Annotated in this window: 94 protein-coding genes (1 of these 94 running past the window's edge); 44 read left to right on the plus strand and 50 right to left on the minus strand. The window is 67.2% G+C overall.

Going from position 1 to position 115,343, the window contains the following annotated elements:
* Positions 1-195 (plus strand): hypothetical protein (locus tag FZ029_RS32925; protein ID WP_188051847.1); only part of this gene is annotated, 195 nt, incomplete at its 5' end.
* 212 nt (positions 196-407) lie between these two features.
* On the opposite strand, the gene FZ029_RS07255 is transcribed toward FZ029_RS32925, so the two are convergent.
* From FZ029_RS07255 to gmd (FZ029_RS07265), 3 genes are read right to left on the minus strand one after another with little or no spacing between them, the layout of a single operon-like run.
* A complete protein-coding gene (locus tag FZ029_RS07255; RefSeq protein ID WP_149200278.1) occupies positions 408-836 on the minus strand; it encodes a hypothetical protein in 429 nt (142 codons plus the stop codon).
* Between the two features lie 37 nt (positions 837-873).
* A complete protein-coding gene (locus tag FZ029_RS07260; protein WP_149268642.1) occupies positions 874-1,869 on the minus strand; it encodes a GDP-mannose 4,6-dehydratase in 996 nt (331 codons plus the stop codon).
* 45 nt (positions 1,870-1,914) lie between these two features.
* A complete protein-coding gene (gene gmd, locus FZ029_RS07265; protein WP_149268643.1) occupies positions 1,915-2,970 on the minus strand; it encodes a GDP-mannose 4,6-dehydratase in 1,056 nt (351 codons plus the stop codon).
* A gap of 326 nt (positions 2,971-3,296) precedes the next feature.
* Here gmd (FZ029_RS07265) and FZ029_RS07270 point away from each other — a divergent pair, with 326 nt between their 5' ends.
* From FZ029_RS07270 to FZ029_RS07280, 3 genes are read left to right on the plus strand one after another with little or no spacing between them, the layout of a single operon-like run.
* Complete coding sequence (locus FZ029_RS07270) at positions 3,297-5,246, plus strand: tetratricopeptide repeat protein (protein ID WP_149268644.1); 1,950 nt, start codon at positions 3,297-3,299, stop codon at positions 5,244-5,246.
* 55 nt (positions 5,247-5,301) lie between these two features.
* A complete protein-coding gene (locus FZ029_RS07275) occupies positions 5,302-6,060 on the plus strand; it encodes a class I SAM-dependent methyltransferase (protein ID WP_149268645.1) in 759 nt (252 codons plus the stop codon).
* Entirely contained in the window at positions 6,053-6,973 is a 921-nt protein-coding gene (locus FZ029_RS07280) for a class I SAM-dependent methyltransferase (RefSeq protein ID WP_149268646.1), read from the plus strand. The genes FZ029_RS07275 and FZ029_RS07280 overlap by 8 nt, the downstream gene beginning before the upstream one ends.
* A 26-nt stretch (positions 6,974-6,999) precedes the next feature.
* On the opposite strand, the gene FZ029_RS07285 is transcribed toward FZ029_RS07280, so the two are convergent.
* The gene (locus tag FZ029_RS07285) at positions 7,000-8,619 is read right to left on the minus strand and encodes a tetratricopeptide repeat protein (protein WP_149268647.1); all 1,620 of its coding nucleotides are present in this window, start codon (positions 8,617-8,619) and stop codon (positions 7,000-7,002) included.
* Positions 8,620-8,806: 187 nt separating this feature from the next.
* On the opposite strand from FZ029_RS07285, the gene FZ029_RS07290 reads away from it, so the two are divergent.
* Positions 8,807-10,618, plus strand: a complete 1,812-nt coding sequence (locus FZ029_RS07290) for a tetratricopeptide repeat protein (protein ID WP_247892187.1) — start codon at positions 8,807-8,809, stop codon at positions 10,616-10,618.
* Between the two features lie 111 nt (positions 10,619-10,729).
* On the opposite strand, the gene FZ029_RS07295 is transcribed toward FZ029_RS07290, so the two are convergent.
* The 3 genes from FZ029_RS07295 to FZ029_RS07305 all read right to left on the minus strand — a co-directional run bounded on the left by FZ029_RS07295 (position 10,730) and on the right by FZ029_RS07305 (position 14,707).
* Positions 10,730-11,416, minus strand: coding sequence for a formyltransferase family protein (locus tag FZ029_RS07295; protein WP_149268649.1), 687 nt, complete (start codon positions 11,414-11,416; stop codon positions 10,730-10,732).
* A gap of 25 nt (positions 11,417-11,441) precedes the next feature.
* The gene (locus FZ029_RS07300; RefSeq protein ID WP_149268650.1) at positions 11,442-12,638 is read right to left on the minus strand and encodes a glycosyltransferase family 4 protein; all 1,197 of its coding nucleotides are present in this window, start codon (positions 12,636-12,638) and stop codon (positions 11,442-11,444) included.
* A 98-nt stretch (positions 12,639-12,736) separates the two neighbouring features.
* Complete coding sequence (locus FZ029_RS07305) at positions 12,737-14,707, minus strand: tetratricopeptide repeat protein (protein ID WP_149268651.1); 1,971 nt, start codon at positions 14,705-14,707, stop codon at positions 12,737-12,739.
* Positions 14,708-15,067: 360 nt separating this feature from the next.
* Here FZ029_RS07305 and FZ029_RS07310 point away from each other — a divergent pair, with 360 nt between their 5' ends.
* Genes FZ029_RS07310 through FZ029_RS07320 form a run of 3 tightly spaced genes read left to right on the plus strand, consistent with a single transcriptional unit; the run spans position 15,068 to position 20,025 of the window.
* On the plus strand, positions 15,068-17,224 hold the full coding sequence (locus FZ029_RS07310) for a peptidase domain-containing ABC transporter (protein ID WP_149200289.1): 2,157 nt from the start codon (positions 15,068-15,070) through the stop codon (positions 17,222-17,224).
* Between the two features lie 12 nt (positions 17,225-17,236).
* Positions 17,237-18,670, plus strand: coding sequence for an HlyD family type I secretion periplasmic adaptor subunit (locus FZ029_RS07315; RefSeq protein WP_149268652.1), 1,434 nt, complete (start codon positions 17,237-17,239; stop codon positions 18,668-18,670).
* 2 nt (positions 18,671-18,672) lie between these two features.
* On the plus strand, positions 18,673-20,025 hold the full coding sequence (locus tag FZ029_RS07320) for an SEL1-like repeat protein (protein ID WP_149268653.1): 1,353 nt from the start codon (positions 18,673-18,675) through the stop codon (positions 20,023-20,025).
* Between the two features lie 502 nt (positions 20,026-20,527).
* Here the strand turns inward: FZ029_RS07320 and FZ029_RS07325 are convergent.
* Positions 20,528-21,883: a hypothetical protein gene (locus tag FZ029_RS07325; RefSeq protein ID WP_149268654.1), complete on the minus strand. Its 1,356-nt coding sequence runs from the start codon at positions 21,881-21,883 to the stop codon at positions 20,528-20,530.
* Between the two features lie 158 nt (positions 21,884-22,041).
* On the opposite strand from FZ029_RS07325, the gene FZ029_RS07330 reads away from it, so the two are divergent.
* Positions 22,042-23,019: a GDP-L-fucose synthase gene (locus tag FZ029_RS07330; protein WP_282184130.1), complete on the plus strand. Its 978-nt coding sequence runs from the start codon at positions 22,042-22,044 to the stop codon at positions 23,017-23,019.
* A 37-nt stretch (positions 23,020-23,056) separates the two neighbouring features.
* Here FZ029_RS07330 and FZ029_RS07335 read toward each other — a convergent pair whose 3' ends face one another.
* The 3 genes from FZ029_RS07335 to FZ029_RS07345 all read right to left on the minus strand — a co-directional run bounded on the left by FZ029_RS07335 (position 23,057) and on the right by FZ029_RS07345 (position 24,704).
* Positions 23,057-23,344: a hypothetical protein gene (locus FZ029_RS07335; RefSeq protein WP_149200294.1), complete on the minus strand. Its 288-nt coding sequence runs from the start codon at positions 23,342-23,344 to the stop codon at positions 23,057-23,059.
* 44 nt (positions 23,345-23,388) lie between these two features.
* On the minus strand, positions 23,389-24,279 hold the full coding sequence (locus FZ029_RS07340; RefSeq protein WP_149268656.1) for a hypothetical protein: 891 nt from the start codon (positions 24,277-24,279) through the stop codon (positions 23,389-23,391).
* Positions 24,280-24,398: 119 nt separating this feature from the next.
* A complete protein-coding gene (locus tag FZ029_RS07345) occupies positions 24,399-24,704 on the minus strand; it encodes a hypothetical protein (RefSeq protein WP_149200296.1) in 306 nt (101 codons plus the stop codon).
* A gap of 564 nt (positions 24,705-25,268) precedes the next feature.
* On the opposite strand from FZ029_RS07345, the gene FZ029_RS07350 reads away from it, so the two are divergent.
* The 9 genes from FZ029_RS07350 to FZ029_RS07390 all read left to right on the plus strand — a co-directional run bounded on the left by FZ029_RS07350 (position 25,269) and on the right by FZ029_RS07390 (position 39,397).
* Positions 25,269-26,231, plus strand: coding sequence for a class I SAM-dependent methyltransferase (locus tag FZ029_RS07350; protein WP_149268657.1), 963 nt, complete (start codon positions 25,269-25,271; stop codon positions 26,229-26,231).
* A gap of 468 nt (positions 26,232-26,699) precedes the next feature.
* Positions 26,700-28,181, plus strand: a complete 1,482-nt coding sequence (locus FZ029_RS07355) for a mannose-1-phosphate guanylyltransferase/mannose-6-phosphate isomerase (RefSeq protein WP_149268658.1) — start codon at positions 26,700-26,702, stop codon at positions 28,179-28,181.
* 71 nt (positions 28,182-28,252) lie between these two features.
* On the plus strand, positions 28,253-29,494 hold the full coding sequence (locus FZ029_RS07360; protein WP_149200299.1) for a class I SAM-dependent methyltransferase: 1,242 nt from the start codon (positions 28,253-28,255) through the stop codon (positions 29,492-29,494).
* 123 nt (positions 29,495-29,617) lie between these two features.
* A complete protein-coding gene (locus FZ029_RS07365) occupies positions 29,618-30,571 on the plus strand; it encodes a GDP-mannose 4,6-dehydratase (protein ID WP_149268819.1) in 954 nt (317 codons plus the stop codon).
* 66 nt (positions 30,572-30,637) lie between these two features.
* Positions 30,638-32,968, plus strand: a complete 2,331-nt coding sequence (locus FZ029_RS07370; RefSeq protein ID WP_149268659.1) for a glycosyltransferase — start codon at positions 30,638-30,640, stop codon at positions 32,966-32,968.
* 40 nt (positions 32,969-33,008) lie between these two features.
* Positions 33,009-35,165 carry a glycosyltransferase gene (locus tag FZ029_RS07375; RefSeq protein ID WP_188051848.1) on the plus strand — a complete coding sequence of 719 codons (2,157 nt, stop codon included), beginning with the start codon at positions 33,009-33,011 and terminating at the stop codon, positions 35,163-35,165.
* A gap of 198 nt (positions 35,166-35,363) precedes the next feature.
* Positions 35,364-37,022, plus strand: coding sequence for a sulfotransferase (locus FZ029_RS07380; protein WP_149268661.1), 1,659 nt, complete (start codon positions 35,364-35,366; stop codon positions 37,020-37,022).
* Positions 37,023-37,289: 267 nt separating this feature from the next.
* A complete protein-coding gene (gene gmd / locus FZ029_RS07385) occupies positions 37,290-38,354 on the plus strand; it encodes a GDP-mannose 4,6-dehydratase (RefSeq protein ID WP_149268662.1) in 1,065 nt (354 codons plus the stop codon).
* Positions 38,351-39,397 carry a GDP-mannose 4,6-dehydratase gene (locus tag FZ029_RS07390; protein ID WP_149268663.1) on the plus strand — a complete coding sequence of 349 codons (1,047 nt, stop codon included), beginning with the start codon at positions 38,351-38,353 and terminating at the stop codon, positions 39,395-39,397. Before gmd (FZ029_RS07385) ends, FZ029_RS07390 begins: the two co-directional genes overlap by 4 nt.
* Before the next feature lie 15 nt (positions 39,398-39,412).
* On the opposite strand, the gene FZ029_RS07395 is transcribed toward FZ029_RS07390, so the two are convergent.
* The 6 genes from FZ029_RS07395 to FZ029_RS07425 all read right to left on the minus strand — a co-directional run bounded on the left by FZ029_RS07395 (position 39,413) and on the right by FZ029_RS07425 (position 51,173).
* Positions 39,413-41,362: a glycosyltransferase gene (locus FZ029_RS07395; RefSeq protein WP_149268664.1), complete on the minus strand. Its 1,950-nt coding sequence runs from the start codon at positions 41,360-41,362 to the stop codon at positions 39,413-39,415.
* Positions 41,359-44,022, minus strand: a complete 2,664-nt coding sequence (locus FZ029_RS07400; RefSeq protein ID WP_188051849.1) for a glycosyltransferase — start codon at positions 44,020-44,022, stop codon at positions 41,359-41,361. Before FZ029_RS07400 ends, FZ029_RS07395 begins: the two co-directional genes overlap by 4 nt.
* Positions 44,023-44,057: 35 nt before the next feature.
* Positions 44,058-46,367, minus strand: coding sequence for a glycosyltransferase family 4 protein (locus FZ029_RS07410; RefSeq protein ID WP_149268667.1), 2,310 nt, complete (start codon positions 46,365-46,367; stop codon positions 44,058-44,060).
* A 361-nt stretch (positions 46,368-46,728) separates the two neighbouring features.
* Complete coding sequence (locus tag FZ029_RS07415) at positions 46,729-48,714, minus strand: tetratricopeptide repeat protein (protein ID WP_149268668.1); 1,986 nt, start codon at positions 48,712-48,714, stop codon at positions 46,729-46,731.
* Complete coding sequence (locus tag FZ029_RS07420) at positions 48,711-50,276, minus strand: tetratricopeptide repeat protein (RefSeq protein ID WP_149268669.1); 1,566 nt, start codon at positions 50,274-50,276, stop codon at positions 48,711-48,713. The genes FZ029_RS07415 and FZ029_RS07420 overlap by 4 nt, the downstream gene beginning before the upstream one ends.
* Positions 50,277-50,348: 72 nt before the next feature.
* Complete coding sequence (locus FZ029_RS07425; protein ID WP_149268670.1) at positions 50,349-51,173, minus strand: class I SAM-dependent methyltransferase; 825 nt, start codon at positions 51,171-51,173, stop codon at positions 50,349-50,351.
* A gap of 204 nt (positions 51,174-51,377) precedes the next feature.
* On the opposite strand from FZ029_RS07425, the gene FZ029_RS07430 reads away from it, so the two are divergent.
* The gene (locus tag FZ029_RS07430) at positions 51,378-51,629 is read left to right on the plus strand and encodes a type II toxin-antitoxin system ParD family antitoxin (protein ID WP_149268671.1); all 252 of its coding nucleotides are present in this window, start codon (positions 51,378-51,380) and stop codon (positions 51,627-51,629) included.
* Between the two features lie 8 nt (positions 51,630-51,637).
* Positions 51,638-52,036: a type II toxin-antitoxin system RelE/ParE family toxin gene (locus FZ029_RS07435; RefSeq protein WP_149268672.1), complete on the plus strand. Its 399-nt coding sequence runs from the start codon at positions 51,638-51,640 to the stop codon at positions 52,034-52,036.
* On the opposite strand, the gene FZ029_RS07440 is transcribed toward FZ029_RS07435, so the two are convergent.
* Both FZ029_RS07440 and FZ029_RS07445 read right to left on the minus strand, forming a co-directional pair.
* Positions 52,015-53,724 carry a glycosyltransferase family 41 protein gene (locus tag FZ029_RS07440; RefSeq protein WP_149268673.1) on the minus strand — a complete coding sequence of 570 codons (1,710 nt, stop codon included), beginning with the start codon at positions 53,722-53,724 and terminating at the stop codon, positions 52,015-52,017. The two genes, FZ029_RS07435 and FZ029_RS07440, sit on opposite strands and share 22 nt — an antisense overlap.
* Positions 53,725-53,732: 8 nt before the next feature.
* The gene (locus tag FZ029_RS07445) at positions 53,733-54,320 is read right to left on the minus strand and encodes an SIS domain-containing protein (RefSeq protein ID WP_149268674.1); all 588 of its coding nucleotides are present in this window, start codon (positions 54,318-54,320) and stop codon (positions 53,733-53,735) included.
* 218 nt (positions 54,321-54,538) lie between these two features.
* On the opposite strand from FZ029_RS07445, the gene FZ029_RS07450 reads away from it, so the two are divergent.
* Positions 54,539-55,090: a hypothetical protein gene (locus FZ029_RS07450; protein WP_246457189.1), complete on the plus strand. Its 552-nt coding sequence runs from the start codon at positions 54,539-54,541 to the stop codon at positions 55,088-55,090.
* 34 nt (positions 55,091-55,124) lie between these two features.
* Here the strand turns inward: FZ029_RS07450 and FZ029_RS07455 are convergent, their stop codons facing one another.
* The gene (locus FZ029_RS07455) at positions 55,125-56,468 is read right to left on the minus strand and encodes a tetratricopeptide repeat protein (RefSeq protein WP_149268675.1); all 1,344 of its coding nucleotides are present in this window, start codon (positions 56,466-56,468) and stop codon (positions 55,125-55,127) included.
* Between the two features lie 186 nt (positions 56,469-56,654).
* Here FZ029_RS07455 and FZ029_RS07460 point away from each other — a divergent pair, with 186 nt between their 5' ends.
* The 3 genes from FZ029_RS07460 (at position 56,655) to FZ029_RS07470 (ending at position 64,564) form a co-directional block, all read left to right on the plus strand.
* Positions 56,655-58,256 (plus strand): glycosyltransferase, encoded by a 1,602-nt coding sequence (locus FZ029_RS07460; RefSeq protein ID WP_149268676.1) that lies wholly within the window; start codon positions 56,655-56,657, stop codon positions 58,254-58,256.
* Positions 58,253-61,291 carry a glycosyltransferase gene (locus tag FZ029_RS07465; RefSeq protein ID WP_247892189.1) on the plus strand — a complete coding sequence of 1,013 codons (3,039 nt, stop codon included), beginning with the start codon at positions 58,253-58,255 and terminating at the stop codon, positions 61,289-61,291. The genes FZ029_RS07460 and FZ029_RS07465 overlap by 4 nt, the downstream gene beginning before the upstream one ends.
* A 141-nt stretch (positions 61,292-61,432) precedes the next feature.
* On the plus strand, positions 61,433-64,564 hold the full coding sequence (locus FZ029_RS07470) for a M10 family metallopeptidase C-terminal domain-containing protein (RefSeq protein ID WP_149268677.1): 3,132 nt from the start codon (positions 61,433-61,435) through the stop codon (positions 64,562-64,564).
* On the opposite strand, the gene FZ029_RS07475 is transcribed toward FZ029_RS07470, so the two are convergent.
* Entirely contained in the window at positions 64,492-65,385 is an 894-nt protein-coding gene (locus FZ029_RS07475) for an FkbM family methyltransferase (RefSeq protein WP_188051850.1), read from the minus strand. The two genes, FZ029_RS07470 and FZ029_RS07475, sit on opposite strands and share 73 nt — an antisense overlap.
* 20 nt (positions 65,386-65,405) lie before the next feature.
* Positions 65,406-66,809 (minus strand): O-antigen ligase family protein, encoded by a 1,404-nt coding sequence (locus FZ029_RS07480; RefSeq protein WP_188051851.1) that lies wholly within the window; start codon positions 66,807-66,809, stop codon positions 65,406-65,408.
* 321 nt (positions 66,810-67,130) lie between these two features.
* Between FZ029_RS07480 and wbaP the strand changes: the two genes are divergently transcribed.
* A complete protein-coding gene (gene wbaP / locus FZ029_RS07485; protein ID WP_149268680.1) occupies positions 67,131-68,594 on the plus strand; it encodes an undecaprenyl-phosphate galactose phosphotransferase WbaP in 1,464 nt (487 codons plus the stop codon).
* Here wbaP and FZ029_RS07490 read toward each other — a convergent pair.
* The gene (locus FZ029_RS07490; RefSeq protein ID WP_149268681.1) at positions 68,588-69,862 is read right to left on the minus strand and encodes a glycosyltransferase family 4 protein; all 1,275 of its coding nucleotides are present in this window, start codon (positions 69,860-69,862) and stop codon (positions 68,588-68,590) included. The genes wbaP and FZ029_RS07490 overlap by 7 nt on opposite strands.
* 30 nt (positions 69,863-69,892) lie before the next feature.
* Between FZ029_RS07490 and FZ029_RS07495 the strand changes: the two genes are divergently transcribed.
* A complete protein-coding gene (locus tag FZ029_RS07495) occupies positions 69,893-70,072 on the plus strand; it encodes a hypothetical protein (RefSeq protein ID WP_149268682.1) in 180 nt (59 codons plus the stop codon).
* Between the two features lie 21 nt (positions 70,073-70,093).
* On the opposite strand, the gene FZ029_RS07500 is transcribed toward FZ029_RS07495, so the two are convergent.
* Entirely contained in the window at positions 70,094-71,215 is a 1,122-nt protein-coding gene (locus FZ029_RS07500; RefSeq protein ID WP_149268683.1) for a hypothetical protein, read from the minus strand.
* 147 nt (positions 71,216-71,362) lie between these two features.
* Positions 71,363-71,920 (minus strand): polysaccharide biosynthesis/export family protein, encoded by a 558-nt coding sequence (locus FZ029_RS07505; protein ID WP_247892190.1) that lies wholly within the window; start codon positions 71,918-71,920, stop codon positions 71,363-71,365.
* A 248-nt stretch (positions 71,921-72,168) separates the two neighbouring features.
* Between FZ029_RS07505 and FZ029_RS07510 the strand changes: the two genes are divergently transcribed.
* The 4 genes from FZ029_RS07510 to FZ029_RS07525 all read left to right on the plus strand — a co-directional run bounded on the left by FZ029_RS07510 (position 72,169) and on the right by FZ029_RS07525 (position 77,563).
* A complete protein-coding gene (locus tag FZ029_RS07510) occupies positions 72,169-72,903 on the plus strand; it encodes a metallophosphoesterase (RefSeq protein ID WP_211104112.1) in 735 nt (244 codons plus the stop codon).
* A gap of 305 nt (positions 72,904-73,208) precedes the next feature.
* Complete coding sequence (locus tag FZ029_RS33520; protein WP_247892191.1) at positions 73,209-74,570, plus strand: outer membrane beta-barrel protein; 1,362 nt, start codon at positions 73,209-73,211, stop codon at positions 74,568-74,570.
* A 25-nt stretch (positions 74,571-74,595) separates the two neighbouring features.
* Positions 74,596-76,848, plus strand: coding sequence for a Wzz/FepE/Etk N-terminal domain-containing protein (locus FZ029_RS07520; RefSeq protein WP_247892192.1), 2,253 nt, complete (start codon positions 74,596-74,598; stop codon positions 76,846-76,848).
* Positions 76,817-77,563, plus strand: coding sequence for a hypothetical protein (locus FZ029_RS07525; RefSeq protein ID WP_149268687.1), 747 nt, complete (start codon positions 76,817-76,819; stop codon positions 77,561-77,563). Before FZ029_RS07520 ends, FZ029_RS07525 begins: the two co-directional genes overlap by 32 nt.
* A gap of 50 nt (positions 77,564-77,613) precedes the next feature.
* Here FZ029_RS07525 and FZ029_RS33525 read toward each other — a convergent pair whose 3' ends face one another.
* Entirely contained in the window at positions 77,614-78,399 is a 786-nt protein-coding gene (locus tag FZ029_RS33525) for an FkbM family methyltransferase (protein ID WP_247892193.1), read from the minus strand.
* The gene (locus tag FZ029_RS33530) at positions 78,396-79,820 is read right to left on the minus strand and encodes a hypothetical protein (protein ID WP_247892194.1); all 1,425 of its coding nucleotides are present in this window, start codon (positions 79,818-79,820) and stop codon (positions 78,396-78,398) included. Before FZ029_RS33530 ends, FZ029_RS33525 begins: the two co-directional genes overlap by 4 nt.
* A 307-nt stretch (positions 79,821-80,127) precedes the next feature.
* On the opposite strand from FZ029_RS33530, the gene FZ029_RS07535 reads away from it, so the two are divergent.
* A complete protein-coding gene (locus FZ029_RS07535; RefSeq protein WP_149268688.1) occupies positions 80,128-80,850 on the plus strand; it encodes a methyltransferase domain-containing protein in 723 nt (240 codons plus the stop codon).
* Positions 80,851-80,871: 21 nt separating this feature from the next.
* On the opposite strand, the gene FZ029_RS07540 is transcribed toward FZ029_RS07535, so the two are convergent.
* Positions 80,872-82,419 carry a polysaccharide biosynthesis C-terminal domain-containing protein gene (locus FZ029_RS07540; protein ID WP_149268689.1) on the minus strand — a complete coding sequence of 516 codons (1,548 nt, stop codon included), beginning with the start codon at positions 82,417-82,419 and terminating at the stop codon, positions 80,872-80,874.
* Between the two features lie 238 nt (positions 82,420-82,657).
* Between FZ029_RS07540 and FZ029_RS07545 the strand changes: the two genes are divergently transcribed.
* Positions 82,658-83,875, plus strand: coding sequence for a glycosyltransferase family 9 protein (locus FZ029_RS07545; RefSeq protein WP_149268690.1), 1,218 nt, complete (start codon positions 82,658-82,660; stop codon positions 83,873-83,875).
* Entirely contained in the window at positions 83,872-85,104 is a 1,233-nt protein-coding gene (locus tag FZ029_RS07550; RefSeq protein WP_149268691.1) for a glycosyltransferase family 4 protein, read from the plus strand. The genes FZ029_RS07545 and FZ029_RS07550 overlap by 4 nt, the downstream gene beginning before the upstream one ends.
* Here FZ029_RS07550 and FZ029_RS07555 read toward each other — a convergent pair.
* Both FZ029_RS07555 and FZ029_RS07560 read right to left on the minus strand, forming a co-directional pair.
* The gene (locus FZ029_RS07555; protein WP_149268692.1) at positions 85,067-86,152 is read right to left on the minus strand and encodes a glycosyltransferase; all 1,086 of its coding nucleotides are present in this window, start codon (positions 86,150-86,152) and stop codon (positions 85,067-85,069) included. The genes FZ029_RS07550 and FZ029_RS07555 overlap by 38 nt on opposite strands.
* A 15-nt stretch (positions 86,153-86,167) precedes the next feature.
* Complete coding sequence (locus tag FZ029_RS07560) at positions 86,168-87,952, minus strand: ABC transporter ATP-binding protein (RefSeq protein ID WP_149268693.1); 1,785 nt, start codon at positions 87,950-87,952, stop codon at positions 86,168-86,170.
* Between the two features lie 175 nt (positions 87,953-88,127).
* On the opposite strand from FZ029_RS07560, the gene FZ029_RS07565 reads away from it, so the two are divergent.
* Positions 88,128-88,769: a TIGR02466 family protein gene (locus FZ029_RS07565; RefSeq protein ID WP_149200334.1), complete on the plus strand. Its 642-nt coding sequence runs from the start codon at positions 88,128-88,130 to the stop codon at positions 88,767-88,769.
* 34 nt (positions 88,770-88,803) lie between these two features.
* Here the strand turns inward: FZ029_RS07565 and FZ029_RS07570 are convergent, their stop codons facing one another.
* From FZ029_RS07570 to FZ029_RS07605, 8 genes are all read right to left on the minus strand, one after another.
* Entirely contained in the window at positions 88,804-89,550 is a 747-nt protein-coding gene (locus FZ029_RS07570; protein ID WP_149268694.1) for a 2OG-Fe(II) oxygenase, read from the minus strand.
* The gene (locus FZ029_RS07575) at positions 89,547-90,509 is read right to left on the minus strand and encodes a hypothetical protein (RefSeq protein ID WP_149268695.1); all 963 of its coding nucleotides are present in this window, start codon (positions 90,507-90,509) and stop codon (positions 89,547-89,549) included. The genes FZ029_RS07570 and FZ029_RS07575 overlap by 4 nt, the downstream gene beginning before the upstream one ends.
* Before the next feature lie 4 nt (positions 90,510-90,513).
* On the minus strand, positions 90,514-91,452 hold the full coding sequence (locus FZ029_RS07580; RefSeq protein WP_188051852.1) for a cupin domain-containing protein: 939 nt from the start codon (positions 91,450-91,452) through the stop codon (positions 90,514-90,516).
* A gap of 169 nt (positions 91,453-91,621) precedes the next feature.
* Positions 91,622-91,921 (minus strand): hypothetical protein, encoded by a 300-nt coding sequence (locus tag FZ029_RS07585; RefSeq protein WP_149268697.1) that lies wholly within the window; start codon positions 91,919-91,921, stop codon positions 91,622-91,624.
* A gap of 95 nt (positions 91,922-92,016) precedes the next feature.
* A complete protein-coding gene (locus FZ029_RS07590; RefSeq protein ID WP_211104113.1) occupies positions 92,017-92,535 on the minus strand; it encodes a GNAT family N-acetyltransferase in 519 nt (172 codons plus the stop codon).
* A 24-nt stretch (positions 92,536-92,559) separates the two neighbouring features.
* A complete protein-coding gene (locus FZ029_RS07595) occupies positions 92,560-93,120 on the minus strand; it encodes a tail fiber protein (protein WP_149268699.1) in 561 nt (186 codons plus the stop codon).
* A 16-nt stretch (positions 93,121-93,136) separates the two neighbouring features.
* Positions 93,137-93,682 carry a tail fiber protein gene (locus FZ029_RS07600; protein ID WP_149268700.1) on the minus strand — a complete coding sequence of 182 codons (546 nt, stop codon included), beginning with the start codon at positions 93,680-93,682 and terminating at the stop codon, positions 93,137-93,139.
* 30 nt (positions 93,683-93,712) lie between these two features.
* Positions 93,713-94,243, minus strand: coding sequence for a tail fiber protein (locus tag FZ029_RS07605; RefSeq protein ID WP_149268701.1), 531 nt, complete (start codon positions 94,241-94,243; stop codon positions 93,713-93,715).
* A gap of 481 nt (positions 94,244-94,724) precedes the next feature.
* Here FZ029_RS07605 and FZ029_RS32930 point away from each other — a divergent pair, with 481 nt between their 5' ends.
* From FZ029_RS32930 to FZ029_RS07615, 3 genes are read left to right on the plus strand one after another with little or no spacing between them, the layout of a single operon-like run.
* Positions 94,725-94,901 carry a hypothetical protein gene (locus tag FZ029_RS32930; RefSeq protein WP_188051853.1) on the plus strand — a complete coding sequence of 59 codons (177 nt, stop codon included), beginning with the start codon at positions 94,725-94,727 and terminating at the stop codon, positions 94,899-94,901.
* A gap of 40 nt (positions 94,902-94,941) precedes the next feature.
* The gene (locus FZ029_RS07610; protein ID WP_149268702.1) at positions 94,942-96,867 is read left to right on the plus strand and encodes an asparagine synthetase B family protein; all 1,926 of its coding nucleotides are present in this window, start codon (positions 94,942-94,944) and stop codon (positions 96,865-96,867) included.
* Positions 96,864-97,493, plus strand: coding sequence for a 2OG-Fe(II) oxygenase (locus FZ029_RS07615; RefSeq protein ID WP_188051854.1), 630 nt, complete (start codon positions 96,864-96,866; stop codon positions 97,491-97,493). Before FZ029_RS07610 ends, FZ029_RS07615 begins: the two co-directional genes overlap by 4 nt.
* On the opposite strand, the gene FZ029_RS07620 is transcribed toward FZ029_RS07615, so the two are convergent.
* The 4 genes from FZ029_RS07620 to FZ029_RS07635 are packed head-to-tail and all read right to left on the minus strand — an operon-like array spanning position 97,457 to position 99,991.
* Complete coding sequence (locus FZ029_RS07620; protein ID WP_149268704.1) at positions 97,457-97,915, minus strand: lasso peptide biosynthesis B2 protein; 459 nt, start codon at positions 97,913-97,915, stop codon at positions 97,457-97,459. The genes FZ029_RS07615 and FZ029_RS07620 overlap by 37 nt on opposite strands.
* Positions 97,912-98,835: a hypothetical protein gene (locus FZ029_RS07625; protein WP_149268705.1), complete on the minus strand. Its 924-nt coding sequence runs from the start codon at positions 98,833-98,835 to the stop codon at positions 97,912-97,914. The genes FZ029_RS07620 and FZ029_RS07625 overlap by 4 nt, the downstream gene beginning before the upstream one ends.
* A gap of 16 nt (positions 98,836-98,851) precedes the next feature.
* Positions 98,852-99,160 (minus strand): PqqD family peptide modification chaperone, encoded by a 309-nt coding sequence (locus FZ029_RS07630; protein WP_149268706.1) that lies wholly within the window; start codon positions 99,158-99,160, stop codon positions 98,852-98,854.
* A gap of 18 nt (positions 99,161-99,178) precedes the next feature.
* On the minus strand, positions 99,179-99,991 hold the full coding sequence (locus FZ029_RS07635) for a methyltransferase domain-containing protein (RefSeq protein ID WP_188051855.1): 813 nt from the start codon (positions 99,989-99,991) through the stop codon (positions 99,179-99,181).
* A 142-nt stretch (positions 99,992-100,133) separates the two neighbouring features.
* Between FZ029_RS07635 and FZ029_RS07640 the strand changes: the two genes are divergently transcribed.
* Positions 100,134-101,333 (plus strand): nucleotidyltransferase family protein, encoded by a 1,200-nt coding sequence (locus tag FZ029_RS07640; protein ID WP_188051856.1) that lies wholly within the window; start codon positions 100,134-100,136, stop codon positions 101,331-101,333.
* Here the strand turns inward: FZ029_RS07640 and FZ029_RS07645 are convergent.
* The 3 genes from FZ029_RS07645 to FZ029_RS07655 form a co-directional block, all read right to left on the minus strand.
* Entirely contained in the window at positions 101,290-102,540 is a 1,251-nt protein-coding gene (locus FZ029_RS07645) for a glycosyltransferase (protein WP_149268709.1), read from the minus strand. The two genes, FZ029_RS07640 and FZ029_RS07645, sit on opposite strands and share 44 nt — an antisense overlap.
* Before the next feature lie 9 nt (positions 102,541-102,549).
* Positions 102,550-103,734, minus strand: a complete 1,185-nt coding sequence (locus FZ029_RS07650; protein WP_149268710.1) for a glycosyltransferase family 4 protein — start codon at positions 103,732-103,734, stop codon at positions 102,550-102,552.
* A 159-nt stretch (positions 103,735-103,893) separates the two neighbouring features.
* Positions 103,894-104,985, minus strand: a complete 1,092-nt coding sequence (locus tag FZ029_RS07655) for a glycosyltransferase (protein ID WP_188051857.1) — start codon at positions 104,983-104,985, stop codon at positions 103,894-103,896.
* A gap of 238 nt (positions 104,986-105,223) precedes the next feature.
* On the opposite strand from FZ029_RS07655, the gene FZ029_RS07660 reads away from it, so the two are divergent.
* The 6 genes from FZ029_RS07660 to FZ029_RS07685 all read left to right on the plus strand — a co-directional run bounded on the left by FZ029_RS07660 (position 105,224) and on the right by FZ029_RS07685 (position 110,199).
* Positions 105,224-105,715 (plus strand): RT0821/Lpp0805 family surface protein, encoded by a 492-nt coding sequence (locus FZ029_RS07660; RefSeq protein ID WP_149268712.1) that lies wholly within the window; start codon positions 105,224-105,226, stop codon positions 105,713-105,715.
* Positions 105,716-105,910: 195 nt separating this feature from the next.
* Positions 105,911-107,026 carry a tetratricopeptide repeat protein gene (locus FZ029_RS07665; protein ID WP_188051858.1) on the plus strand — a complete coding sequence of 372 codons (1,116 nt, stop codon included), beginning with the start codon at positions 105,911-105,913 and terminating at the stop codon, positions 107,024-107,026.
* A gap of 49 nt (positions 107,027-107,075) precedes the next feature.
* Positions 107,076-108,260, plus strand: coding sequence for an FAD-dependent oxidoreductase (locus FZ029_RS07670; protein ID WP_149268714.1), 1,185 nt, complete (start codon positions 107,076-107,078; stop codon positions 108,258-108,260).
* Positions 108,238-108,957 carry a hypothetical protein gene (locus FZ029_RS07675; protein ID WP_211104114.1) on the plus strand — a complete coding sequence of 240 codons (720 nt, stop codon included), beginning with the start codon at positions 108,238-108,240 and terminating at the stop codon, positions 108,955-108,957. Before FZ029_RS07670 ends, FZ029_RS07675 begins: the two co-directional genes overlap by 23 nt.
* Positions 108,954-109,415 carry a hypothetical protein gene (locus tag FZ029_RS07680; protein ID WP_149268716.1) on the plus strand — a complete coding sequence of 154 codons (462 nt, stop codon included), beginning with the start codon at positions 108,954-108,956 and terminating at the stop codon, positions 109,413-109,415. The genes FZ029_RS07675 and FZ029_RS07680 overlap by 4 nt, the downstream gene beginning before the upstream one ends.
* On the plus strand, positions 109,402-110,199 hold the full coding sequence (locus tag FZ029_RS07685) for a TylF/MycF/NovP-related O-methyltransferase (protein ID WP_149268717.1): 798 nt from the start codon (positions 109,402-109,404) through the stop codon (positions 110,197-110,199). The genes FZ029_RS07680 and FZ029_RS07685 overlap by 14 nt, the downstream gene beginning before the upstream one ends.
* Before the next feature lie 64 nt (positions 110,200-110,263).
* On the opposite strand, the gene FZ029_RS07690 is transcribed toward FZ029_RS07685, so the two are convergent.
* The 5 genes in view from FZ029_RS07690 to FZ029_RS07710 are tightly spaced (at most 58 nt apart) and all read right to left on the minus strand, a layout consistent with a single transcriptional unit that may run on beyond the window.
* A complete protein-coding gene (locus tag FZ029_RS07690) occupies positions 110,264-111,085 on the minus strand; it encodes a hypothetical protein (protein ID WP_149268718.1) in 822 nt (273 codons plus the stop codon).
* Positions 111,086-111,104: 19 nt separating this feature from the next.
* The gene (locus FZ029_RS07695; RefSeq protein ID WP_211104115.1) at positions 111,105-112,790 is read right to left on the minus strand and encodes a hypothetical protein; all 1,686 of its coding nucleotides are present in this window, start codon (positions 112,788-112,790) and stop codon (positions 111,105-111,107) included.
* 58 nt (positions 112,791-112,848) lie between these two features.
* Complete coding sequence (locus FZ029_RS07700) at positions 112,849-113,739, minus strand: phytanoyl-CoA dioxygenase family protein (RefSeq protein WP_149268720.1); 891 nt, start codon at positions 113,737-113,739, stop codon at positions 112,849-112,851.
* Between the two features lie 14 nt (positions 113,740-113,753).
* Positions 113,754-114,929, minus strand: coding sequence for a class I SAM-dependent methyltransferase (locus FZ029_RS07705; RefSeq protein ID WP_188051860.1), 1,176 nt, complete (start codon positions 114,927-114,929; stop codon positions 113,754-113,756).
* Positions 114,930-114,940: 11 nt separating this feature from the next.
* Positions 114,941-115,343, minus strand: the 3' end of a protein-coding gene (locus FZ029_RS07710; RefSeq protein ID WP_149268722.1) for a radical SAM protein. 734 nt of this gene lie beyond the right edge of the window; the window shows 403 of its 1,137 coding nt (coding positions 735-1,137); the start codon falls outside the window, past its right edge; its stop codon occupies positions 114,941-114,943.

Raw genomic sequence — 115,343 nt, forward strand, 5'->3', positions numbered from 1 at the left:
CGCACGGCTCTGGGTACGCTGACGAACTCGTCGGCTGGTGCGAGCACGCTGGTTCTGGCCAACAACGGCACCAGCTCCGCTCTGTACCAGGTGGTCGACACCAACGGCGACGGCCAGGTGGCTTCGACCGAGGTTCGCCTGCTCGGCGTCTACAACAGCACGGTGCTCTCGCTCTCCGACATCAACCTCGGTTGATCCGGCGGCAAAGCATCGCGGTAAAAGGGAAGGGCGCCCGAAAGGGCGCCCTTTTCTTTTGAGGATGATGCGGGGATCGGTTCTTCGCCCCAGCCATGCCGGGCCTGTCGGGCCCGTTGGACAAAAGAAAAGGCGGCAACCGGGGAGACCGGTTGCCGCCTTTTTGCTTTACAGCCCCTCCCGCCGTCGCAAGGGGAGGGCGGGGGACGGGATCAGTGGGCGGGTTGGGCCGACAGCCGGTCCACCAGGCGCAGGATGCCTTGAGCCAGCCGGATTATGGCGGGCGAGCCGATGAACAGCTCGCGCAGGGCGTCACCTTCGCCGAAACGCAGGACGAAACCGTTCGGGTTGAACACCACGGCGACCTTCGCGGTCTCCGACAGGACATGCTGGGTCCGCCCCTGGAACACCGCGTCCAGGATCGACCGTGCCAGCTCGCGCGCGTCTTCCTCCGGCAGGGTGGCGATCTCCGGCCCCAGCCTGCTTTCGTTGAACAGGAAGACGCCCTCCATCCGGACTGCGCCGTCCTGTGCCGACCCTTCTTCGGTCAGGGCGATATGGGACAGGAACTTGCCGTCGGGAAACAGGACGGTGCGGTCGTCGACCTCGACATTGATGACCAGCCTGCTTTTGGCCGACATGGGGGGTCTCCGGAAGAAACGGGGTCGAAAATCAGGATCAGTCGGCGGCGCGGCGCGCCATCTCGGCATCGGCCAGCCCGATGACCACCTCGGCCATCCGGCGTTCGGCGCGCCAGCCCAGCAGGCGCTCCGCCTTGGCGGGGTTGCCGACGCTGAAGGCGATGTCGGAGGGGCGCAGCAGGGCGGCGTTGCCGTGGACATGCCGGCGCCAGTCCAGCCCGAAATAGGAGAAGGTCTGTTCGACGAAGTCTTCCAACCGGTGCGGCTCGCCGGTGGCGATCACGAAGTCTTCCGGCTGGTCATGGGCCAGCATGCGGGCCATGGCATCGACATATTCCGGCGCCCAGCCCCAGTCGCGGGCAATCGACAGCGTTCCCAGTTCCAGGCTGTCGGTCTTGCCTTCGGCGATGTCGGCGGCGCCGCGGATGATCTTCTGGGTGACGTAGCGGACCGGGCGCAACGGCGATTCATGATTGAACAGGATGCCGGAGCAGGCGAACAGCCCGTAGGCCTCGCGATAGTTGGCGACCGCCCAGTAGGCCGCCGCCTTGCCCACGCCATAGGGGCTGCGGGGATGGAAGGGAGTCGATTCGTCGGCCGGCGTGCCGGTGTTGCCGAAGCATTCGCTGGACGACGCATTGTAGAAACGCGCGTCGAGCTTGAGGAAGCGGATGGCTTCCAGGATGTTGATGGTGCTGTTGATGGTGCTGTTCAGCGTCTCGACCGGCTGGTCGAAGGACAACCCGACCGAGGCCTGGCTGGCGAGGTTGTAGATCTCGGCCGGGCGGACCCGGGCGATCACCTCGACCACGCTGCGGAAGTCGGTCAGCACGGCGGAATGAAGGATGACCCGGCCGAAGATGCCGAGCCGCCGCAGGTTGGCGAAGCTCGCCATCTCCCGGTCGCGCGAAGTGCCGTGGACCGTATAGCCCTTGTCCAGCAGAAGCTGGGCGAGATAGGCGCCGTCCTGACCCGAAACGCCGAAGACCAGCGCGGTCTTCGGTTCGCTCCGGGTCGTCGTTCCGATGATCATGAACAGCGCCCTATCGGTCGCGGTGCAGCGGTCGCGGAAGCGGGATCAATGGTGATCGTCGCCGTTGGCTGCCAGCCGCATGTCCGATTCGACCATGTCCCGCACCAGATCGCGGAAGGCGGTGGTGTGGGTCCAGCCCAGCTTCGCGCGCGCCTTGCTGGGGTCGCCCAACAGCAGGTCGACCTCGGTCGGGCGGAAATAGCGCGGATCGATGCGGACCACCACCTTGCCGGTCTTCCGGCAGATGCCTTCCTCGTCCACGCCCTCGCCGCGCCACTCGATCCCGCGGCCGATATGGCCGAAGGCCAGCTCGACGAACTCGCGCACCGAATGGGTCTCACCGGTGGCCAGGACGTAATCGTCGGCCTCGTCCTGCTGCAGGATGCGCCACATGCCCTCGACATAGTCGCGCGCATGGCCCCAGTCGCGCTTGGCGTCCAGGTTGCCCAGATACAGGCAGTCCTGCCGGCCATGCTCGATGGCGGCGACGGCGCGGGTGATCTTGCGGGTGACGAAGGTCTCGCCGCGGGTCGGGCCCTCGTGATTGAACAGGATGCCGTTGCTGGCATGCATGCCGTAGGCTTCGCGGTAGTTCACCGTGATCCAGTAGGCGTACAGCTTGGCGGCGGCATAGGGGCTGCGCGGGTAGAAGGGCGTGGTCTCGCGCTGCGGCGTCTCCTGCACCTTGCCGTACAGCTCCGAGGTGGAGGCCTGATAGAAGCGCGCGGTCTTCTCCAGGCCCAGGATGCGGATGGCTTCCAAGAGGCGCAGCGTGCCGATGCCGTCGGCGTTGGCGGTGTATTCCGGCGTCTCGAAGCTCACATGGACGTGGCTCTGGGCGGCCAGATTGTAGATCTCGGTCGGTTGGATCTGCTGGACCAGACGGATCAGGTTGGTGCTGTCGGTCAGGTCGCCGTAATGCATGAAGAAGCTGACATCCTCTTCATGCGGGTCGCGGTAGAGATGCTCCACCCGCCCCGTGTTGAACGACGAGGACCGGCGCTTGACGCCGTGGACGACATAGCCCTTCCCCAGCAGAAGCTCGGCAAGATACGCGCCATCCTGGCCGGTGGCGCCGGTGATGAGGGCAACTTTGCGCAAAGGACCGACCCTTGATCTGTACGGGGGTTGATGATCGGGCACTATCGTCAAGTCATCCAACGAAGGCAAGGCCCTTGGTTTTTCGCCTTTTGAGGGTTCCAAGGACAATATCGAGACCGATCGAAGATGTGCGTGACATGGCACGAACGCTGTTGATGCGCTCAATCTGGGGCGATAGGGTGCGCCCCGAACAGGCTGGGCCTTTCCCGCGGCGGTTCCATGGGAATGTTCCATGGGGATGTTCCCGGGTGGAGCGGTCGGGTTGAAACGGCTTCCCGGCCGCATCGTCCAGGCCGCATCGCCCCGGCCTCATCGCGTGGATCACCATGGCAACCGTCGCCGAAGCATTGCAGATCGCTGTTGGACTCCAGCGCTCCGACCGTCTGGGCGAAGCGCGCGCTCTGTATCTTCGGATACTGGAGGTCGATCCGCGCAACGCCACCGCCTTGCATCTGCTGGGGCTGATCGAACGGCGGGAGGGACGCCGGGACAAGGCGCTGGAACTCATCCGCGGCGCGCTGGAGATCGCGCCGCAGATGGCCGACGCCTGCTGCAATCTCGCCTCCACCCTGTCCGAACTGGGCCGGATCGACGAGGCGGCGGCGGCGCAGCGCCGGGCTCTGGCGATCGACCCGGCATTGGAACCGGCGCATCATGGCCTTGCCACCTTGCTGTGCGGACGCGGCGGTCCGCGCGACTGGGCGGTGTCGGCTGCGTCCTTCCGCCGCGCCCTGCGCCTTACCCCCCAGCGCCCCAACCTCTACCACGACCTGGGCATCGCGCTGCGCCAGGGCGGGGCGTCCGATGCCGGCGCCCTGGCTCTTGCCGTGGACAGCCAACGCAACGCGCTCGCCCTGCAGCCGGACTTCGCCGCCGCCCACATGAATCTCGGCAACCTGCTGGTCGAACTCGGCCGGCTGGACGAGGCGCTGGTCTGCTTCCGCCGCTCGCTCACGATCGAGCCGGAGCAGGGCGGCGCCCTCTACAACCATGGCAATGCCCAGCATGCCGCCGGCCTGGCCGATGCGGCGGTCGACAGCTATGTCCGTGCGGCGCGCGCCGGCGTCAACCTGTCGCTGACCCGGCTGGCCGACGTGCTGACCGGCCTGGGCCGCGAGGCCGAGGCGGAGCAGGTGCTGCGGCTGGCGCTGACCAGGCCGGGCAGCGACGTGGCCGGCGCCATCGACATGCTGTCGGCGCTGCTGGTCCGCCAGGGACGTTACGAGGAATCGCGGCGCTTCTTCGCCGACTACCGCTATCCCCACATCGCCGATCCCAACGCCTTCCGCATCGAATGCCTGACCGCCATCGCCGAAAGCTGGCTGGCCGCCGGCGAGGTCGACCGTGCGGTGGAGGTTCTGGCTGGCGTCCATGGCCACGGCAGCCGCTTCTTCACCGTGAAGTCGATCGCCGGGCTGCAGCAGGTCCTGGCCCGGCAGGGAAAGCGGCTGGAGCGGCCGGCCAACCCCGATCCCGCCGCGCCGCGCATCTGCTCCTCCACGCTGGCCACCCACGGGCGCTTCGCCCACAACGTGCTGGAATATGTGCTGCTGCGGCTCTACGCCGAGAAGTTCGGCTACCGGCTGGAGACGCCGGACTGGGTCGGCGGCTATTACTTCGACCTTGACGATCCCAAGCCCAGCGGCGGGCTGAAGCCGATGCATTTCGCCCGGCGCATCCTGAACGATCTGGTGACCGGACGGCGCGACGATCCGCGTCCGGACGTCGACATCCTCTCGCCGCTGTTCCTGTTCGAGCATCGCGAGGAGTGGCGCGAGCGGGTGCGGTCCTGGCTGCGGCCGCGGCCGGAATGGCTGGGCCATGTCGATCCGGTGATGCAGGCGCTGAAGGCCCGCGGCAACACGGTGGTGGCGCTGCACATCCGCCGCGGCGACTTCGTCTGGTTCCGCTACACCATCACCGAGACCGCCTGGTACGTCGACTGGCTGAAGGCGCTGTGGCCGACGCTGGACCGGCCGGTGCTCTACATCGCCACCGACGATCCGGCGACCATCGCCGACTTCGCGGAGTTCGCCCCGGTCTCGCTCGACGATCTGGCGAGGGAGGGGGCGGTGGAGCCGTGGAAGGGGCTGGAGTTCCTGCAGGACTTCCACGTGCTGATGAACGCCGACGTGCTGGGCGTCAGCGCCCAGAGCGGCTACAGCCAACTCGCGGCGTTGCTGAACCGCAACGCCCGCCTGTTCGTCGAGCCGGATGCGGCGGCGCGGCGGATCAGGCCCTATTCCCCCTGGACGAGTTCGTCCGGCACCCCTTAAAGACCACCATCATCACGACCAAAGGACGCCCTCGAAAGGGCGGGAGGGCAGCCCCATGGATCTCGCGACCAAGGAATTCTACGACGACTTCTGGCCCCGTTTCGTGCCGATCTACGACGAGACCAAGAAGTACATGCTGGAGACCCTGACCGAGCGGCAGATCGGCCGGGCGCTGGACGCCGGCTGCGGCCACGGCATCTGCTCCGTCATCCTGTCGGAAATGGCGGAGCAGGTGGTGTCGGTCGACGTGTCGTCGGACAGCCTCGCCACCGCCCGTCAGCAGGCCCAGCGCTTCGGCCGCGACAACATCGAGTTCCATCACCAGGATCTCCAGGAGCTGGACACGAACCTCGGCCCGTTCGATCTGGTCTGGTGCTGGGGTGTCGCGATGATGGCGCCCGACCCGATGAAGGTGATGCGCAACCTGATGGCCGTCACCAAGCCGGGCGGCACCGTCTATCTCGGCCTCTACCTGAAGACCTGGCTGTCGCCGGTGCATGAGGGCGTGCGCCATTTCTGCCGCGCCTACATGGATACCCCGGCCCGGCGCAAGCTGGTCGGCGGCTTCTTCACCGGACTGACCAAGGTCGCCTGCCTGCTGAAGGGGCAGGAGATCAACCGCCGCGCCGACAACGTGTCGATCCAGGCCCAGGTCGAGGACTGGTACTATCCGCCCTACAAGACCTTCTATTCGATCGAGGAGATCGTCGCGCTGTTCGAGCGCAACGGCTTCAAGGCCGAATGCATCCAGGACCGTCTGGGCCGGATGAAGAGTGCCACGATCTTCGTGATCCGGGCGACGAAGAATGCCTGAGGCGGCGGCGGGTCGGCAGGACGGGACGGCTCCCCCCGACCGGGAGGAACTGGGCCGGCTGCTGTCCCGCGGCTACATCGACAGCGGCTTCATCGGCGGCGTCACCCGCGTGCCGGTTGCCGACGTCGTGCGCGACATGCTGTCGGAGGCGCGCGCCGACGAGCAGGTGGCGGAACTGCGGCGCAGCGCCGCGGCCGCCGGCATCGATGCCGACAAGGCCCGCATCCTGGAGGTCGGGTCCGGCTGCGGCATGACCGTGGTGCGCGGGCGCACCGCCCATGGGCTGGACATCCACGGTATCGAACCCAGCATGGGCGAATACAGCTCCACGCTCGACGTCTGCCGCCGGCTGATCGACCATTACGGCCTGCCGGCCGACGCGGTGCAGGACGCCACCGGCGAGGCGATCCCCTTCCCCGACGCCAGCTTCGACATCGTCTATTCCTCCAACGTGCTGGAGCATGTCGGCGACCCGGCGGCGGTGCTGGACGAGGCGCTGCGCGTGCTGAAGCCGGGCGGGCTGCTGCTGATCGTCGTGCCGAACTACGGCTCCTGGTGGGAAGGGCATTACGGCATCCTGTGGCTGCCGCGGATGCCGGCCGGGCTGGCCAAGCTCTATGTCCGGCTGTTCGGCCGCGACCCGTCCTATGTCGACACCCTCAACCTGATCGACCGCCCCTGGTTCGACCGCTGGCTCCGCCGCCATCCCGGCAGGCTGGAGGTGCTGGACTGGGGCTGGGGCGTGTTCGAGCAGCGCTTGCGCACTCTGGGCTTCGGCGACTGGGCGGCGCTGTCGGTCGCCAAGCGCATCGTCACCTTCGTCCACCGCTCCGGCCTGCTGGAGCCGGCGATCTGGCTCGCCCGGCGCCTGCATTGGGAAACCCCGATCATCTTCGCGGCGCGCAAGCGCTGAACGGGGCCGCCCGCCGGCTGCTCTCATCACCCCGCCGGCAGCAGATCCATGGGCAGCCCGGCGGCCTTCGCCTCGGCGGCGCGGGCGAGGTCGCGGGCGATGCGGGCCATCGAACCGGCCCAGTCCCATTGGCGGTCCTGGCGGTAGATCCGCAGGGACGGGTACCAGATGCTCTTCTCGGCGTCGTCCATCCAGCGCCAGTCCATCCGGTAGGGCGCCGGCAGCCAGCTCGGGACGCCCAGCGCGCCGGCGACATGCAGGACGGAACTGTCGATGGCGATCACCAGATCCAGCGTCTTCATCACCGCCGCGGTGTCGAGGAAGGCGTCAGGCCCGGCGTCGAAATCCGGACCCAGCCGGTGGAGCAGCGCCTCGTCGGCATCCGCCAGACGCTTGGCGGCGTTGTCCTGCTTGTGCAGGTCCACCAGGGTGACGCCGGGGATGGCGGCCAGCGGGCGCACGAACTCGAAGGGGACGGAGCGCTTGGGGTCGGCGTCGCGGGTGGCGTCGCCGTTGCTCCAGCACAGCCCGACGCGCAGGCCGCCCAGACCGGCCAGCCGGTCCGTCCACAGCCGCACCCGCTCGGGATCGGCCGACAGGTAGGGGCGGTTCGGCACGGCGTCGGCGGTCGACCCCAGCAGATGGGGCAGGCTGAGGAACATCGACCGCGCCCTGATGGCGGGCATGCGCTCCGGGTTGAAGCGGATGTTGCCGGGGTTGGGCACGGTCGACAGCAGGCGCTGCAGCCGCGGCGGGCAGACCACCACCACCTCGCCGCAGATGCGGGCGACCTGCGGCACGAAGCGGACGAAATGGATCATGTCGCCCCAGCCGCCTTCGGCTGCCAGGGCCACCGTGTCGTCGGGCAGCGGCCGTCCGTCCCAGATCGGGATCGGGCTGCCGTCGGCCTGGAACCAGACATTGTTCTTGCGCGCTTCGAAATCGGCCATGCCGCCGACGAAATCGCCGAGCCGCAACCGGTTGATGCCGGCGATGTGGCGGGCGTCGGTCATGGTCGGCTGCACGCGCAGCGCCCGGCGGCAGGCCGCCAGGGACTCCGTCGCGTGGGCCATCTCCTCCTGCACCAGCGCGACCTGCAGATGGGCCACCGGGTTGCCGGGCCCCAGCATGACCGAGGCCCGGGCGTTGCGCAGCGACTCCTCGAACTCCGCCCCCTGCGAGGCGGGATCGAGCAGCAGCGCCTCGCTGAGGGCGATGCGGGTTTCCAGATGGTCCGGGCGCAGCATCGCGGCCCGGCGCAGCGGTCCGGCGGCCTCCTGCCGCCGCTCCTGCCGCAGCAGCGTGCCGCCCAGCTGGTACAGGGTCTCGGCGTCGTCGGGAAGTTCCGCAGCCAGCTGCCGAAGCAGGACCAGGGCGCCGGCATGGTCGCCGATCCCCTGCAATGTGCGGCACAGGTTCTGCCGGACCGCGGTGAAGCCGGGGGCCAGCCGCAGGGACCGGCGCATCAGCGCCACCGCGTCGCCGGTCCGAGCGAACCGCTTCTCCACCAGCCCCAGCAGTTGCAGCCCGTCATACTGGGCGGGATCGACGGCGAGCGCCTTGCGGTAGAGTTGCCGGGCTTCGTCCAGCCGGTCGGACTGGTGGGCCTGGACGCCGGGGATGAGAAAGGGCTGCGGCTGGATCATGGAACGGCTCGCGAAGGGCAGGGCGCCTTTATGACCGTTCGGCGGTGCCGATTGCAATTCCGGAAGCCGCCCCAGGCAAGCGGACTGCCGCCGGTTGACCCGAAAAAACATGCCGTGCTATGGCCGCGAACCGGAAGACCGTCCCGTTCGCCCGCCCCCTCCTGCAAAGCCATTGGATAGCCGCTTCATGGGTCAAGACATCGCGCGCGCCATAGAGCATTACCGGGCCGGTCGTCGCGACGACGCCCTGGCCCTGGCCGAACAGGTTCTGCGCGAGGGTCCCGGCGACAGCGGGGCGCTCAACCTTGCCGGCGTCATCCTGTACGAGCTGGGCCGGCTGGACGAGGCGGAGGAGCGGCTGTCGCGTCTGGTGGCGCTCGACCCCTTCTTCTTCCAGGCTCGCGTCAATCTGGCGGTGGTGCTCCAGGCGAAGGGTGCCCGGATGGACGCCGTCGCCCAGTTCCGCATGGTTGCGGCGCTGCTGCCGGACCAGCTGGAGGTGCAGGACCGGCTGGGCAGCCTGTTGCATGGTTTGGGCGATCATGACGGGGCGTTGCGCCATCTGCGCCGCGCCGTCCGGCTCGCCCCCGACGACCCCAACCGCCGGGTGCTGCTGGCGGTGTCGTTGATGTCGAACGGCGCTCATGCCGAGGCCGCCGCGATCCTGTCCGATGTGCTGGCGCAGCAGCCCGGCCATGCCGACGCCCGTGGCCATCTGGCCGCGGCCCGGCTGTCGTCCGGCCGGCCGGATCTGGCGGAGGCGGTGCTGGCGGAAGGCGGTGCCGTGACCGGCGACGCGGCGAACACCCTGGCCCGTGCCCGTCTCTACCGCCGGATCGCCGAAGAGGCCGGCCAGCCGCAGCTTCCCCACGGGCTGCTGGTGCGCGCGCCCTTCTCCGTGCTGTCGGGCTACGGCGACTTCGCCCAGCATTTCGTGCGCAGCCTGATGGAACGCGGGCAGACGCTGCGGCTGGCCGGGCTGATGGGCGAGGAGAGCTGGCGCCCCTCCTTCGCCGACCCGATCCTGCAGGCGGCGGCGCGGCGTCTGGATGCGCCGCTGCAGCCCCGTCTGGCGCTCAGCGTGCTGACCCCGCCGCTGGTCGAGCCGATTCCCGGCGTGCCGACCGTCAATTACACCATGTTCGAAGGGCCGCGGATTCCGCCCGTCTTCGCCGCCTGCAGCCGGGCGCATGATCTGGTGATCGTGCCGACCGAATCCTCCCGGCTGGCCTGGGTCGCCTCCGGTCACCCGGAGGACCGCATCCGCGTCTGTCCGCCCGGCATCGCCCCCAACCCGGCGGACGCCGGAGCGCGGCCGCTGCCCATCATGGGGCCGCGCGGCCGGGGGGTGATGGATTATCGGGTCCGTGTGCTCAACATCTCCGACTTCGTCGCGCGCAAGAACCTGGACGGGCTTCTGCGGGTCTGGCTGCGCGCCACCCGCGCCGACGACGACGCGATCCTGATCCTGAAGGTGGGCAAGGGCGGCTCGTCCCTGATCGGCGAGGTCCGCCGGCTGCTGGAGCAGGGCATGCACGCCACCGGCCGCCGGATGGAGGAGGCGGCACCCATCGCGCTGCTCACCGACCGCTACGACGAGCAGGGCATCGCCTGCCTCTACGCCATGGCGACCCATTATTTCAGCCTGTCGCACGGCGAGGGCTGGGACCTGCCGATCACCCGGGCGGGCTGCCTGGGCGCCGGCCTGATCGCACCCAGGCACAGCGCCTATACCGCTTATCTGAACGACGAGGTCGCCCACCTGATCCCCTGCACCACCGGTCCGGCGCTGATGCCCTACAGCAGCGCCTATTACCCGGCTTTCCACGGGCTGGACTGGTGGCACCCGGACGAGGATGCGGCGGCGGAGATCCTGTCCCGTGTCGTCCGCAATCCCGAGGGCGAGCGCCGGGACGCCGCCCGCCACCTGACGGAAACCTTCACCTGGGATGCCGCCGCGTCCCGGCTCCTGGATGTCCTGGATGGGGTGGGAGGCTAATACCAGCGGTCATTGATCATGACCGCTGGTATCCGCGCCGACTGATCATGACCGCTGGTTGGCGCGGCGGCGGCACATGCCGCCGAAGCTTTTGATCCTGACAGGTCAGGATCAAAAGCCGTTTGTATAATTGTCCTCCAGCGCGAAGCGGCGGCCGTGCAGGGTCAGATGGGGGTGGATGCCCTCGTGCCGGACGCTGCGCAGCGCCCGGATGCGGCGCTCCATCTCCTCGCTCCCGATGTCCTGCGGCAGGGCGCGCAGCGCATCCAGCGCCTTGCGCGTGCAGCGCCTGCTCTGGTCCCAGGCCAGACCTGTACGGGGCAGCGGCGTGCCGGTCAGCGCCAGCTGCGGGGCCAGCATCACGAACAGCTGGATCAGTGCCGTATAGGTCCGGTCGATCAGCCAGTCCGCATCCGGCAGTTCCGGCAGCGGGAAGGACAAAGCGCCGACGATGGGCCCGGCGTCCACCCGTTCCGTCATCTCGTGCGCGGTGACGCCATACTGCGCCGCCCCGTCATACAGCGCGAAGGCGAAGGGATGCCGGCCCGGATAGCCGGGCGGGCCGGGGTGGAAGTTGTAGGAGGGACCCGGAACCCGCTGCAGCAGGGCCGCTGGCACGATGCTGTTGGTCCGGAAGGCGACGATGCGGTCGACTCCTCCGGTTTCGGCCATCGCCCGCTCCAGCCCCGCCGCGTCGGCCGCCGTGACCACCACCAGATCCCGGTTGGAGGTGGCGAGGATGGCGCCGAGGTGGCGGGCATCTTCCTGCGGGCACAGCAGGGCCAGGGTGGCGGGCATGTGGCGGGGCTCTTCGTCGGATGCCTTACCGGGCGGCGGCGTCCTGGGTGGCATCGACGAACGCCTCGGCGAAGGCACGCCAGGTGCGTTCGGTGCGGATGAAGGCCTTGGCGCGGGCGGCGCGGGCCTTGGCGGCGGCGCGGTCGGTATAGAGGCGCTCCAGCGCTTCCACCAGTTCGTCGACCGAGGATTCGCCCCAGCCGAAGCGGCTGCCGTCGCGGTCGGCGACCGGAACCTGCCGGTCCAGCGTCAGGCACAAATCATCGCCCTGGGTCGGGCTCTTCAGCAGGTCGCGGTGGCCGGTGTTGTTGGACAGCACCACCGGAACGCCGCAGGCCATCGCCTCCATGGCGACGAGGTTGGTCGCCCCCTCGCAGCGGTTGGGGAAGACGGCGGCATGGCAGTCGGCCAGGATCCCCGCGATCTGGTGGCGGCCAAGGAAGCCCAGGTCGACGAAGCCCTCCTCGTCCGCGCCGTTCTCCAAGGCCCAGCTCTTCACGTCGACCATGTTGTTGGGCAGGACCCGCGGCGGCTTCGGCGCCAGGGGCGATTCCGCCATGGTCATGCCGACCTCCGGCCAGGCGTTCTGCCAGGCGGTGACGAGCAGCGCGTCGGGATGGCGCTGACGGAAGGCGCGGAAGGCGGCCAGAACGATGTCCTGGCCCTTGCGGAACTCCAGCTTGCCGCCGGAGAAGATGACGAAGCGGTCGCCGAACCGGCCGCTCGGCTCCGCCTCCACCATCTCGGTCGGGTCGATGCCCTGGAAGGCGAGGCCGACATTGTCGAAGCCCCAGATCTCCAGAAGCTGCCTGTTGTAGGTCGAATGCACGACGATGCGGTCGTACTGGCGGGCGCGGGCCATCACCTCGGGCGTGAAGCGGGTTTCCTCATAGGCGATGACGCCGATGTTGCGCCGGCCGCGGAAGCGCCCCGACGGGCCGCCGGCGGTGAAGCCGTTGCCCAGCGCGTGCAGGACGTCGAACTCCTTCAGCAGCAGCATGTGGCCCTTGGCATTGTCGGCCATGGCGGCGACCTGCTGGTAGGGCCCCTCCAACGATTGCAGCTTGGCGCGGTTCTCCGGACGCAGGGTCCCCATCAAAGGCTTTTCAAGCAGCAGCGGCGGCCGGCCCTGATCGGCGAGGTAGAGGGCGGTGTGGACACCCACCAGTCCCCAGCCGTGGACCTCCGTGAGCTGCCAGGTGAAAGCCAAGTTCGGAATCATGATGGGAAACCCTGTTCTGGCCGCCCGCATCGGCGGTCCCTGTCGGCAAGCGCCGGGACGGCTGCCGGGCGGACGATCCCGTGCCGGGCCGGCGCTTGTCAAGTCGAGGACTGCGAGGCTCCGCGCGCCACCCAGTCGCGCCACATCGCGCGGTAGGCTGTCTCGACCCCGCGGGCGAAGCCCTTGTAGTCGGTCAGCGGGGCGGCGTTCAGCCGGTCGCGCATGGTCCGGCGCAGCCCGCCCAAGCGCTCCGGGTCCCCGGCGAGCGCCACCGCGGTGGCGATGTAGCCGGCCTCGTCGGATGCTACCAGTTCGCTCAACCCGCAATGGGTCAGCAGGCTGGCGCCGACGCGGGCGACATGGCTGGCACCCGTCACCGTCACCACCGGCACGCCCATCCACAGCGCCTCGCAGGTGGTGGTGGTGCCGTTGTAGGGGAAGGGATCAAGGCCGATGTCGATGCGGTCGTAGGCGCGCAGATGCCCATCGGCGGCGTCGATGCGGGCCAGCAGCTCGACGCGGCCGGCATCGATCCCGAACTGGACGAAGGTGTTCAGGTAGCGCCGGCGCGTTTCCTCGTCGCCCATCTGGGCGCTCTTGACGATCAGGCGGGAGTTCGGGACCCGCTTCAGGATCTCCGACCAGACCCGCACCACATCCCCCGTCACCTTGGAGGTGTTGTTGAAGGACCCGAAGGTGACATGGCCGTTGGCGAGCAGAGGCGGTTCGGCCGGCGGGGCGACGTCCACCGGCGGGCGGTAGCTGTGGAAGCCGTGCGGCAGCCGGACGATGCGCTCGGCGCTCAGCCGGTCGGCCTCGCCCGGCGGTTCGGCGACGGCGTCGCTGAAGCGCCAGTCGATGGCGCGCATGCCGGTGGTGTCGGGATAGCCCAGCCAGCTGACCTGGACAGGCGCCGGCTTGCGGGCGAACAGGGTCAGCCGGTTGTTGGCGGTGTGGCCGGTCAGATCGACCAGGATGTCGATGCCGTCCTGCTCGATCAGCGCGGCGGCGCGGGCGTCGTCCACCCCGACCAGCGACCGCCAGCCCTCGGCCAGCCCCTTCAGCCGTTCGGTGACCACATCCGACCTTGCGGCGGCATGGTAGCAGAACACCTCGAACTGCTTGCGGTCATGCTCGCGGATCAGCGGCTCGGCGAAGAAGGCGACGGAATGGGCGCAGAAATCGGGCGAGACGTAGCCGACGCGCAGGCGGCGTTCGGGATCGCGCGGGTTGGCGTGGCGCTTGCCGGCGGGCAGCAGCGGATCGGCATGGCGCTGCGCCCACGCCACATGCGCCCTGAAGATGGTCTGGGGTGGGACGGCCGGGGTGTAGTGCAGGGCCAGCAGCAGGTTGGAATGCATCAGGGCGTGGGTGGGGTGCGCCTCCAGCCCTTTCTGGAAGACGCCGATCGCCTCCTCGATGCGCCCCATCTCCTTCAGCGTCTCGCCCAGATTGTTCCAGGCCTCGGCCGACTTCGCATCGGCCTTCAGCGCGGCGACGAAGCACTCCACGGCGCGGGCCAGTTCGACCGCTCCCTTGTGCAGATCGCCCAGGTTGCACAGCGCCGCCGCCATGTCCGGCTTCAGGCGCAGCGCCTCGCCGTAGGCGGCGCGTGCGCCCTCGCGGTCGCCGCGGTTGCGCAGGATGTTGGCGAGGTTGAAATGGGCCTCGGCATAGTCGGGCTTCAGCCGGATGGCGGTGCGCAGCGCCTCTTCCGCCTCCGCAGGCCGGCCCATGTCCAGCAGCAGGCAGCCATGGTTGCTGTGGACGAACGGATCGGCGGCGTTGCGGGCGAGCGCCCGGCGGTAGCAGCCCAGCGCCTCCTCCCAGTCGCCGCGGGCGCGCAGGATGATGGCGAGGTTGTTGTTGGCGTTCGGGTGGCCCGGATCGGCGGCCAGCACGGTGCGGTATCCGGCCTCCGCCTCGGCGGTCCGGCCTTCCCGGTGCAGGGTCAGCGCACGGGCGAAGCCGGCGTCCGCTGCCGCTGCGGCCGGCGCCGCATGTCGCAGGGAGGGGGCCGGAGAGGCCGGGTGTCTGGCCTTGGCCTGCTTGCGTGAAGGCTTTTTCATCGGGCTGACCGCCTGGCGTTAGATCTCTGTCGGCAAAGAACCGTCCCGCGGGTCGATAGCAATGACCATACGGTATCCGCAAGCGGCATCTCATCCCTGGACGGATGTGCCGCAATGGACACATCGGCCGGAGACATATGATGGATGGCGGATGCCCCCTGGGACAGATGGCTTGCTGCTGTTGGGCCTCTTCTGCTATTCCAGCGGAATCGCGTGGGTTTACATCGTCCGCAAGTGGCGGACGCACGCGCTTCGTCGCGCCCCGGGGCCAAGGAGCGCATGGTCGATCGAGACCGGGTGATCGAACGGTATGAAGACCTTGCTTTCGCGACGTGTTTCACATTTTTCACGGCGGTTCCCATGACCCTTGCTGCGGAAGTCCCCTGCGCTCACACCGGGCTGCATTCCCTGGCCGCCGTCGCGCGCCAGCGTGGTCTCGACGTTTCAGCCGAGCGGCTTCAGCACAGCAACGTCATCGGGAACGAGGAGCTGGACACCGCCCGCCTTCTGCGCGTTGCCAAGTCCATCGGCCTGAAGGCCGAAGCGACGACGCTGGACTGGGAGGATCTGGGCAAGCTCCACGACGCCTTCCCCGCCATCCTGCGCCTGCGCAACGGCAATTCGATGGTGGTGCTCGGCTTCGGCAAGCAGGGCGACACCGACGTCGCCATCCTGCAGGATCCGCTGGCCGGGCAGGAGGTCATCCTGCCGGTCGACCGCATCCGGTTGAGCCAGGCCTGGGCCGGCGAGATCGTGCTGCTGAAGCGGGATTACGGCCTGGCCGACACCGAGCAGCCCTTCGGCCTGAAGTGGTTCCTGGTGGAGATCCTGCGCCATCGCCGCATCTTCCGCGACATCGGCATCGCGGCGATCCTGATGAGCCTGTTCGCGCTTGCCGTGCCGATCTTCTTCCAGCTGGTGGTCGACCGTGTGCTGGTCCACCGCAGCTTGGGCACGCTCAGCGTCCTGATGATCGGCATGGTCGGCGTCATCCTGTTCGAGACCGCCTTCTCCTACCTGCGCCAGTACCTGATGCTCTACGCGACGAAGAAGATCGACGCGAAGATGAACGTTCAGGTCTTCAACAAGCTCGTCGGCCTGCCGATGCATTATTTCGAGCGGGTGTCGTCGGGCGAGATCGTCAAGAACGTCCAGCAGGCGGAGCGCATCCGCAACTTCCTGACCGGCCAGCTCTTCATGACGCTGATCGACATGGTCTCGCTGGTGATCTTCCTGCCGATCATGTTCATGTACAGCGTGCCGCTGACCTTCCTGGTCCTGGTCTTCGCCGTGCTGATGGCGATCAACATCGGCATCATGATCCCGCTGATCAAAGGCCGGCTGAAGGACCTCTATCAGGCGGAAATCCGCCAGCAGTCCTTCCTGATCGAAAACATCCATGGCATGCGGACCGTGAAGTCGCTGGCGCTCGATGCCCGCCAGAAGCAGGAGTGGGACCACCGCGTCGCCCGCGCCGCCGAACAGCGCTTCGACGTCGGCCGCATCATGATCATCGGCCAGACGGTCGCCATGCCGCTCAACCAGCTGATGATGGCCTGCCTGCTGGGCCTGGGCACCTATCTGGCGCTGAACGGCGATCTGATGATGGGCGCGCTGATCGCCTTCTACCTCCTGGCCGGCCGCGTCACCCAGCCGCTGCTGCAGATGGCTCAGCTGGTGCAGCAGTTCCAGGAAGTGTCGATCTCGGTCCAGATGCTGGGCTCGATCATGAACCATCCGCCGGAGGAAGGGCGCACCGGCCGCGGCCTGCGGACGCCGCTGCGCGGCACGGTGGAGTTCCAGGACGTGCGCTTCCGCTATGCCGCCTCGGCCCCGCCGGCGCTCGACGGCGTCTCCTTCACCGCGGCCGAAGGCATCATCCTCGGTGTCATGGGCCGCAGCGGTTCGGGCAAGACCACGGTGACCCGGCTGCTGCAGGGTCTGCACCGGGCGCAGGAAGGGCTGATCCGCATCGACGGCCACGACCTGCGCGAATACGATCTCGACCACCTGCGCGCTTCGATCGGCGTGGTGCTGCAGGACAATTTCCTGTTCACCGGCACCATCCGCGAGAACGTCTCCGCCGCGAAGCCGGGAGCGACGACCGAAGAGATCCTGAAGGTCATCCATCTGGCCGGCGCCGACGAGTTCGTGGAGCGGCTGCCCAAGGGCCTGGACACGATGCTGGAGGAAGGCTCGTCCAACCTGTCCGGCGGTCAGCGCCAGCGTCTGGCCATCGCCCGCGCCCTGCTGACCAATCCGAAGATCCTGATCATGGACGAGGCGACCTCGGCGCTCGACGCCGAGAGCGAGGCGATCGTCCAGGCCAACCTGATGAACATCGCGCGCGGCCGTACCGTGATCATCATCTCGCACCGCCTGTCGTCGCTGGTGCCGTCCGATACCATCCTGGTGATGGACCGCGGCAAGGTGGTCGACAGCGGCAAGCACGATGAACTGCTGGAGCGTTGCGACATCTACCAGCATCTCTGGCACCAGCAGAACCGGCACATCTAGGAGCGCGCGCCCTTGTCCGCACAGAAGCCGACCGCACAGAAGCTCGCGAAAATTGAGACGGCACGCGTTCCCGCCAACGATGCGGTGCCGCGGGGACCGGCCCAGCCGCTCGACAAGCGGGCGAAGGCGCGGGGGAAGGCGGCCATCGGTGCCTTCCAGAAGGATACCGAGGCGATCCAGAACGCCCCCGATCCCTTTCTGGCGCGCATCACCCTGCATCTGCTGGCACTGTTCTTCATCGGCCTGATCGTCTGGATGACGCTGTCCTACCTGGACAAGATCGTCGTCGCCCAGGGCAAGATCATCTCGGTCGAATCCAATGTGATGGTTCAACCGCTGGAAATGGCGGTGATCAAGAAGGTGCTGGTGCGTCCGGGCGACGTCGTCCGCAAGGGCGAGGTCTTGGCGACACTGGACCCGACCTTCACCCAGGCCGACGTCCAGCAATTAGAATCCCGTCTTGCCAACGCCGACGCGGAGATCGCCCGGCTGGAGGCCGAGCATGACGGCAAGCCCTTCGTGCCGACTGCGGATCGCTATGGCTATGGCACGCTGCAGCAGTCGCTGTTGCGCGAGCGGCAGGCGCAGTACCAGTCCCAGATGCTGAATTACGAAGAGAAGCTCGCGCGTCTGCAGTCCAACGTCACCAAGTATGAGATGGACCGCGTCCACCTGAACGAGCGGCTGAAGGTGGTGCGCGAGATCGAGAACATGCGCTCCTCGCTGCTGGCCACCCAGGTCGGCAGCAAGCTGAACCTGCTCCAGGCCACCAGCGACCGCATCGACATCGAACGCAACCTGGTCCTGAACCAGAACGAGCTGCAGGGCAACCGCCACGACCTGCAGGCCCTGCTGGCCGAGCGCGACGTCTTCATCCAGCAATGGAACGGCAAGATCATCGAGGAGCTGACCACCCAGCGCAACGAGCGTGAGGCGCTGCGCGAGCAGCTGATCAAGGCGCGCAAGCGCCAGTCGCTGGTCCAACTCGACTCGCCGGTCGACGCCATCGTGCTGGAGGTCTCGCCCAAGGCCGCCGCCGGTTCCATCGCCAAGGAAGCCGAGCCGCTCTTCACCCTGGTGCCGGTCGGTTCCGCGCTGGAGGTCGAGGCCAACATCGATGCGCGCGACCTCGCCTTCGTTCAGGTCGGCGACAAGGTGCGCGTCAAGCTGGAGGCCTATCCCTACATGCAGCACGGCGCGCTTGACGGAGAGGTGGAGACGATCAGCGAGGACTCCTTCTCCAACAAGGACAACGCGAACGGCGCACTCTTCTATCGGGCGCGCATCAAGCTGCTGACGACCACGCTGGACAATGTGCCGTCCAACTTCCGCCTGATCCCCGGCATGCCGCTGTCGGCCGACATCAAGGTCGGCGAGCGCCGCATCATCACCTATTTCCTGCGTCCCATCTTGCGTGGGGTCGACGAAAGCCTGCGGGAGCCTTGATCTTGTTCGGCAATCTGCTGAAGCGAAGCAAATCCACCACCTCCCGCAAGCCGGACTTCCAGCGCGGCCTCGCCGCCTTCGAGGCGGAGGACTATGCCGCCGCCGTCGCGGACTGGATGCCGCTGGCCGAACGCGGCCATGCAGAGGCGCAATACCGCATGGGCCAGCTCTACGCCCGCGGCCAGGGGGTGGTGCGCGATTTCGGCGACGCGGCCCACTGGTTCCGCAAGGCAGCCGAGCAGGGCCATGTCGAAGCCCAGTTCTCGCTTGGCCTGTGCTATGCGAACGGCGAAGGAGCGCCGCAGGACAGCGCCTTGCCGGTGCGCTGGTACAAGACCGTGGCAAAAACCAACCCGGCGGCGGCCGAGGCCAATCTGGCCCTGCTCTATCCCAATGGGCTGGGCATCGGTCCGGACATCTCCCAGGCGCTGCACTGGTACCGGCTGGCCGCCGAGGCCGGACATGCCGAGGCGCAGCATCACATGGGCCTGCTCAATGCCTTCGGGCAGGGGGTGCCGCAGGACCATGCCGCCGCCGCCGCCTGGTACAGGATGTCGGCCGAGCAGGGCTATGCCGTCGCCCAGCATGCCCTCGCCTCCCTCTACGCCAACGGCCAGGGGGTGGAGCGCGACATGAGCCAAGCGGTCGCCTGGTACGGGCGGGCCGCCGAGCAAGGCTTCGTCAATTCCCAGCTGGCACTCGCGATCATCTACGAGCATGGCTCCGGGGTCGAGGCCGATCCGGCCCGTGCCGCGGGGTTCTACCGTCAGGCCGCCGAACAGGGGCATCCGGTCGCCCAGGTCAATCTGGGCCTGCTTTACGCCCGTGGACACGGGGTGCCGCAGGACTACCGCGAAACCCTGAAATGGTGCCGGCTGTCGGCGGAGCAGGGGAACGTCAATGCCCAGTTCAACCTGGGCCTGATCCATTCCAACGGGCTGGCCGGCGCGCCCGACCATGCCGAAGCCGCGGTCTGGTACCGCAAGGCGGCGATGCAGGGCAATGTCGGCGCCCAGGTCAATCTCGGCCTGATGCTTGTCCATGGCTGGGGCGGCCGGCCCGAACTGGTCGAAGGCGTGGACTGGCTGCGCAAGGCCGCGGCCCAGGGCCACACCGGCGCCATGACCAATCTGGGCGCCCTTTACGCCAACCGTGACGGCAAGGCCTACAACCCGATCCAGGGCTATGTCTGGTACATCATGGCTGCCGCCACCACCCAGCCCGGCCCCGACCGCGACGCGCTGGAGGCCAAAGCCCATGAATTGGGAGGCGTCTTGACCAGCGAGGATCGCCATAAGGCTCAGGTCATCATGGAAGACTGGAAGAAGAACCCCAAGCTGATGGCGACGGGCTGATCGACAGGACCGGTCGGGGCAGGGTGGCTTCGGCCCCCGTCCAGTTTTGCTTCAACCGGTGCTGGAGGCGGGGTCCTCCGGCGACCGGTCACGATCCGTCGCCGGACAAAGTCGATCAGGGCGACTCTTGTCCCCGGGGCTGCCCGGCTTCAGCCGCCGGTTCGGCAGACGTCACGATGCAGGGGTGGGAATGGTCGATGCCAAGCCATTGACGCCCCTCGACAACCAGATCGAAGACTATGCTCCAATCGCCCGGATAATCGGGCAGAACCACCCGCGCTTCGACCGTGCAGGATTCCCCTTGGGCAAGGCGGTTCGGCAAAGGCGAACGCGGGCCGTCGAAGAGGACGATCCTCCCGTCGCTGTCGGCGAGGTGATAGGAGAGCAGAAGGGGCGGGGAACTGGCGCTGGACAGCGGCCCCGGTCCCGTATTCTGAGAGAATACCGAAGTATTGGCGTTTTAACGCCAAGTAGGGTTGTTTTTGAAAGAGAAAATGATCCCTTAGATTTTGGTGCCGGCGGCCTCAGTCCAGACCTCCTCGACGAAGACGCCGAGGCCGCGGCTGTCCGCGCTTCCTGCGATCGTCTTGTCGGGGTGCCAGAGGCGATCGACCCGGATCTCCAGCGTGCATTCGCCGGTCAGGCCGGCGGGGATGGTGCAGCATTGCGTCCTGCCGCCCGCCTGCCGGAAGGCGAAGGATGCGACCGGAGTGTCCTGGAGAAGGATGGAAACCTTGATGCCGCGGACCGGCGTCGCCAGCCTTACGCACAGCCGGCGGCTGCCTGGATTGACCACGATCCTCATGCCGGCCCGGCGTGCCGCCGTCCAGCGGCCGTTTCCTTCGGCCCGGTGCCATTCGTTCCGGTTCAGCAGGCCGTCGGTCTGCGGTGAACCCAGTTCATAGGACGGAGCCGGAAAGCTGGAGCAGTACCCGCCCTTCACGAATTCGGCGCCGGGGAGTTCCGGCAGATGGGCGGTGTGGATCGGGAATCCGTCCAGCGGTGCGATCTGGAAGATCATGCCCACGTCCGGTAATCGGATGTTCCCGGCCAGGGTCCAGTCCGCATTGAAGATCCGGACCGTTGCCGACTGGTCCTTTCTCGCCTGCCTGGGTGCGAAGGTGGAGATGCCGACATAGAAGCGCCCGTCGTGGAAGGCGAAGCCGCGCGGGTAATGGCCGGTAAAGACTTTCGCTGTCCTGTTCGCCAGGACTGTCCCGTCGAACGAACTCAGGCAATGCAGGTCCCCGTCCCGGATCAGCAGGTCGTGGGTGTGTACGCCCATGTCCGTCGCCTGAAGAAGGTCGAGGCCGGGATAATGGTATTCCAGCAGACTGGAGGGGCCGCGATTGTGGGCGACCAGCAGGAGACGGCCATCGAACGGTTGCAGCGTGTTGAAATGATGGACGTCCCGGTGCCGGTCCTCGGGGTTGGGGGCGGGATACCAGCGGTCCCACGTTCCGCTCCGCAGGTCGTGGACCGCGACCATGTTGTCGTAGGAGCAGACCACCCACAGCTTCCCGTCGAACAGGGTCGCCGCATGCATGTCGCGCAGGGGAAAATCAGGCGCCAGATTGGCGATCACCGCCATCCGGTCGTTCAAGACCAGCATGCTGCCCCGTTCGCCGGCCCTGGACACCTCGTCGTAGGGGCCGGAGGCGGAATTCCGGGCGCCGACATACAGGACCCCTGCCTTCGTATCGGCGCAAAGACCGTAGTAGATGCCTGCCCGGCTGTTGGCAATGCGCACCGTAAAGGTTTCAGTATCGAGGACGAGAAGATGCTTCGACGTGGTGATTGCAAGGTTCATGCGACACTCCCCCAGTGCATCTTCTCTGTCAGCCATGTCATGAACCAAGGGCTTAACCCAATTCGTTTCGTGCATCGCCGATGGTGAGGTGATGTATAGATCGGAGGATCCATATCCACAATGGTAGTTGGGGATCGACACCTACTGGACCGGCGGCGTGCCCAATGCTAGGAAGCGGCGGTAATGAATCAGAAGCGAGAACCGGTGTGAGCGACGAGTCCCTCCTGTTCCCCTTGCGTGGCAAGCGCGTCTGGGTGGCTGGCCACCGCGGCATGGCCGGGTCTGCGATCGTGCGTCGTTTGAACCGCGAGGGATGCGACATTCTCACCGTCGGCCGCGACCAGGTGGACATGCGCCGGCAGGCGGAGGTGGAGGCCTGGATGGCCGAGGCACGTCCCGACGCCGTCTTCATGGCCGCGGCGACGGTGGGCGGCATCCATGCCAATTCCACCCGCCCGGCCGAATTTCTCTACGACAACCTGGCGATCGAAACGAACATCATCCACGGCGCCTACAAATCCGGCGTGAAGAAGCTGGTCTTTCTCGGTTCCTCCTGCATCTATCCGCGGCTCGCCGAGCAGCCGATGCGCGAGGAGGCGCTGCTGACCGGGCCGCTGGAGCCGACCAACGAATGGTACGCGGTCGCCAAGATCGCCGGCATCAAGCTGTGCCAGGCCTATCGCCGCCAATATGGCTGCGACTTCATCGCGGCGATGCCGACCAACCTCTATGGTCCCGGCGACAACTTCGACCTCCAGCAGGGCCATGTCGCGGCGGCGCTGATCGCCAAGATCCATCGCGCCAAGGAAACCGGTGCCGACACGGTGGAACTGTGGGGCAGCGGCAAGCCGCTGCGCGAGTTCCTGTTCGTGGACGATCTTGCCGACGCCCTGGTCTTCCTCGCCGAACGTTACTCCGGCGAGGAACACGTCAATGTCGGGACCGGCGCGGAGATCAGCATCCGTGGGCTGGCCGAGCTGATTGCCGAGGTCGTCGGCTGGAGCGGCCATTTGCAGTTCGACCCCGGCAAGCCGGACGGTTCCCCCCGCAAGCTGATGGACAACAGCCGCATCGCCGCCATGGGCTGGACGGCGCCCACCAGCCTGCGCGACGGCTTTGCCCAGGCTTATCGCTGGTATGCGGAGAACCTGAAGGCGGGCAGGCTGCGCGGCGCCGGACTCTGATCCGGCGCGCGGCCCCCAGGATCGGGTCTTTCCGGCGTCAGGCTGTCGCCGGGCTGTCCGCCCCAGACGCCGTCAGTTCCGCGAGACGCTCGGCCAGGGCGTCGCGCTCGGCCAGTGCCGCGGCTTGCAGGGGGGACAGGATGTCGGTCAGCGGGAAGCCGGCCGATCCTGCGACCGCAACCGGTTCCGCCGCGCCGATGAACTCGCCGATCATGGTGCCGTCATCGGCGGTGGTGATATAGCGGAACTGCGCATGCGCGCCGCAGAGCCGGCCCGTATGGTCCCAGCGGACCAGGAATTCATAGGGTTGCCTGGTGGTCTGCATCTTCATGCTCCTTCTCGGGGAATAAGGGGGCGGTATGTGAGGGATCAGGACGCGATGGCCCCGTCGGGCCACCGCCAGTTCGTTCCGTCGCTGACCGCCAGCCGTTTGCCGCCGGCCCCGTCGGACACATAGATCAGGCCGCGCGCCGCAGCGCTCGGCAGGGTGGCGACCGTGTAGCTGGGCAGCATGGGGATGGCGCCGAAGGACAGCCGGCCGGCGGTGGTGGCGATCACCGGGTCACCACCGCTGCTGCCCGCGACGGTGACGGCGCGGTTCGACCCCGCCGCCGGCAGCACCCGCAGGCTTTCCGTACCCGGCGCGCCGCCGAACGTGAGGGTGCCGTCCGCCCCGACCCTCGCCCGTTCGGTGGCGAAGGAGGTGCCGCCCTGGGCGGTGGCGATGCGGACCTCCTGGCTGCTGTAGGTGCCGTTGTGGGTGTTGTGGACGAAGACGCCCGACGCCCCGCCGCCGTCCGCAACCACCAGCCCGATCGACGAGACGTTGCCGGCCAGATGCGGCGTGGCCGGGACGATCCCCAGATAGCTGCTGCCGCCGGGCCGGAGCTGGAGCGTCCCGTCGGGGGCGATGCGCAGGCGTTCGATGCCCGCGGTGGCCAACGCCGCCGTATTGGCGGCCGGAAAGAACAGGCCGGTGTCGCCGTCACCCGCCGGGGAGACGGCCGGGGCCGCGGCGCTGCCGGCCGGCACGGTGACGGCACCCGTGAAGGCCGGGGTGCTGAGCGGCGCCTTGGCATCCAGCGCCGTCTGCAATCCGGCCACGTCGCTCACGGCATGCCCGTGTCCGGTGGCGGCCAGTCCCTGGCGGATGGCGGCGACCGTCGTGCGCAAGGTGGCGGTGCCGTCGTCGACGGGCAGGATTTCGCCGCCGGTCAGCGGATTGGCGGCGGGGAGTTGATGAATCGCGATGTCGGACATGGGTCACCTCCCGATGATGCGGTCGCCCGAGCGCGTGGTGAGCGCATCTCCGGAACGGGTGGCGAGTGCGGCGACGAAACGCCGCACCGCCGCGAGCAGACGGCCGACGCGGGCCAGCATCACTGCATCTCCGACAGGTACAGGATGCCGTCGCCGACGGCCCGGATCGCCGCCAGGGCTTCGCCCGGCACCACCCGGAAATATTCCGGCGCCCCGGCGGGCAGATAATGCCCGGCCGTACCGGCGGCCGGCGCTTTGCCCAGGGCGAGGAAACAGGGGGCGGTGGCGACGGCCCGGATCACCGTGGTGGCGTCGTTGAAGGGGGCGGAGGCGTGCGACGCGGCGCCGATGGGCACCGTCTGCGCAATGCCCGGCCGCAGCGCCTGAATGCGTTGGCCGGTGTCGTCCGTGGGCAGGAGCGGCATACCGTTTCTCTCCTCGTCGTTCGGGGTTGGTTCGGCAGGGCGGAAGGCCCCATGCGAAAAGCCCCGCCGTGGCGGCAGCCAGGCGGGGCAATCGGGACGGAATCTTGCGTGTTTATGGTTTGTTCTATCTTTATGCGAAATGGACTGTCAAGCGCCGTCTGAAAAAACGGGAGGGGCATGGAGGATCGGTGAAACTGGATTGCGATCCGTGAAGGCCCCCCCCCTGGACCATCAAGTTCCCGATATTTCCGAAGTCGTCATCGCTTTGGCCGGCGTCCGTCCTCGCCGCGCGAAAAGATGCGCGTCGGGCATCGGGATAAATCATACGTATACTTATTTATAGACTGTTCTGCTTTATAGACTGCACTGCTCGGAAGTTGCCGCTTCAGGCGGTTTGTGTGAGGTTGATCTTCATGCTGTGACGCGTTTGAGAGTGTCCGTCAAAATCCCGGCCACTCCGAACCCGCCGATCCGCCCCACCCGCAGGCGAAAATGGAAATGCGAATTTTCTCAATTCGTGATTTTACATTGCGTCGTTGATTTTACGTTGGGGAGTGTTTCCTTGTGGTTTCGACCGACGATGTGAGGATGGCCTACCGCCTGATCCTGGGGCGGGAGCCGGAGAACGAGACGGTGCTGCGCGATGCGGCGAACGCATGCGGGACCCTGGACGATCTGCGCGGTGCCTTCCTGAACTCCGCCGAATTCCGCGGCAAGCTGGAGGGCGACATATCCGGTCCGACCCGCTGGTCCGGCATGGAGCCGCCGATGGAGGTGGAGGACCGGGTGGACGAAGCGACCCTGGCCCGCCTGCTGGAACGCGTTGGTCTCTGCTGGACCGGGCTGGCCGAGGTCGAACCCCACTGGGCCGTCCTGACCAACGACAACTTCACCCGGTCGAACATCGCCGCGCACCAGGACGCCTTCTATGCCAGCGGCCGGAACGACGTGGACCGGCTCGCCGCTTTTCTGGCCCGCAGCAGCCTGTCGCTGCCGGCGGACGCCCGCTGCCTGGAGATCGGCTGCGGGGTCGGCCGGGTCACCGGCTGGCTGGCCGGCCGTGTCGGCCATGTCACCGCCGTCGACATCGCCCCTCCCATGCTGCGGCTCGCCGGAGAGCATCTGGACCAGCTGGGGGTGGGCAACGTCTCGCTCGCCCACCTGGATTCCATCGCCCGTCTCGGCACGCTCGGCGCCTTCGACATCCTGTTCAGCGTGCTGGTCATCCAGCACAATCCGCCGCCGGTGATGGGCCATCTCCTGCGCACGGCGCTCGACACCCTCGCCCCCGGCGGCATCGCCTATTTCCAGCTGCCGACCTACGCGCCCGACTACCGGTTCCGCGCCGCGGACTATCTGGCCCAGGATCCTCGCAGCCATAAGATGGAGATGCACGCCCTGCCTCAGCATACGGTCTTCGCCCTGCTCGAAGAGGCCGGGTTGCGCGTTCTGGAAGTGGCGGAAGACGAGCTGGTCGGGAACCGGCTCTGGCGCTCCAACACCATCCTGGCCAGGAAATCCACATGAAGGCGCGATGCCGGAGCATCCCTAGGTGCCGCCGCCTTAGATTGCAGCCTCCGTTCGGTCACCAAGATTTCGTAGGTCCGTCAAGAGGGCAAAAAGACACATAAATATGTTGTTGCATACGCATGGTTGCCCCATTAGACGTATGAACAATGGTGTGATGCCATTGCGCAGGGAACTTTTCCCGAACCAAGACCCTATCAAGGGTATGCAGAGGATAATTTTCTTCCTCCGATTTAATGCGCGAGACTGAATATTAAGTGTCTCCAGTTCGTCGTGGGCCTGCTGAGCCGATTATGTGGAACTCTCCATGCTAGAAAAACTGATGCGGGCTCATGCTTTCGGCACGTTCGGCTCTTGTGGGGGCAGGCATGATTTTCTTCTGCTCCCTGCGCCGGCCGGTCTGAAGGACCTGCCCCGAACCGGTCGTTCGCCCCTTTGTGCCGCTGCAGGAAACAGGAGTGCGCGCGCATGACCGGGAACCACGGCAAGACGGCTTCCACGGCGGCTCCAACGGGCACGGCTGCGACGATCACCCCCGTCATTCTGTCCGGCGGCATGGGAAGCCGGCTGTGGCCGTTGTCGCGCTCCCTCTATCCGAAGCAGTTCCTGCCGCTGGCAAGCGAACTGACGATGATCCAGGAAACCGCATTGCGGGTGGTCGGGGATCGTTTCGCCCCGCCGCTGGTCGTCTGCAACGAGGAGCACCGCTTCCTGGTGGCCGAACAGCTGCGCGCCGCGGCGGTTCGGCCGGCGGAAATCATCCTGGAACCCGTCGGCCGCAACACCGCGCCCGCAGTCTGCGTCGCTGCCCTGCGGCTTCTTGCCGCTGGTGCCGACGGCCTGATGCTGGTGATGCCGTCGGATCATGTCATCGCATCGTCCGAGCGGTTCCTGCAGGCAGTGGACACCGCAGCCGAAGCGGCCGCGGACGGCGCGCTGGTGACCTTCGGGATCACGCCCTCCGCCCCCGAAACCGGCTATGGCTACATCAGGGCGGGGTCCGGTCCCGACGGCTGCGACGGTGTGCGCAAGGTCGAGCAGTTCGTCGAGAAGCCGGACCTCGCGACCGCGGAAACCTATCTGCGGGACGGGTCCTATCTTTGGAACAGCGGCATCTTCCTGTTCTCCGCCAAGGCCTATGTCGCGGAACTCGAACGCACCAGCCCGCGCATCGTCGAGGCCTGCCGCCGTGCCCTCGCCGGGGCTGAACGGGATCTGACTTTCTGCCGCCTGCCGTCCGCGGCGTTCGCCGCTTCGCCGTCCGATTCCATCGACTGTGCGGTGATGGAGAAGACGGATCGCGCGGCCGTGGTGCCCGTCGACATGGGATGGAACGACGTCGGCGCGTGGTCCGCCTTGTGGGACATCGGCGAAAAGGACAGCGACGGCAACGTGGCCCAGGGCAACGTCCTGCTTCACGACGCGCAGGATACCTACGTCCGATCCGAACATCCGCTGATCGCCGTGGCCGGGCTCCGGAATGTGGTGGTGGTGGCGACCGACGATGCGGTGCTGGTCGCCGACCGCAGCCGGGTCCAGGACGTGAAGCACATCGTCGAGCGGCTGCGAACCGGCGAGCGCAGCGAGCACAGCCATCACACGACGGTCTACCGTCCCTGGGGATCGTACCGGAGCGTCGACCGGGGCCATCGCTTCCAGGTCAAGCGGATCATCGTCAATCCCGGCGAGAAGCTGTCGTTGCAGATGCACCACCATCGCGCGGAGCATTGGGTCGTCGTCGAAGGCGTGGCCCTGGTGACCTGCGGCAAGGAAAGCTTCCTGGTTCACGAGAACCAATCCACATTCATCGCGGCCGGCCAGACGCACCGGCTGGAAAATCCGGGAAAGGTTCCGCTGCATCTCATCGAGGTGCAGTCTGGCGGTTACCTCGGTGAAGACGATATCATCCGCTTCGAAGATGGATATGGGCGCAGTCTGCAATCATCCTGATCGCTCTTCGTCACTGACGAAGGTTTGACTGTATCGGTTCCGGGCGCAATCGACTAACAAAGGCGGCTTTTGTGGAAAAAGTTGGATATCAGAAGATAACCAAGTGCCGGATCAGCGGAAGCGATCATCTGGTTTCCGTTCTGGACCTGGGTCACCAGGAATTGACTGGTGTCTTCCCGCGCTCCAAGGAAACCCCGATAACCCGGGGCCCACTGGAACTCGTCTGGTGTCCGGACAGCGGACTGCTTCAGCTTGCCCATTCCTACGATGCCGGCGAGATGTACGGCGAGAACTACGGTTACCGGTCCGGTCTCAACCAGTCGATGGTCCGGCACCTTACGCAGAAGATCCAGACCCTGGAGGCCATGGCCGGCGTCTCCGCCGGCGACGTGGTGCTCGACATCGGCTCCAACGACGCCACGTCGCTGAAGGCCTACAGGACTGCCGGACTGAAGCGCATCGGCATCGACCCCACCGGGCTGAAGTTCAAGGCCTTCTATCCCGACGACATCACCCTGGTGCCGGACTTCTTCACGGCCGCGGCGTTCCGCCGAGCCACCGACCGGCAGGCCAAGGTCATCACCTCGATCGCCATGTTCTACGACCTGGACGATCCCATCCGCTTCGCCCGCGAGGTGCACGACTCCCTGGCCGACGACGGGCTGTGGCATTTCGAGCAGAGCTACATGCCCTCGATGCTGCGGACGGTCTCGTACGACACCATCTGCCACGAGCATCTCGAATACTACTCGCTGGCGACGGTCGAATACATCCTGCGCCAGGCCGACATGCGGGTGGTCGACGTCCAGATGAACGGCGTCAACGGCGGCAGCTTCGCCGTCACCGCGGCCAAGCGCAGCAATCCGATCCGCAGCAACCGCGCGGTCATCAACTGGCTGCTGGAGCAGGAAGAGCGCATGGGCCTGAACACGCCCGTGCCCTACCGCGACTTCGAGGCCCGGGTGTTCCGCCACCGCGCGGATCTGACCCGCCTGCTCCAGTCCCTGGCCGCCGACGGCAAGAAGGTGCTGGGCTATGGCGCCTCCACCAAGGGGAACGTGGTCCTGCAGTTCTGCGGACTGACGGAAAAGGAACTGATCGCCATCGCCGAGGTGAATCCCGACAAGTTCGGCGCCTACACCCCCGGCACCCACATTCCGATCATTTCCGAGGCCGAGGCCCGGGCCATGCAGCCGGACTACTTCCTTCTGCTGCCCTGGCACTTCAAGGAAGGCGTCGTCCAGCGTGAACAGGAGTTCTTCGCCCGCGGCGGCAAGATGATCATTCCCTTCCCGGAAATCGAGATCATCTGAGGCGGCCGGCCCGGGACGGAAAGCTCGGAAAAGCCTGGGCCGGAAGAGGATGCCGAGAAAGGGTAAGGAGCACAGGGCTTGGACGGATTCTGGTCATCGGCGGAGGGAGACCCTCCCCGGATCATGGTGACGGGGGCCGCCGGCTTCGTCGGCCGGCTCCTGGTACAGGAACTGTCCCGGCATCTCCCGCCGGGCGGGCGGATCCTCGCCTGCAGCCGGACCGTAAGCCGGAACGGCTTGCCGGCATGCGCCGATGCCGTCGCCTTCGACATGGCCGATGCGGCCGGAATAGAGGATGCGGTGCGGCGGACCATGCCGACGCACATCGTGCATCTGGCCGGCATTTCGACCCTGGCCGAAGTGGCGGCGCAGCCCGATCTGGCCTGGCAGGTGAACCTGTTCGGCTCCTTGCGCCTTGCCGAGGCCCTGGCCCGGCACCGTCCCGGCGGCCATTTCGTGTTCGTCGGCAGTTCCGAGGTCTATGGCCGCTCCTTCCAGGGCGGCGTGGCGCTGGACGAGGAAGCGCTTCTTCAGCCGACGAACCTCTATGCCTGCACCAAGGCGGCGGCCGACCAGACCTTGGGGCAGATGGCATCCGATGCCCTGAAGATCGTCCGGGTGCGCCCCTTCAATCACATCGGCCCCGGACAGGCGGAGCGTTTCGCCCTGTCCGCCTTCGCCGCCCAGATCGCCCGGATCGAACACGGCCTCCAGCCGCCCGTCATCCGCGTCGGAAACCTGGAGAGCCAGCGGGACTTCCTGGATGTCCGGGACGTGGTCGATGCCTACCGGATGATCGTCGAGCGCGCCGGCCGGTTGCCGAACGGCATCGTCCTGAACATCGCCTCCGGCGTTCCCCGGCGCATCCGGGACGGGCTGGAGGGGCTGCTCCAACTGGCGGACACCCCGATCGAGGTGGCGGTCGACGAGCGGCACATGCGCCCCAGCGACACGCCACTGGTCCTGGGCGACGCCGGCCGTGCGCGGACCCTGCTCGGCTGGGAGCCGGTCCACCGCTGGGAGGACACGTTGAAGGACATACTGGAGCATTGGCGACACCAGATGCCGCCCAAATAAAATCAGGCAGCCGCCGCGCTAACTCTTCCCTTGCGATCCCCACGATAAGGCCGACAGGAATTCAAAGTGGAAAGACATAAGATTTTCTTTGATGCCCGCTGCCTTCAGGATCCCAATTACAAGTACCGTGGGGTCGGCCGTCATTCCTCCAACATGTGCATCAGGCCGTCGGCCGATGACAAATATGTTCTGGTCGCCTGCTGTTCGCGCAGCCTGCCCCCCCTGCCCCCCGAATACGAGGCGCTGTTCGATCAGGTCCTGTACGGGTTCCCGCGGAATCTGAACCGTACGGCGTCAATCGTATCGCTGTCTCCGATGACCGACAGCACCGATTTCGCGACCAGACCGGACGTCGGAAATCCGCTGGTGAGCGCATCGCTGATCTACGACTTCATTCCTTGGGATCATTACGGATATCTGGGCAGCAAGGAAGCGATCGACGGTTATTGCAAGCAGGTCTCCGCGCTCAACAATTTTGAGCTGTTCTTCCCGATTTCGGATTATTCGGGCAGGCGGCTGGCTGAGATTTGCAAGGTCCCGGCAAAGTCGATCGTGATGACCGGCGTGGGCGTCCACGACGACTTCTATGAAGCCGACAGCCTGCCGGCCGACACGGTGAATGCCGTCCTGCGCAAGTTCGGCCTGAAGAAAGAGCAATACCTTGCCTTCGTCGGTGGGGGAGACCCCCGCAAGAACGCGGATCTGGTCGTCGAATTGGCCGGGCGGTATTCGGCCAGGACCGGAGGCGCCGTTCCCCTGGTGATTGGCGGGCAGTATCCATACGCCATGCGTGACGCCCTGACGGAACGCTACCGGGACTGCGGCGGACGGGCCGACGGGATCACGTTCCTGCCCCATGTGTCCGACACGGAGCTTGCTGCGCTTTACCGCGGAAGCCTTGCGACGGTGGTCGCCTCCCTGATCGAGGGCTTCTCGCTGCCCGTTGTCGAGGCGATCGCCGCCGGTTCGATCGCGCTCGTGTCGGACTGCGATGCGCATCTGGAACTGGTCTCCACCCAAGAAGCAATTTTCAAGCGCACCGACGCCGACGACGCATTGGCGAAGCTGACGGCGATCGCCGGGCTGGATGCAGCGGGGCGGACCCGTCTGAAGGCTCGGCAGCAGGAGGGCGTCGACCGCTTCCGCATGTCGGCTGTGCGTGACCGGTTCTGGGCGGCCATGGACAAGGCCATCTCGGCCAAGCAGGCGGTTCCGGCCCCGGCCCCACTGCGCCGCAAGCGTCCGCGCCTCGCCATCTCGACGCCTTGGCCGCCGCAGAAGAGCGGCGTCGCCACCTACTCCTTCAACACCATCAAGGCGCTTTCCCGGCATGCGGAGGTGGACGTCTATTGCGACGTCGCGCCGGCGGATGCTCCGCCGCTGCCCGGCGTCCGGCTGCTGCCGACGAGCGAGCGGATAGGGCGCGGTTACGACCGAACCTATTTCGTGATCGGGAATTCGCATTTCCACACGCCCATGATCAACCGTCTGCTGGAGTGCGGCGGGACGGCGATCATCCACGACTCCCGTCTATTCGAATATTACTTCACCACGATGGGAGGACTGACGCCACAGTTCAACGCCCTCGCGACCCGGATGATCGGACGCGAGATCGCCGAACAGGACGTGCAGCTCTGGCTCAGGGATCAGCGCACCCTTCCCAACCTTTTCCTTGAGGATGTCATCGGGGCGGCCAGCGACATCATCGTTCATCACCCTGGTTTCGCGCGCGAGATCGTCAACCGGTACCGGCGCCAGCCTCAATACATTCCCTTCGCCATCCCGCCGCTGTTCGAAGACGCCGATCTGGATCCGGAGCTGCGGCAGAAGATCCGATCCGAGCTGAACCTGTCTGCGAACGCGCTGTCGATCGCCACCTTCGGTTATGTGGCTCCGGTCAAGGGGCCGACCGAATGCATCTTCGCTCTCGGCGAACTGCAGGACTGGAAGATTCCGGCGAACCTGTATTTCGTCGGTGGCATCGATCCGGACTATAAGGAGAAACTGCTGAACGACGCGCGGTTCTGCGGCGTCGAGCATGCGGTTCACTTCTTCGGTGACTACGCGTCGGACGATATCTACCGGAAATTCCTTCTGGCCGCGGACTGCGGCATCCAGCTCCGGAAGATCGGCTTCGGTCAAGGAAGTGGCGCCATCGCCGAATGTGCCGCTGCCGGCATCGCCACAATCGCCAACAACAGCATCGCGGAATCCGTGGAGTCCCCCGCCTATGTCCGGCGCGTTCCCGATGTTCTCAGTCCTCCGCTCATTGCGGAGCAGATTCTGAATATTCACGAGCAAGGACTTGATTACGCGCGAGTGTCCGAAGAGCGTGATCGCTATGTCAACAAGCATAGCTTCGAGCACTATGCGATAGCGCTTTTGGAATCTGTTTAACTGTCGCTTTGAAAACATCGGCGTTTGCGCGGAGATGGGAATGTCAGCGTTCATTATAAAAGATGCGGTTCTGTTCGATCTGACCTGGTTCCTTTCATGGCCTGCGCGCACCGGGATTCAAAGGTATGTGTTCGAGCTGGCTCGGAATTGGCCGAAAGACCGGGTTCTTCTGCCGGTCATCGTCGATGATCAGGCAAGACTCAATATTATTACGTTTGATATCTTTTCCCTCCTGGAAGAGTTTTTCCTCTGTGATCAGGAAGAAGAGCTTCTGGTTATTTCGAATAAAATAAAGTCCTGCGTCGATAAGCGTATGGGTCTTATCGATATAGAAGATATACCGATTTCCGCCGGTCTTTTCCTTCCGGAGACGACCTATAACTGGACGCAGGTTTGGTTCTACTCGATCGTTGTTGGAAAGTTCCCGGACAAAGTCTACGTCATGACGTATGACTTTATATCCTGGCTGTCTCCTGACTGTTTCCCGCATCTCGACTGTTCCCATTACGGCATCACAGGATACCTGCGTCTTCTGCGCACCGTTCCAAACCTAGGCTTCCTCTCCAACCAGACCAAGGCAACCTTCGAGACCCGTATCCTTCGCAGGGCGGTGCAGAATCCGATCGTCCTCGGTGGGGGATCGGAGGTCTTCAAAGATACCGTGAACAGGCCGGACAATGCGCGTCCGGAGTTTGTCTTCATCGGTACCGTCCAGTTGCGCAAGCAGCATTTCCTCGTTCTTGACGTATTCGAAAAGTTGTGGGCTTCGGGCTGCAAAGTCCGTCTGACCTTTGTCGGTCAGGCCGGCAATATCAGCGAGGACGAGGCTGATCGCTTGCAGCAGCTCGCAGAAAGCCAGCCCCTGTTCTCGTGGGAAAGGGGGGCGGCCGACAACGAGGTCCGCGAAGTCCTGAGCTATGCGACGGCGCTGCTCTATCCAAGTACGGAAGAGGGGCTGGGGCTTCCGCTGCTGGAGGGGCTGCGGGCCGGTATTCCGGCAATCGTTTCGCAGAACCTGCCGGCCCTGGAATTCGCAAGCGGCGGATATCTGGCTATTGATGTGAATTTCGACAATCTTGAGAAGGCCGTCCGCGCCTTCCTCGATCCCGCTTTCGCCGAAGCAAAGCGCCGCGAAATTGTTCCGTCGGCACTGCCGACGTGGAAGGGTGTCGCCCAGAGAGCCGCGGATTGGATTTACGAGGCCTATGGGTATGTTGCCCTGGAAGGGGAAGAGGGCTCGACAGTCGGTTTCAACGAGCGTTTCGTAACTGCGAAGGCGCTCCATCGTCTCGAAAAGAGCGAAGGTGCTGCTCTCGTCTATGATTGCTTCAAAGAGCTGTTCGGGAGAGCCCCGATCGGCTCGGAAGTGGTCTCCTGGATGAGAAAATGGGAGAGGAGTTCGCCTTCCAAGCTGGATCTTGTTCTCCTTATGGTTTCCAGCCGAGAATTCATCAATGCTTATGGTGTCGATGGACTCCAGAAATGGGTCAGCGGCATGGTGTTCTACAAGAGCTGCCCAGAGATCACCTATGACTCTCGGGGCGCCTCCGAAGAATATGCGGGTGTGGATTGCCGCAAGGACAAAAATGTCCTGATAGAGACCAGCATTTCAGCGATGCGCTCTCTTCTTGATGCGAGCAACGAGAACTTCATAGAGCTTTGCTACAAAATCGTTCTCGATCGTTCTCCCGACGATGGTGGTTCAAAGGGGTATAGAGATTGGCTTGCAGAAAAAAAATCCATCGAGGCGAGGAAATTTATCATCAGTGAATTCATTAACTCTGATGAAGCGAAAAAGAGAAAGGCTGATGAATGGCGTAGATATATGCTCGATATGTTGGATTTTGATGTCTTTAATGAGAAAAAGATAAGCTTCCTTAAGAGGTTAACATCGGAAAGCGCTTCTCGTTCTCTTTTGAAGGATTTGATGGATTTCGATGGTGCGGACTTTATCTCCTTTGCTCTACGCGTCAATTTTGGGAAGCGCAAGGAGGAGCCGTCGGTCGTCGCGCCGGAAGAGCTTAGGAGCGTTGTCGAAAAAGCAAAATATTTGCTTTATCTCAGCAAGTTGAGCAACGCCGGCTCGCTGAGCAATGGTTTGCAGAATTGGCTTGAACGTCTCGCTTTCCCATTGGTGACAGTGCTGCCGGAGCTTGAGAGAGCTAAACAGACTGCCGTGGTGGCGGAGCAGCTTTAGGCAAGCTTGGTCTTCAAAAAGGAAAGCGCGTTCGAATTGTCGGCCCGGAATGTCAGATGCAGGAGCAAATTTCGGGCCGATCACTCATCGGCATGCAATTTTTCTTGAAAAAGATTTTGAGCAAGTGCTACAAACTTAAAGTAGCAACTAAGCCTTGCTTGCAAAGTAAGGGCTTATGATAACATTATTGGTATAGCTATGAAGAGCGGATGCTTCTCTGATAAGAAAGTGTCGGGTAAAAAAGGCTCATTTTTCTCGCGGCTTTCTTCTTTCAAGAGAAGTGCAGGTCGGGTTATTCCGGGGGCGAGCGTGCCTGAGCAATCCCCCGCGAGCGGCCACTCCGACGCTGGTCATGACAGCGAGAGCGTGACTTATCTGGTTCTAACCGGCGTTGCCCGCAGTGGGACCACGGTTATGACCGATATTCTCAATGAGTCGTCCGAAATCGTGGTATTCGCCGAATATCCGATGCATGAACTGGTCGGAAAGGTCGATGGGATATTTGACTATCACCGTCTGCTGACGGATTACGTGGAGCGGATTCAACCGGAACATCAACCGGAAAAGCCGTTGGACGAAAAACTGGTGGACGAAAAACCAGTGGACGATGGCGCTGGTTCGTCCCCGGAACCGGTTGACAGCAATCCATCAGAGCCCGCCAGTGATCAGCCTCACCATATCGAAGCTCTTTCAAGCCAGAAGTCTTTGTCCGATGGCGTGGATACCTTCCGCGCCACCAGAGAGCTTGCAATACAGTTGAAGTACCGTGAGCGAGCGCCTACAGAGGAATTGCTCAAGCCAATCCTCAACCATACGTTCTCACTTGCATCTGGCAAGAAAAACCCAAAAATTATGGGGTGTAAAACTCCAAACTATTTTGATTTGGCTAATATCGATTACATCAAAGATAAGCTTGGAAATCTGAAAATCATTATAATGGTCAGAAATCCTATCGATGTTGTGAATTCCTCCATTGCTAGGAGGAATAAGGCAATGGTGGGTGCTGACGTCTGGCCGATCCGCAATATCAATGAGGAGTGTGAGGAGACGTCGAGGCTATTCATGGATCTTCGTTCTGTGGCTGAGCGGTTCGATGATGATGTGTTTTTAATAAAGTATGAGGATATACAGAATAGCCGCGATAAAATCAGCAAGGGCATCGTGGATTTTCTTGGCTTAGAAGAGCCATTGCGTATGGATATGTTCGAATCCATTCCGGAAAGTCTGCGTCGATATGCCCTTTCGAGCGAGGAGCAGACCGTCTCCCACTCCTGGTTCGGGCATATCGAAGCGGTTTGGCCAACGTTGGATCTGACTGGGCCCGCCTCTTCCAAGCGGATCGAGGCGCTATCCGTCTTCGCCCCACTGGTCAGGTGTGGCGATGGTCAGGACATGTCGTCGCCGTCGAGCCGCCGTTTTCTGCTGAATGGTTGGAGCATCGTCGAGCCGTGGGGCGTCTGGTCCGACAGTGAAGCGGCTGAACTCGTCTTCTCCGCTCAACCCGGTGCCGGACCATCGAAGGTGACGGTAACGCTGATCCTTTCACCCTGCAGGATGAGTGATTTCGCCGTGCGTGTCTGGCGTAATGGCGAAGATTTGGGATGGTTGACCTTCTCAAGTGAGGATGAACCAGGATGTCTGACACTCGTTCGTAGTGAACAAGTCCTGCCGCTTGGGCATTTGGAGGCTCAAAACTCGATGACGCTTGAAATTCCATTGTCCTATTTGGAAGGGTATGGACTATGGAATTGCCGAATTACGTTCGATATCCAGAATGCGGTCTCATTGGCGGATAACGGCCATTCGGCCGACACCAGAAAACTGGGTGTCGGTCTCACTCACTTGGCTTTCTCATGAAGGCCGGAGCGGGGTGACAGTGGCGCACAAATGTGGCCGTCCAAAGATGGTTTTCTTTGGAGATAACCAAAGGAATCTGACTTGGAATATAAAGGACATCGAATAGATTGGGAGGCAAATTGTAAGAATACATCATGTGCTTCGGGCGTGATGGACAGGTGGAGATTTATCATATATTATGTTACATGCACATGCATTGCGGAATAATTTATAAGGCTGGCTCTAACTTTGTTTAGGGTTTCGCCAATTACTAAGGGAACGAACGTTGTGTCCAAGGTCGCTTTGATCACCGGCGTGACCGGTCAGGACGGTGCCTATCTTTCGGAACTGCTGCTGTCCAAGGGCTACACGGTGCATGGGCTGAAGCGCCGGTCGTCGTCGTTCAACACGGGGCGGGTGGAGCATCTCTACCGCGACCCGCATGAAGAGGACGTGCGCTTCTTCATGCATTACGGCGACCTGACCGACAGCACCAACCTGATCCGCCTGGTCCAGCAGATCCAACCGACCGAGATCTACAATCTGGCCGCCCAGAGCCACGTCCATGTGAGCTTCGAGACGCCGGAATACACCGCCAACGCCGACGGCATCGGCACGCTGCGCCTCTTGGAGGCCATCCGCATCCTGGGCCTGGAGAAGACCGCGCGCTTCTATCAGGCCTCCACCTCGGAGCTGTACGGCAAGGTGCAGGAGACGCCGCAGCGCGAAACCACGCCCTTCTACCCGCGCAGCCCCTATGCCGCCGCCAAGCTGTACGCCTACTGGATCACGGTGAACTACCGCGAAGCCTACGGCATGCATGCCAGCAACGGCATCCTGTTCAACCATGAAAGCCCGCTCCGCGGCGAGACCTTCGTCACCCGCAAGATCACCCGCGCCGTCGCCGCCATCGAGCATGGCCGGCAGGACTGCCTGTATCTGGGCAACCTGGACGCCAAGCGCGACTGGGGCCATGCGCGCGACTATGTCGAGGGCATGTGGCGCATCCTGCAGCAGGACGAGGCCGACGATTACGTCCTGGCCACCGGCGAGACCCATTCGGTGCGCAGCTTCGTCGAACTGGCCTTCGGCCATATCGGCCGCGGGATCGAGTGGCGCGGCGAGGGCGTGGACGAGGAAGGCATCTGCCGGAAGACCGGCAAGGTGGTGGTCCGCGTCGACCCGGCCTATTTCCGCCCGACCGAGGTCGACCTGCTGCTGGGCGACCCCAGCAAGGCGCGCGCGAAGCTGGGCTGGACCCACACCACCGCTTTCCGTGATCTGGTGCGGGACATGGTCGATGCCGACATGGCCGCCATCGCCGGTGCCCAGCCGGTCGAGCCCGCCGAATGAGCCGCGGGCGGACCGCCCTCATCTTCGGAATCGGCGGCCAGGACGGGTCCTGGCTTGCCGACCTGCTGGTCCGGCGTGGCTATGCTGTTCACGGCACCTCGCGTGACCGCGAGGCGTCCTCCTTCGCCAACCTGCGGCGGCTCGGCCTGTTCGGCCGGGTGCCGCTGCACTCCGCCGGCCTGAACGACTTCCGCAGCGTCGCGCAGGTCATCAAGGAGGTCCGGCCGACCGAAATCTACAATCTGGCCGGCCAGTCCTCGGTCGGGCTGTCCTTCGACCAGCCGGTGGAAACGCTGGACAGCATCGTCCACGGTACGGTCAACATCCTGGAAGCCATCCGCTTCCTCAAGCTCGACACCCGTTTCTACAACGCGTCGTCCAGCGAGTGCTTCGGCAATACGGAGCATGGACCGGCCGGCGAGACCCATTCCTTCCATCCCCGCAGCCCCTATGGCGTGGGCAAGGCGGCGGCCTACTGGGCGGTCGCCAACTACCGGGAGGCCTATGGGCTGTTCGCCTGCTCCGGCATCCTGTTCAACCATGAATCGCCGTTGCGTCCGGCCCGCTACGTCACCCAGAAGATCGTCCGCGGCGCCGCCGACATCGCCGAAGGCAAGGCCGACCGGCTGTGTCTGGGCGACCTCTCCGTTGCACGGGACTGGGGCTGGGCGCCGGAATATGTCGATGCCATGGCCCGCATGCTGGCCCATGACCAGCCGGAAGACTTCGTCATCGCCACCGGCCGGCTGCACACGCTGGAGGAGTTCGTCCGGCTCGTCTTCGACTGCTTCGGGCTGGACTGGCGCCGGTATGTGGAGATCGATCCCGGTCTGCGGCGCCCCGCCGACATAACGCACAGCGTCGGCGATCCCGGCAAGGCCAACCGCCTGTTGGGGTGGAGCGCGGAAACGACCATGCCGGGCGTCGTCGCCAAGCTGGTCGAGGCCGAACGGATCCGCCGGCGGGACGGAAGCCCGGCGGGCAATCCTGCTGGCAGTCCGGCTGAAAATCTGATGTCAATTCCGCTGGCCGTTCCGGCCTGAATCGGAGCCCCCGCTTCAGAACCTTCCCCGCACGAACGTCCGGTCGAAAAGGGCCGCATAGACGGCACCGACCGTCACCGGTGCATAGGTCGCCGTCACCAGCGACTGCCCCTGGTCGGCAAGCCGGCGCCGAAGCCAGGAATCCTCGGCCAGCCGGCGCATCCACCAGGCGGCATGCCCGACGTCCGGCTCCGCCCACGACAACCCGTCGCCGAATGGGTATTCGCCGGGTGCCAGGGGGCGGACCACATGGTCGACCAGGGCGGCGGTGCCGGGCGTGGTGAAGTCCATGTTCCCGGAAAAGCCGGTGGCGATGGCTGGCTTGCCCAGCATCATCGTCTCGGCGATGTTGCGCCCGAATCCTTCGGCGCGATGCAGCGACACGAAACTGTCGCACACCCGGTAGAGGTCCAGAACGGCGCCCCGGCTCAGGGTGCGGTCGATGATGGAAATCCGGGGATCGGCCGCCGCCGCCGCAAGGACCTCCTGCCAGACCGGCTGTTCCGGAGTGGCGCGCATCGCCTTGACCACCAGCCCGACCGGTTCGCTGCCAAGCGGGAAGGCCTGCTGGAACGCATGCACGCAGGCCAGCGGGTTCTTGCGGGACAGGTGCGACAGGGTGTCGAACGCGAACACGAACAGCAGGCGGTTTTCCGGCAGCCCGAAGTCGCGCCGCGTCAGCCCGGCCGTGGCATCCACGGTGACCGCCATCGGCATGTGGCGAACGGGCTTGGGGCTGCTTTTCGTGAAGGCTTCATAGGTATAGCGGCTCGACGCCCAGACTTCGTCCACGAGGTCGTAGGCATGCCGCCAGACGGCGGGCCATTCCGGCAGTTCCCAGGGCCAATAGCCGATGGTCCGGCGCCCGTCGAACAGGCGCCGGCCCTCCACCGCGGCCAGCCGGGCGGTCTCGATCCCGGTGGTGCACAGCATGTTGACGGCATAGGGCAGGCCGTCGGCGATCAGCCCCTCGACGCTGTCGTCGCCCTGGCAGACGTCGGCGCCGGGTTCGACATTGTAGATGCTGAAGGGAACGCCGGCGGCCTGCAGCGCGCGTGCCGCCATGCGGACATCCTCACCGATCCCGAACTGGCCGCGGGCATAGCCGATCAGGTTGATGCCGGGCCGCAGCTCGGCGGGGCGCCTGATCGCCGGAGCGGCTGGAGTGTCCGTGGCGGCAACCAGCCGGATCAGCGGATGCGTCTTCGGGCCTTCGGTCGTGGCCCATTGCGCGAAGGCCGGGTTTTCGATGGTGCCGAAGCGCTTCTGCAGATCCGGATCGATCGACAGCAGCATCGCCCACGCCATCGGCACACCGGAGACCGGCCGCTTCAGGACCTGCATCTGGCGGTCGTCCACCAGCTCTTCCAGCCGCAACTGCGTCAGGCCGGTCGTGAAGTACCAGAGCACGAAGGTCGCGCGCGATTGCGGCGTGTCCAGGGGGAAGGCGTCCTGGAGAAACGCGTGCCGGAGCCACAGCCACCGCATCAGACGGGTGACGGGCAGCAGCGCGCCATCGCCGGACCGGTCCAGGTCGTCGGCCGGATCGTTCACGAACCGCTTCTGCTCGGCGGTGACGAAGCGGGCCAGCCCCATCTCCGACATGCCGTAGGTGAAGTACCACCAGACGAAGCGTTGCTGTCCGTCCTGGGTTCCAAGGTCGAAATTCGTCTGCAGGTCGGGCCGCAGGGTCCAGATCTGCTTCATCAGGCCGGTCAGCACCGGCTGCACCCCCGGCAAGGCTTCCGGCGCCGGTTCGCTCAGCAGGGCGGTCGGGAAGCGGTGGCCGGCCTCGGCGAGCGCCCGGTATTCATGGGTGCCGCCCAGGAGCAGCCACGTCTCGAACCGCGCCCGGTCCTCGCCGTACAGCTGGCGCAGGTCCGGTCTGGTCAGCCAGATGGTTTCCTTGATGCCGGAGAGCCATGCATCGTCCGCCGCAGTGGCATCGGAATTATGTCCAGTCACAGCATCATCCTCGTAAACGGTGCGGCCATGCGGTTGAAGGCCCGGTTATGGAAGGGGTCGTCGAGAAGGGCGCCCCATTCGGCCCGCAACCGGTCCAGGTCGCTCCGGTGGGTACCGCTGCCAGCCTGCCCGAAGAAATAGCCGCGGGTTCTCGATTCCAAGTGATAAAGGCAGGCGGACGGATCATAGACCACCCGCCAGCCCGCCCGCCGCGCAGCCAGGCAGTAGATGACGTCGTTCCAATTGGTGGGCCAGCTCGCATCGAAACCGCCGACCGTCTCGAACAGCGTGCGGCGGGTGATCAGGCATGCTCCCGTCACGGCGGCGGCGGAACGCAGGATGAGATTGCGCCCCAGATATCCGCTCCCGGTCCCGGCGTCACCGCCCGTCTCGTGGATGGCGCCCTGCTCGATGCTGGTGACGATCCCCGCATGCTGGATGCTGCCGTCGCCGTAGAGCAGCCGTGCGCCGACGATGCCGACGCCGGGCAGGCCCAGCGTCGCCACCGCCCGGCTCAGCCATCGGGGATCGGCCGCCATGGTGTCGTCGTTGAGGAAGACCAGGACCTCGCCCGTCGCCCTGGCGGCGGCGAGGTTGTTCATGTCCGCCCAATTGAAGGGGCCGCGATAGGGCATGACGTCGACATTGCGCTGGTCCCGCATGGCGGCGATCAGGGCGACGCTGTCGGGGTCCTCGTTCTGGTGGTCGATCACCAGGATCTGCATCGGCGCCGGATAGGCCTGCCGGACCCGGAGCAGCGAATCCAGGCAGTTGCGCAGCAACACCGGGGCATTGCGCGTCGGCACGATCACGCTGACCGTCGGGAATGCGGCGGGACGCGGATCGATCCCGCAGGGCTCGACCAGCGTCTGGCCGTCATCGCCGGCCAGCGGCGCCGTCCGCACGGTCATCGCCAGACCCCGGCGTCCGGCCCAGGCCTCCACCGCCGCCGGGTCGCCGGTCAGAAGGCGGGGCAGGCCGTCGGGGCTGCGCGGGTCGGCGGCCTGCTCCAGGCTGTACAGCACCGACGGGATGTGGCGGACCCTGTCCGGCGATATGCAGTCGGACAGGCGCAGCATTAGGTCGTGCAGGCTGGACGGCGGCTCCCCATTGGCGATGGCGAAGGCTTTCAGCAGGGCTTCCGGCGTCACCATGACCATCGGGCCGGCATAGTCGCAGGCCAGGAGCATGATCGGATCGAAGTCCGGCTTGAACAGCGGAATGGTTTGACGGGGGGTCCCGTTGCGGGGATCGACCATGGTGTCGTGGTCGCTGTAGGCGACGGCGGCCTGCTGCGCGGTGCCGGGCTCCAGCGCCGCGAGGAGGGTGGCGATCGCGTCCTCCCGCAGGGTGCCGGCGCATCCGACCACCAGATGGGCGCCGGCGGCGAGGGCCGGGTGACCGGCGACGAGGCGCGGCAGCGCTGCGGGGGCGGCCACCACCGCCCGACCTTGCGCCTCCAGCGGATGGATCAGGGCGCCGATCTCGTCGCCGAGCGATGCCGCCGTCCGGCCATTCGCCCTGCCGTCTGCCCCGTCCTCTCCGCCTGCGGCAAGCACGGTGAGGGTCCAGCGGTCCTGCCGCTGGCTCTCCAGCGAGGCGAGCAGCCGGCGCACCGGCGCCGCGGCGAGCGCCGTTTCCAGCAGGATCACGTTGACGGCGGTGCCGGTGCCGGTGTCCATGGTCGCGTCCCGCCCGATGGCCGGGCGGTTGCAGGACAGGATCGCTTGCGCCTTCAGCTCTCCATAGGCGGAGGGGGGCGGGCTGACTTGCCGGATCGCGTGGGGGAGATGCTGCTCCAGATTGGCGAGCAGGTCCTTGACCGACTGGATGGCGGACAGCATGCGGCCAAGGTCGTCCAGGGCCCCCGGCAGGTTCGCCTTGACGTAGATGTCGCCGCCGAACTGGGCCTTGGAATGGGCGTCGCAGACCCGCAAGGTCGCCCCACGGGCGGCAAGCTCCGCATGCTCCCGGGGAATGTCATAGACGAAGCCATGCTCGCCGCTGCCGCCGATCCGCTCCCCCAGACCGGGAACGAAGCGGTCGCAGCGGACCGCACCGACGAAACGGCCGCCCAGCGACAGTTCCAGCACCACCCGTTCGGAGAAATCCTGCGTATTGGCGCACCATCCCGATATGGTGCCGGCGCTGCTGTGGGAGACCTCGCCGACGAGCTGGCGGGTCGGCGCCAGTTCGACGGCGGCGACCCGGTCGCGCAGGCCGCTGCGCAGGAACCAGTCGGCCACCGCGGCGGGCAGCATGGCGTGGAAGGTCTCGTCGCGCAGGATGGTCAGCAGCCAGAACCGCCAGGAACGGCTTGCCGACAGGCGGTCGCGGCCATCGGCCGACAGCGGCAGCCGGTCCGTCGCCCAACGGGCCAGGGCATCGTCCGGGGCCGGGGCCAGGGTGACATGCGGCAGGACCTGATGGCCGGTCAGGCCGTCGGCGACACCGCCCAGAAACTCCCCCCGCATCAGATACTGGCCGAAGAACTCCGGAAGCGTGCAATCGACGGCGGCCATCGCCTCCTGGGCGTTGCGCGGGTGCCGGCCCAGAAACAGGCGGTAGCCGTTGAAGACGTCGTCAAGGCTGGTGCGTGGCGGGACGGCATGGCCTTGTGACGGTGCGGGACCCCATGCTTCGTTCAGACTGCGGTTCATCTCCGGTCTTTTCCCACAACGCTCCGTGCGCTGTCTCAGTAGGCCGAATTCAAGACAGCGTCCATCCGTTTGGCATAGAGCGCCTGCAGCGCCGGCCGGGAGAAGCGGCTGCGGACGAGGGCCGTCCCGGCGGCCGCGCGTCTTGCGGCCTCCTCCGGGTTGTCCCGGACCTGCCGCATTGCCGCCGCCGCCGCCTCCGTATCGGGATCGAACCAGCGCGAACCGGGGGTCACGTCGAGGTATTCGTCATGCCCGACATGCTGCTCACGGCCGTCGACCAGGAAAGCCGTCTCGTCGGTCATGTAGTCGAGGTTGGCCGAATAGCGCGATGCGATCACCGGCTTGCCCATCATCATCGCCTCGACCATCGTATAGCCGAAGCCTTCCGCCCGGTGCAGCGAGACGTAGCAGTCGCAGGATCGCATCTCCGCCAGGGAGGCGGCGTAGGGCAGCTCGCGGTCGTGCACGATGATCCTGGGGTCGTGAGCGACGATCCGGTCGAGAGCCAGCTTGTGCGCGAGGTCGCTGATGCTTCTGCTGGTCTGCCGGTAGCGGATGCGCAGGACCAGCCTCACCCCATCCCCGGCAGGGAAGGCCTTCCGGAAGGCGCGGGCCACCGCCACCGGGTTCTTTCGCGTGTACCAGCTGCGGGCGTCGAAGCAGAAATAGAAGGTGAAGGGCTCGCCGGCCGGCCGCACCCTTTCCGCCGCCTTCAGCACCCGCTCGTCGACGCAGTTGGGGAGGACGTGGATCGGCCCGGCGAAATGCCTGCCCAGAGCTTCCGCGCAGAAGGACGACATCGTCCACACCTCGTCCATCAACCCCAACGTCAGGTGGGCGGAGCGCGGCAGGGCGCTGGTCTCCCACAGGAAGAAGCCGATGTTGTACGCGCCGGTGAAACGCTCCAGCCCATGATTGATCATGTTGCCCGGAGCGCCGATCAGACCGAAATGGATCAGGTTGATCGGGTAGAGTTCCTCGCCGGCATGGTGGCTGGGCAGCGACATCATCGGCATCGTCACGCCATATCCGGCATCCTGCAGGATATCGCGGGAGAACAGGGCGTTGCGGCTGATGCCGGTGCTGCCGTCGAAATAGCCGAACAGGTTGACGCCCCTTGCCCGGGCGGTCCGCGGGAGATGGCGCACCAGATGCGCGCGCTGCCGCTGGCACAATGCGGAAAGGCTCAGCGTCTCCGCTCCCGGCACGCCCAGGCGGGTGTAGAAATAGGCAAGCCCGTTCATCACCTTGCCGTCATGCCGGACAGGAGCGTTCAGCAGCGCGCGCACAGGCTCGCTCAGGAACAGGTCGTCGAGGTTCCAGCGGATCAGCCACAGCGAGATCACCAGCAGCAGCGGGAACAGCGCCCGCTCGTCACGCAGGTCGAGCGCCGAAGCCAGGGCGGGGTCGCGGGCGTGCATCCCGGCATAGAAGCGCGAGATCAGCCCGGGCTCGTCGATTCCGGCCGAAGCGTTCAAATCCTCCACATGCCGGGCGGCGAGCGCATCCTTGGGCAGGCGGGCCTTGCCGAACATCCAATGCGTCAGATCGCACAGGACATCGGTCTCGCTTCCGGCAATCTCGTTTTTGGCAATCTCGCCGGACTTGAGCCGATAGGCCGACAGCAGGCGCGAATGGAAGACGCCGGAGGCGTCCTCCTCCCCCGCCGCCAGATAGGCGGTGACGTCGGCCGGCAGAGGGCACCAGGCATGTTCGGCGAGATCGAAGCGTTCGGCGCACGAAACCAGGAAATGCGCCACGTCGGCGGCGCTGTGCAGGTGAAAGTTCTGCGTCTCCCGCAGACGATAGAGCTGGTGCGCCAGGAAGGCGCCGATGGTCAGCTCCGCTCCCTCGAAACCCTCGGCGGGCTGCATCAGGCGCGGATCCATCTTCCGCCCCCGGCAGCGCCGGGTGTGGTTCATCGTTTCCGACAGCGCCTTCACGCACATGGCGTGGCGCTCCGCCGTCATCCCGGACAGGGCGGTGTCGATCACCGTCCGGTTGACGTCGGTCACGATGGGCGAGCCCGGGATCGATGTCGCCGTCCCGTGGATCCGGACGTCCATGGTGCAGCTCTCCGCCGACAGCAGGGCGGTGGGCAGGGGAATGCTGAATCCCAGGAAGCCGTTCCGCTCCGGCAGTTCCTTCAACGCCTCGTGATGCTCGTTGCACGCATGCGTGCCGAGGAAACGGCCATCGACATAGAGATCGACCAGACATTCCTGCGCTGGATTGCTCTGGTTGAGAAGCCAGCCGTAAACCTTGTTGAGGGTTATGAACTCCAGCCGGCCCTGATAGGTGGCGGCCGCGTTGGCGGAAGCCCTGATCTGGCTGATGGCGTTCATCGTTCCTCTCCCGGGACAGCGGTCGTGCCACACCAGGAGCGGTCTTTGACTGGGGAAGGCACGCAGGGGGGAATCCCACAGCAAATCGGTGGGACAAAGACAGACTCTGAAAGATTAGAAAGCAAAGAAAGTATTGACATCTAATTGGCTGTACCAGCAAAGGGATACCCCTAATGTGCATGGTAGCAAAAAGCATAGGAACCGGGTTAGGCCTTTCGTTGTGTATTGCAGGTTTGAAACAGGCGTGAGAAGGGTTTGCGCATACTTGAGTATGAATCGCGAAGCGGACATGGGGACGGGGGACGGGTGAGACTTCTCATTCCCGGCCCTCCTTCACTCCCGGTTCCTTCAGCCGGCCTCTTCAGCCGGCGGGAACGATGAAGCCCTGGGGCGGGCGGCCGGCACTGTGCAGCGACCACATGACCTGATAGGCGCGCTCCAGGTTGCGGGTGAAGCGGCGGCTGTCGAACAGCGGCGCCGTCATCCGTCCGTCCTCCAGCCGCTTGCGGAAGCCGGCCCGGCGGGCGGGATCGCCGGCGAGCGCCACCGCCAGATCCTCGTACTCCGCCAGCGAGCGGGTGATGGTGTCGGGCAGCCCCGCCGCGCTCAGCAGGCTGGCCGCCACCCGCGAGGCGAAGGTCCCGCCCAGGCAGGTCACCACCGGGCAACCGGCCCACAGCGCGTCGCTGGTGGTGGTGTGGCCGGTGTAGGGCAGGGTGTCGAGCGCCAGGTCTGCGACGCGGTAGCGGGCGATGTGGTCGGCCAGCGGACGGGGCGGGGCGAAGACCAGCCGGGCCGGGTCGACGCCCTGGGCCGATGCCGCGGCCTTCAGGTTTCCGGCGGCCAGCGGGTTGGCCTCGAACAGCCACAGCACCGATCCCGGCACGCGCTTCAGGATGCGCATCCACAGGGCGAACATGGCCGGGCTGATCTTGTAGGCGGTGTTGAAGGCGGCGAAGACGACGCCGTCGTCCGGCAGGCCGCACTGGCCGCGCGACGGCACCTGCTCCGGCAGCGGGCGGTGGCGGTCGTTGATCTGGTAGGCGTCGGGCAGCAGCACCAGCCGCTCGGCATAGAAGGGCTGGTGCTCCGGCGGGGTGACGAAGCGGTCGCCGATCACATAGTCCATGTGCGGACAGCCGATGGTGCCGGGATAGCCCAGGTAACTGACCTCGACCGGCGCCAGCCGGCGCGACAGCAGGTCGAGCCGGGTCTGCTTCGTGTAGCCCTTCAGGTCGACCATGATGTCGACCCCGTCGTCGGCCATGCAGCGGGCGACGGCGTCCAGCGGCACGCTGCGGATGTCGCGGAAGCGGTCGAAGGCCTTCACCAGCCGTCCGCGCATGGCGCTGCCGTCGTCGGGGCCGTAGGAATAGGCCAGCACCTCGAACCGGTCGCGGTCATGCAGCTCGAACAGTTCGGCCGCCAGGAAGGCGGTGGCATGCTCGTGGAAGTCGGCGGAGACATAGGCGATGCGCAGCCGCCCGCCGGGCGACGGCGCCCGCGCCTGCAAGGGGGCTGCTGCGGCGCGCTTGACCACCCGGTCGAAGAACAGGCGGGCGGAGCGGTCCTGTTGGGCGGGGGTGGTGTCGATCGACAGGGTGGCCAGCGGGATGACGATGCCGCCGTCCTGGTCGATGATCTCCGACACCCGGACGCAGAGCCGGTCGTAATCGTCCCAGTCGCACAGCGTCTGCATCAGGTACAGGTGGTAGCACAGCGCCTCGGTCTTGGCCGGCGACAGCGCCACCGCGCGGGTGTAGGCGGTCTTCGCCTGACCCAGCCGCCCCAGCTCGCGCAGGGTGTGGGCATAGCCCAGCATCGCCTCGGCATGGCCGGGATCGGCGACCAGCGCCCGGCGCAACGCGCGGTCCGCCTCCGCCACCCGATGGCTTTCGCGCAGGGCGACGCCGAGATTGGCGGCGGCGAGCGCATCGACGGGCCGCAGCCGCAACGCGCGGGCGAAGTCGGTCGCCGCCCCGTTGCGGTCGCCCAGCGTCAGCCGGGCGGAACCGCGGTTGACATAGGCTTCCGGCGTGGTGGGCGACAGCTGGACGCAGCGGTCGTGCGCCGCCAACGCCTCGCCCATGCGGCCCAGCGACTGCAGCACGGTGCCGAGATTGCCGTGGCTGTCGGCCAGATCCGGCCGCATGGCGATCGACTGGCGCAGGATCGCCTCCGCCTCCTGCGGACGGTTCTGCATCATCACCGTCACGCCCAGCAGCTGGGCGACCTCCCCCATGCCGGGGGCCGCCTGCAGGATGGCCCGGCACAGCCCCTCGGCCTCCGCCATCCGGCCGGCCCGGAAATGCTCCAGCGCCAGCCGCACCGCCTCGTTCAGCGTCATCGCGCGGTCCTCCCGGCGGACTTTGCGGCAACGTCCGCCGCCACCACTTCCTCCGCCGCCGCCGTCACCCTGGCCATCACCTCGGCCCAGTCGCCTTGCTTGGCCTGACGGAACAGGCGCATGGTCGGATACCAGGGGCTGTCGAGCCGGTCGCGCATCCAGCGCCAGTCGGCGAACCATTTCAGCACCACCCAGGTCGGCCGCCCCATGGCGCCGGCAAGGTGGCAGACCGAGGTGTCGCAGGTGATGACCAGATCCAGGTTGGCCATCACCGCCGCGGTGTCGAGGAAGGCGTCCGGCCCGGCATCGAAATCGGCCCCCAGCTCCGTCACCGCCACCCGGTCGCGCAGCCGCTCCAGATGGTCCAGGCCCGACACCTTCTGCAGGCTGTAGAGCCGGACGCCGGGCAGCCGGCCCATCGCCTCGAAGCACTCCAGCGGGATCGACTTGCCGGTCTCGTTGCCGTGCCAATTGATGCCGACGCGCAAGGCCGGGCGCTCGCCGCCTTCCAGCCGGTCCAGCCGCTCCGCCCAGCGGGCCGCCAGTTCCGGTTCGGCCCGGATATAGGGCACGCCGCCGGGAACATTGTCCGGGGTGGTGCCCAGCCGGTGCATCAGGCTCATCAGCGAGATGTAGTAATCATAGGCCGGCAGCGGCTCGCCGAAGGCGAACAGCCCGTCCAGGTCGGGGGCGGTCGACAGCACGCGCTTCAGCGCCGGCTGGCATTCGTAGAGCACCCGCGCGCCCATGCGCTTCAGCACGCCGGCATAGCGGATGTACTGGAAGGAATCGCCCAGCCCCTGCTCGAAATGGACCAGCAGGGTCTTGCCCGCCAGCGGCTGGCCCTGCCACAGGACGCCCGGCATGTTGCGCTTGCGCCAGACCGGCTGTTCCAGCCGGCCCTCATAGGCGACGGTGCCGTTGGGATAGTCGCCGGCCATCAGCAGGCAGGTGCCGAGATTCTTGCGGTATTCCGGCTTGCCGACATCGATGGCGAGCGCGCGCCGATAGTTCAGCGCCGCATCCGGCGGATGGCCGAGGCTGAGGCTGACCGCACCCAGGTTGTTGTAGTTGACCGCCACGTCCGGCTCGACGCTCAGCGCCAGCCGGTAGACGGCGCGTGCCTTTTCCCCGTCGCCGGTGAACATGAACAGGTTGCCGAGCGTCAGCAGCGCGCCCGGATAGTCCGGCTTCAGCCGCGCCAGTTCGCGGAAGGCGACCAGCGCATGGTCGAGGTTGCGCTGGTCGAGGAGAATGCCGCCCAGCGCGTTCAGCGCGTCCGGATAGGCGGGGCGCAGGCGCAGCGCCTGGCGCAGCGGCTCCATCGCCTCGACCGGCCGGCCGGCGGCGCGCAGCGACAGGCCGAGGTTGCCGTGCAGGTTGGCGATGTCGGGACGTTCATCGGCCAGCCGGCGGAAGGTTTCGGCCGCCTCGTCGAAGCGGCCGGCCTGGAACAGGACGGCGCCGCCGTTGAAGGCCTCGACGAAGGCCGGTGAGAACTCGGAAATGGCAACCCCCAACGCTTCGCCCGACTGCCTGCCGCACGGATGGATCCGCCGCATGGAACCGCGGCTTCTTACCCCAAGAGCCCGGTTGGCGGCAATAAAGGGCTGCCCTGTTCAGTCTCCGCGGGACTATTCCCGCGGCTTGCGGCCGATCGCCGCCCAGGAGATCTCGTTGACCCAGGCAAGCCGCACGTCTTCCAGACCGGCCCCCTTCATCAGCGCCTCCACCTCGTCGCGGCGCCAGTAATTGGCGATCTTCGGCAGCATCTGGTCGAAGACGATGGAGCGCAGATGCGCGAAGTCGAAGCGGCGGATCAGGCGGAAATATTCCAGCCGGTCCAGCCCCAGCCGAAGGGCCAGCCACAGGATCGCGGTCGGCGGCAGGGACAGCGCATGCACCAGCCCGATCGGCAGGCGGCTGAACAGCGCCTTGCGCAGCGGGTCGGCGAAGCGGACGATCCAGCCGTTGTTCTCGCGGCCATAGACCCAGATCATCACCCGGCCGCCGGGCTTCACCGCGCGCACCATGTTGGCGAGCGCCGTTTCCGGATGGGCCAGATGGTGGATGACGCCGATGGAGAAGGCGAGATCGAAACGTTCGACCTCGTTCAGCTCATAGGCGCTCTGGCGGCGCACCTCCATCGCCGGATGCGGCGCCAGCGTCGTGCGGGCCGACGCCAGGCTGCGCTCGTCGATGTCGATGGCCAGCCCGCCGGCTGCACCGTAGCTCATCGGCCAGTGGCTGTTGCGTCCCATGCCGCAGCCGACGTCGACGAAGGTCAGACCGCGCCAGTCCTCCGGCGCCATGAAGGGCGTCCAGCGGCGGAACTGCTCCTGATAGATGTCCTTCAGCTCGGCATAGCGGCCCCATTCATAGCCGAAGCGGTCGGCCGACCCGCTGTGCACCGCGGATGCGGTGTCGGGGGCGGGGGAAGAGGGCGGCGCTTCGCTCATCGCGGCGGTCCGGTGTGGTGATGGGGAAGGGTGGAGCGGGAGGACGGCGCTATCGGTAGAAGCCGGGGGGCGCGCTTGTCAAGCAGGGGGCAAAGGGCCAATGGAGAGGGGCTTGGCAAGAAGACACCCATGTTGACAAATTTTGCCAAACATACCAGCCTGCCAAATGCACCGGCCTGAATGATGAAGAGCTGGAGAGCTTCCATGCCCACCATGAACGTCAGCCTTCCTGAGACCCTTGCCAGCTTCGTCGAGCGTCAGGTTGCCGACGGCGGATATGCATCGCAAAGCGAGGTCGTCAGGGATGCGTTGCGCCTGCTGCACCGTGAAAAGGCGGCGGAACAGGAAAAGCTGGAGATGCTTCGGCGGGCCGTCACGGTCGGCTTCGACGATTGGAGGCAGGGCCGCCTGGACGACCGGCCCATAAACGACATCCTCGACGGGATCGACGTGTGAGGGCGGGGATGGCCTACCGTGTAACCGACGCGGCGAAGCAGGATTTCAGGATGGCGTTGAGGGAAACGCTGGAGCGGTTCGGAACGCACCAGCGCGAAGCCTATAAGCGCCTGATCGCGAAGGCGGTGACGATGGTCGCCGAGGATCCCGGCCGCGGTGGCTCGCGTGACCGGGGGACCGTCGTTCCGGGGCTTCGGGCCTTCCATCTCGAAACGGCGGCGGGCCGGCGGGGTGCCGCCTCCCATTTCCTGTACTATGCCGTCGAACGTCCGTCGGACGGACCGGCCAGGGTCATCATCCTGCGGCTGCTGCATGAAAGCATGGAGCCAGCCCGCCATTTGGCCGAGGCCCCCGATCCCGCCGCAGGCTCCGCCCTGGAAACGGATCAGCTGTCCGACCGCCGCTGATCGCACCAGCGCCGCCACATCAGCCGGTAGGCGGTCTCCAGGTTGCGCATGAAGCGCCTCTCGTCGCACAGCGCCGATGCCCGCACCCGCTCGCGCATGCCCATGCGCAGCCGCATCAGGCGGGTGAGGTCGCCGGCCAGTTCCGCCGCGATGGCGGCGTAGCGGTCGGGAGTGGCGGCGACCAGCTCTGGCAGGCCGATGGCGGTCATCAGGCTGGCGCCGACGCGGGCGGCATGGCGCCCGCCCGCCAGCGTCACCAGCGGCGCCCCCATCCACAGCGTGTCGCAGGTGGTGATGGTGCCGTTGTAGGGGTGCGGGTCCAGCGCGATGTCGATGCGGTTGTAGGCGGCCAGATGTCCGGCGCCATCCTTGATGAAGCCGACGAGGTCGAGCCGGGCCGGGTCGATGCCGACGGCGGCGAAGCGCGCCCGAAGCATGGCGGCGGTGCCGGGATCGGACAGCGGCCGGTCCTTCAGCAGCAGGCGCGCGTCGGGCACCCGGCGCAGAACCTCGGCCCACAGCGCAACGGTGCCGTCGGTGATCTTCGACAGCTTGTTGAAGGACCCGAAGGTGACGGCTCCGGTCGCGCCGGCCGGCAGCGGCACCACCGGCGGGGCGGAGGCCGGCGGGTGGAAGCACAGGAAGGGGGCGGGCAGCCGGACCAGCGTTTCCACCGCATGGCCGTCGGTGGGGCCGATCGGGTCGCTGACCGGATCGACGATGCGGTAATCGACCGAGGCCATGCCGGTGCCGTTGGGATAGCCCAGCCACGTCACCTGCACCGGTGCCGGGCGCCGCGCCAGCATCGGCAGCCGGTTCAGCCCGGAATGGCCGGCGAGGTCGACCAGGATGTCGATGCCGTCGGCGCGGATCTGCGCCGCCAGCCCCTCGTCGTCCAGATGGCCGACATTGCGCCAGCCGTCCGCCTGCGCCTTGAAGCGGGCGGTGTAGGCATCGGCGTGGACGTCCGGCAGGATCGAATAGCAGACGATGTCGAACCGGCTGCGGTCGGCCGCCTCGAACAGGGGCGTCAGGAAATAGGCGCCCAGATGTTCGCGGAACTCGACCGACAGATAGCCGATCCGCAGCCGCTTTTCCGGATCGGGACGGTTGGCATGCGGGATGGAGGACGGCCGGTCATCGTCGGCCCTGTTGCCGAAACGGTCATCGAAGCGCCGGTGTTCGGCCAGCAGGCGCTCGCCGGACAGGTCGAGGTAGTTGAGGCACAGCAGCCGCTGGCTGGCGACGCGCGGGTCGTCGGGCATCAGCGCCTCGGCCCGGCCGAAGACGGCGGCGGCTTCGGCCGCCTCGCCGCGCATCTGCCGGACCACGCCCAGGTTGAACCACAGCCCGGCGCCCTGCCGCGGCTCCAGCCGGATCGCCCGGGTCCAGCAGCGCACCGTCTCCTCCAGCCGGTCGCCGCCGAAGGCTTCGCTGCCCAGCCCGACCCAGGGCTTGTCGTAATCCGGCCGCAGCGCCAGGGCGATGCGCAGCGCCGCCGCCGCCTCGGCAGGACGTTTCAGCTCGGACAGGAGGACGCCCAGGTTGTTCCACAGGTCGGCGGCCGTGCCGTCCTCCGCCAGCAGGTCGCGGTAGAGAGCCACGGCCTCCTCCAGCCGCCCGGCGGTGAAGGCCTCCAGCGCGCGGCGCTTCAGCGCATCCAGGGTTGCCAGGGTAGACGGGTCCATGGACGGGTTCAGGCCAGCCGGGCTTCGACCTGTTCGCACAGGTAATGGTAGAGGCAGATGTGGACCTGCTGGATCAGCGGGGTGGAGCGCGACGGCACGTCGAGCAGGATGTCGCTCAAGTCCGCCATCTTGCCGCCGCCCTCGCCGGTCATGGCGATGGTGGTCATGCCCAGCCGCTTCGCCACCTCGAAGGCGGCGATGACGTTGCGCGAGTTGCCGCTGGTGGAGATGCCCAGCAGGACGCCGCCCGGCTCGCCATAGGCCTCGGTCTGGCGGGCGAAGACGCTGTCATAGGAGTAGTCGTTGCTCCAGGCGGTCAGGACGGCCGCGTTGGAGCTGAGGCAGATCGCCTTCAGTCCGCGCCGCTCCTTCAGGAAGCGGCCGACCAGTTCGCCGGTGATGTGCTGGGCGTCCGACGCCGATCCGCCGTTGCCGCAGACCAGCAGCGCCTTGTTGGCGCCGAGCGCCGCCGTGACCGCCGCGACCGCCGCCTCGACCCGGGCCGGGTCGAGACTGTCCATGGTGCGCCGCAGGACGTCGATGGCGGCGGTGAGGCAGCCGTGCAGCGAGGGGGCGGAGGTGTCCTGGGTGGCCATGGGCGGAATACCTTTGCGTGACCGATGGTGCGCGGCGGTAGAGAAAGCGGCGGTGGAAGCGGAGAGGCGCTGCGCGCCGTATGCAGCGGGCAGTGCATCCTATGGATCGCGGGGGCCTGTCAACTGCCAGCCGCGCAATGACCGCTTTCCCATACCGCGCGGAACGCTTATTTTCGGTCCCGTGCCCCGGCGGCGGGGCGGAATGCCAAGGGTGGCCAATGACGACGCGGACGGTCCGGCTGGGCCCCCTCAGCGTGAAGATGTACTGCGCGATCGGCATGATCGCCGTGTCCTGGGCACAGCTCGAGGACATGGTGTCGCTGTGCATCTCCCGGCTGCTCGGCACCGATCACACCGAATTCCTGCCCATCGCCTCCAACATGCAGGTCAAGGCCCGTTTCGACGCGCTGAAGGCCATCGCCGGCCTGCGGCTTCCCCCGGACGAGGCCAAGGCCCTGGTCGCCCGCTGCGACGAGGCGCTGGAACTGGGGCGCGAGCGCAACAAGATCCTGCACGGTTCCTGGATCCAGGGTGAGACCGACGATGTCGCCATCCGCCTGAATTACCGCGCCCACGGCCGCATCTCCGCCGACGCCCCGGTCATCTCGGCCCGCGAGATCGCCGAGATCAGCGACCGCATCACCATGCTGACCGAAGGCTTCGCCCAGACCCTGCAGCGCCTGGGCCTGTTCGATCCCAAGAACCCGATGCGCAACCCGACGCGGGGGACGGGCAACGAGACCGCCAAGCCGCCGGAAACGGCGGAGTGAGGCGCGGCGCTTTATCTCCCTGCCGCCACGCCCCCTACCGCCAGGCCTCGAACGGCACCAGCCCGCGGTTGCCCTCGGCCGGGTGGAGCAGCAGGCGGGGGGAGGGGTTCAGGGCGGCGGCGGTGGCGGCGAAGGATCCCGTGCTGATCGCCAGGATGTCGGCCCGCGTCATCACGTGGAAATCCTGCAGATACTCCAGCCCCTCCCAGCGCACCGGGAAGTCGGCCGGGGTGGTCGGGTTGAAACGGGCGAATTCGGGGACCACGCTTGGCTCGTCGGTGGCGACGAACAGCACCGGGTCCTCCAGCGTCGGCCACAGCCCGTCCAGCCAGTCCAGATAGAGCGACAGCGGCGTGTAGTCCTGGTTCCACCAGTCGGTCTGGCGGATGTGCACGGCGACCAGCGTGCGGCCGCGGCGGCGCAGGGCCTCCACCGGCGGTTCCAGGAAACGGTCCCAGCAGGGGCGCGGGGTCAGCCAGGACAGGATGTCAGCCTGCCGCTTCTTCAGCATCGGGTTGACCGGAGAGCCGCCCAGGAACAGGTCGCGGTCGCGGAAGGGATCGGACGCCGGTTCGTCGAAGCCGCGGGCGAAATCCTTGCGCTGCTGCAGCCAGCCCTGGAATTCCGGCAGCACCGACGGGTCCAGCCGCGGATCGTCGAGCGAGAAGAAGGCATGCCCGACCCAGTCGGGGGTCAGGAACTCCATCCCGTATTTCTCGGCATAGAGGCGGACGGCGACATACTCGTTCACCGTCTGGGCGAAGCGCCCATAGGAGCCGAGCGAGGCCATGGTCAGGCAGGGGCGGTCGCGCCGGGCCTCCCGCCGCCGGTTCCAGCCGGGCCCGTCCCCCGGCGGCAGCGAGCGGTCGAAGCGCATCAGCGAATAGGCGATGTAGGAGGGCGAATAGTTGCCCTTCAACGCGATCGAGCGCTGCAGCAGCTCATAGGCGCCGTCGGCGTCGCCCCTGGCCCGGCGCACCTCGGCCAGACCGGCCATCGCCTCGGCATAGTCGGAGCGCGCCTGGATGGCGCAGTCGAAGGCCACTTCCGCCCGGTCGAAATGCCCGCACAGCAGCAATGCCTGCCCCAGATGATAGAGCGTATCGACCGAGCCCGGATCGCGGCGCAGCGCCTCCGCCAGGATCGGCACGGCTCTCGCCGGCTCGCGGTTCTTGCAGGTCGCTATGCCCTGGATCAGCAAGGCGTGGGCGTTTCCGGGATCGGCGGCCAGGATGCGCTCGCAGATCATGGTGCTGATGTCGAGCCAACCCGAATTGCAATAGGTGAGCGCCTGCTGGACGGCATCGGGTACCGCCATCCGCTGTCCAGGCAGGGTTTCGATCTGGATGGGGGCGGCGATTTCGGCGGAGGCGGCCATAAAAGGGTACCCGGAAAGGAGGGCGCGGTTGCCCTGACTTGCACTCGCATCAGCCGGAGGGTCAAGCTGCCTTGTTGCAAGCCTCAGCGATTTCACCGATCTTCCTCCGCCTTCCGGCTCCCCCGATCCGGATGCCCGACCCGCCTCCCGCCCGTCTATTCTCCGGTTCCGGAACAGCACCCGCGCATGACCTCGATACAAGACATCCTGATCCGGGCCGCCGCTCTGCATCAGGCCGGCGACGTCGATTTGGCGGCGAGGCTCTATCGCCTCATCCTGGTCATCGATCCGGCCCATATGGATGCCCTTCATCTGCTGGGACTGCTGAAGCGCCGCTCCGACCAGCGGCATGGGGCGACGATCGTGGCCCGCGCGCTGCGGCTGCAGCCGGACCACCCCAGCGCCTTGATCAACCAAGCCGGCACCTTGATGGCCATGGGCCGGCTGGACGAGGCCATGGCGCATTTCCGCCGCAAGCTGGTGTCGGAGCCGGACTGTCTCCCCACCCTGACGCGCCTGGGGACCGACGCGCTCGCCTGCGGGCGGATCGACGAGGCCGAGCGGCTGCTGCGCCGGGCGACCGCGATGGAATCCGGCGGCGGTGCCTCTGCGGTAACGCTGCGTTGTGCCCTGGAGCGCTGCGCCACCGCCCGCAGCATCCGCGACGATGCGGCCGACCCATCCCTGCCGCCGGGGCTGGTCGTCCGCGGGGTGTTCCGCGACAGCAGCGGCTATGCCTATCTCGTGCGCCGCTTCGTCCAGGAACTGGTGGCGGCCGGGATCACCGTCCGGCTGGTCGACCTGAACTATGGCCACGGGGACAATCTTCCGGACGACGCGATCGACCCGCTGCTGCTCTCCCTCGACCGTCCGGTGCGGGCAAAGGCGGTGCTGTCCATCACCACACCGCCGGCAGTGGAGTGTATTCCCGGGCTGAAAACCATCAATTTCAGCATGTTCGAGGGAGTCGACATCCCGCCTCTGTGGACGGCGCTCGGCCGGCGCCACGACCATGTCCTGGTCGCCACCGACTCCTCGCGTACGGCCTGGCTGCGTGGCGGCCACCCGCATGACCGCATCCACATCTGCCCCGCCGGGGTGGATGACATCGATCCCGGCGGCATCACTCCCACCGTCATCACCGACCATATGGGCCGCCGCTTCGCCGATTACCCGGTCCGCATCCTGAACGTCTCCGACTTCAACGACCGCAAGAACCTGGACGGGCTTCTCCGCGTTTGGGTGCGGGCGACGCGGCGGGAGGACCCGGCCGCCCTGCTGTTGAAACCCGGCAAGGGTGGCGGGATCGCCAACAGAGTCGGCGAGTTGCTGAAACAGGTGGCGGCGCAGGTCGGGCGGCCGCTGACGCAGGTGGCGCCCATCTTCCTGGTGGAGGGCAAGCTGTCGGATGCGGCGATGATGTCGCTCCATGCCGCCTCGACCCATTACTGGAGCATGTCGCACGGCGAGGGCTGGGACCTGCCGATGGCCCAGGCCGGGGCGATGGGGCTGACCCTGCTGGCGCCCGACCACAGCGCCTACCATGCCTATCTGGACGGGCGGGTGGCGCACATGATCCCCAGCGCCGTCACCCCCGGCATCGGCGCCTATGCCGGCCAGAGCTGGTGGAGCCCCGACGAGGACGAGGCCGCCCGGCTGCTGCGCGCGGTCATCGACGACCCCGCCGGCACCCGCCGCTCGGCCCAGGCCCATCTGCTGGAGCATTTCAGCTGGCAGGCCGCGACCCGCCGGCTGATCGCCCTGCTGCGGGAGCTGGACGCGCTGTGACCGTCTCCGCTCCCACCCCATCCAACCCCGGCCTCCGCCTGCCGGACCCGGTCACGCTCTTCTGCTGCCTGGCCCCGCCTGAATACTACCGCCGGCCGCTGTTCTCGGAGCGGGAGGTGTTCTGCGGGCCCGACTGTCCGACGGTGGAGACGGGCGACGGCTTCGCCTCGCTGAACACCCCGCCCGGCGAATATGATCTGACGGCCGTCGTCGCCCGGCTGCCGGCGCACCAGCGTCCGGAACTGATCGTGGTGAAGGCCGATGCCACCCGGCGCAACCTTCCCCGCGGGCTGGACCGGCTGCCGGGCACCAAGGTGCTGCTGGTCGGCGACACCCATCACTTCGCCGCTCCCTTGCGCAGCCTGCTGGCCTATGGCGCGATGGAGGACTTCGATGCGGTGATGCTCGACCATACCCGCCAGCACGCTTATCTCTTCCTGGAGGCGGGGTTCGAGCGGGTCTATTGGGTCCCGGCGGTGGATTACGCGCTGCGACGGCGCGACATTCCCCCGGCCCCCGACCGCCCGCTCACCTTCGTCGGGCAGATCGGCGCCTTCCATCCCTGGCGCCGCCATGTGCTGGAGCGGCTGAGCGCAGCCGGGCTGCCGCTGCTGGGCATGCGGGCCGAGCCGGAGAGGGCGGCCGACGTCTATGCCGCCTCGCAGGTCACGCTGAACGTTTCGCTGAACGGCGACCTCAACCTGCGCGTCTTCGAGGCGCTGGGCGCCGGCGGCTTCCTCGTCACCGACGCGCTGTCGCCCGATGCCGGACTGGAGCGCTGCTTCACCCCCGGCCGCCATCTCGCGACATACCGCTCGCCCGACGAGCTGGTGGAGCTGGTGCGCCATTATCTCGACCACCCGGACGAGGCGATGGCGATCCGCCGGGCAGGCCAGGCGCATCTGCTGGAATTCCACAGCCCGCAGGTCAAGCGCGCCCAGTTCTTCGCCGCCGTGTTCGACGACCGTGTCGATCCGGCGCTGGAGGTCCGCGGGGAGCGGCGCGGGCTGGCGCCGCTGCCGGCCCGGAGCGTCGGTTTCCGCCGCCGCCTCGCCGCCTATGAGGCGCTGCAGCGGCTGCAACTGACGGCGTCGCGGCTGACCGTCCACGCAGACGGGCAGGACGAAACTGGACGCGGCTTCGCAGCCGACCTGCGGGCCATGGCCCGTGACCTGCCCCGCGTGGTCTTCGCGGATCCGGACGCGGGTTCCGAACCGGTTGCCCTGCCGCTGCCGCCATCCGCCGACCGGGTGCGGGACGAGGCGGTGACGCTGCTGCCCTGGCCCGACCGGGCGGAGACCGACCGGCGGATGGCCCGGCTGCCCGGCGCCTCCGTCCTCTGTCCCACCCTGTCGTCGCGCGACCATGCCGCGGCAGCCGCCCATCTGGCCGGCTGGGGTTTCGTGCCGACCGAACCCGGCGGCATCCTGTTCCAGTGCGCCGACGCCCTGCGCTATGCCGGCCGCTCGCTGTCCGACCCGGTCCTGGCGGCGGAACTGGCGCCGGAGCTGCGGCATGCCCGCCTCGCGGCGCTGGAGCCGATGCTGCGGACCGCCGAACAGTTCATCGGCGTCGCCCGGCTGGCCGCCCGCTTCGGCGAGAATGGCCTGACGGAGCGGTTCCTGCTGCGCGCCGTCGGGCTGGACCGCCAGCAGCCGGATGCGCTCGCCGGGCTGGCCCGCCTGTGCGCGGCGGGTGGGCGCCCGGTGGAGGCCGCCATCTATCTCGGCGAGGCCTGCCGTGCCGCCCGGCTTGCCGGCCCGGCCGATCCGGCCCCGGACCTCGACGAGGCCGCGCTTGCCGCTTCGGCCGGCGACCATCCGGGGCTGGAGCGTTACCGCGCGCTGTTCCGGCAGGCGGCGGCGCCTTCGACCGGTCGGCCCCGCCGCATCCTGGTGGTCACCAACCTGTTCCCGCCGCAGGAGTTCGGCGGCTACGGCCGCAAGCTGTGGGAGTTCTCGGCCGAGCTGATCCGCCGCGGCCACACGGTGAAGGTGCTGACCGCCGACATGCCCGACCTCTCCCGTCCGGGCATCGCCGGGACCGAGGACATCGAGGCGCATGTCGACCGTTCGCTGACCCTCTACGGCTATTGGCGGGGCGGGCGCGCCTTCACCCACGACGACCCGGCCCACTGCGCCGCCCTGATCCGCGCCAACATCCGCCGCGTGCTGGAGACCGCCCGCGACTTCCGCGCCGACGCCTGTCTGGTCGGCAACCTCGACATGCTGGCGACCGAGTTCCTCGACCCGCTGACCCGGCAGATGGGCGTCCCGGTTCTGCATTGCCTGGGCAACCAGCATCCCGGCTACGCGCCGGAGGCGGCCCCCCGCTCCCCGCTCTACCGCGCCGGGCCGGCCAGCGGCTGGGTGGCGGAGCGGCTGGCGGCCGGCGGCTACGGCCTGCCCGCCACGGTGATCCATCCCGGCGCCCGCGTCGATTACTTCCACCGCGCGGTGATGCCTTCGTTCGACCGGCTGCGCATCGCCTTCGCCAGCCTGTTCGTCAACTACAAGGGGCCGCAGACGCTGGTCAACGCGCTGGGGCTCCTGCACCGCGAGGGCGTCGACTTCGACTGCACCTTCGCCGGGGAGGCGCCGGACGCCGACCTCGCGGCCCGCTGCCGCGACTTCGTGGAGCGCAACGGCATGGCCGGCAAGGTGCGCTTCACCGGCTTCCTCGATCGCCGCGGCCTGTCCGACCTGTTCGCCCGCTGCAACGTCCTGGTCTTCCCCAGCGTCTTCCAGGAGCCCTTCGGCATCTCGCAGGTGGAGGCGATGGCCGCCGGCCTGACCGTGATCGGCAGCGGCACCGGCGGCAGCGGCGAGGTGCTGCGCGACGGCGTCGACGGCCTGCTGTTCAAGGCGGAAGACCACGAGGCGCTCGCCGACCGCCTGCGCAGCCTGGTCGGGGACCGCGCCGCCTGGCTGCGCATGGCCCTGTCCGGCCGCGACCGTGCCCGCGACTTCACCGTCGCCCGCTCCGTCGACCGCATCGAGGTGGTCTTCGAGGAACTGATCGCGCAGAAGGAATGAGCGGAGGGAACCGCAGCGCGTCGTCCGCGGTCCATTGGCCGGTGGAGAAAAAAGGTCCGGGCTCCCCTCCCCTTTCGATTGGGGGATGAAAGGTTGTAGAGTGGCGGAGCCGCAGCCCGCGGCGCGGATTCCCTTGCGGCCATGACCACCATTCTCCCAGACCCGTCAGACGCTCCGGCCGGTGCCGTGCCCGCCTGTTCCTGCCTGCTGTGCAACGCAACAAGCTGGGGCGGCGACTGGAGTGCCGCGCCCATCGCCGCAGGGTTGGACGGAACGTCGCAAGGCGCGCTGCCGCAGGGCGCCGCCTCGTCCACCGTCCAGGCCCTGCTGGCGACGGGAACGCCGCGCTGGGGCAGCGGCGGGGTCGGCAGCGGGGCGACGGTCACCTACAGCTTCATGGAGCAGGCGCCGTCCTACGCCTCCGGTTCGGACACCACCGGCTTCGCGCCGCTGTCCGCCACGCAGCGCGACGCGGTGCGCCAAGCCTTCGCCGCCTGGAGTTCGGTCGCCAACATCTTCTTCGTCGAAACCTCCGACAGCGCCAACAGCGGGCAGGGCGGGTCGATCCGCATCGGCACCAACCGGCAAAGCTCCAGCGCCGCCTACGCCTATTATCCGACAGGGTCGCTCTATGACGGCGGCGGCGACATCTATCTCGCCAACAACACCTCGACCAACACCAGCCCGACGCCGGGTACCTACGGCTACCTGACCATCCTGCACGAGATCGGGCACGCCATCGGGCTGAAGCATCCCGGCAACTACAACGCCACCGGCGGCGGGGGCGAGCCGCCCTACCTGTCCTCGACCGAGGACAATTACCGCTACACGCTGATGTCCTACAACCGGCACCCCAGCCTGGGGTTGAGCGGGCTGGCGACGGGACCGGCGCTGTACGACATCGCGGCGGCCCAGTACCTGTACGGCGCCAACACCGACACCCGCATCGGCGACGACCGCTATGCCTTCGGCAGCAACACCGTGGCCGTCAGCCAAGCCATCTGGGATACCGGCGGCACCGACAGCATCGACGCCGGCGGGCAGGCGTCCGCCGTCACCATCGACCTGACCCCCGGCGCCTTCAGCTCCATCGGTCCCAACGGCTCGGGCGGGCTGGCGGTGGGCAATGTGGCGGTCGCCGCCGGCGTCACCATCGAGAACGCCATCGGCGGCAGCGGCAACGACATCCTGATCGGCAATTCCGCCAACAACCTGCTGATCGGCGGCGAGGGCTCCGACACGCTGACCGGCGGGGCCGGCGACGACACGCTGCAGGGCAACGGCGGCAGCGACACCGCGGTCTACAACGGCAGCCGCTCCTCCTATACCGTCACCGTCACCGCCGACGGCGCCACCATTTCTGGCGGCGGCGAGGGCACCGACACGCTGACCGACGTCGAATTCGCCCTGTTCGCCGACACCCGGATCAGCCTGACGCCCCCGGCGGTCACTGCCAAGGCCGGCCGGGTTTCCATCGGCTCCTCGATCACCATCGCCAGCCTGGTGACGGCGACCGATCCGGCCGGCGGCCTCGTCACCCAATATGAGCTGGTCGACAACACCAGCGGCGCCGGCTCCATCATGGTCGGCGGGGTGGCTCAAGGAACCGGCGCCGTGGTCTCGCTGAGCGCCGCCGCCTTCGCCGGCGTCACCTTCGCCGCGTCCTCCCTGACCAGTCTCGACGAGCTGTCGGTGCGCGCCTACAACGGCGTGGCGTGGAGCCGCTGGATCGGTTTCATCGTCTCCTCCCGCCCGGCCAACCGGCCGCCGACCGTCCAGGGCGACAAGACCCTGACCGCCCTGGAAAGCGGGCCGGCCATCGCTCTCGGCATCGACCGGCCGAGCGACCCGGACGAAGGCGATAGCATGACGGTGACGCTGACCCGGCTGCCGACCGCCGGCACGCTGCGGCTGGCCAACGGCACCGCCGTCACCGCCGGGATGACGCTCGGCACCGCCGATCTGGCCGGCCTGACCTATCAGGCGCCATCCGGCACCCCGTCGTCGCCGGGCTCCTTCGCCTACACCGTCACCGACAGCCAGGGCGCGGTCAGCGGCCAGACCGTGACCCTGCGGGTGACCCCGCTGGCCGAGACGATGGCCGGCTTCGATCCGCTGGCCTATCTCGCCTCCAATCCCGATCTCGCCGCCGCCTTCGGCAGCGACGAGACGGCCGCGCGCGAGCATTACCTGCGCTTCGGCCGGGCGGAAGGGCGGGCGCCCCAGTCCTTCGATCCGCTGGCCTATCTGGCAGCCAACCCGGACGTGGTCGCCGCCTATGGCTACGACCGCAAGGCCGCGACCCAGCATTATCTCGCCTTCGGCCGGCGCGAGGGGCGCTCGACCGGCAGCTTCGATCCGCTAGCCTATCTGGCGGCGAACCGCGATCTGGCCGCCGCCTTCGGCACCGACACCGTCGCCGCCACCCGCCATTACCTGACCCTCGGGCAGCGGGAGGGACGCAGCACCCGCTTCGACGCCTTCGGCTATCTGGTGTCGAATTCCGATCTGTCCGCCGCCTTCGGTCTGGATCCGGTGGCGGCGACCCGCCATTACCTGACCATGGGCCGGGTCGAGGGGCGCAGCATCACCTTCGACAGCCTGGGCTATCTGGCCGCCAACCCCGATCTGGCCGCAAGCTTCGGCACCGACACCGCCCAGGCGGCCCGGCATTACCTGTCCTACGGCCGGCGGGAGGGGCGCAGCAGCAGCTTCGACGCGCTCTCCTACCTGGCGGCGAACCGCGATCTGGCAGCAAGCTTCGGCAACGATTCCACACGGGCGGAGGAGCATTACATCCGCTTCGGCCGCCTGGAGAACCGCAGCACCAGCTTCAACTCCCACGACTATCTGCTGGCCAACCCGGACCTGCTGAGCGTCTTCGCGGGCAGCGAGCAGCAGGTGAAGCTCTATGTCGTGCTCTACGGCAACACGCCGCGGCGCGACGCCGCCGGTTTCGATGCTCTGAGCTATCTGGCCGCCAATCCGGATCTGGCAGCAACCTTCGGCACCGACACCGCGGCGGCCACCGCCCATTACCAATCCGCCGGTCAGGCGGACGGGCGTCCGACCCGGTTCAACGCGCTCGCCTATCTGATGGCCAACCCCGACCTCAGCGCCGCTTTCGGCAGCGACCAGCAGAAGGCGCTGATCCATTTCATCACCTACGGCCGCAACGAGTCCCGTCCCAACCCGATCGGCTATGTCCGCCCGCAGTCGGCTGGGCTCGCCATGGCGGGCGACGGGCTGCTGGCCGCCGCGATGGGGGGATAGGGCGCGATTGCCGCCTCCTGATCGGCTTCCGTCAGGGCGGTTTCCCTCAGGCCGGGCTCCGTTCTGGGCCGGCCGTGGAGGTGCGTCGCCGCGGCAGGCAGCCGGCTGAACAGAAGGTCCACCTGGACGCAGCGGCCCGCCCGGTCGAAGGTCGGATGGTTGGTTCCGGCAAGGCCGAATCCGTGCCCGGCAAGATGCTCGACGACGGCATGCGCCAGCGGCTGGCCGTCGTACAGCGGCAGGAAGGAGACCTCGACATACACATGGTCGACGGCCGCGAGCAGGCGCCCGGCCCCCTGCAGGGCCTGCAGTTCGCCGCCCTGCACGTCCAGCTTCAGCAGGACGGGGCGGACGAGGTCGTCGGGAGCGATCAGTTCGTCCAGCGGGCGGACCGGCACCGTGATCGTTCCAACCGCTTCCGACCCGGGAGCGAAATCCGTCTGGCCTCCGGCGATGGGCAGCAGCGACGAGCAGTCATGACGCCGCGAGACGTGCAGCGGCGCGTTTGCCGTTCCGGCGCCGGCGGCCACCCGGTGCAGCCGCACGCGCGCGCTGTCCGCGAACAGGCGGGTGAAGACGGCGGCGGCGGCCGGCAACGGCTCCACGGCATGGATGGCGGCGTTCCGGTACAGCGAGGCGGCAAGCAGGGAGAACTGGCCGGTGTTGGCGCCGACGTCGATGACGGTGGCGACGGGCAGGGCGCCGAGGATGGTGCGGTGTTCGATGGCCGCCGCCACGCCGAAGCGCAGGCCGCGGCGGAATGCCGGATTGCCCAGCAGGCGGGCCAGCTTGCGCGCCTTGCGCCAGAATGCACCGCCCATCGACGCTCCGCCCACCCGGCTCATGCCGGTTCGCCGCTGTTCCGGTGGCGGTCCGCGGTGTTCCAGGACTGCGCGTAGCCGATCCCGAGGATCGTCGCCAGCATGGCGGCGATGGCCGGCATCTGGGCACTGAAGTCGACCAGTCCATGGGCGCCCAGCAGCGTCGCGGCGCCGAGCGCCGCCGCGGGATAGATCCCGTCGCGCCGGCGCACGATCAGCCCGCGCACGCACACCCCGAAGATGACGGCCAGGCACAGATAGAAGAGGGCGGCTGCCGGCAGGCCCAGATCCAGTGCCATTTCCAGCGGAATATTGTGCGCGTAATCCCAATCGACCGCACGGGGCAGCGACGCGTCGCGGTACAGACGGAAGGTCGGGGTGAAGGCGCCGAGCCCGGTGCCCGTCAGCGGCGTGTCCTCAATGGCGCGCATCGTCAGGTGGTATGCGTTGAGCCTTTCCTCGTCATAGTCCTGGGTGCTCTCGTTGGCCAAACGCTGCACCATCCTGTCGCCGCTCACGCCCAGGACGGCGAAGCCCATCCCCAGCACCAGGAGGGCCGACAGCAGCCCCGTCCGCGGACGCACGATCCTGCCGGTCACGAGCGCGATCATGAGAACGGCCAGTGCGGCGCCCGTGCTGATGAAGGCGCCGCGCGAATGCGACAGCAGCAGCGCCGACCCCAGGATCGCCAGGGCCATCAGATAGGGCAGGGCATGGACCAGGAAGGTCTCCGCCATTTCATAGGCGCGCGGAGCGCTCGGGCGGGAGGACGGCCGCAGCGCGTGCAGGAACAGCGCGAAGCAGAACACCATGCCCAGGCCGGCATAAGCGCCGTAGGCGTTGCGGTTGACGAAGGTCGAGGTCAGGTCGTCGACGTAGGCCCACTTGCTCATCCACAGGATGGTCTTGGCGCCGGAAAAATAGGCGGCCAGCCCGTAGACGGCGTACAGCGTGCTGGCGGCGGCCATCAGGACCAGCGCCTCCCTTGCGCGCTTCCGGTCGCAGGCGAGTTGCACGGCAAGCCAGAAGATGCCGCCATAGGTCGCGAGCCGCAGGATCGCCGCGCGTGTCATCGCCGGATCGGCGGACACCATTCCGGCCGCCTCGCCCCCGCCGACGGCCTCCAATGCCGGCTGCGCCGCCATCCACAGGGGGTGCCACAGTTCCGAGGGAAGCAGGGAGGATGCCTGCGCGCAAGCCCAGGCCAGCACCATCGCGAAAGGCACGGCCACCGGCCACAGGCGGCGGAAGGACAAGGGGGCCTGTGCCTTCCCGACCGCGGCCAGCACTCCCCAGAACCCGCACAGAAGCCCGACCGCCACGGCCATCATGCTCCACGCCCAGGGGCGGTTGGCGCCCAGCGGGAGGGGCGCAAGCAGGACGACGATCATCAGCAGGCGAAAAATCAGCGTGTTTCCCGTCAAGTGTGCAAAGTCTCCAACAGTCCTGCGTGATCGTTCCCAAGACCGCCGCATCATACCCGCAAAGGAGGTGCCGTGCCTACCGCCATCGGCGGAACCGGCTAGCCGGGAGGCGTGCTTCGCCGCTCGAAGGAAGCGCAGTCTCTTGGGCAGGCTGCCGGGCCTTCCCAGAGGGGACCGGCAGAAATCATGCCGCCGCACATTTCAGGAATGAAATAGATTGAGTCAAATTTAATTTACACCAAAGCAGGAGTCTTGTCGCGGAATGCCCTTGCAGGTAGTAAGTCTTTTCATCTTCCGCCAATTCCAGCGAGGCGCGCCCGCGTGACCAGTCGTGAGGCTACCGTTCATCCGATGCTGAAGACGTTGGGTTACCCGGTCCAGTTGGCCCGCCTGCGCCGAATGCGGCATGTCGCGCTCCTGACCTCCGACCTAGTCATGCTGCTGGTCGCGTTCGGCTTGGCGGCGTTGCCGTCGCTGGCCGTGAACGAATGGATCCTGAAGCGGCCGTTCCTGGATGTGTTCGGCGAGGACACGGCGCTGCGCCTGATCCAGTTCGGCGGGTTCGGCATCGGTCTGGTCCTCTGGCTGCTCACCCGGGGCCATTACCGTCAGCGCCTGCCTTTCTGGACCGAGGTGAAGCACATCGTCCTCGGCTGCATCCTGATGCTTCTGTGCGACGGCTTCCTGATGTTCGCGCTCAAGGCGGACTTCTCCCGCCTTTGGCTGGTCCTGACCTGGATGGTTTCGGCGGCGGTCCTTCCGCTGGGCCGCCGGGTGGTGGCCGCGCTTCTCGACGCCTGCGGCTGCTGGCGCATCCCGGTTCTGATCGTCGGCAGCGGCGAGGAGGCCGACGATGCGAGCTACGCGCTGCGGTCGGAACCGTCCCTCGGCTACGACATCCTCGGCACCGTCCCGCTGTCGGCCCTGCTCGACACCGTCACCGGCCGCTCCTGGGCGGCTCTGTATGAAACGCACAGGGCGCAGCTGGTGGTTCTGGCGCTGTCCAGCGCCGAATGCGTGGAGGACAGCGACCTGATCACCGATCTGGTGTGCGAAGGACTGCCCTTCGCCATCGTGCCGCCGCTGCGCGGGCTGCCGGTGCTCGGATTCGACCGGTTCTACTTCTTCAGCCACGACATCATGATGATGATGGCGCGGAACAATCTGGCGCAGCCGATGAGCCGCGCGCTGAAGTTCTGCTTCGACTTCGTCGTGGCGGTCCTGCTCATGGTGCTGCTTCTGCCGCTGTTCGCCGTTTTCGCCGCCCTGATCGTGAAGGATGGCGGCCCGGTTCTGTACGGGCACCGGCGGATCGGCTGCAACGGCCGCCCCTTCACCTGCCTGAAGTTCCGCACCATGGTCGGCGACAGCGACCGCATCCTGCGCGAGCTGCTGGAGCGCGATCCGGCGGTCCTGGCCGAATGGCGGAGCAGCTTCAAGCTGAAGAACGATCCCCGCGTGACCAGGATCGGACGCTTTCTGCGGGCCAGCAGCCTGGATGAGCTGCCGCAGCTCCTGAACATCCTGCGCGGCGAGATGAGCCTCGTCGGTCCGCGACCGGTGACGGCGGACGAGCTTCACAAATACGGGCGCGACCTGGCCTTCTATCTGCAGGTGCGTCCGGGCATGACCGGGCTCTGGCAGGTGAGTGGCCGGAACGACAGCAGTTACGATCAGCGGGTCCGCAGCGATGCCTGGTATGTCAGGAACTGGTCCCTGTGGCACGACATCGCCATCCTGGCCAAGACCGTCCCGGTCGTGCTGCGGCGCGTCGGCGCCTATTGATACCCGGCGCAGGCGTCGTCCAGCACGCCGAGGAAGCGCGGCCCGATCCGGTCGATGTCGAATGTCCGGTGCGCGTATCCGACCTGCCGGTCCGCACAGGACATGCGCAATGCGGAGTCGGCGTGGAGGCGCCGCGCGGCGGCGAGGAATCCCATGTCGTCGCCCGCATCGACGCAGAGGCCGGCCCTCTCGCGCTCCACCAGCCGGCGCGCCAGGTTGGCCGCCGGCAGTGCGCCGAGGATCGGCCGTCCGGCGCAGAAATAGCTGTACACCTTGGACGGGACGGACAGCGCCCCCGCATAGGATTCCAGAAGCAGCACCTGCACGTCCGCCGATGCCAGCACGTCCGACAGCTGGCCGACCGGCTGGAAATCCAGCAGGACGAGGTTGTCGAGCCCCTCGGCGGCCTTCACGTCCTCCAGCCAGCGGCGTCCCAGCCCTTCGCTGACGACCACGACCCGGACGCGCGGGTCGTCCCGCCAGGCACGCGCCAGATTGGCGAGATGCGCCGGGTTGTGCTTCATCCCCAGGGTGCCGCTGCACAGGAACACGAAACGGTCGTTCAGCCCATGCGCCCGGCTCCAGGCGTTGTCCTTCGGGCGGGGCCTGATCTCGCCGTAGGGAGCCCAGTTCTCCACCACGGTGCAGTGCGGATGGTTGACCCCGCGGGTCGACAGGGTCGGGAGGAAATCCGGCGAAATGACCACCAGCCCCGCCGACTGCCGCATCGTGCCGAACTCCGTCCGCTCCAGCAGGCGCAGGGCCGCCCAGCGCAGGGGCCTCGGCTTGCGCTTCAGGATTTCCTCGGCCCCGATGGTGAAGATGTCCTGCACCCAGTACACCAGCGGCACGCCGTCCCGCTTCAGGCGCTTCAGCAGGCGTGCCTGAGTCGCCGGCGGCGTGTTGCCCGACAGGACGACGTCCGGGCGGAAGGCGGCGATGCGTTCGGCCAGATGGCCGCCATAGGCGTGATCGTGCAGCCAGCGCCGGTGCAGGACGTATTTGTCCAGCCGCCGGCCGATGCCGACCCCTTCGACCGCGAAGCCGGGGGGGTCGTCGGCGCTCCGCATCAAACGGCCGCGCGGGGCCTCCGATTCCGAGGCGTAGAGGTGCAGGACCTGGTTCCCCTCGGCTGCGAGCCAGCGGCTCAGCTGAAGCGGGAAGATGTGACCGGCATAGTCATGCACCAGGATGCGCCGTCCGCCACGGCGGACGGGCGGCATCGCAGGCAGCGTCGCGGATGCCGGAATGTCCAGGAGAAGGGTCACCGGTTTCCTGCGCCCCGGTTGATGTGTCCGATGCCGCCCGAAATGCTGGCGCTCAGAGCCTGTTTGAAAAGCCCGTCGGCCAACATTCAACGCCTTTCCATCGTCATTCCCGCGAAGGCGGGAATCCAGCTATTCCGCGCTGTTTCCTGGGGTAAAGCCTGGATCCCCGCCTTCGCGGGGATGACGGATCAGGAAAAGGGCGGAACATAATGGACGTTTTCAAACAGGCGCTCAGGTCGGGCTGGTTGGGGCCGGGTTGAAGGGGGGGATGACCGGCTGATTGTTGTTATTGTTATTGTTATTGTTATTATTATTGTTGTTGTTGTTGTTGCCCTGGTTCTGGTTGTTGTTCTGGTTGTTGTTTTGGCTGATGCTCGGCTGGGCGTTGTTGTTCGTCCGGTTCAGGATTTCCGAGACCTGGGTGGCGTTGGTCGGGTTGCTCTGCGCCAGATTGTTGTTCTGCGATGCCTGGACCAGTTCGCGCGTCACCGCCTGAGTCACGGTCGGCGCCGCGGCAATGACCGCCTGGCTGCTCGCCGCCTTGTAGGAGTTGTCCATGGCGCTGATCGCCGCCTGGGGCGACGACTGGTAGACGGCGGGGGTGCTGGCGATCTGGACCGTAGCAACGGCGATCGATGCCACCGCCTGCGGGTTCAGGCGCTGCACCTCCGGATTGACGATGATGCGGGCCGCCGTGGTCGCCACCTGGAGCGTCTGCTGCGGCGCGCCCTGGGTGACCGGCTGCTCCTTCACCGCCTGGACCGCCACGGTGGCGACCTGAACGGCGGCGGCCGGGGCGGCCGCCAGAACCTTTTCCGCGGCGCTGACCGCCTGGTTGGCGATCGTGGCGACCAGGGTCGGGTTGTTGGTCGTGCTGGCCGCCTGGACCGCGGAGGACGCCAGATTGGCCGTGGCCTCCGGAGCGAGCCGCTGCACGTCCGGCTGGACGAAGATGCGGGCGGCGATGGTCACCACGGTCGTCACCTGCTGGGGCGATCCCTTGGAGACCGCGTCGGTGCGCACGCTTTCTACCGCGACCGTAGCGATCGTCACCGCGGCCTGGGGATTGGTCTTCAGGATGCGCTCGGCCGCGGCGACCACGCCGGTCGCCAGTTCCGCCGTCCGTTGCGAGTTTCCGCCGCTCAGGGTGGCGATGGCCTGGCTCACCGCGGCAGGGTTGCCGGACTGGATGGCCGCCTGCAGCGCCGGGGGCAGGTTGACCGCGCCCGCGGCGGCGGCCCCCCCATTGGCCCCCCCGTTGGCCGCGCCATTCTGGGCCGTCGCCGGCATGGCCGGCAGGACACCGACCAAGGCGACCATCGCGAGCGTCAGAACACTGCCCCTGCTCAACATCCGTCCCTCCACAATTCGCATTCGCCGCGCACTGGTGGCCCCGGCATGCTTCCCAGCGATGATCCTGCCCCCGTTACTAGCATAATCCGGCGGCGGCGCGAACCTGGATTGATTACCACCGTCGCCGGAGCTTCCCCCGGTTGTGGATCAGATGCGCCGCTGCATCACCCGGACGATGTCGCCGGGCAGGATCGGCGTCCGTTCGTTGGCCCGGTATTCATGCTGCTCGCCGTTGACGGTGCGGACCAGGACGACGTCGCCTTCCCAGGCGCGGTAGTCGTACCCGCCGGCGCGCGCCACGGCGCTCAGCACCGTCAGGCCGTTGGTGTAGGGGAACTCTCCGGGCTGGCGGACCTCCCCCAGCACATAGAAGGGGCGGAAGGTCTGCGCCTCGACCGCTGCCTTGGGATCCTGCAGATAGGCGTCCTTCTTCAGGTGGTCCTCGATGCGCTTGGACAACTCCTTCGCCGTGATTCCGCTGGCGGCGACATTGCCGATCAGCGGCAGCGACAGGTTGCCGACCGGGTCGATCGTGAAGTCACCGGACAGCCCCGTCTCGCCGAACACGATCAGCCGGACACGGTTGCCCGGCTCGAGCAGATAGCCTTCCGCCGGGTTGCCGGGCTTCATGGGCGCCTGTTCCGACGGCAGGCCCGGCGTCACCGCGCAGCCGCCGAGAAGGACGCCGGCTAGGGCACTGGCCATGACGAGACCGCGCAGAGGTTTCGCGTTGAGGAACGGCAGCATGGACGACGAACTCTCCACTATGAGAAAACCATTGGGGGAGGCGCACCACCGGAACGGCGCGTCGGGGATCGGCATGGCGCCCTTATACCTCAATATCGTCATTGAAACGAGTGGTTGATCCCTTATCGCGTGCAGGTGACATGAAGCTTTTTGCAACCATGCGGTCCTGGTTTCCGGCCCGCCCGCCGGGGAGAGGCGACGGCCGCATGCCGGCGCCCAGCGTCCCGGACGGCGTCTGCGCCTATGCGATCGGCGACATCCACGGCGAGCGCAAGGTGCTCGACAGCATGCTCGCCGCCATCGCCGGGGATGCCGAGCGGCGGCGGGGCGACGGGTTGGGCGTCGTCGCCGTCTTCCTGGGCGACTACATCGACCGCGGCATGGACAGCTGCGGCGTGCTCGACCGGCTGTGCCGCGAGCCGCTTCCCGGCGTGGAGTGCCACTTCCTCCTGGGAAACCATGAGGCGGCGATGCTCGACTTCATCGAGGATCCCGTCCGTGCCTCGGAATGGCTGAACTACGGTGGGGCCGAGGCGCTGGGCAGCTACGGCATCCGCGCCTCGGTCGGGACCAGCGACCCCTCCCGCTGCAAGGCGCTGCGCGATTCGCTGCTGGAACGCCTCCCCGACGAGCATCTGGCTTTTCTGAAGGCGTTGAAGCCGATGGTGGTGCTGGGCGACTACGCCTTCGTCCATGCCGGCGTCCGGCCGGGCAGGCCCCTCGCCCGCCAGCGGACGGACGACCTGCTGACCATCCGCGAGCCTTTCCTGTCCTGGCTGCGCCCGCACGAGAAAATGATCGTGCATGGGCATACCGTGACCCAGTCGCCGGAGGTGACGGCAACCCGGATCGGGATCGACACCGGCGCCTATGCCACCGGGGTGCTGACCGCCCTGGTGTTGTGCGGCGCCGGACGCAGCTTCATTCAGGTGGGCGCCTGATCCGGCCGGGCGCCGGGCTCCGATGCGGGTCTTTCCCGATCGCCCGCGCCCCCGCCCGTGTTCCTCCAACCGAAGCCCCTCCGGCACCCGCCCTCCGTGTGCTCCTTCCCGAGCGGGCGGTGCCCGTGGAGGGCGGGTGCCGGGGGGAAGTGATGAACTGTGGATGTGCCCGTGCGCTCCAATACACGCTAGTGGATAGTGCAAGGGCTCTGATATATACCTCGAAAGAATTTAGCCAAAGGTATGGGGGCATTGGCGCTATGGCTGTGGTCTTTGCTGCTTTTTCCGCTGTTTCGGCCTCGTCCATGCATCCGGCCTTGCGGTCGGAGCGGCGGTGGAGCAGCGGGCTTCTGGGCTGCGCCGCCCTTGCGCTGGGGATTGCCGCCTGCACACCGTCCTGGGCCCAGGTCTCCGGCCAGACCGCTCCCGGGCAGGACCCGCGCAAGGCGCACTCCGGCGCCAAAGTGACCACGGAAACCAACACCGGCACGGAAGACGAACGCCGCAAGGACGATTCCGAGCGGATGCATGATGCCTACGACCCCAAGGGCATCGAACTCGGAAGCTTCCTGCTGCTGCCGAAGGTCGAGCTGGACAGCGCCTACAACAGCAACGTCTTCGCCCAGAACTCCGGCGCCAAGTCCGACTTCCTGACCACCCTCCGTCCCGAATTCAAGCTGCGCTCGCGCTTCGACGAGCACATGCTGAATTTCTCGGGCATGGTCGAGAAGGTCAAGTACCGCCGGTTCGACAGCGACGACCAGGTGAACGCCCAGGCGGACATCGACGCGCGTTACGACATCGGCGCCGCCACGGAAGCCAACGCCTTCCTCCAGGGCTATGCCCGGCACGAGGACCGCGGCAGCCCCGACGAGGCGGGCGGCACCAAGCCGACGCCGACGAAAGGCCTGACGCTGCGGTCGAACGTGAAGCACCGCTTCGGCAAATACGCCGTGGTGGGCGGCATCGACGCCGACCGCCGCGTTTTCGAGAATGTGCCGGGGGCGAGCAACTCGGTCATCCGCAACGAGGACCGCGACCGCTGGGAAGTCGCCGGGCGCCTGCGCGGAAGCTACGAGATGTTCCCGGGCTATGCCGCCGTCAGCGAGGTTTCGGCGAACACCCGCCGGTACGATTCCAAGTCCGACCGCAACGGTCTGGACCGCGACAGCTACGGCTACCGCGCGGAGGCCGGTATCGGTGTCGACATCAGCCAGCTGCTGCGCGGCGACTTCCTGGTCGGCTACTTTCAGCAGAACTACAAGGACTCCCGCCTGAAGGACCCGGCGGGCCTGTCGGTGCGGGCGACCTTCAACTGGACGCCCGACAAGCTCACCATCGTCGTGCCGTCGCTGGAGCGGTCGGTTTCGGAGACCATCACCCAGGGCGCATCGTCCCTGGTGCGCACCACGGGGTCGGTGATCGTTCGCCACGAGGCGCAGCGCAACCTGATCCTGACCGGCATCGCCTCCGTCTCGCGGGACGAGATGGAAGGCGTGAAGGGCCAGGATGCCTGGGTCTATGAAGGCCGCATGCGCGCCACCTATGCTTTTACCCCAGAATTGTTCGTGGCGGGTGAGGCAGCTTACAGGCGCAAGGATTCCGAGTTGGAGACGTCCTCCTACCGGCAGACGCTGTTCTTCATCCGGCTCGGGGCGCAGCTTTGACGGGAATCTGGTCTGGAGTTCTGTGGTGAGTCTTTTGAACCTCGTTAGGCCGTCGGAGCGCGAAGCCGCGACCGTCCCGGATGCCGATTTCCAGGAGGCGTTTCGAAAGAGCGTCCGATGGGCCTGGCGGGTCCTGTGGCGCGGCAAGTTCCTGATCCTCGCCGTCCTGATGGCGGCGCTGGTTCCAAGCGTGCTGTACCTTCAGCAGATCCCGCCCCGCTACACCGCCGAAGCGCGGATCATGATCGAGGCTGCCCAGGTCCGCAACGCCCTGTCCGAGAACATGTTCATGCCGGAGTGGATCGGCGACGTCACCGTGCAGACGGAAGCCGACCTGATCTCGTCGAGGATGCTGGCGCGGCGCGTCATCGACAAGCTGGGGCTGGCGAACGATCCGGAGTTCAACTCCAAACTTCGCACGCCCCGGCCCCTCGACACGTTCATGGCCGCGCTCAATCCGCTCTCCTGGCTGGTCAGCACCCTGCCGACGAACGAGGTGGAGCCGTCGACGCTCAGCGAATCCGCCCGCGCCGACATCGAGCAGGCCGCCCTGGTCCAGACCTTCCTGGGTGGGCTTCAGGTCGCGCCGCAGCGGCGTACCCTGATCATCTCCGTCCGCTACACCTCGGAGAACCGCGAGAAGGCGGCCCTGATCACCAACACCATCGCCCAGCTCTATGTCCTGGACCGTCTCGAAGCCGGGTTCGAGGATACCCGGCGCGTGGCGACCTGGCTCGGGGAGCGGCTGGAGGCCCTGCGGCGCGACGTGGTCAGCGCGGAGGGGGCGGTGGAGGAATACCGCGCCCAGAACGGTCTGCGCCGCAAGGGCGAGCAGCAGGCAACCGTCACCGACCAGCGGCTTTCCGAACTCAATTCGCGCCTCATGATCGCGCGGGCCGATCTGGCCCAGAAACGGGCGCGGCTGGAGCAGGCGCGGCAGCTCATGCGGTCCCGCGGCAGCGTGGAGGCCTTTTCCGACGTTCTGCAATCGCCGCTGATCCAGCGCCTGCGCGAGCAGGAAGCGACGACGCAGCGCGAAATGTCCGACGCCCTCAAGGTCTATGCGGACCGGCACCCGCGCATTCTCGGGCTGCGGGCCGAACTGAACGAGATCCGCAGCAAGATCGGCCACGAGGTCGACAAGATCGCGACCTCGCTGACCGCGGATGCCGAAGCCGCCGCCGCCGGCGTGCGTGCGCTCGAAAGCGACCTGAACGGGCTGCAGCGTCAGTCCGACGTGGCGGGCGAGGCGGAGGTCCGCCTGCGCGAACTCGAACGCCAGGCGGATGCGAGCCGCAGCCTCTACGAATCCTTCCTCGCCCGCTTCAAGCGCGAGGACCAGCAGGAGCGGATGCAGAGGGCCAACGCGCGCATCGTCTCGCAGGCCGACATTCCGACCTCTCCGAGCTATCCGCGTAAACTGTCCCTGCTGATGGCTGTCAGCATGCTGGCCCTGATGGGCGGCGCGATGCTGGTGTTCCTGCTGGACCGTCTGGACAACGCCCTGCGTTCGGCCGACGAAACCGAGGATCTGACCAGCCTGCCCACCCTGGCCATGATCCCCTACCGGCGCGGCCGCGACCTGTCGCCGATGAAGGAGATCCTGGAACGGCCGCGCTCCGTCCTCGCGGATGCCGTCCGCAGCCTTCGCACCAGCCTGGAGATCGCCGACGGCGAACACTCCCCCGTCATCATGATCACGTCCTCGGTTCCGAAGGAGGGGAAAACCTTCCTGTCCTTCTGCCTGGGGCTGATCTATTCGAAGATGGAGGGCCGGGTGCTGCTGATCGACGCCGACGTCTACCGGCCGCGCCTGCATACGCTGACCGGCACCGACGGCGAGCGGGGTCTGGCGCAGGTGTTGAGGGGAGAGGCGAAGGTCGAGGATCTGATCCAGCAAGGCATCGCCGGCACGCTCGATTTCCTGCCCGCCGGCCGCTCGCCCGACCTGCCCGAGCTGATCAAGGGGGCGGCGATCGAAGAGCTGCTCAAGGACCTGCTCACCCGCTACGACCGCATCATCATCGACTCGCCCCCCGTTCTGGCGGTCGCCGACACGCGCGTGCTGGCCCGTCTGGCGGACCGGGTCATCTATCTGGTGCGCTGGAACTTCACGCCGCGGGATGCCGTGCGCAACGGCATAAAGCTGCTGAACGGCATCGGGGCGCCGGTCCACGGCGTGGTGCTGTCCCAGGTCGATCAGCGCAAGCACGCCCGCTACGGCTATGGCGACTATGGACAGTATTATGGACGTTACCGCGACTACTACGCCGAGTGAACGGGCGGGTGGAGCCTTCACCCGACCGCGCGCTTCCACACAGCCGTCGTCTCCGGTCTCCGCCATACTGGGGCTGGTGGTGGGCGGCCTGCTGCTGTGGATGGGGACGCCGCAACTGGTCGCCGCCTTGCTCGCCCTCGATGCCGACGCCGCTCTGCAGGGGGTGCGCAGCGGCTCTCCGGGCTCTCCCGATCAGCTCGCCATGGCGGGCGAGGCCCTGACCACCGCGAATCGCTGGGAGAAAAGCGGCGAGCGCGAGGCGGCCCGTGCCGTGTTGCTGACGTTCCAGGCGCAGGGCGCGCCGCCCGGCCCGGATCGGGACCGCCTTTCTGCCGAAGCCCTGGCCGCCGCGTCTGCGGCCGTGCGGCTCGCGCCGGGACAGCCTCATGCCTGGGCGCATCTGGCCACCCTGCTGGAGCGTAGCGGCGACCGGAAGCGGGCGGTCGAGGCGCTGCGCCTGTCGATCCTGTCCGGCGCGGTGGAGCCGGCCCTGATGATGTGGCGGATCGAAACGGCCCTGCGCCTGCGCGGCGACATGGACGCCGAAGCCCTGTCGCTTCTGCGCCGGCAGATCCGGCTGGCCTGGATCATCATGCCCGACGAGATCGCGGCGCTGAGCAAGCGCCCGGACGCCCATGATCTGGTGACCGAATCCCTCTCTCTGCTGAACGAGGAAGAGATGGCGCATTACGTGAGGCTGCACGGCAAGCGGTAGCCCGCGCCGCCGCACCGGCCTCGGACCGGCCCAGCCTCGGACCGGCCGCCTCAGACCGGCATGGGCAGCGGGTCGGCCGCCAGCGGATCGGCGGCGTGGAAGAAGAAGAAATTGTTCACATAGCCCGGCGTGCCCGGCGGCGCGGTTTGAAGAGATCGCGCGTCGACGTCCCAGGGAAGCGGGCGCAACCGGCCGTCCTGCTGGCGGAAACGGCGATAGCCGGCCGGCTCCAGTAGGGCGCGCACCCGGTCATGGGCGCCGGGGCGGTGCCTCTCCTCGACCTCGATCATCAGGCGCGGGCGGTCGCGGCGGATCAGCCCCATGGCGCCGGCCAGCACCTCGGCCTCGTGGCCCTCGACATCGATCTTCATCAGGCCGACCGGGTCCAGCCCCTCCTCGTCCAGGCGGACGGTCCGGACCATCAACTGGACGTAATCGGGCCTGCCCCCCAGGGCGGAGACCGGGTTTTCGTCCGCGATGCTGCCAATGCCGGAATTGCCTTGCTGGAAGACGAGGCAGGCGGTTCCCGGCCGGTCCGACAAGGCGGCGGCGCGCAGCGTGACGTTGCGCCGGTTCAGGCGGGCGATGGCCGCGTGGCATCCGGGGTTCGGTTCATAGACGACGACCCGCAGGGCATGCAGGGACAGCCAATAGGAATACTCCCCGGCATTGCCGCCGACGTCGACGGCGATCCGGCCGGGGTCGCACAGCGGCCCCAAGGTGAAGAACTCCCGTTCGAAATGGCGATCCCGCCGCCGGATGCGGACCTTCAGCCACCAGACCGGGAAGCGGCGCTCCAGATGACGGGCCAGCCGCTGCTTGACCAGGCCGATCACGTTCCGGCTTCCGTCCGCAGCGGCCGGCGCCCCATCAACCCCATGGCCAGGATGACGGCGATGAGGATCAGGAGATTCATCACCGCCTGGATCGTCACCTGCGGTCCGATATCGGCAATGTCGGAATTGCAGAATGTGAAATAGAGTGTTGAGAAGCCGAAGGCGAGAAAGTAATTGTTCCTTCCACCTCCATAGATCAGGCGCAGGCCGCTCAGATACAGGAAAAGAACGATCAAATTGATGGGAATGAAAAAAAACCCGCCGAAATAGGCATAGGTTTCCGCAAACACTCCGTAATTCATGTTGGTGAAGGAGTGCAGGATGCTGGTTTCCAGGATCTCGCCGCCACGGGCCGGGCGTTCGATACCGAGAAGCTGGAGTAGGACGTTGGGAATGGCGTATAGGAACTGGCCGAGGAAGGTCTCGCCGCCGAAATTTCCCATGTCCTGGACATAGGCGATCACCTCGTCCAGCGGGCTGGGGCTGAAGCGGTCGAGGAAGCCGAGGGGTTCGCCATAGTAAAGGCGGGTGTCCCAGCTGTAGTACATATTGTTCAGCTGCTCTTCCTGCAGGCTGCGGCCGGACGAGCTGAACAGGTCTGATGCGATGCTGAAGGTTTCCTGAAGGAAGCCGCCGATCCCCAGCCCGCGCTCGATGCCGCGTTGCAGGTCGATCAGGGGAAAGATCACGAACTGCATCGCGACGGCCAAGGCGGCCACCGGCAGGACATGCTTCAGCCGGATCACCCCACCATAGGCCAGAAAGGTCGTGACGAAGGCGATGCCGCCGCTCAGCATGATCAGCCGGACATTCTCCCAGAAGCCTTGCAGGACCGTGAAGCCCAGCATCGTCACCACCCAGGGGTCGACGAAGCTCCGCCCCCCCGACAGGATGGCGCGCCGCGCCGTCATGGCGGCGACGGCCAGCGGAAGCAGGTTCGCCAAGTAGAGCAGCAGGACGAGACCGCGCCCCTCCTCGTAATCCGCGGCGCCGGCGCGGCTCAGTCCGGCCAGATGCCGGGCGACGATGGAAAACAGGGTGAGTATGACGGCGACGCTGGCCAGCCAGGACAGGAAGCGCGGATCCTGGGGAAGGGTGATCAGGCCCGACGACCGGCCGAACAGGGCCCGGATGGCAAGTCCCGCCGCCATGAAGACCAACACCCCCATGAACAGGACGAAGGCCGTCTCGACCGGGGCCTGGAGATGGCTGTCCGCCGACTGTCCCAGAAGAATCTTCAGCCATTGGGCGATGAAGAACAGTTTGCCGTAGGAGGCGACGAACAGCAGCGACCCCATGCTGCCGATCCCCCCGTTCATCCGGATCACCACCGGCGTCAGCAGGAAGATCGTCAGCGACAGGAAGGCGAAGACCGGCGAGGTGCCGAGAACGAGCTGGAGCAGGCAGGTCAGAACAGACACCGCCCTCCATGCCTCAAGCAACATTCTATGGTTGTCCGCCCGTTCCGCCACCATCGCCCCCGAAAAGCGTACCCCGAAAAATCGCGGCAGTTTCAACTCGATTCCGGCGCGGCGCAAGGATCATGCTCAAGTTGAGGAAGCCTCGGCCTCCTCCACTGCGAAATCACACAAGCCAAGCTTCGGGTGCCACGCTTCCGATACCGAAATTCGGGGGCGGCGAACGCCCTGCGGTAACGGGCCGCAGTGACGGATTGACGGGACAAACGGACGGTTGCAGCATTCCCGCCCTTTTTCCCTCCGTGTCTGGATGACGATTTTGGTCACCGAAGCGCGCAAGACGAATGCCATCCGTGGCGACGCCTTCATGGAACGGCATTTCTCGGGCCTGGTGCTGGACATCGGCTGCGGCGACGACCCGGTGGTCCCCCATGCCCGGCGCTTCGACCGGCAGGATGGCGACGCGAACCGTATCCTGAACCATCTCGCGCCGGCGCAGTTCGACTGCGTTCACAGTTCGCATTGCCTGGAACACATGTCCGACGTGCCTGCGGCCCTGGCTCAATGGTGGGCCCTGGTCAAGCCGGGCGGGGTGCTGGTCCTGGTCGTCCCCCATGAGGATCTGTACGAGCAGGGCGTCTGGCCCTCCCTGTTCAACAGTGATCACAAGGCCAGCTTCCGCCTGGACAGCCCGGCCAGCTGGTCCCCCGTCTCCCATGAGCTGCGGGCGCTGCTGTCCGCCCTGCCGGATGCGGCGATCGAGGAGATCGCCGTGCAGGACCACGGCTATGACCATGGCTTGCGCCGTCCGATCGGCGCCTGGGGGCGCGGTCTCTATGCCCTGGGCTCCTGGCGCTCCGCCGTCATGCGGCGGCTGTTCGGTGGAGGTGCTGCTGTGGGATGGGCGGACCGCCTGCTGACCCGGCTGGAGCAGGGGCTCGGCCGGCCGGTGGCCCAGACCGACGGTGCCGCCCTGGCGCAGATTCAGGCGGTCGTCCGCAAGACGGCCGCGTCAGGCCCGCCGGCGGCGTAGATCGGATCGCCAAACATAAAGCTAGAGCGGCGACAGCGCCCCACGCCACAATCGGGGCCACAATCGGCGCGGCAGCAGGAGCGGGATGGCCGGCGGCCCGACCAGCAGGGTCCAGATCCCTCCGGTGACGACAAGCTGGGCCAGGGTTCGCGGCGCCATCAGGGCGAACAGTCCGGCCGCGGCCCCACCCGCCAGGACGGCCCCGCCGACCCCCGCCAGGATGGCCGGAAGCAGATGCGCGCGGTGCAGATCGAAGATCCGGCATGTCCGCCGCAGAGCCAGACCGCCGACCGCGGCCAGTTCCGCGACGCCGACCGCGATGCCGGCCCCCAGGGCGCCGCTCCAGGGGATCAGGGTCAGGCACAGGACGATGCTGAGGACGGCCTGGAGAAGGGATGCCAGGACAAGGGCGTCCGCATGATCCGTCAGCCGCAGCAGCGCGCTGCTCAGCAGGCCCGGCACGACGAGCAGGCAGGTCGCCAGGAAGACCGAGGCCAGCAGCGGATCGAAGGCGATGGCGCCGTGGGTCCAGACGCGGAAGACCGGCTCCCCGGCGACCAGCAGCAGCCCGGCCAGCATCCCCGCCGCCCCGCCGGCGACCCGCCCGGTCAGGCCGAAGAGACGCTTCAGCACCGCGTCCTCGCCGCGATGGTGCTGGCGCGTCATCTCCATGGCCGAGGACAGCACGACCTGCGAGACGATCTGTCGCAGGGCGCCGGCATAGGTCCGCATCGTCGTGAACAGGACCACGGCCAGCCCGTCCGGCATCAGCCGCTGCAGGAACAGGACCGGCAGATGCTGCAGCAGAGGGGTGGTGGCGATGGTGACGGAATGCAGGCCGGAGCGGAACAGGATCCGCCCCGCCTCCTCGCGCCCCGGCCAGCGGGGGCGGAAGCCGACGGCCGGATGGCTCCGCCGGATCACCACCAGGGGAAGCACCCATCCCACCAGGATCGCCACGGCCAGGAACGCGATGGCGGCGGCCAGCAGCCCGCCGCCGGCCGTCACGACCGCGATCTGTGCGGCCAGCCCCAGAAGCTGCTGGGCGCCGCCCAGCCAGACGGCGAGCGGAAAGCGGCCGAACGCCGACAGAACGCTGCCCAGGATCGGCCGTGGCACCAGCAGCAGGGTCGCCATGGCAAGAACCAGCGTCGCCGTGCCGGCATCCGGCGCGGTCAGGCCGAGCATGGCGTCCAGCCCGGCCAGCCAGCCCAGGGCGACGAGCCCGCCCCCCGGAACCAGCACACCGGCATAGAGGCCCAGCCCGACCGACAGCATCCGACCGACCCCGCTGGTGTCGTCGCGGCCCGCCTCGACCATCATGCGGGCACCCAGATGGGCGTTGATCCCCAGCTCCAGCAGCACCAGCAGCCCGGTCAGGGCGTTGATCGCGAGCCAGTCGGCATAGCGTTCGCTTCCCCAATGGGCCAGGAAGACGGGAACCGCCAGGATCTGCAGGACGCTCCAGGCCACCATGGTGATGCCCAGCGCTCCGGTTCCGGAGATCAGGCGGCCGCGCAGGCCGGCCAGGGCGCCTGCGGGCTGGGGTGGCGGAGGTGGCTGGCTCATGCGCGCCCGATGACCTTGGACAGGAACGCCGGCGGGTGCGCCACCCGCGCAGAAGCGATCTTGTGGGGCGGCGATCTTATGGGACGGGACGGCGGCGACCAAAGCGCTTTGTGGCCCGGCGCCCTTGGGCGGGAGTTTCGCCGGGGATTCTCGCCGTGGAGTTTCGTTTGACAGGGCGCCCCATGCTTCCGATGATCCCGCCGCGCCGCGATCATGGAGACGACCTGCCGTGCGACGGATGGGCATAGCTCTCATCGGCCATCTGTTCGGACGATGCCGTGCCGATCCCGCTTCCAATTCCGCCGGCAATTCCGCCGGCAACTCCGCCTCCAATTCCGCTGGCGCCCGGCGACCGCATGCCGTCGTCGTCGCCTTCGAAAAGGAACTGGGGTCGGGCATGGCCGTGACGCCCCTCTTCTCCGCCCTGCGGCGCGCCCGGCCCGACATGACCGTCACCCTGGCCGGCTCGGCCCTCATGGCGGAGATCGCGGCCGGGAATCCGCATATCGACCGCATCCATATCCTGCCGCCCCCGTACCGGACCCCGCTCCGCGCCACCCTTGCGGCGCGCCGTGCCGTCCCGGCGGATGGAGAGGGCTATGACTGGCTGATCACGACGGCGGCGGCGCGGCGCTACGCCCTGGGGCTGGTGGCGGCGGCGATCCCGGCGCGCCGACGGTCGGGATTGGGAACGGCGGAGGCTCTGGCACTCTATGACGCACCGCTCGCCTATGACTGGTCCGTCAGCACCCAGGCGAACAACCTGCGTGCCCTGCGACCGCTCGGCGTCGCCCTGCCGGAAGAGCCCGGGCAGGGGCCGGAGCCGGAACTCCATTTCGCCCCGGACCTGCCCGGAACGGTGGACGGCCTGCTGCGGGCGGAGGGCATGGACCCGTCCCGCCCCATTGCCGTCCTCGCTCCGCAGACCAGCGGCGGCCAGCCGACGGACTGGTTTCCCGACCGCTTCGCGGAACTGGCCGACCTGCTGGCCGAACGCAGGCAACTGCAGCCCGTCTTCGTGGGAACGGCGGCGGGGGCGGAGCTGATCGACGGCATCCGCGGCCGGATGCGCGGCCCGGCCGCCTCGCTCGCGGGCCGGACCGGCATCGCCGCGCTGGGCGCGCTGTTCGCGGGGGCCGATCTGGCGGTCTGCCTGGACAGCGGCGCCATGCATGTCGCCCGTGCCACGCGGGTGCCGCTGGTGGTCGTCGCCTCGGGCTGGCAGGCCCCCCACCACTGGCTGCCGCTCGGGGTGCCGACCTGCCGGATCGTCTCGGCGGCCGGGGACTGGTGCGGCGGCTGCTCCGGGGGGCATTGCCCGGACCGCAACTGCATGAAGCGGATCGCGCCGGACGACGTGCTGGCCGCGGCCGACGGCCTGCTGCTGACTTTCCCTCCCGCAGCCGCCGCAAGGGCGGCGCGGATCGCGGCCTGCACCGGAACGCCCACCCCATGAAAGCCGTCGTCTCCACCATCGGACGCTTCCACAGCGTCAACCAGGCTCTGCAGCTCCAGGCGCGGGGCGCCCTGGCGGCGCTGTTCACCGGCTATCCCCGTTTCAAGCTGCGGGACAGCGGCATCGACCCCGACCGGCTGCGGAACTGGCCCTGGCTTCAGGCCCCCTACATGGCGCTGATCCGCTATCCTTGGTTCCAGAGCCATCTGGCCGGCGAATGGGCCTGGCGGGCGCAGTCGATGCACGACCGGCACGTCGCGGCCAACCTGCCGGAGTGCGACGTGGCGATCGTCCTGTCCGGCATGGGGCTGTGCACCGGCCGTGCCATCCAGAAGCGGGGCGGCCGCTATGTCTGCGACCGCGGGTCCAGCCACATCGGGTTTCAGGACGACCTGCAGCGCGAGGAATACGGGCTGCACGGCTTCGTCTGGAAAGGCATCGACCCGCGGGTGAAGGCCAAGGAGCTTGCCGAGTACGAACGCGCCGACGCCATCGCCGTTCCGTCCAGCTTCGTGCGCGACAGCTTCATCGCCCGCGGTGTGCCGGCGGACCGGCTGCGCCTGCTCCCCTATGGCGGCGACCTGTCGCGTTTCCGGCCGCTTGGTCCCAAGGATGGCGGCTTCCGCATTCTGTTCGTCGGCCAGCCCGGCATCCGCAAGGGGCTGCCCTATCTGCTGCGGGCCGTGCGCCGCGCCGGGATCGCCGGGGCCGAACTGGTGCTGGCAGGGCTGGAGCAGCCGGAAACCGCGGTGCTGCTGGCCCGGGAAAGCGGGGTGGCCGCGACCATGGCGGGCGTGCTGCGGGGCGACGATCTGGTGCGGGAGATGGCCCGCGCCTCCGTGCTGGTGCTGCCGTCGGTCGAGGACGGGTTCGGCATGGTGATGGCCGAAGCAATGGCCTGCGGCACCCCGGTGATCGCCACCACCAACACCGGCGCCGCCGATCTGTTCACCGACGGGGTGGAGGGGTTCATCGTGCCGATCCGCGATCCGGACGCCCTTGCCGACCGGCTGGTGCGGATGGCCGATGATCCGGCGCTGACGGCGGCGATGGGGAATGCGGCGCGGGAGCGGGTGCGGTCCTTCGGCGGCTGGGACGATTACGGACGCCGGCTTCACGCGGTGCTGGAAGACCTGGTTCGTCCCGGGCCGCCCCATCCGGTCATTCCGGGGCCGGTCATTCCGGAGCCGGTCATTCCAGGCCCAGCTCCCGCCGGCGCGAAGCCATGACCTCCGCCGCCCGGCGGGTCAGTCCGGCACCCAGTTCGGGATCGGTGTGGCGGAAGACGGCGGCGATCCGCTCGTCGTTGGCATAGCCCGACATCCAGGCCCGGCGGCAGCCGGCCAGGGCCACCCGCTCGCGCGCCGTCTCGTCCTTCAAATAGAAGCGGATCTTGTCGGCCGCCTCCTCCACGGACCCGAAGAACTCGGCCTCCCGCCCTTCCTCGAAGGCGGCGCGGTGCCCGTCGCTGCGCACGGCGAGCAGGAATGAGCCGCTGGCGGTGATCTCCATCGACTTGTGGGCGCAGGGATCGTGATGGCTCCGGGTCAGGAAGGCCAGATTGACGCGGGCGTCCCAGATGGCCCGACGATAGGCGTCGCCATACATGGCGGGAACCAGCGTGACCCCCGGCCGCCGGATGCGCGGGTGCCGCCCCCACCGCTCGCCGCCGATGCGCAGCGCGATGCCCCGGTCCGCCAATCCGGCCAGGAAGGCGGGACGCTCCTCATAGGGAGAGCCGACATAGGACACGTCGACGGAGCGCGCCGGCGGCCATGGGGTGGCCGGATGGTTGACGACGGGGTCGAAGGGCACCGGGAACAGCGCCACCGCTCCCGCGCCGGCGGCGCGGTAATCGGCGACGCTGCTGTCCCGCGGCACCACATTCACGTCGAAGCGCGGGATGGTGCGGCGGAAGAGATGCCAGCCCGGCTCGTTCATGACGTGGAAGGGGTTGTCCAGGGTGAAGCTGTAAAGCCGTCGCCCGGCCTGCCTCAGGCGGTCGAGCGCCCAGGGCTGCATCCACAGCGGCTTGTCGAACCAGACGCGGGTCGCCGCCGGCGTCTCCAGGCAGGCGCGCACCACGTCGCGGTTCAGCCGGCCGATGGCGGGGCCGGCCATCAGCCGGTCGCGCAGCCGGCGCAGCAGCGGTCCGCCCGCCCGCATGTACGGCCCGACGTCGAACGCCCGCACCCGCACGCCCAGCCGCCGGAACGCCTGAAGGCGATGGAAGCAGGTTCCGCTCTCGCAGAGGTCGCCGACATAGACGATCTCCATCTGCTTTTCTCCTGGTCAAACGCTCCGGCTCCGGAGCGTGTCGGATACTGCACTCCGGGGAGCGCCGCCGGGTTGGATCGTCCCCTGGTCGAGCCGGAGCAGAAGATCGGCGTGGCCGCCGGGAACGGGGCGATGGGAGATCAAGAGGATGGTCATCCGCCGCCGCAGCGCCTGCAACGTCGCCAGCACGTGGGTCTCTCCCGTCCCGTCCAGGGCGCTGGTCGGCTCGTCCAGGACCAGCATGTCGGGCCGGCGCAGCAGGGCGCGCGCCAGGGCGAGTCGCTGGCGCTCGCCGCCGGACAGGGCTGCCCCACGCTCCCCCACCACGGTCTCCAGACCGGCGGGAAGGCGGCGGACGAAGTCCGCGGCGCCGGCGTCGGCCAGGGCGGCCCACAGATCCGCCTCCGTCGTGTCGTCGCCGGCCAGCATCAGGTTGGCACGGATGGTGTCGTGGAACAGCACGGGGTCCTGCGGCACCATGGCGACCCGCCGCCGCCAGGCGCGCCGGACCGCGCCCCGCAAAGGCCGCCCTCCCACCCGGATCTCCCCCTGGTCCGGCTCGACCAGGCCCAGCAGCAGATCGCCCAGGGTGGACTTCCCGGATCCGGACGGGCCAACCAGAACGGTCAGGCTGCGATGCGGGATATGGGCGCTGACGTCCAGCAGGGCGGGCGGCCGGTCGGGCGCATGGCGCAGGGTGACGTGCGCGATGGCGATGTCGCCCGCCGGCGGCTCCACCCTTTCATCGACCGGCGGTTCGGCGGCGTTGCGGGCGCGGGACAGCAAGGCCCGGGCGCGGGCATGGGCCGGCAGGGCATGGACCACGCTGCGCCAGCCGTCGGCCAGCCGGCCGGTGACCATCAGGACCCTGGCCATGGCCGCCATGACCGCCAGCGTTTCCGGCAGCGCCATTCCGAAGCCGCGGACCAGCAGCAGCACGATGCCCGCCGCCGCCGAGGCGGCGACCACGCGCCGCGCCACGGCGACGGCCGCCATCATCCGGCGCCAGTGCAGTTCGCGGTCGTTCACCATTTCCAGACGGGCGTCGAACATCCGCTCGCGCGTGGCGGTGAGGTCGAAGGCCTTGATGAGCCGGAAGGACGACACATCCTCCCCCACCGTCGCCTGCAACTCCTGCCAGGCCCATCCCGTCTCCTGTCCCAGCCGGTAGAGGCGGCGGTCCAGCACCCAGCCCAGGGGCGCTGCGGCCAGCACGGCCCCCAGGCAGAGCAGCACCGCCCAGGGGGACAGCGCCAGGGCGACGGCAAGCCCGCTCAGAAGCTGCATGGAGGTTCCCGCCAGGGTCAGCAGGAACTCCACGGCCAGATCGGCCTGATCCACGTCCTGGATCAGGGTGTGGGTGAGCGCCGCGCCGCGCTGCCGGCTGAAGCGACCCCATTCCATGCCGAGGATGGCCGCATGCAGCCGCCGGCGCAGATGCCGGATGAAGTCGATGCGCAGCCGGGCCGAAACCAGCTGGCGCCAGGCGAGGACCGCCGCCGCCGCCGAGACCAGAAGGACATAGGCGCCGAGAATCCATTCCAGCCGCAGCGCCGGCAGCGGCAGACCGAGGATGGAGGGTAGCGCCGCCGGGCCGTTTTCCCCCAGTGATGGCCCCAATGATGGCCCCAGCGACGCCAGCAGCGGCACCAGAAGCAGGATGCCGATTCCCTCCGCCGCCGCCGCGACGGCCGCCAGGATCGCGACGAGGATCAGCCTGCCGCCGGTGAAATCATGCAGTTCCGCCGCCAGCCGCAGGAAGCGGCGGAACAGCAGCGGCTTCGCCTTCAGACTGCGCATGTTCGGACTTCGCCTTCAGGCTTCGCATGGGGGCCGACATCGAACTCCTGGACGGGCAGGAGCATCCCGGTCAACGCGTCCCGGCGCCGGGATCGGCAATCGATCCGCGAGAGAGAGCAAATGACGCACCCATCCTGCGTTGACAGTATCACGTGGTGTACACTATGCCGAAGCCATGGCCGATGTCTCCCCGCTCCTCGCACCGCCGGTCGAGTTCCTCTTTGCAACCCGCCTGTACCGGGCGGAGATCGCGGATGAGCCCGATCTGAACGCCGCGCTGCTGGCCGCCTGCCTGGATGCGGAGGCGGTGGATGCGGAAGGGCGCGCCTGGTCGGAGCGGAACGGCTACACCGGCTACACGTCCTTCGAGTCCATCGACGATCTGGCCCGGCGCTACGCCGCGGTCGGACGGCTGTCGGAGATCGCCGGGACGCACGCCCAGCGCTTCGCCCGCATGCTGGATTGGGATCTGGGCACCAAGCGCCGGCTGGCGATGAGCAGCCTGTGGATCAACATCCTGAATCCCGGCGGCTTCCACGGCTCGCACCTGCACCCGCTCAGCGTGCTCAGCGGCACCTATTATGTTTCCGTGCCGCCAGGGGCCAGCACCATCAGCTTCGAGGATCCGCGCCTGCCCCTGATGATGGGCGCCCCGCCCCGCAGGGAGGGGTGCGCGCGGGAATCCCGCAGCCATGTGGGGGTGGTTCCCCGGCCCGGCTCCCTGCTGATGTGGGAAAGCTGGCTGCGCCACGAGGTGACGCTGAACCGCGCGGAGGAGCGGCGCGTCTCCATCAGCTTCAATTTCAGCTGGCGCTGACGTTTCAATTTCAGCTGGCGCTGACGTCGGGGCTTCAGCCGGCGCCGGTCGCCGGTTTGGCCTTCTCCTCCTTGCGGCCGTACCAGATCGTATAGGCGCAGCGCCGCCAGCCGCCGGCCGCCGGGCTCAGCATCTCCACGTCGTGGACCCGGTGGGGAAGCGGCCGGAACAGCAGCAGGCGGTTGCCCAGCGGAGCGACCTCCACCGGATCGCCGGTCCCCGGATAATGGCGGAAGCGGCCGCCATAGGCGGGCTGCCAGCCGTCGGAGACATAGAAGACGGCGCAGAGGCGGCGGCCGTCGGTGCTGTCCGAATGCGGCGTCAGGAAATGGCCGGGGCCGAAGCGGCGCGTCATCACCCCCAGCACCTCTCCGGGCTCGATCCCCGTCACGCTTTCCAGGAAGGCGTGGAATTCCGGGGAGTTCAGCAGGACCGAGAAGCCCAGATGGCAGAGCATGCCCCGGTCGAGCTCGAAACCCGGCATGGGGCCGGCCAGCAGGGCTTCCACCGAAGCCCGCTGCTCCTCGGGAAGGCTCCGGAAGCTCTCCTCGGAGACGGCAACCTCCTGACGCGAGGGATCGTCGGCCTGCGCCTTGCGGCAGAACTCCTCCACGAAACGCCCCTCGACCGTGAACAGGCGGCGCAGGCCTTCCAGCCGGTCGGGGCGCAGCAGCCCGTCGATCGCCAGACTGTCCAGCGGATCGGCGGCGAAGCGGGCGGCAAGCTCGCGCCGGGTGGCCGGCTCAAGCCAGCGGGGGTCGATCCAATGTTCCAGCTTCATCTCGTGTCCTCGCGCCAAGCCCGTTCCACCATGTCGGCCACCAGTTCCGGCACCGGCTCCACTCCCGGTCCCGCCCCCGGCATGAGCGCGTCCGCAGGACACCGCAGCCGCCAGCAGGGGACCGCCGCCGCCAGGGCCGCCGCCGCCGCCAGCAGGGCGCGGCCCCGGCCCAGGTGATTGCCGATCCGCCCGCGGAAGGTGTTGCGGGACAGGAGTACCGCCGCCTGGACCCGGTCAAGACGGTCGAGACGGACGCCTGCTCCCGCCTCCATCCCCGGCATGCCCGGCGCCAGTTCCACCACCGCGGCCAGCGGCGCCGGTTCGCGCCAAACCGGCACCAGGCCGGGCAGGGCGTGCTTGCCGTCGGCGACGGGCAGGGCGCGGGCCATGGGAATGCCGAGGCCGGCGATGGTCTCCGCCGAAAGCCGGAGGGTGGGCAGGCCGGGCAGCAGCCGGGGGGCGGTTCCGTCGCGCAGTCCGTCCGCCGCGGGCACGGCCACGTCGTCGGCCAGAAGGGCGGCGCCCCGGCCCGCCAGGGCATAGGCCAGGATCGACTTGCCGGTGTTGCGTCCGCCGGTGAGCAGCAGCGCCCTGCCGTCCCGCACCACCGCCGTGCCGTGCAGCGGCAGCAGGCCGCGCTGATGGCAAAGCACGCCCAGCATGGTGCCGTACAGGTGGCAGCGGACCTCCGGATCGTCGGCGGGCAGCAGGGGATCGACGGTCACCTGCCGGCCGGCCTCCACCCGGAACCGGGCCACGCCGGGCTCTTCCGCCCAGAAGCCGCCGTCGGGCAGGATCAGTCCATGCGGGTCGCTGGCGGCCGTGGCGGAGGGGCGGGGGGCCGCACCAAGACGGACCCGCAAGTCGGGCGGCCGATCTTCCAACAGGATCGCGGGCAGTTCGGGCAAGGCGAGGTCGGACGAAAGCCGCAGCCCGCACAGCTCGTAGGAGACGGCCAACGGCTCAGCCTTCTTCCCGGCGGACCGGGATGCCCAGGGGAAGCCCGAGGGGAAGCCGGTCCACCGTCACCGGGCTGCCGGCGATCCGGCGCGCGAGGTGGGACCGCCATGCGGCGGGCGGGTGCGCGGCCATCAGATCCTTCACCAGCGTCTCCAGCCCGGCGTCGAAGCGCGCCTGGTCTTCCGGAGGGGAGCCGATGGGCGGCCCGGGCCGGAAGCGGGGATCGGCCTCGGCCTTGGTCAGCAGCCAGGACAGATAGGCGGACGCCATCGGGGCCTTGAAGACGATGCCCAGATGCAGCGACGGCTCCAGGCAGTCGCAGCAGTGGCCCAGCCCCCAGGGCAGCAGCATCGCATCGCCGGCGCGCACGGTGAAGGAGGAGACGACCCGCTTGTCCGGCAGCCTTTCCACAACCCTGTCGCCGGGCGGCGGCGTGGTCGGGGCGCCGATGATGTCCCAGTGCTTGGCCCCCTCCACCTGGAACAGCAGGATGTCCTCGGGATCGTAATGGGCCTTCAGCGCGCCGCCCTTGCCGAAGGTGGCGATGCAGCCGATGGTGACGGCCATGCCGAACATCCGCTCCGCCGACCGCCTGAGGCCGTCCAGCATGGGCAGCCGGCATTCCATCCGGTTCAGGATGATGCTGATCCCCTGCCGCGCGAGAGCTTCGAAGGCGGCGCCGTCAATGCGGTTCGCCCCGGTCGCGGGGTGCAGGAGGCTGGTGTTGACCAGGGTTCCGGCCTTGGTGATGCGGATGTCGGGCGAATCCGGACGGTAGAGGTTCAGCGCTTCGACGAAGTCCGGCCAGCCGAAGGGCAGGCGGGGCCTGTCGGGAGAGGTCGGGGAAGCATGGACCTGCGGAAGATGCAGCAGCGTCCGCTCCGCCATCGCCGCGATGATCCGGTCCGGGGGCGTTCCCCCTAGAAACTCCGTCAGATCCATATGCTTCGCCCCGCACGCCGCGCGTGATCCGTCCGGCGCGCGATCCGGCGCCTGCCGCCACACTGCTACCACCGGGGCGTGCGCCGGGGAAGGGGGGCCGGGGAAGGGGGCCGGGGAAGGGCGCCTGCGGCGCCTCGTCCCCGGCGGGGTCGCCGATGGACCGCAGGTGTCAGTAGAAGGTCGCCTGATAGTCGTAGCCGTCGGCATTCTGGGCACGGGGAATGATGCAGACCGGCACGACGCCCAGGGTCGGGTGCTCCAGGCCCCAGGTGTCCTGCGGCAGATAGCCGGGTCCCGGACCGGTGAAGCGCAGGTCGAAGGGCGGCCGGGTCATCGCCAGGGTGGACCTGTTGGGAATGGCGGTCGCCGAAACCAGGGTCAGCGGATAGGGGTGATACCCCTCGGCCACCACGTTGAACACCTTGCCCACATAGGGGGCGAAATCCTCGAGCTTCAGATCTGGAAACACGGGTTCCGCGGACGCGGTTTCTGGAGACATGGGTTCTGGAGACATGGATCGATCCGGTTCCGTGACATTGGGTTTGGGAGGGGGCGCCGCAGGGATCAGGGCGGAGACGGGGACCGGGGGGGCCATTCCATCAGCAGATAGGCGCCCTTGTTCTCGCACTCGACGAATCCCAGCCGGCGGTAGAGGGTCTGCGCGGGGTTGACCACCTCCACATGGATGCTGACCTTGATGCCCTTGGCGTGGGCCTCTTCGGCCACGCTCCGCATCAGGGCGCCGCCGATGCCCCGGTTCCGGTATTCCGGCAACAGGGAAATGTCGACGATGCGATAATCGTTGGGGAGCCGCAGCAGATACAGCCGGCCCGCCGGCACGCCCGCCACCTCCACCACGTCGAATTGGGCGTCGTGATAATGGGTGGCGTAGTGGCTTGCCTGATACTGGCGCTGCTGGTGGAGGAAGGCCAGCTTCTGGTCGTCCGGCCAGCCGGTGACCGTCATCTCTTCCCATCGGGTCGAGACATAGAGCCGGTCCATGAAGGCGGCATCGTCGGACCTCTCCGGGCGCAGGCCGACCGCCTGCGCCCGAAGTTCCTCCGGCAGGGCCAGATGGCCCACGGGGATAGGTTCCTGCATCTGCTGTTACGAACGCACCGGATATTCGCCGTTGGTGGCGATGCACGGCATCAGGCAAAGCACCGGCTGGTTGTTGTCATGGGCCTGACCGTTGCCGACGGACGCGATCGAGGTCGGCGCCAACGTCGTGTTGGGCGTGGGGTTGCTGGACATATAGCTGCTGCTGACGTCGGCAGGTGCCGCCGGCTTGTTCATGTAGGTGAACCACGAACCGGCGGCGGGCGCCGCGGTGATCGTCGGGGTCGCCTGGAGGTTGATGGTGCCGTTCAGCGTGTGGGTGTGGGCCGGAATCTGGGTCGAGTTCAGGGTCACCGTCGCCGCACCGACCTGCTGGCTCCAGCTCCGGGCCGTCAGGCCGGGACCGGTGCCGGAACCGATGGCCACGCGCTGGATCAGGTTCGGCAAGCCCACGGTATTTGCGTTGAGGCTGCCGCCAAAGGTCAGGCCGATCAGGGAGTACAGCGCCTGGTTCTGCGAGAGAGGCAGAAGCTGACCATTGCAGGCAGCCCAGTCCATGGGAGTGAAGGTGTAAGGGAAGAAGCGGATCTCACCGATGAAGCAATCCATGGTTCGTGTCCTCTCCTTAAGCCCGCGTGGGGTATGTGCCGAGCAGGCAGATGATGTAGGTCAGTACAAGGGACGGCATCATGTTCGCATGAGCCGCGCCGTTGCCGGTGACGCCCACCGCGGTTGACGCCATCGGCGCGATCTGGACATCGGCCGTGGGAGTGTTGCCGGCATAATACAGGCCCCACCCGGAGGTGGTCGTTGTCGCCAGTCCGAGGGTGCCGCCAGGGGTCGTGGAGGTCGCGGGGCTGCTGCTGGCCACCAGATTGTGCGTGTGGGTCGGCAACTGGGCGGTGGTCAGGGCGACCGTCTCCGCCCCTCCGGTCTGGCCGATGACGCGGTTCGTCAGGCCCGCTCCCTGACCCATATGGATCGGAACACGCCCGCGCAGATCGGGAAGGGCGAAGTTGGTGGAGCCGTTCCCGCCATAGGTTGCCCCGATCAGCGAGAAGAGGGCCTCGTTGCCCTGAACGGTAAGAACGGTGCCATCGCAGAGATGCCAGCCATTCGGCGCGAACGATCCCGCGAAGAGGCGGATTTCGCCAACATAGGCGTCCGACATGTCGTTACCTCATTTACCTGTGGCGGGAAGTCACTGGCGTGACGGGAACAAGCCCTGGGTGGCGATGCAGAAGTTCACCACCGTGAAGGGCTGCATGTTGGAATGTGTCTGGCCGCCGCCGTTCACCCCGACCAGTCCGGCGTTCAGCGGCACCGGCGTGTTCAGGGGGCCGTAGCCGGCGGGCGCCGGCTGGCCGTTATCTGTCTGGGCGAACTGCGCCATGATGCCGCCGGTCGGGTCGGGGGTGTCGGCGCCCGTCGTGGTGGCGTTGAGGGTATGCGTGTGCGGCGGGATCTGGGTCGTCGTCAGCGTCACGCCCTCGCTGCCGAACTTGTTGCCGCGCTGCTGTCCGGCCACGTTCGCCGCGCCGTAGGCCCCGCGGCCGCGCATGTCGGGAAGCTGGAAGTTGGTCGTGGCGTTGCCGCCGAAGGTGACGCCGAGCAGGGCGTAGAGCGCCTGGTTCTGCTGGATGGTCATGATCTGGCCATTGCACTGGGCCCACCAATCCGGCGCCCAGCTGAAGCTGAAGGCGCGAATCTCGCCTAAGAAAAAGTCACTCATGCTTCCTCCTCGAAATTTCGGGGCCGTTCGTTCGGCCAGCGGATCAGCGAACCCCAGCCACTGATAGGCATATGCCACCCAAGCATAACTCGCAAGAAAATCATATGATTATCACGACCAACAATGGTGTACGCGCGAAAACAGGTCCGAAGAATTGATATTTCCCGAACAAGGAAGCATTATAACGAGCCGTTTTGCTTTGCGGCATGGACGTTCTCCGCGTGATTCGCGGTTGCGCATTCAGACGGCGAAATCCGAAATGGGAAACGCCACCGCATCCGCCGGCATATGAGGGGGCTGACGAGGGCGACGCCTGCGGCTGTGCCGATGCACAGGTGTCCAATCCTGGGAAGCAGACCGGCCCCACCGGCCGCTATCAGCTAGACAACTTGGATGGTTTGGCCTAAATCCGGTTGTCGATGGATCGCAACGGAACGGCTGACGGGCAACCGGAAGCTGTTATACGAGGGATGGTGCCGCCATGGATCGGATGGACGAGAAGGTGCCCGGCAAGGCCGATGCCGATACCATTGAGGGGCAGGGACGCCGCATGCCCTGGCACAAGCCGGCCCTCCGCCGCTTCGACGCCTATTCCGCACAAACCACTACAGCAGCCGGACCGCTCGACGGCGGCGGCGGTCTCCGCCGGGCAAGCTGAGCGGGAAGGCGGCGCCTTTCCGATCTGAAAACGCCCCGCGATGAGTTTCGCCGGCAGCCTCGGCACGGGCGCAGCCCCGGCGCCGTTCGACCTGGACCGCGCCGTCGCCGTGGGCGGTTTGGATTCGGGGCGGATCAGGACGGCCGAGTCCGGACCGTTGCGTCTGGCCGCCGGCCCCGGAGCGGTGCTGGCAAGCCTGGGACCCGACCTTCTGCTGGCGGGGCGGGCACGGCTGTACGGGACCGCGGAACTGCGGTCCGCCTTGAATCTCTCCTCCACCGGGCCGGAAGACGTCGCCACCCTGCTGCTGCTGGCCTACCGGGCCTGGGGGCTTGATTTCGCCGACCGGGTGCCGGGAACCCTGGCCTGCGCCATCTGGGACGCCGCCGCCCGCCGCCTGGTCCTTGTCCGCGACAGCATGGGCGTGGAGCCCCTGCATTACACCCGGTCGGCCGGGCGATGGCTGTTCGCGCCGATGCCGTCGGCCCTGCTGACCGACCCGGAGGTGACGCCGGCGCCGGACATGGAAACGCTGGCGCTGTCCATCGCGGAGCTGCCGGTCACCGGTTCCGCCACCGGCTATGCCGGGATCCGCCGGGTGCTGCCGGGTCATGCGGCCGTCATCGCCGACGACACCGTGCGCGAGCACCGCCACTGGCATCCCGACCGCATCCCGACCCTGCGGCTCGCCAGCCGGGCGGACCATGTCGCCGCCGTGACGGAGACCCTGGAAAAAGCCGTCGCCTTCAGCCTGCCGCCCTTCGGCCCGGTGGCGGCCGAGCTGAGCGCCGGCTTCGACAGCGGCGCCGTCACCGCCCTGGCGGCGCGGATTCTGGCCCGGCAGGGACGCAGGCTGGTGGCCTATACCGGGGTGCCGGCCCGGACCATCCCCCCCGACGCCTATCCCGGCCTGCTGACGGACGAAGGGGATCTGGCCGCCGCCCTGGCCGCCCGGTTCGCGAACGTGGAGCATGTGCGGGTGCCGGGGAACCAGGGCTCCCTGTTCGCCGACTGCGACCGCCGCCGCCTGACCTACGAACAGGTGGAGCGGATGTCCCCCAACGGGATCTGGTCGGGCGCCATCCTGCGCGACGTGCGCCGCCGCCGCATCCCCGTCCTGCTGGAAGGCGGGGCCGGCAACGTCACCTTCAGCTATCACGGCCTGTACCATCTGTGCGCCCTCGCCGGGGCCGGCCGGTTCGTCTCGCTGGCAAGGGCGGTGTGGAGCCTCGGCCGTCACGGGAACCCGACCCGGCTGGGGCTGGCCAACCATGCCCTGGCGCCCTGGGTCCCGCCCGCCCCGGTGCGGATGGCGAAGCGGCTGACCGGCCGCCGCGCCCCCACCGGGCTGGACGATCTGGCGCTGAACCCCGAAACCGCCCGGCGGACGGGCGTCCTCGACCGCCTGCTGGCGGGCGCGCACGAGGATGTCCGGGCCATGCGCGGCGACGGCCGGTCCTGGCGGGTGGCGATGCTGGGGGATCCCGGGGTCGCGGCCGGGGTCCGCCGCGTCAGCGGCGTCGACGTGCGCGATCCCACCGCCGACCGCCGCGTGGTGGAGCTGTGCCTGTCCATCCCCGACGACCGGTATCTCGACCTGGAGACGGGAGAGACCCGGGCCATCGCCCGTGACCTGATGCGCGGGCTGGTCCCGGACACGGTGGTGGCGACCCGGCAGAAGTCGATCCAGTCCGCCGACTGGCCCGACCGCCTGCACGAGGCCCGCGCCGACATCGAGGCCGAGATCGCCTGGATGGAGGCGAGCCCGCTGGCCCGCCACTTCCTGGACGTTCCCCGGCTGCGCCGGCTGGTGGACCAGTGGCCGGATCGCGGGTGGGACAGCCACGCCATGCGGGCGGTCTATCTGGGGACGCTGTGCCATGCCCTGGGCGTCTCCCGCTTCCTGCGCCAGTTCGACCAGGGCAACCGCCCCGCGGCGCCATCCGAATGGGAAGCAACGCCATGACCCCACGCGCCCCCCATGTCCTGCTGCCCGGCTTCCTGGAAGCGGGGCCAAGGGACGATCTGCTGGCCCTGCTCCGGTCCCGCCGGGCGGAGTTCGAAGCCGGAAGACTGGTCGGCGGCCGGCTGGATGCGGGCATCCGCAACGGCCTTGCGCTGCTGGATCTGGACGAGGCCGCGCACGCGCTCAGGGACCGGGCCCTGCGGGAGCTTCCCGCCCTGGCGCCCCGTCTCGGCCTGCCCGCCTTCACGCCGGGAGAGGTCGAGGTCCAGGCCGCCGCCTATGGCGACGGCGGCCATTATGACCGTCACATCGACACCTTCGTGGGAGAGTATGCGGCGGCGGCCAGCCGGGTGGTGACCATCGTCCTCTATCTGCACGTCCTGCCCAAAAGGTTCGGTGGCGGCGCCCTGCGCCTGTTTCCCATCGGCGGCGATCACGGGCCGGTGGATGTGGAGCCGGAACACGGTCTGGCCGTGGCCTTTCCCTCCTTCCTGGCGCATCAGGTGATGCCGGTCTCCTGTTCCGGCGACGAACCGGGCGACCTGCGCTATGCCGTCAACATCTGGATCCGGCGGCAGGCGCCGGCCGGTCACCGACGGGACGGGAAGCTGGCCAGCGTCACGTAATCGCCCGCCACCTCGTGCCCCACCACGTCCAGCCCGCCCGCGCGGACCCACACATGGGCGAGGATATCGGTGGGGATATCGCCGGTGCCGGGGGCCGACCTCACCCCGTAATAAAGCTCCGCCGGGATGCCGCGCCGGGCCAGGAGGCGCTGCGCGACGATTCCCTGGTGGATGCAGACGGCCGGCCAGGGCACCAGCCGCGCCGCGACGGTGACGGCCCAGGCCACCCGCGCCACCTCTGCCGCTGCCGGCGGTGGCGAGGCACGGCGGCGCACCCGCGGATGCAGCCACGCGGCCAGCCGTCCGAACGGCACCAGACGCATGGCCGCCCAGGCCAGCCCCAACCCGGCGGCGGCCTCCAGCAGAAGGGGAAGATCCGCCCTGCGGCGCCAGAGCCGGTAAGGCAGCGCGTGCGGGCTCACGCGCCCCCCTCCGCCAGGCGGAGCACCAGGGCCGCCGTCTCCTCCAGCCGGTTCAGCCCCTCCAGCCGCCGCAGGCACCGGTGCGGGACCTGTCGCGACAGCAGGGCCAGCCGCCGGAAGACCGCCGGCCCGCGCCCTAGGTCGAGCGCGGTCGGCCAGTGCAGCACGTTGCGTTGCAGCGACGCCAGGACCGCCATGCCGTCCATCGGTTCCAGATGCGGCTCATCTCCGGGCACGGCCTTGTGAAGGTGGCAGACGGCGACGACTTCGCCCGCCGGGGCCAGGGGCAGATGCAGGGCCCGCTTGCCGCCGGAACCGGGCAGCTCGGGCAGGGTGTCCGGCGCATGGCCATGCCGCCGCAGCGCCTCCGGGGACAGCTTCAGCCGCGGAACGCTGGGCAGCGCCAGCGGCGGACGGGCCTCGTCGGTCCAGGACAGGGGCGCCAGATCCTCCGCCACCAGCCCCAACCCCCGCGCCGTCAGTGCGGCGGACAGGGTGGACTTGCCGGCCCCGCTCTCCCCCACCAGCAGGATGATCCCACGGGGGGAGGCGAGCGCCGCCGCATGCAGCGGCAACACCCCCCGCTGGTGGCAGATCACCGCCAGGGCGCTGCCCAGCACATAGGCGCGCAGGGCGGGGTCGGCGACCGGCGTCCGGGCGTCAACCAGGATCTCGGACCCGTTCCGCACCAGGAAGGTGCCGACGCCGTTCCCCTCCACCCGCACGGTTCCGTCCGCCGCCACGTCGGCCTCGGCACCCGACACGAAGGGGATGGCGCGCAGGGCGGGGGAGCCCAGCCGGACGGTCACGTCGGCGGGCCCGGCCCCATCGCCGGTCCCGTCACCGGTCCAAACCGGCAGTTCCGGCAGGGGAACCTCGCTGTCCAGCCGCAGGCCCAGGACGGAATAGGAGGTGCCCATCACCCCGGTCCCGGCTTCAGGCCGCCACCCGGATCAGCCCCTCGCCCATCATCTCGACAAGCACCGGCGCCAGGTCGCTTTCGATCGTGGCCGCATCGGCGTCGTACCGTCCGGACAGGGCGCCGTACAGGTCGCCGGCGGCCAGCGGCGTTTCCAGAAGGCGCCAGACCTCCCCGCCGATGTCGTCCAGACCGAAATAGGCTCCGCGCTCGATCTTCAGCAGCACGGTCTCGCCGTCCAGCTCCGCGGCCAGGATGTCATCGCTGCGGATCAGCAGGGTGGAATGTGACAGTGGGGTGAGCGTTTCCATCCGGTCCTCGACCATGGCGTGCAATCCTGGGGGTTATGCCATACCCGGTTCGGTGAAAGAAGCGGCTGGAACGGATGCGGGCTCCGACGCCCGTTTCCGGAAAACGACGCCTTCGCGCAGAGGAAGCGGCCGCAGCAGCGTCTCGTCCCGCCCGTAGACCGGGGTATCGGGATGCTGTTCACCCTCCAGCAGCAGCTCGAAGCCGGCGGCGGCGGCCGTGTCGGCGAAGCGGAAATTGGCATGGCGCAGCACCAGAAGGCCGCCGGGCTTCAGGCAAGCGGCCAGCCCCGCCACCGACTCCTCGAAGGCGGCAAAACGGATCAGGTGGCCGCAACGCGGCGGAAAGCTCCCCAGTTCGCCATGACGGTAGACGGCCATGGCGAAGACCGCGTCATAGCTTTCCGCCGGTTCTCCCCCGGCATCGGACGCCAGGGCGAAGGACAGCCGGTCGTCGGGTCCGTCATCGGAACCATTGGCGGAGCGGCGGTGGGCGATGCGGCAACGGGCGATGTTGCGGGGATTGATGTCCAGGCCGCGGATGACGGCGCTTGGAAAGTAGCGGCGCAGGCTGAACACCTCCTCCCCCGTCGAGCAGCCGAAGGACAGCAGGCGGAGGCCGGGACCGTTGCCCAGCCGCAGCAGGACGTAGCGGAACAGGTCCGGATAGCGGTCCAACTCGGTCGTGGCGAAGGGCTGGAAAAGTCCGGGCACCGCGCGCCGCCGCAAGCTCGCATATCGGGCGTCGGTGCCCCGGAGGAACCGGCGGAAAGCGACGAGATGGCCGCCGCCCGGCATCCGGCCCAAAATCCGGCGCATCCGCTTCCACAGGCAACGGCTTCCCGTCATGCAAGGATCCTTTCCGTCCAGGAGCTTTCCGGCAGAGGAGAAGCCACATAACTGTTGCGAGTGTAGCAGTTGCACCGCGATTGTGCGTTTCCGGCGGTGCGGGAAGATTTCCGCAGCCGCCGAGGGAAACGAGTGGATCGGCATGGCAGGGGCAGCTATGGGAGCGGCGGGCACGGAAACGGCTGACAGGACGGCCGGCCTCGGTTTTTCCGTGGCGGACCTGCCGCCGGCGCAGCGGTATCTGGTCGCCGCCCTGTCCGCCCGTTTCGGCGGCCGGGCGCATCCGCTTCCCGCCGACCCGGACTGGCGGGAGGTCGGCTGTCTCGCGCGCTACCATCGCCTGGCCCCGCTGATGGACCGGGCTTTCCTGCCCGGCGCGCCCGACGCCTGGCTGACGGAGATCGCGGAGTGGCGGCGGGCGGAGATCCGGCGCTCGCTGCTGCTGACCGCCAGGATGCTGGAGGTCGCCCGGTGCTTCCGGCAGGCCGGGGTCGATCTTCTGGTCCTGAAGGGGCCGGCGCAGGCTGTGCGGCTGTTCGGCGACGCCCATGCCCGGTCATGCCGGGACATCGACCTTCTGGTGCGTCCGGCCCAGGCGGACGAGGCGCTGCGGCTGCTGCGCGGGCTCGGCTACGGCACCCGGCCCGACCTGCTGAGCCGGCATGTCAACGCGATCTTCGCCGCCCATGAGGATGGCGGACCGCCGGTGGAACTGCACACGCAGCTGAGCGAGGGGAACGTCGTCTTCTCCTCCAGGGCGCTGGACCCGTTCCGCGAGAGCGCCGAACTGGACATCGGCGGGCGGACCGTCCGCTCCCTGTCTCCCGGCGCCACCATCGCCTATGCCGCCTATCATGGTGCCCGGCATCACTGGTCGCTGCTGTACTGGTTCGCCGATCTGGTGGCCGCCACCCGGCGCCCCGCCGCCGATTGGGAAGATGCAGCGGCGGTCGCGGCCCGTTGCGGCACCGGACGCCATCTCGCCATGGCCGTGCGGCTGGTCCGGGGGCTGACCGGGCTTTCCCCGCCGGTCCCGCCGCCCTGTCCGTCCGGCGACCTGCCGGTCCTGCGGCGGGCGGAGGCGGTCGTCGGCGCGATCTGGGCGCTGCCGCCGATGGAGGAGAACGAGGCGCTGCGCCGGCTGGGGACCATTGCCGTGCTGCGGTCGGACCTGTCGCTCTATCGCGGCAGGATGGCGGCGGCCCGGTATCTGCTTGCCCTTCTGCGCCCGACGGACAGCGACAATCCCGGCCTCCCGCTGTCCTCCGGCATGCGTTTCCTGCTGCTTCCGCTCCGCATCATCCGCGTTCTGGCGATGGAGCTGTCGCGCGGCCGCCCGTGACCGGATCGCCCGTGACCGGATCACCTGTGACCACCGCCCAGAGCGCCGTTCCGACCGAGGGGATGGAAAAGCGGTGCTCCACGAAATCGCGGGCGGCCTGGCCCATGGCGGCGCGCGCTTCGGCCGTCAGCGACCGGGCCCGGTCCAGGACGGCGGCGGCGGCGGCCGGGCCGGGGTCGAAGACCAGACCGGTGCCGTCCGCCTCCACCCCGTCCCAGGCCATGCCCCTGGTGACCAGGACGGGGCGGGCCAGGGCCATCGCCTCCACCACCACATTGCCGAAATTCTCCCGCAGCCCGCCGGACCCCAGCCCGGACGGCAGGACGGCGAAGTCGCAGCGGGCAAGCATCGCCGCCACCCCGTCGGCCGGCAGGTAGCCCAGGCACTCCACCGCCCCCCCAGCCCCGTCGGCCAGGGCGGAGACCTGGGCGGCATAGTCGCCGTCGCCCGTTCCGGCGATCAGCAGCCGGTCCTCCGGCCGGCGAGTCGCCAGCCAGATCTCCAAGAAGGGCAGGATGCCCTTTTCCGGCGACAGGCGTCCGACATAGCCGATGACCAGCCCGCCATCCGGCCAGCGCGGGGGCCGGGGCAGCCAGACCCTGCTGTCGACCGCGTTGGGGACGATGGCGACGGGAACGGAGGGAAGCAGGGCGCGCACGCCCTCGGCCTCGATCGCGCTGGTGGCGTGGACGGCGCGGGCGCGGCGCAGGGTCGGCAGGGTGATCAGCTGGTAGAACAGCCATTTCAGCGGCTTGCGGGCGCGTATGTAGGCGACGTGGCCCGCCATCAGGCTGCCATGGACCCCGACGGTGAAGGGCCGCCGCAGCAGCCGGCAGACGATCCCGGCGATGCTGGTCGGCCAGGTGGCGACGCCGCTGACATAGACCAGATCCGCCCGGTGGCAGGCCGTCCAGATCGCCGGCAGCGCCCCCAATCCGAAACCCCAGCGCGGCCAGCCGCGCGCCCGGTACAGGATCGGCGACACCCGGCCGGGCAGCCCCAGCTCATCCGGGCGTAGCGGAGCACCCTCCGATGCGTCGCTGGCGCACAGGATCACCTCGTGCCCGGCCTCGCCCCAGGCCTGGGCGACGCGCGCCGTGCATTCGGCGATGCCGCCATAGCCGCGCGCCGGGGCGATGTGGGTGACGACGATCGCGACCGTGGGAGATTGTCGGGAGGAGGAGGGGCGGGAAGCGCTGCCGGACATGCCGTTTCCTCAGGGCCGCGGGGGAAGGCCGAGGGCCTGACGGATGCCGCGCAGGTCCGCCTCGAAATCCCAGCCGGACACGATCTCCAGGCTTCGCCGCCCCATCGACGCGGCAAGGTCCGGGTCGGCGCACAGGGCGCCCAGGGCCTTGGCCATCGCCCCGATGTCGCCGACCGGCACGACGAATCCGTTCTCGCCGTGGCGGACGAGGTCGGGGCCGCATCCGACCTGATCGCTGACGATGATGGCCTTGCCGAGATTCATGGCTTCGTTGACCACCAGCCCCCAGGGTTCGCAGGAGGACGGCAGCACGAACACGTCGCACATGGCATAGCAGGCGATCAGATCCTTCTGCCCCTGGAAGCCCAGGAAATGGACGGTGTCCATCCCCTCCGCCATGGCGCGCAGTTCCGGCATCAGTTCCCCGTCGCCGGCGAAGACGAGGTGGGGCGGCGGCCCGCTGGCAGGTGCCGGGGCCATCTGCTGGAAGGCGGCCAGGAGATGGTCGGCATGCTTGCGGCGCTGCAGCTTCGACGCATAGAGGACGACCGGGGCGCCGTCCGGAATGCCGATCGCGCGCCGAAGCCGCAGACCCTCGTCCGGTGCGGCGTTGCGGAAGAAGGCGTTGTCCACGGCATAGGGGCAGGCGAACAGCTTCTCCTCGGCGACGCCCTGCTGCCGGTAATAGGCGGCGTTCAGGCTGCCGATCGTCAGCCAGCCGTCGGCCAGCCGGTCGATGGCGGCGAAGAAGACGCGCTTCAGCGCCCGGCGCACCGGCCCGCGCCGGCGGCTGATCGGCGTGGCCTCGTCGCGGAACAGGACGCGGATGCCGAGCCGGCGGGCGGTCAGGGCGGCCAGCCAATGGACCGGCCGGCTGTAGCCGTGGATCGCCAGGCAGTCGAACCGCCCCTCCTTCAGCCGCCGCGCCAGCCCGCGGCTGAAGGGCCGCAGGAGGTCGAGCCGCCCGGTGCCGCCCCAGGCCTCCAGGAAGTCCGACCGGTAGCCGTCCAGCAGGGGCACGTCCCAGGCGATCCGGCGCCCGAACCCGGGATCGGCGAACTCGCGCACCGTCAGGTCGCTGGCATAGAACACCGTCAGGTCGATGTCCGGATCGGCGGCGATCCGGCGGAACAGCGGCGCCGCATACTGGACGGGGTGGGTGGTGAGGAAGGCAAGCCGGACCGGATCAGTCATATCGCCTCATGGTGGCTCGTCATCCCGTGCGGGTGGCTGCCCGTGGTTGATGGGGAAACGGGCGACACCATGCCCAACCGCAGGCGCCGATACAATTCCCCGTCACATCCGAATCGCGAAAGCATCGCCTCCATGCCTCTCCGTGCCGGCGACGGCACGTCAGGCGAGATGCGACAGGACGTCCCACACCCGCTGGACGAAGGCATCCCGGCCGAAGCTCGGCGCCAGCAGGTCGGGAACGCAGGGGCGCGGCGTGGCCAGGGCGCGCTGCAGCGCTCCGGCCAGATCGTCGGGATCGCCGGGGTCGGCCAGTTCGCCGATGGCGCCGTCCAGCACCGCTTCGCGCGATCCGTCCACCCGCGAGGCGACCACCGGAACCCCGCAGCCCATCGCTTCGAGCAGCACGATGCCGAACCCCTCCTGCCGCCCGCAAAGCGCGAAGGCGTCGGCAAGGCGGTAGTGGTCGGCCTTCTCCTCCTCGGGCACGAAGCCGGTGAAGACCACGCGCTCCGTCAGGCCGAGCCGGCGGACCTCCGCCTCCAGATGCGGGCGGTCGGTGCCGTCGCCGCACAGGAGGTAGCGCAGCCCCGGTTCCCGTTCGGCCAGCCGCGGCAGCACCGCCAGAAGCTCGTAGAAGCCCTTGTCGCGGTCCATCGCGTCGAGGCGGGCCAGCCCCATCAGCACGCGCGCGCCGGCCACGCCGTAGCGCTCCTCCAGCGCCGCCGGGCGCGGCCCCGGCGTGAAGACGGACAGATCGATCGTGTTGGGCAGCACCGTGCCGCGTCCGGCCGCGATGTCCGACCAGTCCCGGAAGCGGTCGAGCGTGTAGCGGCTGACCGCGATGGTCATGTCGACGGAGGAGAGGCCGGGAACCTTCACCGGCGTCCAGGCGTCGACCCCGTGGATGACCAGCGCCAGCCGGGCCGGCCGGCCGCGACGGGCCAGCTTGCCGGCCATCCGGCGGGCCAGCACGGCGACCGGCATCAGGTTGATGTGGCCGCAGATCACGACGTCGAAGCCGCCGGCCGCCTCGCGCAGAGCGGCGCCCGCGAACCCGAGTTTTCCCGGCGGTGCCGCGCGCTGGACCGTGCGGGGGGGAAGCGGTCCCGGCGGGTGCGGCGCGCGGCGGGGCAGGATGACCAGTTCCCGGACGTCGGGCGAAGAGGACAGGGCGGCCGCCAGATCACGGTTGAAGCGTGATATGCCGCCATGTCCGCCGAACGCATCACTGACGAGAAACAGCAGTCGCATGCGTCGGCGAGGCTCCGGGATTCTGTCCATATGCGGCGGTCCCGCTTGCCGCGCAGAGGCGTCACGGGCCGGCCGAAAGGCTTACACCATGTCGGCACGCACCGGTAGCGGCAATGCCCGGGGCCGCACGCGCCGTGCGCCGCGGCGGCCCGGCCGTTTGCATGAGGACGGCTGCACAAACGGCACCGCTTGCGCTATAACCGGGAACAACAACCCTCGGAACGAAGAGAGCCCTCCGATGCGTGCCCAGTCCCGCTGCCCCCGTATCGCCGCCGTCATGGTGCTTGCGCTGTCCACCACGCTGGCCGGCTGCCAGACCGGGTCGATGGGCAACAAGGAGGGGTTCGGCACCGTCGGCGGCGCCATCGCCGGCGGCCTGATCGGCTCGCGCTTCGGCGGCGGCTCGGGCAAGCTGGTGGCGGTCGGCATCGGCACGCTGCTGGGCGCCTTCGCCGGGCGGGAACTCGGCGCTTCGCTCGACCGTGCCGACCAGGCCTATGCCGACCGTGCCGCGACCCAGGCCTACAGCGCCCCCATCGGCCAGCGGATCACCTGGAACAACCCGCAGTCCGGCAACCAGGGCGTCATCGTGCCGGTCAAGGACGGCTATGACGGCTCCGGCGCCTATTGCCGCGAGTTCCAGCAGACCATCGTCGTCGGCGGCCGCACCGAACAGGCCTTCGGCACCGCCTGCCGCCAGCCCGACGGGTCGTGGAAGATCGTGGGGTGAGGGGGTTGCCGCGGAAGGGCACGGGCGAACAGTGAAGCCCTCCGTGGAGCGACAACATCCACCTTGCATCGAACAACAGGCAAGCCGGATACTGGTTTTGCTGGACATACGGTGCAGCAGTGCCCGTGACGCAGCAATGCATTGCTCACCGTAACCCGCTTCCAGCGGGTTCGGATGGCTGAACATGGGGCTTTCATGGACCTGACACCGGCTGCAATCGACCGTTGGCGCCAGAACATCGCCAACAGCACGCGCGCAAATTACTTGTATGAAATGGGTCGTGCCTTGATCGCCGAGGGGAATAAGGACGTCGGTCTACAGAAGGTCCGGGCCGCCCTTGAACTTTATCCGGCCTTGCATGACGCACGCAGCTTCCTGATAGACCACCTGCATGCCGAGGGGGGGGCGGCGGAGGCCAAATCCCTGGACAGCCAGGGCAGGACGAGCTTCCCCGATTTTCCCGTGGCTTACGTTCTGTTCCAGGTGAAGCGCCACTTGGAAAGAAAGGAATTCGCCGATGCCCGCAGCCTGCTGGCAACGGCAGGCATCACGGGAAACGCTTCGGGAGATGCCGTCTATTGCTGGCAGCAGATCATGGGGTATCAGCTTCAAGCCGGTGCACCGCCGGAGGATCTTCTGGAGTCGGCGGAAGCCATCGTCGCCTTGAATGGCGCAGAGCCCAAGGCGCTGGAAGTTGCCGGCATGAATGCCTTGCTGCTTGGACGCTACGAGGATGCCATCCGGCATTTGGATGATCTGTGCGCGGCAACCCAATCCAATCATAGCGCCCTGCTGTTCGCCGGCATGGCCTGTCATTGCGCCGGTCGCTTTGCGGACGCTCTGGCACGCTTCGACGCCACTTTGCGCTGCACCCCGGATGCCTTGGCCGACCGTCTCCAGTTCCATGCCGGCGCGCATGCGCACAGCGCCGCTTCCCATCTCGCCATGGGGGACATGGACGCCGCCTCGGCTGCCATCGCCCAGGCTCAGGCCGTCGATCCGGACGATTTCCGCTCCAGGATTTTCCTGGCTCTCGTTCTCGAGCGCCAGGAACGGCGGGAGCAGGCCGTTCAGACGGCTCAAAACGCCCTGCGCGTCAGCCCCGACCATCCCTTCGCCCTGATCGTCTTGGGGCATGCCCAGGCGCTGCTGGGGCAGCGGGAGGCGGCGTTGGCGACCGTGGCGCGACTGAAGGATTGTCCTTCTTATCTTGCAAGCACCATGCTCGACCTCGGCATGTGGATGATCCCGACTATTCTTCCGCTTGCCTCCCAAGCCGGCATTTCCCTCCGCCAAGCCACCGGAAGGTGATCCGCCCGATCACCATCGGGCTTCACCTCGAACAGACAGAATTGAGCCTATGAAAAAGACCCTGATCATCGGCGGCGGGTTTGCCGGATGTGCGGCCGCCCATCAGTTCGCTCGCCTGGGGGGATGGGACGTCACCCTAGTGGAGCACAGCGACCGCCTGGGTGCCGGAGTCCGCACCCATTTTTACGGGGGGCATCCCTACACGTTCGGCCCCCGGCATTTCCTGACCCAGAATGAAGAGGTCTACGCCTACCTGGATTCCATCGTTCCCCTGCGACGCTGCCAGGAGCATGAGTTCGTCACCTATGTCGAGCGTGACGCCGCCTTCTACAGCTACCCGATCCATCGGGCCGATATCGCCCTGATGCCCGACCGGGACAGCATCGAAACGGAAATGACCCGCCTGACTGGCGTGGAGCATGCCCGCAATTTTGAGGAATACTGGGTCTCGTCAGTGGGCCGCACGCTGTATGAAAAATTCATCAAGACATACAGCGAGAAGATGTGGATGGTCGACGACAACCGGTCGATCGATTATTTCTCCTGGTCACCCAAGGGAGCGACGCTCGCCGACGGACCGAAGGCGGCCTGGGGAACAGCATTGTCGGCTTATCCGATCGCCCTCGATGGTTACAACGCCTATTTCGATATCGCCACTGCCGAAGCGAAGGTTCTTCTCAATACCCGTATCGAACGCTTCGATCTTCCCAACCGCCGCGTGATGTTGGGTGGGGAGTGGCAGCAGTATGATCTGATCGTCAATACCATATCTCCGGACCTTGTTCTTGACGAGGCTCATGGAGCTTTGGGTTATATCGGGAGAGATTTTCATAAGATTGTCCTTCCAATTGAGCATTGTTTTCCAGAAAATACTTACTTTGTTTACTATGCCAATGATGAGCGCTTCACGCGCTTGGTCGAATACAAGAAGCTGACACGTTACCAATCATCCTCGACTCTGATCGGTATGGAGATTCCTTCAGCAAACGGACGGTATTATCCGCTTCCATTCAAAAGCGAGGCGGCCAAAGCCAAACGCTATTTCTCCATGATGCCGGAAGGGGTATTCTCCATGGGCAGGGCTGGGAGCTACCTCTATGCCGTCGATATCGACGACTGTCTGGAGCAGGCCTTGAATCTGGCCAGAATGGTTCAGGAAGGAGGGCAGGATGGCCCTGTACCCACATGCTATGCCACCGAGCGCTACAAGGTTGACCTCGATGCCACGGCCTGACGCCATCGCCACGGCGCTGACGGAGCTGGAGGAGCGGGGATGGGCGATCGTCCCTTGCGATGCGCCGGACCTGCTGGCTCGCGTGGCCGACGATGTGAAGCGCATTGCCGCCGGGATCGCCGGCTCCCGGGCGGGTGACGATCTCCGCGGCATGGTCAGCGGATTTTCGCCCAGCGAACTGAATCGCCTGCTCCGCGAAGTCAACAACGCGCTTGCCGAGGACGGGCTTTCGTTGCTGGAGCCGTTCCGGGGAATGATCCGCAGCCTGTGCGGGGACCAGGTGCTGTACCAGCGCCGTCCCTACCTGCGGGCCAATGTTCCGGGACTGGCGCACACCGCTACGGAACCCCATTCAGACGTGTTCTACGGCCATTCGCCTTATGCCTACACGATGTGGATCCCCCTGCACGATGTGGACAATGACGATGGGCTGTTCGTCTTCGATCGTGCCGAGAGCGAGGATATCCTGGCCGACTACGGCTTCGACAAGCCGTTGCGCGCGGCACTCGACCGCCCGGCCCCGGCGCCGTTGCGCCTGCGCTTCGGCGAGGCGATCTTCTTCTCCTGCTACCTGATTCACGGAGCCCTTCCCTGCAGCGGTTCGCTGCCTCGCCTGAGCCTGGATACCCGTGTCCAGGCTGCCAAGGCCCCGCTGTTCGAGAAGGGGGCCGAACTTTACGGATTGGTCCGGTCATGAGCACCATCGGTGTCGTCAGCAGCGTCGATCTGGGGCCGTGGCGCCTGCCGCAACGGGCCCAGACAGCCTTGATTCAAAGTTGGGCCGGGCAGAACGGCCTGATCATCGACATGATCGTCAGCGAATTCGTCGTGACCCGTCAGTATCCGCAACTGGTCCAGGCAGTTACCGCCAATTCCGGAGCCGAAGCGGTCAACGTCATCTTTGCAACCGGGTACCAGCTGCCGATCGAGCCGCAAGCCCGTGCGGAGCTTTTGACGGCACTTTCTGGTTGTGAGCTGATCTTCGCTTTGGAAGGCGAGCGCTTCCATCTGGAGCCGGGCCAAAAGGACATACCGGCTGCGTTGCGCGACTTTCTGAACGGTTTGGATCACATCCGCACCCTTCCGATCCTCAATCCCGAAGAGGCCAGAACGCTGGCCCCTCTGCCGCGCGGAGAAACGAATGTCACTGCCTGACGATCAGGCCGCCGATAGCCCGGTCAATGAACTGTTCCAGCCGGTACGCCTGCGCAACGACGAGGTCGAAGCCCTGGAGGGCATCGCCCGCAATTTCGACAGCTTTCCGCTGAACACACGGGCCAAGCTGGAGAATTTTCCCAACTGGGTTCGCCACAGGGATCTTGCCCGGTTTCTTTATAAGGCCGAGATTTACCAGTCCATCTTGAAAATACCGGGCGTCATTTTCGAATGTGGCGTGCTGTATGGCGGAAGCTTGGCGACCTGGCTGCATTTGGGCGAGATCTATGAACCGGTGAACTACGGTCGCCGGGTTTATGGATTCGATACTTTCTCAGGCTTTCCGGCGGTAACCGACCAGGATCGGCCGGCGGACCCGCGCTATCCGGAGCTTTACCAAGCCGGAACCTACAGTGCCGCCGAGGCGGAAAAGCATATTTTCGAACTATTTCCCCTGCTGGACCGGACGAGGAAGATCCCGCAGCTTCCGCGCATGCGACTGGTCAAGGGCGACGTCACCAAGACCGTGCCGGAGGTGCTGGCTGCCGATCGCAGCATCCTGATTTCCATGCTCTATCTTGACCTTGACTTGTACGAGCCTACCCTCGCGTGCATCAAGGCCTGCCTTCCGCGGATGCCGAAGGGTTCGGTCATCTGCATCGACGAGCTGTGTTACGAAGATTGGCCGGGGGAAACCGCTGCCGTGCTCGATGCGATCGGAGTTTCCGGCCTGACCATCGAACGCTCGCCGATCGTTCCCAACATCGGCGTGATCCGTCTGTAGGAAGCAGGGCGGACGCCCCGTCGGCGTCCGCCCCCTTTCTTGCATGGAGTGTTCCTGAAAAGGATCAGCCCCGGTAGAGCCCCTGGATAGGGGGAGCGAAGGGGATTCCTTCGGCACGATCGCGTCGCAAGGCCGCAAAGACATAGTCGAAGCACAACATGGGAAACTCGTCCGAATAAGCGCGTGTTTCCGGTGCCGTGGCGTTATGAATGTACCGCTCCGCCACTTGGCGCTCCAGCATCGGTGCAGCCACGCTTGCAGACAATTTGATCGGCAAGTGATCGAAATCGATGGGCTGTGACGGTTCCCGCTCGGCCAGACGGCAGCGCACACCGAAGTTGTCAATATAAAGAATATCCTCGATACTGTATTCATTCATTTTGGCAAAATCAAAATATAGTGTCGGATGTATGTTGTAAAATCCATGATTGATATGGCCGAAAGTTGGCAGAATAAAAAGAATAATGCCGTTCTGTTTTGTCAGGAAATCAGCATTTCGGAACGACATCCCAATATTGAATATGTGTTCAGAAGTGCCGAAATTCGTCAAGATATCAAAGCGTTCGGCAATATCCACAGGATCATTCAAATTCATTCGGTAACGGCTGCGGGAATCGAGGAAATCCAGGCTTACATAGCTGGATGCGCCCAAAGATTTATAGAGGGCGACTTGCGCATTTGGTAGGAAAGTTCCGTCTTGGATAATGCTTTCCTTGGCCTCCCGTCCTTTCTCATCCCCGAACAAATCGTTCAGGACGGATTGAAGGACCGGTTCCGTGGTGAGGATGTCCTGAGGTCCAAGCTCAAGCATTGATCCGCCGGCTGGCCAAACACCCTTGCGTTTCAATCGGGCAAACCAATGGAGCATCAAGGCACTTATCGCCATGGTTCAATCCTTCACTTTGCTATTCTTGTTGCCCAAAGCTGTTGCCGGTATCCTGACCGAAGCGGATACGTAGGACATCTGCCGTGGCATGGTTGTGGGCCCGCATCCAGTCCAGCATCCGCCCCGCCCCTTCGCGATGGCGGCGCGCATCGGCGGAGCGGAGCAGGGCGGCGATCTCATCGGGTGATGGGGAGCCGGACACCACGATGCCGGCATCGAAGCGCCGAACCAACTCGGCCGCATGGATCAGGCAGTCATGGATGACGACTGGAAGCCCCGCTGATGCGTAGCTGCTGAAGGTGGCTGGAATGACCACGTCGTGGTCGCGGGTACGGATGTTTCCGGCAGCGCGAACCCACCCATAGTCGAAGCCGGCCAGGGTCCGGCGCAACGCCTCCAGAGGGCAGCGTGGATGATAGGCGATTCCCGCCGCCTCCACGTCGGCGGCGAAGCCGGAAAAAGGTGAACCCGGCTGCCCTGTATCGCTGCCGTTGAACAGCGTGATCCGGGCGGCTCCTGAACGCGACAGGGCGGCAAGCAGCGGCAGATGTTCGTGATTGATCCGCAAACCGGGGAAACGGTCCAGCCGTCCCGGCACCACCATGGATGAAGCGAAGGCGACCCGCTTGGGCATTCCGGGGCCTGCAGCGGCCATCTCCACCCCGGCTGGCGGAGCGCTCTCCTCGATCCCGACGAAATACTCCATCACCGGTGCATGGGGCTGCCGCAGCACCTCAGGCCATGCGCCCCCACGCTTGCTGACGATCAGCGCGGCCTGCTGAAGCAACAGGGATTCGGCGCTGTGCCCAAGACGGATGAACTCTTCGGACATGCCGAAATATTCGATCAGCTCGGAAAGGGACAGGTAATCCAGCCCGATCAGCCAGCTGTCCCAGAACTCGAAAATCAGGTCCAGCGGCAAGCCGGCACGCCGGATCAGGATATATTGGAAGAAGCCATCGAAGGTCGACTGTACATAAAGGGTTTTCGGACGCACCGCCGCCAGGATCTCGGGGATGACGGTCAGCTGGCCCTGCAGATCAAGTGTCGGGAAGATGTCGCTGCGTATCGGCGTCCCTTGCAAGGCCGAACCGATGAGCAGTGTCCGGTCCGGCGGAAAGACACCGGCAAGAACCTGGTCCGACAGAACCTGCGTGGTCGAACTGCGCAGGATGACATGCCGGACCTGCCGGAGATTTCCCGTTGGGAGCGCTTGCGCAAGCAGCACCTCCGGACGGACCCGGTCGCGGCAATAAGCGCTGTAATCGGCACCGGTGTACAAGGGGAGAATGCGCTCTGCCGGAACGCCGGCACTTTGCAACACGCCGATCAGATCCGCCTCGTAGTGGAGGTGGGAAATCAGGACCTGATCGTCATCCCCAAGCCGGGCTGCAATCCGTTCCGGTGACGTCACCGGCAATCCGAAGCTGGCGCAGGCATCGGCGCCGTCCCGATCCACCAGTCCGCGGAACCGGATGTCCGTCCTCGCCAGCAAAGCCGGCAGCAGATCGCGTGTGTGCGTTCCCCCGGGATAGACCCAGAGACCACCCTTCAGGGGTGCCTGCCGCAGGAAATCGATGGCGAACCGCAAGCTTTTGGGAACGGCATGGCCGTCGAGCACGCGGTCCACCGTCGCATCCAGATCCGGAGGAGGAAGGAAGGTATCGTCGCCACGCACTGAACCGCTATCACGGCGCATCGTCACCCTTCCGTCTCCGCCAAGCTGCTACCCGGCCTGGAGCGGACCGGGTGGCGTGCTGCTTTCACACGGGCTCAAGAGGCTCGTCAAGGATGTAGTTCCGGATGACGGGCTCGGTGGGAGCCGGAATCTGAGGGGCGAAAAATCGCGTCTCCCCTTCGTTCAAAAGGGGGGCGTCGACATTTCCGGCGCCGAACACACGAAATTCGAGGTTGAACCGCTCCTTGGTCATTTCCGGCCGGCTCCAGGTCCCGTGCAGGGTCTCCGAATTGAAGACCATAACGTCGCCGGGGGAGAAGACGGGGCGGAAGCGGGCCTCGGGGCTGAACATCGAAAGGACCGATGGGCTGACATTGATGGTGTCGCCATGGGGGAGGATGCCGCTGAGGCCGACCGGGACGAACTCCATGCCCGGCGCATCCTCGCCGCATGGATCGAGCGGCACCCAGAACTGGACGGATCGCCCGATGTCCATGCTTCCGGTGAAGTTGCCGTCCTGATGCATGCCTGTAACCATCGAGCCCACCTGCGGCGATTGATAGCGCATGTGGCAGGTGACATGGGGCAGGGTCAGCGCACTGACGCGGAACTGCTTGAAATAGGCCCCTGCGATGACCGGCATCAGGCTGGGCATGAAGATTTGATAGATCACGTAGTGGCGCAGATCCGGTGATCCCTGGGGTGTCACCATCGATTTGAAACGCAGGTCGCCGACCCAATCGGCCCGCGCGTTTTCCAGATGCTCGGTCTGCCGGGTCAGGCTCGACAGCCGGCGCGCCTCGGGAACGCCGGCCGCACGCACGGTCTCCAGCAGCCCGCGGGGAAGCGCATTGCGCAGAACGACGCACCCGTAAACGCGAAGGCGATGGAACACCCGCCTGACCAGTATCGACCAGGGCTGGCCCTGGGCATCCAAGGAAAGCAAGCTATCATAGTCTGGCATCGTGTGTTCCATTTGCGTGTCGTCACCTAGGCTGATGTCAGGGATCGCCGGATGAAGCTGAGATATTGCTGGCCGCGACCGAAATATCCGATCAGCGGTGCCAGACGATCGAGATCATGCTGTCCAGGAGCCAAAACGAAGGCGGCGGCGGCATCAAGGGCATCAGCTGCCGCAGTCGCGTGCGGACGCAGCAGGCTGGCGACCATCTGCAACGCCTCCGCCGCTTCCGGCAGCGCCTTCTGTCGGCCTCCGGTTTCATGGTCGACCATCAAGTTGAAAACCCGGTCGGCATGGTGGAGAAGCAGACGTCCGGTTTCTTCGTCATGGGCGGGAGCAGCCAAGCAATAATCCGAAAACGCTACCACGTTGGAGTGGTAAGACCGAAGTCCGGCAGCATTGTGTCCGGGGTCCATATCGTCGCAGGTCTTGTACCAGCGCCAGTCCGTGATGAAGCGCGGTGAACTGCCATACAGGTCGAACCCGTCCGCCAGGCAGCCGATCGCGTCGGCTATGGAGAACAGGCGGCCATGGTAGGGGATCAGGATGTTGTCGTGGATCCAGTCCTCCACGGGGCGGGTCCGCCCGGCCAGGCTTTCAAGATGCGGCGTGAAGACGGGAAGCAATGCCGCCATCCGCTCCGCAGCGGGCCTGGCGAATGGGACGATCCGGTCGGCGACCAGCCGCCGGCTGAACTCTCCCAGGCCCGAGATGGAATCGATGCAGGTCACGACGACGATCCCATCCGGTCCGGCGAAGCCGGCGATGTGCCGGGTGAAGGCGGCCGGGTCCCGCTGGAAGGGAATGACCCCTTCGCACAAGACAAGATCATAGCGGCGGCTGGTGTCGAAACTCTCGATCAGGGAGTGAACGATTTCCACCGCCGGCTGGTCGCCGAACCGGGTTTTCAGACGGTCCTGGGTTTCCGCAATGCCGGTCGGGTTGCCATCGACGAGCGTGTAGCGTCCCGGCGACAGGCTGGCCGTGTAGAGGGCGTTGTGCCCCGAACCGGGGCCGAACTCTATGACGGCTTTGCCCGCCAGAAGGCCGGGCGGTACGCCGAGGCTGTGGTAGAGCGCCCGTCGCCGGCGGAAATGGGACGCCATGTCGTGGGCGATGTCCTGCCGCACAGGAGAGATCCCATGGGCGGTGTAATAGCCGAGATATGGCCGGTCGGCCTCGGCTGTCGCCGGTTGGCCGGTCACGATGGGAGAGGTCATGCCTCTGTCTCCGGGGTCATGTCGGCGGCTCGGTAACAGGAACGGCACTCCTGCGGAATGCGCCGCTCCAGATGAGCGCGCCGGAAGTCCTGGTAAGCGGTCCCGAACCAGACATCCGTCAGGCTCCGGGCCTCAAGCCCGTCGATGCGGGAAACGCCTGGATCTCCGATGGTGCAGCAGGGAACCACCTGGCGATCCGAACTGACCACGGCACGTTCGAATGGCCAGGGGCACAGGCTTTTCGGGCTTTCGGTCGAGTATTTTTCCACCACGTGCCAGAAACGGACATCGATCCCGTTTTCACGGCCCAGATCGATCAGCCCATGCAACCGCTCGACCGTCACGCGGTCGGCGACGTCGACCCGGCGGTTGCGCTCCTCCCAAAGCTCATTGCCCCAT

The sequence above is a fragment of the Azospirillum sp. Sh1 genome (assembly GCF_008365135.1).
Classification (GTDB): domain Bacteria; phylum Pseudomonadota; class Alphaproteobacteria; order Azospirillales; family Azospirillaceae; genus Azospirillum; species Azospirillum oryzae.

What these genes read in the sequence shown, in the direction of transcription:
- FZ029_RS07430 (WP_149268671.1), top strand. Translation starts at nt 51,378, where the DNA reads ATGCCCACCATGAACGTCAGCCTTCCTGAGACCCTTGCCAGCTTCGTC.
- FZ029_RS07635 (WP_188051855.1), bottom strand. Translation starts at nt 99,991, where the DNA reads ATGACGGGAAGCCGTTGCCTGTGGAAGCGGATGCGCCGGATTTTGGGC.
- FZ029_RS07570 (WP_149268694.1), bottom strand. Translation starts at nt 89,550, where the DNA reads ATGAAGCTGGAACATTGGATCGACCCCCGCTGGCTTGAGCCGGCCACC.
- FZ029_RS07560 (WP_149268693.1), bottom strand. Translation starts at nt 87,952, where the DNA reads ATGCGCAGTCTGAAGGCGAAGCCGCTGCTGTTCCGCCGCTTCCTGCGG.
- FZ029_RS07450 (WP_246457189.1), top strand. Translation starts at nt 54,539, where the DNA reads ATGACGACGCGGACGGTCCGGCTGGGCCCCCTCAGCGTGAAGATGTAC.
- FZ029_RS33520 (WP_247892191.1), top strand. Translation starts at nt 73,209, where the DNA reads ATGCATCCGGCCTTGCGGTCGGAGCGGCGGTGGAGCAGCGGGCTTCTG.
- FZ029_RS07555 (WP_149268692.1), bottom strand. Translation starts at nt 86,152, where the DNA reads ATGGAGATCGTCTATGTCGGCGACCTCTGCGAGAGCGGAACCTGCTTC.
- FZ029_RS07415 (WP_149268668.1), bottom strand. Translation starts at nt 48,714, where the DNA reads ATGACGCTGAACGAGGCGGTGCGGCTGGCGCTGGAGCATTTCCGGGCC.
- FZ029_RS07375 (WP_188051848.1), top strand. Translation starts at nt 33,009, where the DNA reads ATGTCAGCGTTCATTATAAAAGATGCGGTTCTGTTCGATCTGACCTGG.
- FZ029_RS07505 (WP_247892190.1), bottom strand. Translation starts at nt 71,920, where the DNA reads ATGGCCAGTGCCCTAGCCGGCGTCCTTCTCGGCGGCTGCGCGGTGACG.
- FZ029_RS07610 (WP_149268702.1), top strand. Translation starts at nt 94,942, where the DNA reads ATGAGTTTCGCCGGCAGCCTCGGCACGGGCGCAGCCCCGGCGCCGTTC.
- FZ029_RS07580 (WP_188051852.1), bottom strand. Translation starts at nt 91,452, where the DNA reads ATGGATCTGACGGAGTTTCTAGGGGGAACGCCCCCGGACCGGATCATC.
- FZ029_RS07645 (WP_149268709.1), bottom strand. Translation starts at nt 102,540, where the DNA reads ATGTCCGGCAGCGCTTCCCGCCCCTCCTCCTCCCGACAATCTCCCACG.
- FZ029_RS07630 (WP_149268706.1), bottom strand. Translation starts at nt 99,160, where the DNA reads ATGGTCGAGGACCGGATGGAAACGCTCACCCCACTGTCACATTCCACC.
- FZ029_RS07650 (WP_149268710.1), bottom strand. Translation starts at nt 103,734, where the DNA reads ATGACTGATCCGGTCCGGCTTGCCTTCCTCACCACCCACCCCGTCCAG.
- FZ029_RS07565 (WP_149200334.1), top strand. Translation starts at nt 88,128, where the DNA reads ATGGCCGATGTCTCCCCGCTCCTCGCACCGCCGGTCGAGTTCCTCTTT.
- FZ029_RS07600 (WP_149268700.1), bottom strand. Translation starts at nt 93,682, where the DNA reads ATGTCGGACGCCTATGTTGGCGAAATCCGCCTCTTCGCGGGATCGTTC.
- FZ029_RS07615 (WP_188051854.1), top strand. Translation starts at nt 96,864, where the DNA reads ATGACCCCACGCGCCCCCCATGTCCTGCTGCCCGGCTTCCTGGAAGCG.
- FZ029_RS07665 (WP_188051858.1), top strand. Translation starts at nt 105,911, where the DNA reads ATGGACCTGACACCGGCTGCAATCGACCGTTGGCGCCAGAACATCGCC.
- FZ029_RS07290 (WP_247892187.1), top strand. Translation starts at nt 8,807, where the DNA reads ATGGGTCAAGACATCGCGCGCGCCATAGAGCATTACCGGGCCGGTCGT.
- FZ029_RS07300 (WP_149268650.1), bottom strand. Translation starts at nt 12,638, where the DNA reads ATGATTCCGAACTTGGCTTTCACCTGGCAGCTCACGGAGGTCCACGGC.
- FZ029_RS07700 (WP_149268720.1), bottom strand. Translation starts at nt 113,739, where the DNA reads ATGGAACACACGATGCCAGACTATGATAGCTTGCTTTCCTTGGATGCC.
- FZ029_RS07470 (WP_149268677.1), top strand. Translation starts at nt 61,433, where the DNA reads ATGACCACCATTCTCCCAGACCCGTCAGACGCTCCGGCCGGTGCCGTG.
- FZ029_RS07270 (WP_149268644.1), top strand. Translation starts at nt 3,297, where the DNA reads ATGGCAACCGTCGCCGAAGCATTGCAGATCGCTGTTGGACTCCAGCGC.
- FZ029_RS07340 (WP_149268656.1), bottom strand. Translation starts at nt 24,279, where the DNA reads ATGTCCGACATCGCGATTCATCAACTCCCCGCCGCCAATCCGCTGACC.
- FZ029_RS07295 (WP_149268649.1), bottom strand. Translation starts at nt 11,416, where the DNA reads ATGCCCGCCACCCTGGCCCTGCTGTGCCCGCAGGAAGATGCCCGCCAC.
- FZ029_RS07335 (WP_149200294.1), bottom strand. Translation starts at nt 23,344, where the DNA reads ATGCAGACCACCAGGCAACCCTATGAATTCCTGGTCCGCTGGGACCAT.
- FZ029_RS07390 (WP_149268663.1), top strand. Translation starts at nt 38,351, where the DNA reads ATGAGCCGCGGGCGGACCGCCCTCATCTTCGGAATCGGCGGCCAGGAC.
- FZ029_RS07690 (WP_149268718.1), bottom strand. Translation starts at nt 111,085, where the DNA reads ATGGCGATAAGTGCCTTGATGCTCCATTGGTTTGCCCGATTGAAACGC.
- FZ029_RS07310 (WP_149200289.1), top strand. Translation starts at nt 15,068, where the DNA reads ATGACCCTTGCTGCGGAAGTCCCCTGCGCTCACACCGGGCTGCATTCC.
- FZ029_RS07670 (WP_149268714.1), top strand. Translation starts at nt 107,076, where the DNA reads ATGAAAAAGACCCTGATCATCGGCGGCGGGTTTGCCGGATGTGCGGCC.
- FZ029_RS07545 (WP_149268690.1), top strand. Translation starts at nt 82,658, where the DNA reads ATGGGCATAGCTCTCATCGGCCATCTGTTCGGACGATGCCGTGCCGAT.
- FZ029_RS07280 (WP_149268646.1), top strand. Translation starts at nt 6,053, where the DNA reads ATGCCTGAGGCGGCGGCGGGTCGGCAGGACGGGACGGCTCCCCCCGAC.
- FZ029_RS07475 (WP_188051850.1), bottom strand. Translation starts at nt 65,385, where the DNA reads ATGGGCGGTGCATTCTGGCGCAAGGCGCGCAAGCTGGCCCGCCTGCTG.
- FZ029_RS07255 (WP_149200278.1), bottom strand. Translation starts at nt 836, where the DNA reads ATGTCGGCCAAAAGCAGGCTGGTCATCAATGTCGAGGTCGACGACCGC.
- FZ029_RS07500 (WP_149268683.1), bottom strand. Translation starts at nt 71,215, where the DNA reads ATGTTGAGCAGGGGCAGTGTTCTGACGCTCGCGATGGTCGCCTTGGTC.
- FZ029_RS07400 (WP_188051849.1), bottom strand. Translation starts at nt 44,022, where the DNA reads ATGAACCGCAGTCTGAACGAAGCATGGGGTCCCGCACCGTCACAAGGC.
- FZ029_RS07305 (WP_149268651.1), bottom strand. Translation starts at nt 14,707, where the DNA reads ATGAAAAAGCCTTCACGCAAGCAGGCCAAGGCCAGACACCCGGCCTCT.
- FZ029_RS07680 (WP_149268716.1), top strand. Translation starts at nt 108,954, where the DNA reads ATGAGCACCATCGGTGTCGTCAGCAGCGTCGATCTGGGGCCGTGGCGC.
- FZ029_RS07685 (WP_149268717.1), top strand. Translation starts at nt 109,402, where the DNA reads ATGTCACTGCCTGACGATCAGGCCGCCGATAGCCCGGTCAATGAACTG.
- FZ029_RS07525 (WP_149268687.1), top strand. Translation starts at nt 76,817, where the DNA reads ATGGACGTTACCGCGACTACTACGCCGAGTGAACGGGCGGGTGGAGCC.
- FZ029_RS07640 (WP_188051856.1), top strand. Translation starts at nt 100,134, where the DNA reads ATGGCAGGGGCAGCTATGGGAGCGGCGGGCACGGAAACGGCTGACAGG.
- FZ029_RS07345 (WP_149200296.1), bottom strand. Translation starts at nt 24,704, where the DNA reads ATGCCGCTCCTGCCCACGGACGACACCGGCCAACGCATTCAGGCGCTG.
- FZ029_RS07355 (WP_149268658.1), top strand. Translation starts at nt 26,700, where the DNA reads ATGACCGGGAACCACGGCAAGACGGCTTCCACGGCGGCTCCAACGGGC.
- FZ029_RS07275 (WP_149268645.1), top strand. Translation starts at nt 5,302, where the DNA reads ATGGATCTCGCGACCAAGGAATTCTACGACGACTTCTGGCCCCGTTTC.
- FZ029_RS32930 (WP_188051853.1), top strand. Translation starts at nt 94,725, where the DNA reads ATGGATCGGATGGACGAGAAGGTGCCCGGCAAGGCCGATGCCGATACC.
- FZ029_RS07285 (WP_149268647.1), bottom strand. Translation starts at nt 8,619, where the DNA reads ATGATCCAGCCGCAGCCCTTTCTCATCCCCGGCGTCCAGGCCCACCAG.
- FZ029_RS07510 (WP_211104112.1), top strand. Translation starts at nt 72,169, where the DNA reads ATGCCGGCGCCCAGCGTCCCGGACGGCGTCTGCGCCTATGCGATCGGC.
- FZ029_RS07365 (WP_149268819.1), top strand. Translation starts at nt 29,618, where the DNA reads ATGGTGACGGGGGCCGCCGGCTTCGTCGGCCGGCTCCTGGTACAGGAA.
- FZ029_RS07445 (WP_149268674.1), bottom strand. Translation starts at nt 54,320, where the DNA reads ATGGCCACCCAGGACACCTCCGCCCCCTCGCTGCACGGCTGCCTCACC.
- FZ029_RS07425 (WP_149268670.1), bottom strand. Translation starts at nt 51,173, where the DNA reads ATGAGCGAAGCGCCGCCCTCTTCCCCCGCCCCCGACACCGCATCCGCG.
- FZ029_RS07550 (WP_149268691.1), top strand. Translation starts at nt 83,872, where the DNA reads ATGAAAGCCGTCGTCTCCACCATCGGACGCTTCCACAGCGTCAACCAG.
- FZ029_RS07380 (WP_149268661.1), top strand. Translation starts at nt 35,364, where the DNA reads ATGAAGAGCGGATGCTTCTCTGATAAGAAAGTGTCGGGTAAAAAAGGC.
- FZ029_RS07455 (WP_149268675.1), bottom strand. Translation starts at nt 56,468, where the DNA reads ATGGCCGCCTCCGCCGAAATCGCCGCCCCCATCCAGATCGAAACCCTG.
- FZ029_RS07625 (WP_149268705.1), bottom strand. Translation starts at nt 98,835, where the DNA reads ATGGGCACCTCCTATTCCGTCCTGGGCCTGCGGCTGGACAGCGAGGTT.
- FZ029_RS07435 (WP_149268672.1), top strand. Translation starts at nt 51,638, where the DNA reads ATGGCCTACCGTGTAACCGACGCGGCGAAGCAGGATTTCAGGATGGCG.
- FZ029_RS07495 (WP_149268682.1), top strand. Translation starts at nt 69,893, where the DNA reads ATGCCGCCCGAAATGCTGGCGCTCAGAGCCTGTTTGAAAAGCCCGTCG.
- FZ029_RS07535 (WP_149268688.1), top strand. Translation starts at nt 80,128, where the DNA reads ATGACGATTTTGGTCACCGAAGCGCGCAAGACGAATGCCATCCGTGGC.
- FZ029_RS07260 (WP_149268642.1), bottom strand. Translation starts at nt 1,869, where the DNA reads ATGATCATCGGAACGACGACCCGGAGCGAACCGAAGACCGCGCTGGTC.
- FZ029_RS07595 (WP_149268699.1), bottom strand. Translation starts at nt 93,120, where the DNA reads ATGGATTGCTTCATCGGTGAGATCCGCTTCTTCCCTTACACCTTCACT.
- FZ029_RS07420 (WP_149268669.1), bottom strand. Translation starts at nt 50,276, where the DNA reads ATGCGGCGGATCCATCCGTGCGGCAGGCAGTCGGGCGAAGCGTTGGGG.
- FZ029_RS07660 (WP_149268712.1), top strand. Translation starts at nt 105,224, where the DNA reads ATGCGTGCCCAGTCCCGCTGCCCCCGTATCGCCGCCGTCATGGTGCTT.
- FZ029_RS07460 (WP_149268676.1), top strand. Translation starts at nt 56,655, where the DNA reads ATGACCTCGATACAAGACATCCTGATCCGGGCCGCCGCTCTGCATCAG.
- FZ029_RS07440 (WP_149268673.1), bottom strand. Translation starts at nt 53,724, where the DNA reads ATGGACCCGTCTACCCTGGCAACCCTGGATGCGCTGAAGCGCCGCGCG.
- FZ029_RS07540 (WP_149268689.1), bottom strand. Translation starts at nt 82,419, where the DNA reads ATGAGCCAGCCACCTCCGCCACCCCAGCCCGCAGGCGCCCTGGCCGGC.
- FZ029_RS07655 (WP_188051857.1), bottom strand. Translation starts at nt 104,985, where the DNA reads ATGCGACTGCTGTTTCTCGTCAGTGATGCGTTCGGCGGACATGGCGGC.
- FZ029_RS07410 (WP_149268667.1), bottom strand. Translation starts at nt 46,367, where the DNA reads ATGAACGCCATCAGCCAGATCAGGGCTTCCGCCAACGCGGCCGCCACC.
- FZ029_RS07605 (WP_149268701.1), bottom strand. Translation starts at nt 94,243, where the DNA reads ATGAGTGACTTTTTCTTAGGCGAGATTCGCGCCTTCAGCTTCAGCTGG.